Raw genomic sequence first — 115,343 nt, 5'->3', positions numbered from 1 at the left:
ATAATTGGCGTGTGGTGATCCCCAAAAAACGCTTATTACCTGATGACCCACGTTTATTAACTCTCACGGATAACGCTATGACACTAAAACCACTGGGAGAAAAATAACATGTCCCAGCCTTCGTTATATGAAATGTTGACGGGGTATTTTGCTGGAGGATTAAATATTGATGATATTCCAGAACATGACCAAGTGATAGTTTCCGTCATGGACAATATTCGCCGTATTCTCAGCGCCAGAGCGGGGAGCATCGAACATATTCCGGATTATGGGCTTCCCGATATGAGTAAAATGATCCAAGGTCTCCCCGGCACTGCTCACAATATGATGACCATTTTATCGGCAACATTGCTCAAGTATGAGCCCCGCATCAAATCCCTCTCTTTAGTGTTATTACCGCAAAATAGCTTTGGGACACTCCATTATGCCCTTGAGGTTGAATTACACGAACAAGGTTTGATCCGCTATGGCACTGAATTTATGCCTGATGGTCGCATTTTATTGCATCATCTAAAAAAACAATTCGATACGATTTAAACCGACAATTGCTTGAGACAATTATGAACCCAGATTTAAATACATTACGCCTTGGCGGCGACCCTCGCACACTGGCTGATTTTGCAGCCCTTAAAGACGAATTAAACAAACGCTTCCACCCTGCACGCCCTGATGTTGACTGGGCTCGAGCCCATGGCTTATGTTTATCCTTATTTAATCAAAATGGTGCAGACCTACAAACTTGTGCATGGTTTACCCTGATCCGCCAGCATCAAAATGGCATAGCGGGATTAAATGAAGGGTTATCGTTGCTCCAGCATTTACTCAGTCACCACTGGCAAGGGCTTTGGCCCCAACAGACCCATGCTCGCGTCGAAATTATCGCCACATTAAGCCAACAATTGGTGACAGGATTACGTGCACATGCTCCCATTTATGCCGATCTTCCTGCCCTTTACCAAACTGAAACCAAGCTTAGTCAAATTGCACAACAATTACAAACATTAGAGCTCAAACACCTGACTCAGCTAGAGCGCTTACAAAATTTACTTGCATCTCAGGCAAGGCAATTAGAGAGTACAGATGCTCCAGATAGCGGTTTTATTCCGCCTACACCACCGCAACTTCCGAAAACTTCGCCATCGACATTTCAAGCTCGTATTGCAGTCCCCCCAATTTCCATCAAAGCCAATGCCACCATCAGCACTCCAGCACCTACTCAACCTTCTTACCGCAAAGGCATTTGTGTCGGTCTAGCTTTAGGTATTGTACTCACAGGAGCGATATGTGCAGGAACCTTGTATGCATTACACCCACAAATCAATAATCGTGCTTTAGCACAGGTACTCCCACAATTACCTGAATTTACACCAAATATTGCAGCAATAATTGAGCAGCAATTACAACCGAACCCAACTCAATCTAGCCGTATTTCTGCTGAAAAACTCAATGTGATTGATAACTACCTTGTGGAATTAGAGTCTATATCCCCTATTTGGGCTCAGCAATATGGGATTAGTATGGCGAATTACCTCACCAAACATTATGGGGAACGACAAGAAATAACAGCGTTTAACGATAAATGGCAGCAAAATATGCAAATTAATGCGTCATCTAACGATAAACTACAACAATGGTCTGAAGGTATGACGTTATTAAATAACCTAAGTACGCGCTTAGATAGCCTTGATGGGAAACCCCGCAGCTATATAACAGGCTCTGAGCTAAAAACGATTATTTTTAATGCACGTCAACATTTTAATCAAGGTATGCCACTTGAGGAAGAACTACGCCAACTAGAGCAATTACAGGCGCAAGGCACCGTACCTGAATCAGAATATCAACGTATCGATACCCACTTTAAGCAACTACTGAATCGATATGCATTGATTCAACAAAATAAATAACACCACCAGCCCCGAAATTCTCGCTCTTAGTTAAAGAAAAAAGAAAGGGATTACATTGACTTTTTGAAAGTAAGTGGCATGGTTTGAGCTTTAAATAAGGGATGGATAAAGAAAGACATGTTTTAAAATATGTTTCAGTTTGGTTAATTGCGCCCGCTTTCTCTGCTTTTCTGGCTTCACTTGGATTAATACCATTGGCAACCTGTTTTCGTGCCTCATCTCTTTTCGCTCTTGCTTCATTGAGAGTGACAACAGGATAGATACCTAACGATATCATTTTGGTTTTGCCAGCGAATTGATACCGATAACGCCAGCCTTTGGAACCGTTAGTTTCAACTAACAAAGATAGCCCGTTACCGTCCGCCAGCGTGTATGATTTTTCTTTTGGCTTGGCACGCTTGATTGCCATGTCTGTTAGCTTTATAAATCACCAATATTGTATAGGAAAATTGTAGAGGGAATTTCTATACAAAAACTAGGCAACAAATTGTAAGGATTTAGAAAGATGATAGTAGGCTTCGATAGAGTGAGATTTCGCTGGAATGCTTGGTTTAACTGAGGTTAGGAGACGTTAGTAGACTTGATTAGAAATGAAGATGGCGGAGGAGGAGAGATTCGAACTCTCGGATGGTTGCCCATCGGCGGTTTTCAAGACCGCTGCCTTCAGCCGCTCGGCCACCCCTCCGCAATGACGAGCACTATAAACATCCTCTGATTGGATGTAAACCCCTAATTTAATCATTCGCTTTAAAAATATACGCATTTCATACTGTTGGGCGAAAATATCAACATTCTAACGACTTTACTTGGGTTATTTCTCTATTTTTGTTAAATTCATACTCTAATTTTATTTGGATTAAAAATGAGTATGTTGGTTTTTAACAATCAAGAAATTAAAACAGACCCGCAGGGCTACCTGCTTGATAGCCAACAATGGAGTGAAGACCTCATCCCTCTACTTGCGCAGCAGGAAGGCATTGAACTCACCAATGAGCATTTAGAAATTATCCGTTTTGTGAGAAATTTCTACTTGGAATTCAATACCTCACCGGCCATTCGTATGTTGGTGAAAGCGGTTTCTCAGCAATTTGGCAAAGAAAAAGGCAATAGCCGCTATTTATATCGGTTATTTCCTAAAGGGCCCGCAAAGCAAGCGACAAAACTCGCAGGCCTACCAAAGCCAGTAAAGTGCATTTAATTTCTTCCTAATAGCGGACGGAAAAGTCCGCTATTGGCTCAGTTTGCCAACTTTCAGTGAAGAAATGGTCGATATTAGCCCCCGGAGGCCCACCTGCTTTAAGCCATTCATCTACAAATTCAATATCTTGCTCTGAACCATAAATGGCCAGCCTAACACTGCCGTCATCTCGATTACACACAAAACCTTTTATGCCATTTTGGTTAGCCCAATGATAGGTTTGATAACGAAACCCAACGCCTTGAACACGCCCATAAATGTAAAAATTGCGACCTGATGCAGTCATATAAGCCTCCATTGTCAGAGCATAATATATAGATACCTTTTTTTAGCAGTTGTTTTTTATTCATTGAACAGATAATCTGCTAAATGAGGCACTGCTTTTCATAGTTGCGTATAAAGACAGTGTATTGCGTTATTGATAATTGTCCATACTTCGCTTGAAAACGCACAACACTGCCCATATATAAATTGAAGTACAAGCAAGGCTTTTAGGAGGTCGCTATGATGATCACCAGTAAATATGGAATCGGGCAACAAGTCAGGCACAAGCTTCTCGGCTACCTAGGTGTCGTTGTTGATGTAGATGCTGAATATTCGCTCGAACAACCACATGATGATGATATTGCCGCAAACAGCACACTACGCGATCTGCCTTGGTATCATGTTGTAATGGAAGATGACAACGGGGATGCTGTTCATACCTATTTGGCTGAAGCTCAAATCACTTACGAGACTGCTGATGACCACCCAGAACAACCTTCTATGGATGAACTGGCAGAATCAATAAGGTCTCAGTTATTAGCGCCACGTCTGCGTAACTAACGGCTTTATCATTAATGAACGCTCCGTAAAGCAGCTCACATGCTGCTTTACTTTTATCATCAATGAAAGGCTACTTTTCAAGCCCTAAAGCGGGTATTTCCTGTTTTGGGCATTTATCCATAACAAATTGTAACCCTGCCTGTAACGCAATACTTTTAGCTTCTTCGCTAATAACCCCTTGTTGCAACCATAATACTTTCGCTTTAACTTGCACTGCTTCTTTAGCGACACCAACAGCGGCTTCTGCATTGCGGAACACATCAACCATATCAATGGGTTGAGGTATATCACTAAGTTTTTCATACACTAACTGACCTAATAACTGTTGGCCAGCCAATTTAGGGCTAACAGGAATAACGGTATAACCTTGATGTAAGAGATATTCCATGACTTCATAACTTGGCCTATTAACTTTATCACTAGCCCCAACTAAAGCGATGGTATTGACACTCTTTAAAATTTCAGCAATTTCTTGATCTCTCATCAAAATATCTCCTAAAATCAGTAAACTATTCATTAGCATTATGGTATATGTTGTACTTCTTTGCTCACACAGTTTTAAAGATGCCTATCTCACATCTTATTTAAGGGAACCTCATGGAATCAACAACCCGTAAAATTGCTGCATCAAAAAATATCGCCTTGGTTGCCCATGACCACTGCAAACCCTCGTTATTATCTTGGACAAAAAAGAATAATGAGCGACTTAAAGCGCATAAATTATATGCCACAGGGACTACTGGTTCATTAATTAGCCAACATACAGGGTTACCCGTCACCAGTATGATGAGTGGCCCAATGGGCGGAGACCAACAAATTGGCGCGATGATTGCGGAAAAAAAAATCGACCTATTGATTTTTTTCTGGGACCCACTTAATGCTGTACCGCATGATCCTGATGTTAAAGCATTATTACGTTTAGCTACCGTATGGAATATTCCCGTAGCCACCAACCCAGCAACCGCTGATTTTTTAATCACATCACCTTATTTTGATGACAATATAGAAATCGTGATCCCTGACTACCAAAACTACCTAACAAAACGCACTAACTAGTTTAATGGGCATGTTCGCATGCCCATCCCCCTAAGGCTTTTTCTGTTTTGGGACACCTAATTGTTTAAGTTCTTCAACAAATTCTGATGGTAATTCGGGGTTATATAATAACCAAACTTGCTGTTTAGCCCTTGTTAAGGCCACATACAGTAACCGCCTTTCTTCTGCATGCTCAAAATCTTCAGGTTGTGGCAACAGTGCTTGCTCAATAATTGACTCCCTTGCCGGCGCAGGGAAACCATCCTTACCACTGTTTAAGCCACAAATAATCACATAATCTGCTTGCTGCCCTTTTGATGCATGTACCGTCATAAATTCAATCGTCAATTTTGGCCAACGGGTATGCGCTTTATTCAAAATTTCAGGTTTTAAATAATGATAACGTGCCAGTACTAATATCCTTTCATCATCAAGTACATAGCCGCTCATTTTATCCAATAACCGTTCCAATGCTTGTTCATATAGAAGAACAACTGATTTTTTACTACCTTTAGTTAAGCTATTTAATGGCTTATGAAGCTGAATTGGATTTTGTAAAATAAACCGATTCGCAATATCGCCAATACGTTCATTGAAGCGATAGGTTGTATCCAAAGCACAAAGCTCCCCTTCCCCAAAATTATTTTCAAATGAGGTGGTCAGGTCTAATTCAGCGCCACTAAAACGGTAAATAGCTTGCCAATCATCGCCCACTGCAAACAACGTTGTTTGCTTATTTTGTTGACGTAACGCTTGAAGCAATTTGGCTCTAAGAGGTGAAATATCTTGGAATTCATCAACTAAAATATGTTTCCATGGGCTAATAAAGCGCCCTTTTTCTAAAATATTCACCGCCTGATGAATTAACCCAGAAAAATCAACCGCACCTTCCTCTTTTAGCGCACTTTTCCATGCTTTTAATAATGGTGCCATCAAACGAATGCGTTTTTGGAAAAGATCTTTAATTTCATCATTGACCTTATCTACCATATCCTTTTGGCTACCACCATGCATACGCATTAAGCTTAACCAACGTTCTAAACGCGCAGCAACTTTATGGCTTATTTTGTCATCATTCCAAAACTCACCATCGGGAATTTCCCATTGGAGCTCTTCAGCCAGCCACTCTCGCCAACCTTTCGCTTGAGCCTTTTTCGTTGAACATTGCTCTCGCCATTCTGTTAATAACAATGTTTGACGTTTTTGACTGTTGGTTTCGAGTTCACTGATAACCGGTGATTTTTTACTACCTTCCCGAATAATATGCAGAGCAAGCGCATGAAATGTTTTCGCTTCGATATCCTGCTGTAAACGTAGCTGAATGCGCTGATTCATTTCATCAGCAGCTTTGCGACCAAATGCCAGCAATAAAATTTGCTTTGGTTCTGCCAGCCCTCTTAGTATTAGCCAGCCTGCTCTGGCGACTAAAACCGACGTTTTCCCACTACCAGCACCTGCCAGCACTAACACATTATCTTCGCCGTTAACGACAGATAGTGATTGTGAGTAATTTAATGGTGAAGATTCAACTTGTTGGAAAAAATCGTGATAACGCACCAAAACAGACTCGCACCACTTTTCATTAATTTGCTTGCGACATTTTTCACTGTCATTCAACCACTTAAGGCAAAATTGATACTGAGATGCACAATTTTCAAACGATGGAATACGTACTAACGGTAAAGGAAGTGATGAAAAGTTCTGAGTAATTTTGTCTTTGATACTGCTAACTTGACGTAAACCAAGCCAATGATCTTGTTTTATCAGTTGTTCAATGGTTTTCACCAATTCAGTCAATACTTGCGCACTGACTTGGCTCATTTCGGCACTCCATTGTTGCCATTTTTCATACAAATAATGGTAAAAACGTTGAGTTTGTTTCCACTCTGTACCGTGTAAACGCACAACTTGTTCGTTCACAATTTCAAATTCTAATTCCCCCCAAACAATGCCCCTCTTACAACGAAGGTCAATAAGTTCATTGAATGGGATAAGATATTGGTGGTTTTCACCACTGACTTCGATACCTGCGTTGAGTAAGCGAACCCGATTGTAGGGATGCTGAGCCAGACGCTGTCCAATCTGTGTTGATTTCAGTTCCATACGTCCTGCACCTGAAAAAAATCAATGACAAAATACGGTTGGCTTGATTCCAAACGGTTTTTTATTCCCTGCAAACACGCTATCCTATATAAACTAGAGCTTGTCTTACCTCTGAGGTACTTTGTGTTAACACTGCTTACCAGTTATCGCCGCGTGCTATATAACAGCCATATTTTATATTATATCCGAATCTTTATAGCCCTGACAGGCGCAACATTAGTGCCGTGGCTTTTAGGGCAAGACCCTAAAGTGACTATCCCACTGACATTAGGCGTGGTTGCCGCAGCCTTGACTGACTTAGATGATAGGCTAACTGGCAGAATAAAAAATTTAATTATTACCCTTTTTTGTTTTTTTGTTGCCTCAGTTTCAATTGAGTTACTCTTCCCATACCCACTATTTTTCTTTTTTGGCCTCGCTTTTTCGACTTGTGGGTTCATCTTACTTGGTGCTTTAGGGCAACGTTATGCCACCATTGCATTTGGCGCCTTACTGATAGCCATTTATACCATGCTAGGTGTACCCATTTTTGATACTTGGTATCAACAACCTGTGTTATTACTTACAGGGGCCATTTGGTATAATATTCTAACATTAATTGGCCATATTTTGTTTCCCGTCAGGCCATTACAAGATGCCATCACTCAATGCTACCAGCAACTTTCCGCCTACCTAGACGCAAAAGCTAACTTATTTGACCCTGATCTTGAAGATGATTATCAACAATCAGTTTATGATTTAGCTTTAGTAAACAGTAATTTAGTCAACACAATGAACCAAGCGAAAATTGCTTTATTGAGCCGACTTAAAGGTGATAGAGGCCAAAAAGGGACTCGTAATACGCTGCATTACTATTTTGTTGCACAAGATATCCATGAACGTGCTAGCTCGTCTCACATTCAGTATCAACAACTTAGTCGCACCTTACGCCATTATGATATCTTATTTCGTTTTCAACGCTTACTAACCATGCAAGCAAGAGCCTGCCAGCAAGTTGCTCAATCCGTATTGCTACGTAAACAATATCAACATAATCCACGCTTTGAACGAACTTTCAGCTACCTTGAAAACTCACTATTATTACTTAAGCAGCAATCCCCTGAATTACATGCAATAAAAGCACTGCATAATTTACTCAAAAATTTAAAGGGAATTGATGTTCAACTTAAAGGGCTAAGCCTTGAGCAAAGCTCATGGCAACAAAATAATAAACAAGTAGAACAATTGTCTGACGAATCATTATCAGGCTTTAATGATATTATTACACGGGTTAAGCATCATTTAACCCCAAAATCATCGTTGTTTCGCCATGCAGTTAGGATGTCAATACTTCTTTGTACTGGTTACGCGATTATCCAACTATTTGATATGGAAAGAGGGTATTGGATATTACTCACTAGTTTATTTGTCTGCCAACCTAACTACAGTGCCACTAAACGCCGTTTAGCACTGCGTATCATCGGGACTATCGTTGGTATCCTAATCGGGTTACCATTACTTAATTTAATCCCATCAATTGAAGGCCAGCTTACCCTTATTGTGATCTCTGGCTTACTGTTCTTTATGTTCCGTAGTAGCCAATATGCACAAGCTACCCTTTTTATCACTTTGTTAGTGCTTTTTTGCTTTAACTTATTAGGAGAAGGGTTTGATGTCGCATTACCTCGGATTATTGACACCCTTATCGGCTGTTTTATCGCACTACTTGCTGTAAGTTTTATTTGGCCTGATTGGAAATTTCGCCAACTTCCTCAGGTCATTCAAAAAACAATGGACAGTAATTGTAGGTACCTTGATGCCATTTTACTGCAGTACTACCAAGGTAAAGATAATAGCCTTGAATACCGTGTTGCACGCCGTGATGCACATAATAATGATGCAGAATTTGCTTCTATTGTCTCCAATATGGCATCAGACCCCAAATCTTACCGGATCACCCAAGAACAAGCTTTCAGACTTTTATGTTTAAACCATACACTACTTAGCTATATTTCCGCGTTAGGTGCGCACCGTGAAAAAATCCATAATGAGGATAACTTGGCACTGTTAAATGATGCAATTTGCTATGTTGAATCTGCCTTGCAAACCAACATACTAGACTCTCAAATTATCGATGAAAAATCTGATAGGCTGCGCCAAAACTTATTACAGCGAATCGATAACATTGCAAAAAGTGACGATGAAAAAACATTACTTATTATGGAACAAACTAAGCTTTTACTTGAACTTGTACCTGAAATAAAGCAAATGATCCGAAAAATCAGTGCATAATAAACATACCGATGAGCGGGTATTAAAATATATAAATATCCTTTCTACCCGCTTATTCTTCTCATATTAGTATTGTCTGGTTTTGAGGTAGCCTGCTATAAGTTTCCTTTGATTTATATTAGGCAATCACCTCGATGCGAGTTCAAAACTGTTATACCAAGTAATCAATTCTTGCTTAGTATTCTTTGGCAATACAGCACTATGACAGCCTTCTATTGCCGCTGCTAGGCCAATTAATAATTTAATACTCGGGTCATGCCGCCCATGTTGCTTAAGTTTGATAAAACACGCTTTTGCGCCCATCGTACGTAAATCATCTACATGAGAAATTCCAATTTTCCCCAATGCCCTCTCAACTGACATATTCATATTTGGCAAATCTTTGATACGCATTGTGATGGACTGTTTTTGTTTTAATTCTTCAATTGCAGAACGATAAGCGAGTTCAATATATTGGAGACACAAGACTTCATCGCCCCAAATTTGTTCAGGAAGTTGGTAATATCGCATTTCCAAAGGTATGCCTTTCTTACTATAAACAAGCCGATTAAGCCCTGAAGCCTCAAAATGGCTTCTAGCTACTAGACACCCTCGTAAATAATATTTCCCATCCAGCACTAACCCTACAATGGCATTATCAACTAATAGGCAAAAACCGCCGAAGTGATTTTTACGCTTTAACTCTCCGAATTGACCTAACAAACGAGATAAATTAAAAAATTTTTCTTCTTCTAATAACATATACCTTAACTCCTTTTTGGGTATGTTTCATTTTTATCCTTGAGAGAATCAATTTTATAATTTCTTGCTTTACAAACAATTACACCTAGCTAATTTTGAGAGTTTCAATAAAAAATGCCAAGAAGAATGCAGCGGAAAACAACAAAGTTGCGAAGCGCTTTGAAAAAATAGGCTTGATATTGGATAAATATACAGTTACTGTATGTTCATACAGCATTGTAACGAGGTTAATAATTATGAGCATCTATTCTTGGAACAACACAACAGAACATTCTCTTAATAATTACGCACAGTCCATCCCATCCATTGAGCTTGCGAGTAACTCTACACAACAAGGTATGGTGAGCGAACTCGTTTACGATGAAAAACATCCAATCATGGACTATATTTTGCTTCCAATGCTCCGCCAGTTTGGGGCTCAATCACGTTGGTTGCTCTGGCTAAGCCCAAATAAAAAACTGAGTAAACACTGGTTAGAACAAGCAGGCATCCCTACGAATAAGGTTATGCAACTAAGTCACATGGAAACCATAACAACCATAGATGCAATGGAAAAAGCCTTAAAAAGTGGTAACTATAGTGTCGTTTTAGGCTGGTTGCCTGAACTGAACGAACAAGATTTTGTTCGTTTACAATATGCGGCTCAAGAAGGTCATTCTATTGGCTTTATTATGCGCCCACAAAAAACATATAATATGGTAAGTATGCAATCAGGACAGTCAAACCACCTAAAAATTCACTCAAATCATTATCACTAGCCAAGATTAAGAATTTTCTTACTAAATTTAACCTTTAGAAATATTTATCTCTAAAGTGAAATGAAAAGTATTGCAGATCAATTAGATAGACAAAAAACAATCATAATACAAAATATACATATCTCCCTGATTTATACACTAAAAAAATACTTTTTTTAACGTTTATTGCTCACTCTACTTGTATCTTTTTAAGTTCGTTGTAGACTTTAGCTTGTTAAGCTTATGGCATTATTTTTTACTTTTATTATTTTTTTGTAGATAATGTCAGCGAAACCTAGCAAGTAAATTGAACCAATGGCACATAATAAGGCTCAGCGAAGCCAAGCCAATATTGGATGATAACGAGGCGTAAAATGAAAAAAACAGCTATCGCAGTAGCAGTGGCAGTAGCAGCTTTTGCAACCGTTGCACAAGCAGCTCCAAAAGATAACACTTGGTATACCGGTGCTAAATTAGGTTGGTCTCACTATGAAGACACTAAATTCACTTCACCAGAGACTGATTTACACGTAGGTAAAACTACCGATCGTGATACTATTGGTGCAGGTGCATATGCTGGTTACCAATACAACCAATATATGGGTTTTGAACTGGGTTATGACTGGTTCGGTAAAATGAAATACAAAGGCGCTGGTAACAGCGGTGACCTGAAATCTATGGGTGTTTCATTAACTACCAAATTAAGCTATCCAATCATGGATGACTTAGACGTTTACACTCGCTTAGGTGGTATGGTTTACCGTACTGAAGCTAAAGCAAACCAAACTCAAGGTCACTTCAAAGAAACTGATACTGGTGTTGCACCTGTATACGCATTGGGTCTTGAGTATGCAATCACTCCAGAGTGGGCAACTCGTTTAGACTACCAATGGGTTAGCAACTTAGGTGATAAAGACAATATCGGTACTCGTCCAGACAACGGCATGCTGAGCGTTGGTGTTGCATACCGCTTTGGTCAAGAAGATACTCCAGTTGTTGCTCCAGCTCCAGTTGTTGAGCCAGCTCCAGTTGTTGAAAACAAACGTTTCACACTACGTTCAGACGTTCTGTTTAACTTCAACAAAGCTAGCCTGAAACCAGAAGGTCAGCAAGCTCTGAACGAACTGTATAACGAACTGAGCAGCATCGATCCAACTCAAGGTCGCGTACTGGTAGTTGGTTTCACTGACCGTATCGGTTCACAAAACTACAACCTGCCACTGTCACAAAAACGTGCTCAGTCTGTAGTTGACTACTTAGTATCTAAAGGCGTTCCAGCAAGCGCAATCGCTGCTGAAGGTCGTGGTAAAGAAGATCCAGTAACTGGTAACAAATGTGACGCAGTTAAAGGCCGTGCAGCTCTGATCGAGTGCTTAGCGCCAGACCGTCGCGTTGAAATCGAAATTCAAGGTACAACTGAAGTTGTAACTCAACCAGGCGCTTAATTCTTAGCCCTAGTTTGAATTTTGAACTGAACAAAAAACCCCAATCATTATTGGGGTTTTTTTTATTCTTATAAAAACTAATATAACGAATATAGACCGTTTGTTATTTAGTGTTTAATCTACTTTTCGCTTCCCATTACACTTAATAGCAAGAACAACAACCATAAAGATCTTTTCAGATAGCCTAGCTGCCATCTCCTTTCGACGCCCCTAAAATCGCTTGTAGATCCTGCTTCAATGAGCTCATTTGGCTCTCGTATTTATCTTTATGCTCAGCATCTTCGATCAACTGGATAATCGTTTCAGAAAGTGTTTTATTACGTTTTACTGCTAAATTAGACAGACGCTGCCAAACCGAAAAGGTTAGATCTATCGATTTTTTGCGAGTATGTGGGTGCTCAGCATTGAAATGACGTTTACGCCTTGCACGAATGCTTTGTTTCATTCGGTTATCAAGCTCAGGATTCATATGTAATGAAATCCACTTGAGCACATCAATCGGTCTATTTTCCATTTTTAACAGCAAATCTATCGCTTCTTTTTCTGCGCTTCGTTCTATATAGCGGGTAATCGCTTCGCCACCTCGTGCTTTATTGACGAGGTACTCCCATTTCCAGCCACATTCAAGATTTTCAAGCTGCTGATATTTCATAATTTTTCCTGAAGAAAACCGAACCTATCTTTATATTAGCAATATTATAAACAAAATGCTCAAGCAGACGTTCGATTTAGTGAAATATTCGTTTCTGCAATAAAGAAAGTAACCTGTCTTTGTAAAAATAGTGTACAATCCGCCCCCATCTGTTAACAAATTAATAAAACTGCATGTCCACTTTTGAAAATATACTCGTCATCTATGGGATTGTCGGTGTATGCGCTATGCTATTCACCCTACTCGTCACAAAAGACCCTAATTGTTTTATGCGCTTACTTAGCGCCATATTAATTGGTTTCACTTGGCCAATGACATTACCTATTGTGTTTATGTTTTCGTTATTCTAGTCAATAATTCAACAATTCTTGCTGCAAGATTGCCTATCAAAGGCTAATATAGCAGGCTTGCCCACTGGGTAATTAACAGGCCTGAAAATTGTTTATAAAACAAACGATGTTATTTGGCAAATTATTAAATAAACCAAATTCAGGCACATGCGCCCAGCTCATTGGCAGGCATTTTATTTATAACCCTATTAATAGCAGATAATTATAGTGATCAGTCAAGAACTAACATGGCAAGGCCTCATTCCTAACTTATCGTCATTCCAGACGAAACTTGTATCCTCAGAAACGTTGTCCCCAACAACACTGTCAGACATTCAGCCTAGATTGTCCGATGGAATACAACATTTTGTCGATGAATTTGCCCAAACACGCTTTATGTTTATCAAGTCTGATGAAAGTGAGGAATACCTTAGCACTTACGCTAATGCAATTGGCCCATTGCTTGTAGATATCAACACTATTGATGGCGACTACCAATTATCTGAAGATAAACATTCCTTTCAATGGAAACATGGCATTAAAAGCCGCTTTTCATCTCGCACAGCGATTGCATACCGTAATTGGATAGAACCAGAGCAACTATTTGGTCATGTAACCCCATCTTTGACCCTTGTCCCTGGCCTATTACATCAGCTTAATGGGGGCATATTAGTGATTGCAGCTAATGCACTCATTAGCCAACCTTTAATGTGGAATCGCTTAAAAGATATGGTTATTCGTCGGCAATTAGAATGGTTATCCTATTCTGATAGTCAACCTTTACCTATAGAAATCGAGCCACAACCTCTTGAACTTAAAGTTATTATTGTTGGTGATAGGCTTGCTTTAGAAGAGTTTGAATATACTTCACCAGAAATATTTGAAAGTGCAATTTATGGTGAATATGAGCCAGTCATGTTCTTTGAGGATGAACAACAATTAACATTATGGATGCGTTATATTAAATCCATCATTGATTCCAATAAATTACCAAATATCTCAGTTGATGGTTGGTTACCTTTGGTTCATCAAGCAACCCGCTATTGTGAAGATAAATTTACTCTTCCCCTTGATATTCCATGGCTTACAAGGCGCTTAATGGACGCGGTTCATTACCAAGAAAATAACTTATTAACTCAAAATTCATTTAATCAAGCGGTCGAAAACCGCCTATGGCGCCACAACTTCCTCATGGAAAGAACGCAAGATGATATTTTGCAAGAGCAAATCTTCGTTAAAACTGAAGGGGAAGTCATTGGGCAAGTGAATGGGTTATCCGTTTTACAATACCCTGGTCACCCTGAAGCGATTGGAGAACCCTCACGTATCACTTGTGTGGCTCATCTAGGTGATGGGGAATTTACCGACGTAGAACGTAAAGCTGAATTAGGTGGCAATATTCATGCAAAAGGTATGATGATTATGCAAGCCTATTTAAACTATGAGCTTAAATTAGAGCAACCACAGCCCTTCTCAGCCTCAATTGTCTTTGAGCAATCCTACGGTGAGGTTGATGGTGATAGCGCCTCACTGGCTGAGCTATGTGCGTTAATTAGTGCTTTATCATTACAACCAATTGATCAACAAATTGCTATTACAGGTGCAGTTGACCAATTTGGCTACGTCCAGCCGATTGGTGGCGTCAATGAAAAAATTGAAGGCTTCTTTGATATTTGTGCCAAACGGGGCTTAACCGGTGAGCAAGGTGTTATTATTCCAATGGCGAATATCCGTCATTTATGCACTAAAGCTGAAGTCGTTAGCGCGGTACAAGAAGGGCAATTCCACATTTGGCCTGTTGAACATGTCGCTCAAGCTATTACATTATTGACCAAGCAACCTTACTTTGAGCAGCAAGCTGAAGAAGAAAACGTACACCTGTTAGCTTTAATTCAAGAGCGTATTAACCAAGCAAACGCACCGGATAAAGCAAGGCTTCCTTGGTTCTTAAAATGGATGAGTTAAGTAAAGATTGCGTAAAAAATAGCAGATCGGAGTTGTTCAGCGTACAAGTGTAAGCTATCCTGTGCCCCTACATTTAATAAAGGCTATCTGAAGAACATGGTTGAGAAACGCGGATCCTACACAAAAGATGATTTAATTGCTTCTGGAAAAGGCGAGTTATTTGGGGAAAATGGTCCTCCACTCCCATCAGGAAACATGTTGATGATGGATCGTATCGTCAGCATGACTGAAGACGGTGGTACATATAATAAAGGCTATGTTGAAGCTGAGCTGGATATCAATCCAGACCTTTGGTTCTTTGATTGCCACTTTGTCAATGATCCTGTCATGCCAGGCTGCTTAGGGCTTGATGCAATGTGGCAATTAGTTGGTTTCTATCTGGGCTGGCTTGGCGGTGAAGGTAGAGGCCGTGCATTAGGTGTTGGCGAAGTAAAATTTACTGGCCAAGTCCTACCTACTGCAAAAAAAGTCACTTACCGTATTAGCTTTAAACGTGTAATTAACCGTAAGCTGATCATGGGGCTAGCAGATGGTGAAGTTTTAGTTGATGGTAAATCAATTTATACCGCAACGGATTTAAAAGTTGGCTTATTCAAAGATACAAGCGCATTCTAATTTTTAGAAGCCTAAGCTATGAGCTAATTAATGCAAACCTCCGCAATGGCGGAGGTTCTTAAATTGATTAGTATCTTTAAGTTAAAAACCCTAAATATAAAAAAGTGACAGGTTATTTAACCTTAAAAATGAGATAAATTCTGGATTACACAACCGCTACGGTTCGATCCTCCATCGCCTTTCGCCAACCACCTAGCCAATGCGAACGAGCATCTACTGCTTGATATGGGCAGAGCTCTTTAGAACGCCCTGCTAAACCTGCTTGATAACCTCTTGATAAAGCTCTTTCTAAACGATCTCGCTTCTGTCTTTTCATGCCTTACTTCCCTCATCATTAAAAATGGAAAAGAAAACAGCACCTACTATTTATTAATAGGTACCTTATAGAAATAACGCCCACAGATAAGAAAATCAAGTAAAGATTTTCATATATTTGTCATAAATAGCATAAATGTGACTTAGATATGGCAATTAATATAATCATTTGATTTTACTATGAAATATTTTACTTTATTTATCATGACATTAGAGCATATAAAGTGACTATTATTAACTACATATAAGTTTATTAAATATATTTACTTATTGAAGATAAAAAAAATACACCTCAGAAATTTATATTTACCATATATATCTGAGGTGTATTTAATTAGTTAACTAGGTAATAACTAATACTTTGCAATTTCTTTAGCAATATTATCAGCAACTTGTTGCCAGCCTAGTGACAATGTACGAACCAAGTCCGGATACCCATCTTGTTGTTGGTCTAACTGCACATCAAAATTACGACGAATGACTTTATCACCATGGGAAAGCGTCCAAAAACCTTGAATAAGCACTTTTCCATCGTATCGACCATTAAATGCCGTCAAAGTGATATCCAGTGTATCTGGAGAATTCTGTAATGGCTGTAAAGACACTAGCTTATCCGGTAATGCGGCGGATAATTCACTCACCATTGATTGCCCGAGCTGTTGTTCCAATGGGCTAGCCCAAAGATGTGTGCTCGCATTTGTATAACTCACATCGGTTGTTTGGTAAGTAATACCGTTGGAAGTTAATACATCAGACAACATAATACGCTGCAGCCAAACTTGGCCTTTATCCATCACTGCCGCTGATTGTTCCTGAGGAGTTTTTATTGGCAATTGATAATACTTTTTCTCTGGCGTACTACTACACGCTGCCAACAATAAAACAAATACTGATAATAAATATCGCATTATTTTTTCACTCCTTTCGGCTCTACATCCTTAGTCGGCTCCGCTTCAAACACTAATGCATTACTCTTGTTGTTTAATGTACGTAAAAGCGGCTGAACTTCTCTCAATACTTGGTCTAAACGCTGCATGTTATCCACCATTTTATTATAAGCAGGTGAACCCGGTTGGAAACCTTGCATTGCACGGTTCATTTCTTGCAGTGTTTTTTGTAAGTCATGAGGCAAGTTTTGGAACTCTTTACTTCCCATGACTTTGTTTAATTCCACCAACATGGCATTGGCTTCTTTAACCACTTTTTGCCCTTCGGCTAATGTTTGTGTCGTTTGATTAAGCATTGGCTCAATTGGCATGTTATTGATCTTATCCAACACCGCGATAACTTTTTGTTGGATTTGCGCTAAGCCACCACTGGTCGTTGGGATAATTTTATATCCAGCCACTACCGTAGGCCCTTTATAAGGCTCAGCATTAGGGTCAAAATCTAAATCAACAAACAGGGCACCTGTTAAAAAGTTACCCGATTTTAACGATGCTCTTAATCCGTCTTTCATAGCCAATTTTAATTCATTTTTTAAATTAAAATTCGCACCAACATCTTTTGAAAAACGCTCTGGCTCGATATGAATTAGAACAGGAATTCTAAAGTCATTATCCAAAGATTGGTCAAGCCCCTCGGTATAGAAAGGCACTTGTGCCACTGTGCCTAAACGAATACCACGGAATTCCACTGGTGCCCCAGGCTGTAACCCACGAATAGAATCAGAGAAGAACAAGACAAAATCTTGGTATTCTGTATACAGTGAATTTTGAATACTGTTTTGGTTATCAAAGAGTCGGAACTCTGTATTTTCCTTAACACTCGTACCTGGAACCCACCCCGTAGGCACATCAAAACTCACACCACCTGTCAGTAATGTCGCAATAGACCCCATTTCAACATGAACACCTTGGGATGACATGTCGAATGCAATTCCACTGTCTTTCCAGAAACGCACATTGGAGCTGATCAGCTTATCATAAGGAGCATTGATAAATAATTGGTAGCGCATATCACGCTTGTCCATATCAAAATTGCTAGTTTCAACTGACCCAACACGATAACCACGGAATAATACTGGGTCACCAGGGTTTAATTGCCCTGCTTTATCGCTGACTAATGCTACTCGTATCCCTTTTGCATCCGGTGATGCAAGAGGAGGTGTGTCCAATAAAGTAAATTCAAAGTTTTCTTTGGCCTCTACCCCAGGCTGAAGTTCAATATAAGCCCCTGAAAGTAAAGTACCTAACCCTGTCACACCATCACGCCCGATTGTAGGCTTAACAATCCAGAATGATGAATCAGCACGTAGTAAATCCTTCATGTCATTATTTAAGCGCGCTTTTATTAACACCCGACTAAAATTATCATCAAGAGTGACGCTTTCAACGACGCCAATATCGACGCTACGACTTTTAATTTTCGTTTTACCTGCTTCTATTCCCTCAGCATTGTAAGTGATTAGCGTCACTTCCGGGCCTTGGTTGCTAAAATGGTAAAATAATACCCAAGCACCAATTAAGACAGTTACTATTGGGATCACCCAAACTGGTGACCAACTTTTTAACTTACTAACTTTGGCATTGGCCTGTGATGTTTCTTGTGAGGTCACCCGACGACTCCTTCTTGTTCAACAGCATTCGTGTTTACTGCGTTTTTCCTTTCACAACGATCCCAAGTTAACCTTGGGTCAAACGTCATCGCTGCAAACATTGTGAGAATAACAACAACACCAAAGAAAATAATCCCCATTGCTGGCACGATACTCATCAACTGGCCCATTTGAACCAAAGAGGCTAAAATCGTGATCACAAATACATCAATCATTGACCAACGCCCCACATATTCCACTAGCTCATAAATAAAATGCATCCGATGAGGGTCTCGATTGCCATATCCTTGTGAATCAAGGCAAAGCCATGCAATACCAATCATTTTTAACGTAGGTACCATGATACTGGCAATAAAAATGACCATAGCAACAGGATAAGAACCATCCTCCCACAATAGAATAACCCCATCAATAATGGTTGAATTTAATGCGCTGCCCAGTGTATATGTCGTCATCATGGGTAACACATTAGCGGGAATATACAGCATGATTGAAGTAACGAGCAGTGCTAATGTCCACTGCAAACTTTGGTGTTTACGTACACTTCCACGGGAAAAACACCGTGGGCACTGTGATTGTTCCGCTGGTAAAATAGCCGTGCAAACAAGGCATAAACGTACGTTTTGCTTAATACCTGTTTGACCTACTTTTAATGGTAGCTCTAGTTTTGGCGGTGCTTCAATACGGTTCCAAAGCCAATGGCGGTCTAAACATTGAAATGCCCTTACCTGCAACATGCAAAACAAACAGTAAGGTAAAAAACTTAAGCCTATTCCGATATCACCATAAGCAATCAGTTTCACAAAGCTAACTAAAACCCCAGCTAAAAATATTTCCGCCATGCACCAAGCTTTCATTTGGAATAAAATGCGAGTGCTCACGACCTTTAATCCCTTAGGAATATGAACTTGCAACCCTAAGAGAATAATTGTGATCATGCAAAATGCTGGGATAATCAAAGAAAAAAACAGAAAAAATAACGCCAACCCACTATAGCGGGTAGCCGATATAATTTCGATTATCTGAAATAACGATATTTCATTTTCAATTCCTGCCGCCCCCATTTTCACAAAAGGGAACAAGCAAGCAACAAACAGCATAATTAATGCACTAAATGCATATGCTGCTGGTTGCTTATATGGATACCGCCACTTTGAGACTAATGTAGTCTCGCAGCGCGGACATGTTGCTTTGCTCCCTTGTTCCAACTCAGGGACTGCAACCAACATGTCACACTGAGGGCAAAGAACATGTTCATGAGACTCATGGGTACACAAAGTGTATTTGCTCCTCTAATTAAAGCTAACTTAGCCGTTTTTAAGTAATTCAAGCTCTTGCCAACGGTCAAAGGCCTGTTCTAATTCAGACTCTTTAGCCGCTAAATTAGTCAACGCTTTTTCAGTGACTTCATGAGGCTGATTAAAGAAATCAGCATCACCAATCGTAGCTTGTAAAGCCTCAATTTCAGCTTCAAGTTGCTCAAGTTTCGCAGGTAACTGTTCCAGCTCACGCAATAAATTATAGCTTAATTTATTTGCACGCTTTACAGCTTCTTTTGGTTTAGCCACCTTATCTTGGGCAGCTACTTTACTCGTTTGTTCAACTTTTAAACTCACGGTTTGTGCTCTTTGTTTCTGAGCATCAAAATACCCACCCACATACCGGTTGATGACACCGTTACCTTCAAAAATCCAGCACTCAGTTACACTGTTATCAACGAACTCTCGGTCATGGCTGACGAGCAAGACTGTACCTTGATAGCCATCAACAAGTTCTTCAAGTAACTCAAGCGTTTCTACATCCAAGTCATTTGTTGGTTCATCGAGAATTAATAAATTACTTGGTTTTAAGAATAAGCGAGCTAATAACAAGCGGTTACGTTCCCCACCTGAAAGAGCTCTAACCGGTGTCATTGCACGTTTAGGAGGGAACATAAAGTCCTGTAAATACCCTAATACGTGGCGTGGCTTACCGTTAACCATCACTTCTTGCTTGCCTTCTGCCAAGTTATCCATGACCGTTTTATCAGGGTCTAATGCAGCACGGTGCTGGTCAAAATACGCCACTTCCAATTTGGTTCCACAGTGCACACGCCCACTATTTGCCTGTAAATCGCCAAGCATTAAGCGCAATAACGTGGTTTTACCACAACCATTTGGCCCTACTAATGCGATTTTATCACCACGCATAACTTGAGCAGAAAAGTCTTTGACCAGGACTTTATTGTCAACTTGATAGTTAACATTTTCCATTTCAAAAACAATTTTCCCAGAGCGAGAAGCTTCACCGACTTGCATTTTCGCCGTGCCCATAACCTCACGGCGCTGTGAGCGTTCAACACGTAACGCTTTCAAGGCACGAACCCGCCCTTCGTTACGCGTACGTCTTGCTTTGATCCCTTGGCGGATCCACGTCTCTTCTTGCGCTAATTTGCGGTCAAACTCTGCATTTTGCATCTCTTCAACACGCAAAGCTTCTTCTTTACTGACCAAGTAATCATCATAATTGCCCGGCCAAGACGCTAATTGTCCACGATCTAAATCGATAATACGGGTTGCCATATTGCGGATAAAAGAACGGTCGTGCGAAATGAAAACAATACTACCTTGGAAATCCTTTAAGAAAGTTTCCAACCAGAGGATCGTTTCAATATCTAAATGGTTAGTCGGCTCATCTAAAAACAAGACCCGCGGGTTGCTAACTAAAGCACGACCTAAAGCCGCTTTACGTAGCCAACCACCCGATAATGAGGATAGTTCTGCATCCGCAGGTAAACCGAGTTTTTTCAGCACATCACTGATACGAGAGTCTAATAACCATAAATTACGGTTATCTAACACTTCTTGTAATTCAGATAATTTATTTAAATTTTTCTCACTAGGGTCATGTTCAACCAATTTAGCGACATGATGATAATCTTTCAGGTATTGAGCTTGTTCAGCAACGCCTTCAGCAACAAAATCAAAAATAGTCCCTTCGATATTACGTGGTGGGTCTTGTTGTAAACGAGCAACAATTAAGTCCTGCTCATAAATAAGTTGCCCATCATCCAGTGGCTGTTCTTTGGTTAACACTCGCATAAGTGTTGATTTACCCGCGCCATTGCGCCCAACCAGACAAACGCGTTCGTTATCTTCAATGTGAATTTCAGTATTATCAAGTAACGGAGCATCACTAAAAGCAAGGTATGCACCCGATAAATTAATTAAAGCCATTGATTCTATCCTTTACTCTGCGTGGCGAATTAACCAGCAGTTATGTATTTGACGGTTACGAGCAAAATCTTCTGAAAGTGTTTTAGCAGTAATTTCCTGCGCTTGTAACCCTAATTCTTGCATCGCTTCAATATCCATTTTGAAACCGCGTTTGTTATTAGAGAACATCACAGTTCCACCACGACGCAGTAACCGTTTTAAATGTGTAATTAATTGCACATGGTCGCGTTGTACATCAAATGTACCATCCATACGTTTTGAATTTGAAAATGTAGGGGGATCGATAAAGATCAGATCAAATTGCTCAGTACTATTGGCTAACCAACTCAAACAATCAGCTTGGATTAAGCGATGTTGGCGACCCGTTAACCCGTTTGCTTGCAGGTTTTTCTCTGCCCACTCAAGGTAAGTCCTCGACATATCAACGGAAGTCGTACTTTTTGCCCCACCTAAACCTGCGTGTACAGTTGCAGAACCGGTGTAACAGAATAAGTTTAGGAAATCCGCGTCTTTACTCATTTGCCCTAACATTTTACGGGCAATACGATGGTCAAGGAATAACCCAGTATCAAGATAATCAGTTAAGTTAACCAACAGTTTTGCGTTGTATTCTTGCACTAAAAAGAAATCATCTTTTTGGGCTAATTTTTCATATTGCTGCTTGCCTTTTTGGCGTTGACGCGTTTTCAATACTAACTGATTAGAGGTAAGCTCAAGCACATTCATTGTCGCCGTGATCACGTCAAATAACCGCTGGCGAGCCTTACGTTCATCCACGGTTTTTGGTGGTGCGTATTCTTGAATCACCACTTTGCTACCATAAATATCAACCGCCACGTTGTACTCAGGTAAATCCGCATCATAAATACGGTAACTATCAATACCTTGCTGTTTTGCCCACTTACTTAACTTTTTCAAATTTTTACGTAAGCGGTTAGCGAAATCAGGTGAAATTTCAGCCACGGTTTCTGATGGCGTAGCAGCTAATTGATAGTTCTTTTGCACACAGTCTAAAGGGCCATTTTTGGCTTTAAATTCACGTTCTGAACGCAATTGCAAGCAGCTAAGTAACTCAGGAGAAGCACTAAAAATCGATAAACGCCAACCTGGGAAACGGGCCTTCACAATACGCCCTAACTGGCTATGCAGTGCAATTAAGGCAGGCTCACTTTCTAAACGCTCACCATAAGGCGGGTTACTGATAATTGCCCCTACCGTATCAGTGTTAACTGGGTTTTCCAATGCAGCGGCATCACCTTGTTTAAAGGTGATTAAGTCTTGTAGCCCTGCACGGCGCGCGTTGGCACGCGCCATTTCTAGTACACGCTTATCGATATCAAAACCATAAAAACGTGATGTCGTTTCTTTCAAGCCTTGACGAAAACGCACTTGTGCTTCCGTCGTTAACTCGCGCCATAATTCAGCGTTAAATTTCGACCATGCATAAAAACCCCAATGGGTACGGTGTAAACCCGGAGCTTTGTCTGTTGCCATCATTGCGGCTTCAATTAACAAGGTTCCTGAACCGCACATTGGGTCAACTAATGGAGTCCCTTGCTGCCACCCTGAGCGATTAATAATAGCTGCTGCAAGGGTCTCTTTCAGCGGTGCTTGCCCAGCAAGGTCACGATAACCACGGATATGCAAAGAATCGCCGCTTAAATCAAGTGCAACACTGGCTCTTTCTTTATTCAAATAAACATTAATACGAATATCTGCTTGCTGGCGAGCAACATCCGGCCGTTGGTCTAATTTGCGCACGAAGCTATCAACAATTGCATCTTTCACCTTTAATGCACCATATTGGCTATTGCGGATCTCTTCGTTGGTGCCTGTAAAATGCACGACAAAAGTGTCATTAACTGAAAAAATCTCAGTCCAATCGATAGCTTGCACACCGAGGTATAAGTCTAAGTCACTGTAGACATCAAAATCATTCAGTGGCAATAAAATACGCGATGCCAAACGACTCCACAGCAGGCTTTGGTACATGCCTCGTTCATCGACCTGAAAGTAGACACCCCCTTGCGCAATTTTGCACTGGCTAGCGCCAAGCGCTTCCAATTCCGTTTTCAGTAGTTCTTCTAGGCCACGAGCTGTGCTGGCAAACAGAGAATTCATAGTATTTATTACCGATTTTGATGAAAAATTGTTGCGCATTATAGCTAATCTTATGCAGTTGTCATAAAGTTGCTGCGCAACAATTATAAGGATTAAAAAATGATTACGCTTTCGCGCCTTTATACACACCCAGTTAAATCTATGCGAGGGGTACGTTTATCACATGCCTTCGCAGATACTAGCGGTTTGACTTTTGATCGTAATTTTATGGTAACCACGCTGGAAGGTAAATTTATTACGGCAAGAAAATACCCGCAAATGTTACTGTTTACACCCGTTATGCTTAACAATGGGTTACACCTACAAGCACCTAATGGCGAAAGTGCAACGGTATTGTATCAGGACTTTGATGATAAACAGAGCCCTACTGAGGTTTGGGGAAATCATTTTCATGCACTGATTGCTCCCCAGCAGGTAAATAGCTGGTTAAGTACCTTTTTTGATGAGCCAGTACAACTACGTTGGCTCAGCACTCAATTGTCTAGAAGAGTGAAAAATCATCAAGATGTTCCCGTATCTTTTGCTGATGGTTACCCTTTTCTACTCATTAATGAAGCATCCGTTCAAGAACTCCAAGGCCGTTGCCCTGCCAGTATTAAGCTAGAACAATTTCGTGGCAACCTAATTATTACTGGCGCTAAACCTTTTGAAGAAGATACTTGGAAAACCATTCAAATCGGTGATGTTATCTTTACTCTAGATAAACCATGCAGTCGTTGTATTTTAACCACTGTCAGCCCCGAGAAAGGGATAAAACACCCTAATAGTGAACCATTGGCCACGTTGCAAACCTTCCGTACTGATGAAAATGGTGACGTGGATTTTGGTCAAAATGTTATGGCTAAAAATACGGGGATTATTCGTGTTGGTGATACGCTAACAGTATTAGAAACCAAACCAGCTAAACAATATATAACGCAAAAAAGAGAAGCTGAAAGCCCAAGCCCAAGCTTAAATTCTACAGTCGACAATGTCAGTTTAATTTTTGAAGAAACAGAATATCAAGGTGATAACCAAAATGTGGTCCTCGAGCAACTGGAATCTCACGGTTTATCCATTCCCTATTCCTGCCGAGCGGGTATTTGTGGGCGCTGTAAAATTAAGCTTATTTCTGGTGAGGTCACACCGCTAAAACAAAGTGCAATTAAAGAAAACGGCTATATATTGTCCTGTAGCTGTATTCCAAAAACTTCGCTCAAATTAGCACTTAACTAAACGTTTATTATGGCTCATTAACACCATCAGCAATTTTATATTATGATGGTGTTAGAATACCTATAACTACATTAGTTATCTAAGTCGGACATTTAGTTTTTATTCATTTTCTTTTTATTTGATCACTGACGATCAACTAAATAACGTTGCCATATAACTGCCGCTTCGTCTTTGATGAATACTCAAGCATACGATCGTTCATGATCTTAATTGGATCACAAAACCTTAAAGTACGATCGGGTAATTCTAAAACTGGTTCAGCTAATAAACACAAGCTTGCTGAAGGGCCCGCTTCTGCAATAATAAATGAAAAATAACGACTGGTATTTTCTAAACACACCTGAATTATTTGCCCCTGTTTAGGCGCATTAATATAATGAAAAGAAGAAAAATACCAACTTTTCGGCATCTGTGGTTTTAGAAAACGAAAAGCAACCAAGCTATTTAAGACTAATTCCGCTCTTTCTTCTTGCGTAATATTTAGTCTCTTTGCTTGCTCATCAAATAAATAATATTCCCCTGCATCTTCAATGCTAAATGGCATTTCACTACGAGCAAATGCAGTTAACATTTTAGCGGGAAAACATGAACGAAATATCATGCCGTTGGCGAGATCTAACATCACCCTGTCATGGTCATGATCAAAATACCAACGCCAATGATCATCAGGTTTAATATTCATAAACGATCCTTCAGCGATTTATCGGTAAATATATAATAGGAACGATCATCATAATGATCTTCCCTAAATTTACTCTGCGGCAATTTTTATAGATTAAATTCTCACAAATTAAGCTTTCATAGATTAAGTCATGTCGTTTAATTGTAACTGGATATTACATTGTCTAAACAACAAATTTACTGAAAATTGATATCAATTTGATATAAAAATAGCCACTATTAGCAATATAGTTTAAAAGGGGGAATAAAGAAACCCCCTTGTTAAGTAAATTTACAATTTATTAGATATGATTGACAATATCTTTAATTAATTTTGGTCCATGGTAAATAAAACCAGAATAAATTTGAATTAATGAAGCGCCTGCTTCCATTTTTTCACGCGCCGCTGTAAGCGAATCAATTCCACCCACACCAATTATTGGTAACTTACCATTTAATTCACGTGAAATAAGTTTAATAACTTGCGTACTTTTTAATTGTACAGGCCGCCCACTCAACCCACCCGTTTCATTGCAATGGTTTAACCCCTGAACGAGGGAGCGATCTAGCGTTGTATTTGTAGCAATCACCCCATCTATATTATGCCTCACTAAGCTATCTGTAACTTGAATAATTTCTTCTTCAGATAAATCAGGCGCTACTTTCACCGCAACTGGCACATATTTTTGATGTAATGATTGCAACTCAAGTTGCTTCGCTTTTATACCACTCAATAAATCATCGAGAGCCTCACCGTATTGTAATGTACGTAAGCCCGGTGTATTTGGTGAGGAAATATTAATCGCAATATAGCCTGCATGGGCATATACCTTATCCATGCAAATTAAATAATCATCTTTACCTTGTTCTACCGGTGTATCTTTATTCTTACCAATATTGATACCAATAATTCCACCGTAATTAGCCTTTTTGACATTCTCTACGAGGTTATCAACACCTTTATTATTAAAGCCCATTCGGTTGATTAAACCCTCAGCTTCAACGAGTCGGAATAACCTTGGCTTATCATTACCAGATTGAGGACGGGGAGTCACAGTCCCTATTTCAATAAACCCAAACCCCATTGCGCCAAACGCATCGATACATTCACCATCTTTATCGAGACCAGCAGCGAGGCCAAGGGGGTTTTTAAAAGAAAGCCCCATGCATTGAACTGGTTTGGTAGCAACAGATTGACGAATAAGGCATTGAAAAGGGGAATGGTTCAAACGTTGAAGCTGGCGAAAAGTCAATTCATGTGCTTTTTCGGGGTCGAACTGGAATAGTGCCTTTCGGGCAAGATGATATAGCATATCCAATAACCTATTTTCTGCTAGTGCGTTTCAATAAAATAGACATCATACCGCGCATGCTAAAACCCCCACCAAAGGGTTCTTGTTGAGTTTTAACTGTGCGAACTATTTTTCGTCGGATAAAACGCGCAATAGACTACCCTATTTAGGGGCAACTTTACTATGAAAAGATCAATATATTCTGTTTTGTGCCTCTAATAACAACAAATAATAAAGGGCTCTTTAATTCACTCAAACTCTGGGGAAACAACCACTCCCATCAAAAATACTTGTATCGTATTGATTTATAATTAAATTATTCATCTAACTATTTGTTGGATGGAAAGCTTATAGTAACACACCAGCAGGGGGAAGAAACTATGTCATCACGACTGAAAATTATGAGTTACCACTCAACGTCTACCGAGCCCCTTATGACTAAAATAAGGGAAAACGCCCATCTAAGTTAAAAGCTTGCCGAGCTAAAAACCATATCATCGCTTAGTTTTTACAGTTCACATTATTAAACTGATAAACCATAGCAAAATCAAAAATTAAAAAGGGGAAGACGGTTAATCTTCCCCTTTAGTTCTAAACCAAAAGCCTATTTTTACTTTCTTATCGCCTCTGAGTAGCGCTCATTAGCCCATCATATAAAAATAGTGTAATGGTGTAATAATTAGCTTTCTAATGCTTTGGTGATTTTCTCAAATAAATCACCAGAAAGGTTATCTAGGGCTTTCAATTGTTCAAGCACTTTACGCATTTGAGCCTGACGCTTTTCGTCATAACGTTTTAAACGGATCAATGGTTCGATCAACCTTGATGCAACTTGCGGATTACGCGTGTTCAGATCAACCAAGATCTCATATAGGAACTGATAACCGCTGCTATCTTCCGCATGGAAATTAACTGGGTTCCCCGCGGCAAATGCCCCTACTAGCGACCTTACTCGATTTGGGTTACTCATGCTAAATGAACGGTGATTTAACAGCTCACGCACATGCGATAGCACCTCTTTCGATGGGTTTGCCCCTTGTAATGTAAACCACTTATCCATCACCAAGCCATCATGATGCCAGCGTTCATCAAAATCAGCCATTAGCTGTGCTTTGCACGGTAACTGAGATTCATTCGCTGCCGTTAATGCAGCAAGAGAATCGGTCATATTATCCGCAGATTGGTATTGTTCTTGCACTAACTTATTCGCTAGTTCAATGTCATCACCCGCAGCCAAATATTGGAGGCAAATATTACGTAATGCACGTTTGGCAATGTCCTGATGATCAACGCGATAACCCGTGATATTGACCGAATGGTAAACAGCCAATAACTCATCCTGCATGTCTACCGCAAGTTTATGGTGGATAAAGTTCAGCACCTCGTGAATGGCGACAGGGTCAATAATGGCAAACAGTTCAGCAAGTTCGCTTTCTGATGGTAATGTCAAGATCAACGCTGCTAACGCAGGGTCAATTGATTCACTCAATAACACCGCTCTAAATGCATCAACGACAGATTCAGGTAAAACTAACTCTTCCCCTTTCTGATAGTTAGCGACATTAATTTTTACGTAGTTATTAATCAGTTGCTGAGCAGCATCCCAACGGGAAAACTCGTTATTGGCATATTGCATCAAGAATGCAAGTTGCTCATCGGTATAGTTATAATCCAGTTTTACTGGAGCAGAAAACTCCCGTAATAATGAAGGAACCGGACGGCTTGCCACTTCATCAAATACAAATGTTTGTGACTCTTGAGTAATATTTAAAACAGAGTTAACAGCACTACCATCACGTTTTAACGCAATCACGCTACCATCTTCAGCATATAGCTCAATATCTAAAGGGATATGTAATGGCAATTTTTCAGTTTGGTCAGCCGTTGGCGGCGTCATTTGCTTCACATGCAGGGTATACTGTTGTTTTTCTGCTGAATATTCATCTCGTACCGTAAGTATTGGTGTACCTGATTGGCTGTACCAACGGCGAAATAGTGATAAATCGACATTTGAAGCATCTTCCATTGCTTGTACAAAATCATCACAAGTTGCTGCACTACCATCATGGCGATGAATATAAAGTTGCATACCGGCTTGGAACATTTCTTCGCCCAACAGGGTATGGATCATACGGATCACTTCGGAGCCCTTTTCGTACACAGTCAACGTATAGAAATTATTCATTTCGATCACTTTGTCTGGGCGAATTGGGTGCGCCATTGGGCTTGAATCTTCAGCGAATTGGGCTGATCGCATCACTTTTACATTGTTAATGCGGTTAACAGAGCGGGAACCTAAGTCAGAACTAAATTCTTGGTCACGGAAAACCGTTAACCCTTCTTTTAAGCTTAACTGGAACCAATCACGACAAGTGATTCGGTTACCTGTCCAATTATGGAAATATTCATGCCCAATGACTGACTCGATATTGAGATAATCTTTATCTGTTGCTGTCTCGCTTTTAGCTAAGACATATTTAGAATTAAAAACGTTAAGACCTTTATTTTCCATTGCACCCATATTGAAGAAATCAACAGCAACAATCATATAGATATCAAGGTCATACTCTAAGCCAAAACGCTCTTCATCCCACTTCATTGCATTTTTCAGAGACTGCATTGCCCAAGGTGCGCGGTCTAAATTGCCTTTATCAACAAACAGTTCTAACGCCACTTCGCGGCCACTGCGCGTAACAAACACATCTTTTAAAACATCAAAATCACCGGCAACGACGGCAAATAAATAACTTGGTTTTGGGAAGGGATCTTCCCATTTAACCCAATGACGCCCGCCTTCTAATTCACCTTCTGCAATACGGTTACCATTTGAAAGTAAATAAGGGTAGCGAGACTTATCCGCGGTAATTGTTGTGGTATAGCGCGCTAAAACATCTGGCCGGTCTTGGTAATACGTAATATGGCGGAAACCTTCTGCTTCGCATTGGGTACATAAAGCATCACCAGAAACATACAAACCTTCTAATGCAGTATTTTTTTCAGGGCTAATTTCATTCACAATACGCAAGGTAAAAGATTCTGGTAGTGCTTCAATCACTAACTTACCATCAACTTCGTGATAGTTTTCCCATGCTTTACCCTCTATTTCGAGACTAATTAACGATAAGTTTTCACCATTGAGCTCAAGCGTTGATGACTGCGCATTAAGGCGTTTTACCTGACTAGTTGCTGTCACAACCGTCTTTACAGGGTCAAGATTAAAATCGAGGTCAATCGCTGTAATGGTATAATCGGGGGATTGATAATCTTGACGGTATTTCGCTTGTCTTAACTGGGTCATATGTAACCTTTCTAATTTGTTATATCCGATATCGTACTGCTTCGTTACTTCATACAATACTATAAGACACAATAATGTGAATGGATTTGAGAAACATTTTCATCATAATGTGTTATCCATTTTAATATTGATGTTACCTTTCTATTTCTCACCCTAGCTAATTTTGTTACACAATCGTTTGTTTGTTGGTGCTATAGCACTATCAAATATTTTATAGCATGTTAGTATCTTTTCGTGATTAATGCTTTTGTATGTAATGACGAGATACGGTATGACTGAAATGTATTTACCTGATTTAACTACTTTACATAAAAGCGAATGCGTGAATTGAGCTTGCGAATGCCCTCTTAAAACAGACAGGTAGAATAACGCTTCTATCTTTTGGTAAAGTGGGTATACTTTTGCAACTTTAACGATTTAGCTAATTGCTACGTGCTGTTTTATTTTGTTTTTTTAATGGGGTGAATTTCAAGTTTAAACTCTGTGAGTTATCCCTATAAAAACAAACAGCCTTAGTCATAAAGATAAGCTCCGCGAGGATGTCTGCGTGCCATGAACTTAGACGCTACACCAATTATTACATCACTGCTTGATACCGACGCTTATAAGCTTCATATGCAGCAGGCCGTTTTCCACCGTTATCATCAGGTACCGGTTGTCGCTGAGTTTCGCTGCCGTAGTAGCGATATATTAGGTAGCTACGCTACTGAAATCAGGCAACAAATCCAGCAGATGGCAAAACTATCACTGACTGATGATGAATTAAATTTTCTCCGCCGCTTACCTTTTTTCCATGAAGACTATCTTACATGGCTAAAATCATTTCGTTTTAACCCACAACAAGTGGTTGTTAGTGTGACTGACGAAGGGCAACTGGCAATACGCATTAGTGGCCCTTGGCGCGAAGTGATTATGTGGGAAGTTCCTCTTCTTGCCCTAGTAAGTGAAATCGTGCAACGAGATAGGCACCCAAACATCACAACTGATGATGCGGTCCAACAACTGAAAAAACTGTTAGATGTTTTTTACCAACAAGCTGACGAGCACCAACTTGACCTATCCGGCTTTAAGCTGATGGACTTTGGGACGCGGCGCCGCTTCTCATACGGTGTCCAATCAGCCATTGTGGCTATCTTGAAACAGGAATTCCCTTACCTTGTTGGCACCAGTAATTACAAGCTCGCGCATGAGCTAGATCTTGCGCCAGTAGGAACCCAAGCCCACGAATGGTTCCAAGCGCACCAGCAAATCAGCCCTGAATTAGCAAATAGCCAGCGTGAGGCTTTGCAAATTTGGTTAGATGAATACCCTAATCACCTCGGTGTTGCCTTAACGGACTGCATCACGATGGATGCTTTCCTACGTGATTTTGATGCTAATTTCGCCAAACGCTATCAAGGGTTACGCCATGATTCAGGGGACCCTATCGAATGGGGCGAAAAAGCAATCGCTCATTATGAGAAGTTAGGTATTGACCCAATGAGTAAAACTTTGGTGTTTTCAGACAGCCTAGATCTACAAAAAGCACTGGAGTTATACCGCTATTTCCACAAGCGGGTTAATCTTGTATTTGGTATTGGTACGCGCCTAACCTGTAATATTCCCCATGTTACGCCACTGAATATCGTGATTAAATTAGTGGAATGTAACGGTAAACCGGTTGCTAAGTTATCTGATAGCCCAGGTAAAACGATTTGCGAAGATGATGAGTTCGTTAACCAACTGAGAAAAGCGTTTGACCTCCCTAAAGCCTGCTAATCACGTAACAACCTTAAAGCTCTGAATAAGAATTGACATTTTTCTTATCGGGGCTTTAAAACCCCTTTTTCTTTTATTCACTTACTATTACTATAGCTTTTAAGCTCGATAAATCCTCATCACTTAAACAGAAATATTTTATCGTGATTTTTTACTTGTTTCCTAATAAATGGCAAGTAACATAGAGCTTTGGCCCCTGAAACATGGGATTTCGTAAGTATACCCCTACTTTACTGTTTTATTTATCATACACTGGTTGTTTTGCGCTTTAACTAACAACACCGCAATGCAATTAAAAAATGAATTTAATACAGCTTGAATGGCATCCTAAATAATTCGAGTTGTAGAAAGACGGCAAACAAATTGGGCCCTAAGAGGATACATAAGTATGTGACTAGGGTCAGTTTGTGAAGCCAACGCATCTACAGCTCGAAGTATGACGGATTGAGATAGTAAAGTAGATATTGTTAATATGAAGAGAGTGAATTATATGATAGTAGCGCCTGTAGTCGACGTACTGCAAGGCCGAGTGGCGGTAGGCACAGAAGTCACCGTTCAAGGCTGGGTACGTACAAGAAGAGATTCAAAAGCGGGTTTTTCTTTCCTCGCCGTTTATGACGGTTCTTGCTTTAATCCGTTACAGGCTATCATCAATAATAACTTACCTAATTATAATGATGAAGTCCTGCACCTAACTACGGGTTGTTCTGTTCAGGTTACGGGCGTTATAAAAGAGTCTCAAGGCCAAGGGCAGTCCTTTGAACTTGATGCAACCGCAGTCAAGGTGGTTGGTTGGGTTGAAGACCCTGAAACTTACCCTATGGCAGCGAAACGCCATAGCGTTGAATTCTTACGAGAAGCCGCACACCTACGCCCTCGAACCAATTTAATCGGTGCGGTTGCACGCGTGCGCCATACCTTAGCACAAGCGATACATCGTTTCTTTGATGAGCAAGGTTACTTCTGGGTTTCAACCCCTATCATTACTGCCTCTGATACCGAAGGCGCAGGTGAAATGTTCCGTGTCTCCACACTGGATTACAATAACTTGCCGCGTAATGACAAGGGCGAAGTCGATTTCAGTGAAGACTTCTTTGGCCGTGAAGCATTCTTAACGGTTTCAGGCCAGTTAAATGGTGAAGCCTATGCAACTGCACTGAGCAAAGTGTACACTTTTGGCCCAACCTTCCGTGCTGAAAACTCCAATACCAGCCGCCACTTAGCTGAGTTCTGGATGGTTGAACCTGAAGTTGCTTTCGCTAACTTAGATGATGTTGCAGGCCTAGCAGAAAAAATGCTGAAATTCGCCTTTAAAGCCGCGCTTGAAGAACGCCGTGACGACTTAGAGTTTTTTGCTCAACGTGTCGATAAAGACGTTATCACTCGCTTAGAAAGCTTTGTTAACTCTGATTTTGCCCAAGTTGATTACACCGACGCGATCAAAATCCTTGAAACCTGTGGTCAGAAATTCGAAAACCCAGTTTACTGGGGTGTCGATATGTCATCTGAACATGAGCGCTACTTAGCTGAACAGCACTTTAAAGCGCCTGTGGTAGTAAAAAACTATCCGAAAGACATCAAAGCTTTCTATATGCGCTTAAATGAAGACGGTAAAACTGTTGCTGCAATGGACGTTCTCGCACCGGGTATTGGTGAAATCATCGGTGGTTCACAACGTGAAGAACGCCTTGATATGCTTGATGCACGCCTTGAAGAAATGGGCATGAATAAAGAAGATTACTGGTGGTATCGTGATCTGCGCCGTTATGGCACTGTGCCTCACTCTGGTTTCGGCCTTGGCTTTGAGCGTTTAGTGGCTTATGTCACTGGTGTTGGTAACGTGCGTGAGGTGATCCCATTCCCTCGTACGCCTAGAAACGCTGCATTCTAATTGCGTTTTTTTGGTGCAATAGTGATGTAAAAAGCGGACTAAACATATTTTGGTCCGCTTTTTTGTTCAATAATGCTTTCATTGGCTAATCATTCCAATGCGTTACATTAAATTACAGTAAAATATTAAGTAGATCACAACTTTTCCCTTAATACCTTATAATTATCCGTAAAGTAACGCACTGCCTGCTACCGCTAAGAATAATCTGCTTTTTTATTATATTTTTGCTTTTTGCTAATCATAAATCTTCAACTTAACTGGCCTAAGTTGCTCAAAAAAAGCTCAAATTATCTTTTGAAAAAGTTCCCTCTTTTTTGTAATATTTTTTAAACTGGTACGATGAGTGGTTGTTTTTTACTCTATTTTTTACATTTTGAAACACCTTGTTACCATTTGTTTCAGAAACTTTGATTTTGTAGCACTTTGAGGGTGGATAAATTTATTTAGCAATGGAACACTGGTCGCCGACATAGACGACACTAATCTCTCATAAATAGTTCCAATTATTTTTTGAGAATTATTTTTGGCAGTGGCAGGTGTCCGAATAACACCAATGAGGGTAATAATAATGATGAAACGCAATATTCTTGCAATGGTTATCCCAGCTCTGTTAGCTGCTGGTGCAGCAAACGCAGCTGAAGTATACAACAAAGACGGCAACAAATTAGACGTTTACGGTAAAGTTGACGTTCGTCACTACTTTGCAGATGGTAAAGGCAGCAATGGAACTAAGAGCGAAGATGGTGATGATTCACGTGTTCGTTTAGGTCTGAAAGGTGATACTCAAATCACTGATCAACTGACAGGTTTTGGTCGTTTCGAGTGGGAAACTAAAACCAACAAAACTGAAAACAACAATGACAACAAAAACCGTTTAGCATACGCAGGTCTGAAATTTGCTGACTTCGGTTCAATCGATTACGGCCGTAACTACGGTGTTGTATATGATACAGCTGCATGGACCGACGTTCTGCCATTATGGGGCGGCGACTCTATGGCTCAGACTGATACTTACATGACTGGTCGTAACCGTAACCTATTAACTTACCGTAACAACAACGCGTTCGGTTATGTTGATGGTCTGAGCTTCGCTCTGCAATATCAAGGTAAAAATACCGAAACTAACAAATCTGGCGTTTCTGATGTTTACAAAAACAACGGTGATGGCTACGGTTTCTCAACAGCTTATGACTTAGGCTGGGGTGTAACACTGGGTGGTGGTTACTCTAACTCTGCTCGTACTGAAAACCAGAAAAAATCAGAAGCTACTGGTGACCGTGCTCAAGCATGGAACGTTGGTGCGAAATTTGACGCTAACAACCTTTATTTAGCAGCGATGTATGGTCAAACTCTGAACATGACTCACTACGGTAAAGATGATTTAGTTGCTAACAAAACTGAAAACATTGAATTAGTAGGTCAATACCTGTTTGATTTCGGTTTAAAACCATCTGTTGCTTATGTACAGTCTAAAGGTAAGAGCCTGAACAACCGTGCTGGTGTTAGCTATGGTAACGAAGACATCCTAAAATATATTTCTGTTGGTTCTTACTACTACTTCAACAAAAACATGTCTGCAGTTGTTGATTATAAAATCAACCTGTTAGATGACAACAGCTTCACTAAAGCTGCTGGTATCAACACTGATAACGTTGTTGGTTTAGGTTTAGTTTACCAATTCTAATTATCAGTTAACTGATAAGTTAGAAAACGGTAACATGTTTTTGCAAGCAGCGCTCCGGCGCTGCTTTTTTTGCCTTTAAACGCTGACTAAATTTTTATACATCAAACCACTATATCGACAAGACAGACTGATTCACCAACTTTATAGATATTTATGGTTAGATTACATGCAATTCCTACCTAGCTCACAAGATCTCGCCAATTTATCGCAAAACGGTTGGCAAAACGCCTTTCTCACGTTACCCTGATAACTCGACTCGTTCGACTAAACCCGTTTTCAGCTATACCCTTTATTTCAAGCAGTATGGGCTTTTTACAAGCAAGGATAGCCAAAAGCATTCTCACTTAATGCCTTCATACGCTATGAACTGTATTGGGTAACCACAACAGAGCTTTGGAATCGACAACATGTTTGAAAAAATTACTTCTGCCCCCGCTGACCCAATTTTAGGTCTTGCTGATAGTTTCCGTGCTGATCCCCGTGACAATAAAATCAACTTAGGTATTGGCGTCTATAAAGACGAATCAGGGAAAACCCCTGTGCTTGATACCGTAAAAAAAGCAGAAAAATTCCTGCTAGACAACGAAAACACCAAAAACTATCTTGCGATTAGCGGAATGCCAGAATTCGGCCGTGTAACACAAGAACTGTTATTCGGTGTACAACATGAAATTGTCACCTCAAAACGTGCCCGTACTGCACAAGCCCCTGGGGGCACTGGTGCCCTGCGTATTGCAGCTGACTTTATTGCTAAACAAACCAATGCAAAACGTGTTTGGATCAGCAACCCAACATGGCCTAACCATAAAAATATTTTTGAAGCCGCTGGCTTAGAAGTATTAACTTACAACTATTATGATGCAGCAAAACATGGCATGGATTTCGACGGCATGCTAAGTAGCTTATCCACTGCGGTTGCAGGGGATGTTATTGTCCTACATGGTTGCTGCCATAACCCAACAGGGATTGACCCAACTGCTGAGCAATGGTCGAAGCTGGCTAACTTGTGTGCAGAAAAAGGCTTATTACCTGTTTTCGACTTCGCCTATCAAGGTTTTGCTAAAGGGTTAGATGAAGACGCTGAAGGCTTGCGCATTTTCACCCAAAATAACCCAGAAATGATTGTCGCCAGCTCATACTCTAAAAACTTCGGTTTATATAATGAGCGTGTCGGTGCTTGCACCATTATCGCTAAAGACAGCGACAACGCAGAGCGCGCATTTAGCCAAGCAAAAGCGGTTATTCGTGCAAACTACTCTAACCCACCCGCTCACGGTGCAGCAGTGGTTACCACTATCCTTTCTGACGATACCTTAAAAGCAGAATGGGTCCAAGAACTAACAGCAATGCGTGAACGTATTAAACGTATGCGTCAGTTACTGGTTAAAACATTGGAAGAGAAAGGCGCTAAACAAGACTTTAGCTTCATTATCAACCAAAACGGTATGTTCTCCTTCAGTGGTCTCACAAAAGAGCAAGTAGAGCGTCTACGCAGTGAATTTGGCATCTACGCCGTAAGTTCTGGCCGTATTAATGTTGCAGGCTTAACACTGGAAAACATGGTTCCACTGTGTGAAGCCATCGTAAAAGTACTGTAAAACTCATAAAGTACACCCCAAGTTAGCCCCATATTTTATTGGGTTCTAATTTTGGGGTGTTTTTTTAGGAGTATAGTTCACTTTGAAGAGGAATCGCTCATATTAAAGCTTATTCCTCTAATCATTTGAAAGCTAATTAGCGGCTGATACGCTCGTCCCCTCTAATAAACGGTTCATAAACGGTAGAGGGTCCCAACGGTTGCGTAGGTGGGCTGACATATTCGTTGCCTCAAAAGTACTTTCGTATTCAAAACGTGACTCAGCATAAAGCTGAATAAGCTTATCTACCGTTTTCTCAGCTTGCCCATTCCATTCGTCCCCATCACACTTACGGAACTTTATATCTGTTACATCTGTCATCGACATTAAATGGTTACTATGATAAATCTCCACTTTTCGACCAGTATATGATTCATAGACACTGAGTGTTTTTGATGAATCTATTTGCTGTACCATCACTGGGGTCACATAAAAATTAACCAAAACAACCTGATTACGACCAGCCAAATCCTCAATCTTCACTGTTGTATTGCTTTCATAACCATTAACAAGATAAGTATCATTACCTAACCCACCAGACAAGGTGTCGTTACCCGCAACGGAGATCAATAAATCTTTATCAACTCCCCCGGCGAGAATATCATTACCTTGACCACCAAAGAGCACGTTATTGCCCCCTAAAGTCACTATCCTATTATCTCCTTTACCCCCTGAATTATCCGACCATGCCCAGTATGGTCCAAAACAACTAAGTTTCCTTCCTTAGTCTTAATTAACCAATGAGTTCGAGCATAATTTGGGTTTAAAATAGTTGGGCCATTAGTAGGTACATGTAATGACTCTAATAAAGCATCTGGCGTTCCATTTAGTAAATGAGTTAATGTATCAGCTAGTTTCCAATGACCTTTTTGCCCTGTTTTTTCAGCGATGGAATAACTATCTGCAAAGTATTTAGCTAAAGGCTCCATCCCATCTTTTGTTAATTCCTGCAACTTATGCGGCAATTTAGGGTGCATGTAGACCTGACATACAGCGTCTTTATTTTCTTGTAGAGATGGCTGTTTTATTTTAATAATTTTGCCTGATTTTGATATATAAATGCGATAAAGAGCACCATTATCCACACCTTCAGTAATGTTTTCACAGTCAAAATACAGTAAATGAATATTATTTTTCCCTTCAAGATCCTCGATATAAACAACCCCTCTATATCGACAATCAATTAAATAGTTATCATCGCCCTCCTTACCCATTAAAGTGTCGTAACCAAAATCAGAGAATAATAAATCGTCCCCATCTCCGCCCGAGAGAAAATTCATTCCTGAGCCAGCATACAGCACATTATTACCTGAAACGGCTGTTATCGTATCATCACCGTCCCCACCGATCAGCACACGGCTAAACCCACTATGGTCAAGAATAATATCATTTCCTGCTTGCCCGTTTATCAGTAATTTTTTACCAAGGTACCCCATTGGAATATTAATGGTATCATCGCCATCGGTGCTGTTTGCAATGGGATTTGAAGGGGCAATGACACTATTTTCACTCTTCAGGTCGATACAAAACATATTACTGTACTTATCTTGAATAAGTACCGCATTATTCATACCCCCATCGAAATTCTGAAAACGAAAGCTCAGTGTTGTCTTTTCGAACCTATCTTTGAGCAAAAGCTTTTGCCCATTCATTTGTAGTTGGTAGCCATTTACCGTAGGTAATAAAATAATAACCTTATCTTGATCTGTAAAATGGTCTTTGACATTAGCAAAATCAAATACAATATCTTCATTGTTATCGTCAAGTTTATTTATTTGATAACTATCTTGGCCCAATGTGACTTTTATATGGCTCCCCGATGCTATATGGGAGAGGATATTGTTTTTTTCACTTCCAGTATAAGTTAAATTCTTAGCTTTACCTATTGATACTAACCTTCCCCATTTAGGTGAGTGATATACTCGTGTTTTATTAACTTCAATCTCATCTTTACTTTCATCAATATAAACACTTTTTTCACCTGAATATAGCGTTTTATCATTATTTTGAACATATAACACATTGAATAGTTTTCCACGTATAGTATGTTCAGGATTATTTTCTTTTGGGAGGTCAACTAATTGACTAATTAAGGCAAAACCATCGTTAGTATTTAAGTTATAACTATGATTGCGTTTACGAACCCCATCTATATCACGATATACATTATTTAATTTTATGGTGACTTCACTCTTAACCTTATCAAATACATATTTATCTGTCTTATAATCATCAACCTGTATTTTAAGGTAAAGGTCGTTACCATTGATATACATATCCTTAATTTCACTTAATGAGTATTCAAGATCAACCCAACTCACTGACTCGCTATTCTCTTCAATAATAACATTAGCTTGAAATCCTTTATTTCCCCCCTGATAAATAGGGTTGATATAATGTTCTTTTTCAACTCGGAATGCTTTTTTATTATATGACATTTTTGTTTTATAAAGATCATCTACATGAGAAGCCCATTCGAACCGTTTAATAAAGTAACTATCAATCCCACTGCCACCAATGGCTTTCCCTTTTGTTAGCGCTAATCGGTCATCTCCACCATATCCATATAGCGTATCTTCCCCTAACCCGCCATTGATATTATTATTTTCATCATCGCCATGGATAATATCATTAGTATTATCAATAAGAGTAATATTTTCAATATTTTTAGCATCAACAACATCAATAAATTGATGTTGATATTTAAATTTAGATTTAGACTCCTCGCTGCAGAAATACGCAACCTTATTTATCCTTAAATCGATATAAACATGATAGCCATTAGGCAAATTATCAATAAATAAAGTGTCGCTTCCTGATTGGCCATCTAGAAACTTCGTTACTTTGCCATCATTTGACTCCAATGATGTTAAACTATTATCCCTTAAGTAAAAATAATCTGACTTTGATCCTGTAGCAAAATACTTTTCACCCGATAACACCTGAAGAGCATACATTCTGTCGTCTTTTCCAATAAGATAATCAACACCATTTGCGAGATTAATACTACTCCCCTTAGTCTCATCAATATCTATAATATTCGCAATTATACCAGGTTTATTCTCAATATATTCATTGGTGTTGTCTGCATATTTACGGATAGTGAAATTTTTTTGCGCAGCAACCTCGGTTTGTTTAGAATAAAAACTTAATTGTTCATAATCCGAAGCTGTAAGCTGCTTTTCTATACTCTGTGTTAAATTACTTTTTTGAATTCCATGTTTTTCTAAAAACTTATCAAATAATGGGTTTTTATAGTTTGTGTTAAAACAATAGCCCTCATTAGACGCTACTGTCCCAGTACGGACAACATCAGTAACCTCCTTGAGAACTGTCTTAAATACAACTCGATCTTCTTGCCCAGTAACTCTTTTCACCCTCCCATCGGCTTGCAAAGAATAATTTTTAATTAAAAAATCAGCTTCACTGGAAGTAAATGAAGGGGCTCCACGTTTGGTATAACGATAAACATAATCCGAAAAACTTAAACGTACCCCCCACCACATACCACCAAAATAATTATTATTAGTATCTACAAGATAATAACGTTCTTCTGATTTATTAGTCGGCTTTTCAATTATACTCAAGTGATGATCAAAACCTGCTGGGACAAACCTTTTTTCAAACAGGTCTATATCCATCTCTACATCTAATTTTTTAAATGCTTTTATGTAATGCACAATCGCCATTTCTTGCTGGCTACGCAGGGTAGGTTCAAAACCAAATGCACCACGAAGCCCTTCTTCCAGTTCCCTATCCCAGCTAATATCAATTACCTCTTTGATATTTTCAACTGCGCGGGCACCTTGATATACCAAACCAGAAACCAGTAAAACGCCCCCAACAACAAGGCCCACTACGGGAATAGTAGAAGAGCCAATTATGACACCAATAACGGTGATGCCATTTAACACACAACTGGCAATAGAAAAAGTCGCATTAACAATCAAATCTTGCCGCTGTTTTGGATCTGAAACACTATCAAGTTTAGATAAACTGTCATACGCTTGGTAAGCGTCAAACCCCATTCCGACTAAATTAAATATAATCACTGTTCCCGCTGCAATTCTGCCACGGATTAACGATGTTGCCCCCCCTTTACTAGCTATATTTAATAAAATAGGTTGTACAATCATGTCTCCATAATTAGCAATTGCTGAACCACAAATAAGGTAAAATTGTTTTTCTAACTCAGCACATTCCTCATCCGTTAAATCAGGGTTATCTAATTTTTTCAAGATTAAATGTATACTAATTAATGTTTGTACTGCACCAACTCCACCCATTACTTGGCCAAACCGATTACCTATTTGTTGAAAACGCGGTAACTTAGTTCCTAACGCTCTTAAGTTCTCAATCATCTCCGGTGTCAATTTAGACACATTAGGGTCGATGTTTCTTGCAATATACTTCAACTGCTTTTTCAATACCGCGCTGTCTTGAAAACCAGTGTTATTATCTGTGATAGGAATATGATCTACGTCGCCTAATTGCTGATGAAGAATCCTGAGCAAAACAAGGTCCGATTCATTTCCATCAACTAATGTTAATTCAGCCGCAAGCTTTTCGGGATGAAATCGCACTTTTTTCTGCCAACCATTTTTTTTTGTATGATCTGCAGTAATAAGTTGACCATTAATAGTCACCCCTAAGTTTTGTAACCTTGCCAAGGCAATTTTTTCACCATTAAAATTCACCCAACTGTTTTTATCAGCAACAGTGACAGAATTAATAAGTGCAGTTACGTTCTTTCTATACTGCTCATAATCATGAGGTATACGCTTGATACTGTTATCATCAAGTGCAATAAATTGCATATCTGCCGAATAAAACTTACCATTATTATGACTTCCCTCTCCAAAGCCTGCCTGTTGGCCCCGAGTTATAGTCTCTCCATTAAGTAAACTTACATTTTCGTTAAAATAACTATTGACTTGCTTCGCAAATAATTTTGATGCTAAAGAACGTTGTTCATTACGAATACAGAGTTGTAAACCATTAGGATCAAGTAAGCGGTATTCATGAATGTTACCTCGGGTCGTATATTGAATAGTATATGTTGTGTTCTTACCTTGAAGGAATAAAAGTGAATGACCCTGGGAATGGTAAAATTTATTATTGGCTGATATAACATATTCAATAGATTGCCTCGCTTGTTTCTCTCCCTTATTATCAAACCCATCTACAATATTATTTGAATAGCGCTTTATTTCATTAAGTAACTCGGTTTCTCCCTCGGTTAGGGGCCCATTATAGCGTTTCTGTTCTAGCTTAATTTGCCACTCAATAAGATTTCTCGCCGAGTTTTCATCTCCTAACTGAGACTCAACGGTATAAATTAACCCCATCTTTCGGTCAAAACCTGCTGCATCTCCTTTACGTCTTAACCTATCATAGTTAATCATATTCACTTGGCTATCAGCAGACCACTTACGCATCTGATTACACAGTTCATTATATTGCTGTAACCGCTGATGACGCTCAACTTGATGTTTATGTAATGCCCCTGCAAATGAGAGCCCTTTTAATGGTGCATTTTCCCCATCAAAATTGTCCTTGTTAAGCCTTAAAAATGAATTAAGGTCCTCGGACATTAATGAAAATGCATTTACATCTTTAGCTAACGCAGTGACTTTGCCACGATCAAAATCATTAATGGCAGGAAATATCGCTTTCAATTGTAAACATGATTTTTCGCTTAAATGATGTAATACAGATGGGTCATCCTGTATCGCATGCAAAATAGTAAGTGTATCTTTAGCTTGCTGTTGTAAATCCGTAGACAGACGAGCCTCAAATAAATTGTCCCAGTGAGCTTTATTTTCAGTTGTATCATTGCTCAGGTAATGGTTAACTTTTGGGGCTATTAATGGATCATATAGTGCTATTTTCAGCTTATCTGCACTAAATTGGCCGTACGCATCGTCAAAGTAACTCACTAAATAAGGGTGCTCTGCCAAACGAACATGCTCCAAACTGATATCTTTTGACGCTATTTTCTCTATTAAAGATTGAACTTGTTGATGATGTTTTGTATCTAAATAGTTTTTTACCGTTGGTGTCTCTTGGTGCATTACCCCCACTAGTTGCTCGGCAGCACTCCCCTTTCGCTGATCAAGCTCTATAAATAAGCTACTCGTAATTTTTATTTTTTGTTTATTTATAGCGTGGAGCGACATACTCTCCTCTGCTGTAAATGGATATTTTTCCTTTACCTCCGTAAGAACCGAGAACAAGCCATCGATTGGTTTATTCTTTACCCCATCATTAGCGATAATAACCCACTTTACTGCTTTACCGCTTTCTAGTAGTGAAGGAATATTATTTTCCCCGTATTCTACCGCCCAGATTTTATTATCTGTGTCCGCTTGCAAAATTAGTGTGTTTTCTGGGTTTTTACCTGCTAACCGCTCTGCTTGCACCTTCCCCTTTAGGTCCTCAGTAGCGCGCACAATAATAGAAAATGTTGAGGTGTCCTTCTGCAAATGAGATTGTAAATGTGCTTGATGCGCTATACTATCTTGATTAACCGTAGGCCATATAGGTGTTGATTTAATCCCTAAGTCATTTAATTTTTTAGTGAAGTGTGAATGAAAATCGCTAGGTAACTCCTGATTATGCTGTTTTAATTCATCAACAAAAAATTGATAAGCTTGAGGGTTATAGATTATTTTTTTTATTAGAGAAAAATCTAAATCTTTGAATGATGAAAGCCTAAATATTTTCATTGGGTCTGGTTCAACATAGTTATTTAATTGCGATAGTTTTAATTCTCCTCGACGTAGCTCATTAATAAAATATAATGTACTAGATTTTCCATTTATTTTTACTTGCCCTGTATTAAGATCATATTGATATATAAATTTATAACCCTTAGTACTATTTCTAATGGAATTACGTTCCCCCTCCACAACCATTTTATGCCCATAATTATAATTGGTTATACTTCGATTATATGCAACTATTGGCATATTCATCTTATTATTAGCAAATAGATTTGTAGCCTTTAATGCAAAGTTTTCATATATTCCTCCCCTACCTAAATTGCACCCCATTAGTACTAGTTTATCGGGGACCGTATTTTTCAATACTTTCTTTTTCAAATAGACCATCGCATCTGTATATTTCTTTGCACTCCTTTCTGCATATAAGGTAGGTTCTCCATCATCAAAATAAGAACCATGCCCAATGGTTATCCAGCGTACTTTCCCTGTAGTTATTTTTTTTAGAGAGCCATATAATACCTTATGTTTTCGACTACCTAAATCGTATTGAATCACTGTACTATTGTCGGGGTGTTTTGAGAGAGCTTTAGCTACCACATCCGCTGAAACTTTATCCCCTTGTAATTGAATAATAACGTTATGGTCATATGCTGTAGGGTTCGCCTGTTTATTATCCCTAGATTCAATGTTAATTGCCGTTAATTTATGATACACTTTAATAGGGTCACACCAGGTATTAATTGAGTGCGCCTTTGAAGCCAAGTCACCAGCTAGAGACGCATGATGGCTACCATTAAAATTATTTTCATGTATATCAGAAAAGTCATTATCTAATCCAACAACCGCTTTTCCGAATACGCCTTCCATATACCTACGCCTATTAACAATTAGCGCCTTATCTACTTTGTTATCCGTTGAGCCTTGCTCATGATTATCTGAACTCGGTATTATTCTATCTGAGGTTTGTTCACTGTTATCTAAATTCTGATCTATCTTATCATTAAATATTGAGATGCTTTTTTTTCTTTTAATCTCACCATGGTTTACAATATACCCTTCCGATTTTTTTCTTTTAGGTTCAAATAACCTACCGTTCTCACCTTCGCTCCATTTTCTATTTAATGGTGCTCGATAGCCTTGATTAATTAACAACTGCTGAAAATTAGACAACTGTTCGACATCATTAATAATGATGGCACCATGAGGGTTCATCTCAAAATAAGTATCAATAGGTTGAGTTGTTCCCGACAACTTATTTTTCCCTTTTAAACTCTCAGGTAAAAAGAAGGTAATAGGGAAGTTATCCTTCATCACACTCACGGGGTTTGCATCATCAGAACCATGATGAACTAATTCAAAGCCCTCAGTTCTCCCTAGCTCTCTATTAAGCTGCCTATTAACCTCTTTTATTCTATTATTGATAATGCCATTTTCTTTCCCTTCTTTCTTATTATATTCTGCCTCATTATTATACAGTCTCTTTTGAGCTGGCGTTAACTCCTCATAATTTACACTCGCTTTCCATTCTTGCCAATCAGGCATTTCCGTAACTTTAACATAATGCTCTAACTCTGAAATTGGGAAGATAATGCTAAAAATATCATAATCAGCCGTCATTGCCTTACCCGTTTTAGGATCACCTATCACAAGAAAAGGTTTAATTTCATTATTTTCTTGATAAGAAACCTGCCAAATATTACCTTTTCCTGAAGGGCTTTTTTTTAATAAAAAGGTATGTTCTTCCCCATCAATAGTTGAGCTAGTTTTCTTGTAATCCCCATCATCTGTATCAATTAGTGGCGTGATGGTTTTATAGTTAATTAATTCATTAATCCGTTCCGAACTAATTTCAAGGGGAACCGCTATTGCATGCTTTTTATCAATAGACTGTTGCACATAGTCATTATATTTGCTTTGCTCATCTCGACCCGATTTCTTAGAGAACTGCTGCAAAACTGGAATAAAACCACTGTGTGGGCCCCAGTCAGAACTTTTACCTTTAATTGTTAATCCCTTACTACTGTATATGCCTAATTCGATTAAACTAGCCGATTTATAGTCAACAGGCCGAATACCAATGGTAATATTATATTTATCCGCAACTTTATTAATCGCTTTTTGGTGGTTTTCTGGGACCCCCGTAGCTATGGTTGGTTGGTCACCCATACGTGGAACAAGGTGCAAATTGACACTTTTATAATCTCTATCACCCTCTTGTTGAGGTGGTGAAAAAGCATTTATATCAAATTGTTTACTTACTAAGTAAACTTGATAATCATCTTGGCTAATAAATTTATCACTATTAATTTTTGATAATGCATTTACATTATCCTCAATTATTTTAGTAAGCTCACCGCTATTTAAAATATCAGTATAAATGAATGATGTCTTTCCGTTCAGTGTAACCTTTAGTTTAGCTATTTGATTTTTTTGATTAAATTCCACATAGGTTAATTTACATTTTTGATCACTACTAATGTATGCCAATTTTCTTTTTACTAATAGCGTATTTTCCGTAATTAGTTTATCTCGATTATTTAATTCCTTCAGTTGAAATGGCCTTCCGATACTGTCACTAGGGTTAAATGAAAATGTTCTAATTTTATAATCATTATTCTTAACCTTACTAAACCTATATTTATCTGCATTAATTTTTACAAATGTATCGATATAAGAAATAAAACTGTCTTTTTTGTTAAATGTCATGACTCCAGTATCAGGATCAAAGAACTTATATGTCCACACCTTTGTTTTTTGATCATAAATTATGGATATCGCCATTGCATGGCTAGCTGAACAAAACTTAATTAACAGTGGTTGATTGCTTGTATTTATATGTGAGTAGATTTTTTCTTTAAAGCGACTCAATGTGGTTTCATTAGCTAAGTGTGTCGTAAAGTTCTTACTATCAACTACCTGAACACCTTTACCATTCCTATTGTCTTCTAACTCTAAATAATTATCTCTTTGAATAACCTCTGATATTGTATTAATGAATATTTTGGCATCATCAGTAGTAAAACTCGATGCTAGATTTCCCCCCCCAATGCTAAGTTTATCTTTTAGCTTTATAAAAAGCTCATCTGATGCGATATCTTTCCCTGCCTTTGTTTTGAAAAAATCACTATCAGCATCAGCCAAAAGCGCATCTGTATAAATTTTAATTTTTAATTTTTGTAACTCTGCCAAATAATTATAATAATTAGCCTCTCTACCATACATACTTTTGCTAACAGCATAATTTGTATTGACAATATCATTAATATATTTAACAAAACTACGTCCATTAATCTCTTCATATTTAAAGTTATAAATATAATTATAATGACGTACTGATTTTATATATGAAAGCTGTTTTTTAATTACATCTGATACATGCTCATTAAATAATGATTTAGCATGTAACTTCAAGGCATCATTTCTAGCTTTATCTAACGGGGTTAAATTATCATCATTTGAATTTATAATAGAATAAAGTTCATTTAATTGCTCGATATATTTACCCCCTTGATTATTCATGCTGTAAACTAAAAACTCATCCGTTAGCCCATAGCAATACCCTGAGAAACTAGAATGAGATATACCATTATTATTTATTAACTTAATAAACAAATCATGATTTTCAGTATCATTAACATAGTCATATAATACATATTGATTAAAATTCACATCTGTATTTTCTACTTTCATAATAATTCCCTTTAATTAATAATTAATGTATGTTATTGAAATTAATATTTAAAGTAACAAAGTAATTTATTAATAACCATATCAATATGAAACATTCGGATAAAATGTTTCGGATAGTAAAAATTAACATAGGGTAATTATCAATGATAATTAACTATAAAAAACATACCCAATTCTTAGGGTATGTTTTTAAATTAGGAAGGAATGACTATTTTTGTTAATTACCAAACAGGTAATTCATCTTGTAAGAAAGGGTTGGTTTTGCGTTCAAAACCTAAATTAGACATTGGCCCATGCCCCGGTATAAACTGGTAATCGTCACCTAAAGGCAGTACTTTAGTTTTAATTGATGAGATTAAATCTTGGTGATTACCACGAGGGAAGTCACTGCGACCTACCCCACCCTTAAATAACACATCACCCATTGAAATTAGCTTATCATTGTGATTCACAAAAATAATATGACCGGGTGTATGCCCTGGGCAATGCAACACATCAAATGAAATGCCACCACAAGTGACTGTATCCCCTTCTTCTAGCCAATAGTCAGGCGTAAAATCAGGACATTCCCCTATATAAAACATGGCATTTTGCTCAGCAAGATTTTCAATCCAAAACGCGTCTTCTTTTTGTGGCCCATAAATAGGCACAGAGAAATGTTTGGAAAGTATAGCTGAAGCACCGATATGGTCAGAATGACCGTGGGTAAGCAGAATTTTAGTTAACTTTAGCCCTCGACTTTCAATGGCAGAAATAATTTTTTCTGCCTCACCGCCGGGGTCAACCACAACCGCTTCTAACGTATTTTCATCCCAAATAACCTGACAGTTTTGCATAAATGGTGTTACTGGGATAATAGTATATTTCATCGGGCAATTACTCCGTAATCTGTGTCACCTATGCACAGATTACCACGTTCTTGCTGGCCCTGTATCAATATGTATAAAATTGCTTCTAGGATAATAGCCAACACCACCCGCTTTCATTTTCAGCGCGGCTTTACGAATGTTACTTAACTGTAAACCTTCGATATGGAAATCCATCGCTTGCCCGCGAGTATGGTAACTTTTCTTCGCGACTCCCGAACTTTTACTACGCAATTTATTATTCGTTTCTAAAGAGCGATAACCCGAAATAAGTTGAACTGGTTTGTTAGTTCCCATCATCATTTGTAATAAATAAATTTGGTCAAATAATTTAGGATCAATGGTTTTGACTTTATCGCAGCGGTAATCACGGAAAAAATGATTTAAACGTGCAAGTTCAGATTTGTTATAACGTTGACCGTCAAAAAATTCTGTTTTTAAAGACTCCCCCGTATTAATATTTTGAAAGCGTAAAATACGTGGGCGTGGGGTGGTCATTGCAGCAAATACATGGCTTGGTAATAAACTAAGGCCGACTGTAGCAGCCCCAATTCCCAGCCATTTTCTGCGGGATTGGTCAATAATATCCATAGGTGATAGCTCAGACTCTAATAATTTCAGTAATAATCGATAAAATTTTGACAACCTATTGAGTCTAGCAAAACATTCTTAATTTTAATGTATATTTATGTAAAGATATGCATACTTTAAGGGAATTTGGTTGCTATATTCGTCAAAAATAGCGCTTTGTCACTAAATTCACATGTAATAAGCGAATTACTACGCTTACTTTGCTGCCTTGGCTGATATGAATCGCGATCAGCTCTCTATTATTTACTGCATGATAATAATTAAATGCCTAAAAGCAACGGACCTAATAAGAAATTATGGGAGTTAAACAGAAATACTCGCAAAAAAGGGGGAAATCCCCCTTTCATATTTAAGCTAACATGATGATTAATGCAAAATCTTTTTCAACATTGGCAAATAGTTATCTGCATTATTAATGCTGTTATCATATTGATATATATCCGCTCGATATTGTGGTTGCTGGTCTTTATCAACCCAAGCGGTTTGATAATAAAGAAATACTGGGATCCTATCCGGTATATTCACATAACGGGTCGAACCTTCCTTAAGTGCACCATCAATGCGCTTCCTTTCCCAGCCCGCATCACCTAATAAAATACTTGCAAGCTCACTAGCTTTATTAACTCGTACACACCCAGAACTTATTGCACGTGCGTTGCGATTAAATAGACTATGATTCGGTGTATCATGCAAATAAATTGCATCAGAACTTGGCATGTTAAATTTATAGCGCCCTAATGAATTAGTAGGGCCAGGAGCTTGACGAATTCGATAAGGGAAATTGGCAGGCGTAATACTTTCCCAATCAATGGCATACGGGTCGATTTCATAGGAATCTGCGCCCCACCCCGAATAAACAGTATACCCTTTACGGCTAAAATAACTTGGATCTTGCTTTCCTCTCGGGGCAATATCTTTACGTGCCATGCTAGTCGGCACACTCCAAGGAGGGTTAATCACCACATTATTCAGTGCACTGCTCATGATCGGTGTTTTTCGATCAGCACGTCCAACAATCACTTTTGAGTCTAAAATAACCTCATCATTCAAATAAAAATCTAAGGAATAGCCTGGTATATTGACTAAAATCCCAGTTCCTTGACTTGCTGGAATAATACGCAACCGCTGAATATTTAATGCCATTAATCCTGCTTTTTGTTTTGGCTTCATATTCAGCCAAACACGCGTACCTTTACCGACAACACCATCCGCTTCTAAGCCATACTGTAATTGGAATTTTTTTACCGCATCAACAAGGTCTTGGCTATACACTTTTGATGCCTTACTTATTGGTGTCTCAGCTGTTTTTGCTGGTTCACTGGTTTGTTCAACCGCTTGCTCAGCAACTTGCGCCATCGTTTCAGGGGCTTCAACTTCGCTGCTCTCCATTACTGTTTCACCTTCCAGTAACCCTTCACGTTGCAGAATTTGGCGCAAAATAACCACGTCATCATTTGATTGACCTGGTTTTAATGTTTTAGTCCCCACGATTTCCAAGTCATCTTCAGGCATCGCCAATAACTTCAGCATTTCTTTGCGCATTGGCAAATACATTGGATGGTTAGGGGCTTGCGATTTCACCCAATCACTTAAGCGATTACCTGAAACTGCATCTAACCATGGTTTCATTTGTGCAGAAGTCGGGGCAATAATTTTATAGGGGCGGCTACTATATAACCAATATTGCCCACTGGCTTCAACCGAAGATAAATAGTGTAAATATCCCAACATTGCATCGGACAAAATAACGTCACGACCAAGTTCATTTAATTGGTTATTTTCCAGTATCGCGAGCCACTCGGCAAATTGAGGTTGTACCCCCGCGAGTGCTAATTCGGCCAACTGTTGTTGGAATTGACTAATTGCTGTTTCATCTTGCCACAATAGCTGCATTTGCCGCTCAGCATATAATTTAGATAATTGTGAAGCAAAAACAGGTTTCACCCCCGAAGGAAGCGAGACTGTTATTTTAGCCAAACTTTCTGCTGGTGTAACTGCCGCGGTAGCTTGTACTTCCTCGACACTTTGCTGCATATTTTCTTCATTTGAAAACGCAGGTATGTGTAATGCCATTAACCCACATATTACTGAGACTTGCAGAGCTTTCACACTTCTCTTTGCCATACATCCACCTTAAGTTACAACATGGATAACAATAGTTTTTATTATTAACGATTTTATTATAGTAAATTCTGGATACTCAAAGTATTCACACATTATACATGGTTAACAGTGCAGCATATCAACTTAAGCATCATTAAGTCAGTATGAACAATATAGGCAGGAATGTTATAGGAAAAAACTAATTCTGTGTTTATTTCTTCTGATTATCAATAAACGTAAGGTAACGATATAAACGGCTAAAACAAATAAAAACCAAGTGTGTTACCGCTTTTTATGCCCCATATGAGTATTTATTCAATTAAAGAATAAAAGGCAAAAAACATAACATATGCTTTTTTGCCTTAAGTTAGATTAAAAGTGTAACCATGAGGGGGTTAACTAATGATTCCTGTTACCATTCAAAGTTAACAGCGGCATTATAAGTCACGCCTTTAAAGTCATCAGTATTTGTTGCTACACCCGCTTTTACTGCCACACTTTCATCAATACGATAACCTGAACCTAGTGCAAGAGCTGTATTAGATTCATAACCACCTAACGCCATAGATAGGTTAAAGTGCCCAACATTATAAGGTTGGAATAACCCTGATAAAGCAGCTTGCGAAGCCAACCCACGCTTTAATTCGTTATCTAATGAATCAACACGCTTATCTAACGATGTGACTCTGCTATCTAGCTGATTTAATCTATTATCAACATTTTTATTGATCTGAGATTGGCGGTTATTAACAGCTATTTGGCTATTGTTGAAAGCCATTTGGTTTTTATTAAAAACAGTTTGTTTATTATTGGTTAATTTTTGGTCACTATTAACTTTAGCTTGGTTTTGGTTAATAACATCTTGCTTATCATTAACGACTTTTTGATTTTCATTTACTAATTTTTGGTCGCTATTAACTTTAGCTTGATTTTGGTTAATAACGTCTTGTTTATCATTAACGACTTTTTGGTTTTCATTTACTACTTTTTGTTCTTTATTAATATTAGCTTGCTCAACGTTAGTTATTGCTTGCTTAGAATTAATATCTGCTTGGATTTGATTTAAAACCCCCTGATTTTGGTTGATCAGGGTTTGGTTTTCATTAATCTCTTTCTGATGCTTATTATATCCATCTTGCTTAGCATTATATGCATCTTGTTTAGCTTTATGATCCTGCAAATCTGCATTAACGTTATTTACATTGTTAGCAAGAATATTTTGATTTTCTGATGTTAGTGCTGTACTTGCATGTCCATTATCGCTGCCAATATTGTTATTCCAACCGGCCCAGCTAACATCCGCAACAGATACGTTACTCATCATGGTTGCAGAAACCATAACGGCTAATAAGGTTAATTTATTCATTTTTTGTATTCCAAATTTATTGATTAGTGTTAATTGGCCATCAGAATACAAGCTAACTCCATTACAGAGTATTTCATTTTACATCATTTTTTATATCTAATTAATATGCGCAATAAGGTACACCCTTAATTATCTCTTTCCCATCCAACTTTCTTTTATACAAAATTATTAATAATTAATGCGCTAAAGAATAAAAATACAATGAACTGACTAACCTTAGCACTCAGGTTACATTTTTATGTTGTTTAACATTAAGAAAAACCAAAACAAACAAATAAATCAACCAATTAAAACACCAATTTAGAGTTTTTGTGAGACTCCATCAGCATAAATAAGAAATAAACAGATAAAAAAAATTCCAATCCGTTGTAAAACTGCCAAATACCCCTATATAGAAACAGTTAATTATCCTTATCCATAATTAGTTATTATATCGATATAACTATAAGTATTTTTCATGCAAAGTTTTACCTAAATTAAATTCATTACGAGAGTTAGTTATACTTCATTAATTTTTGTTACATTCTATATGCGTTAATCGTAAAAATATACTTTCCCTAAGCAGTTTCTCTCGCTATCACTATTAAGCTACCCATTAAAATACTGTGCTTTTATGTTTAAAACACAGATATCCCTTCAGTTAGAAGAAGGGATATCAAATACAAAAAAGCCGATACTTATTACTAAGTATCGGCTTTAAATGCATTTAAGTTATCTATTACTACAAGGCCGGTTCTTGAACACTAGCACTGTCTTGGCCAAAACCTTTTAAGCCAACCACATGCACATGCTCATGGTTGCCTATCACCTTACGAACTAGCTTATAAGTTGTCCCTTTCTCAGGGCTTATATTCTCTGGTGCCGCAATTATTAACTGCATTTCTAACCTATCACACAATTCGAATAAGGTTGCTATCGATTTAGCATCTAATCGAGCGGCTTCATCTAAGAATAATAGACGACAAGGAATAATATCTTTTGCACGTAAACGACGGGATTCTTCTTCCCAGCTTTGTACCACCATCACCAGAATTGACATCCCTGTACCAATAGCTTCACCCGTTGATAGCGCACCACTCTCTGCTTTCAGCCAGCCATCTGAGCCACGGTTAACCTCGACATCTAGCTCTAAATAATTACGATAATCGAGTAATTCCTCACCAATGGTTTGCGGTAAACGCTGGCCAACATCCACTTGAGGGTTAAGGCGTTGATACAGTTTTGCCATCGCTTCAGAGAATGTCAGGCGCTGGCTAGTAAATAAGTCTTGATGCATTTCACTTTCTTCAGACAGGACACTGAGTAACAACGCATGGCTCTCACGAATATTTACATTAAGACGAACGCCTTTCACTTGGCCAAACGCAACAGCTTGTAACCCTTGGTTTAACATGCGGATACGATTTTGTTCACGTTGGATTGTTTTGCGAATAATATTCGCCACACTTTTCGAGCTAATCGCTAATTTTTGCTCACGAGCGGTTAATTCTTCCGTTAAACGACCCAACTCAATTTCCATTTGCTCAATCGCATCAATCGGGTCATCCGTACGAATAATATCTTGGCGAATTCGTTCGCGTAAGTGTTGATACACTGCAATAAAGAACTTAATTTTGCGTTCTGGGTATTTTGGATCTTCAGATAAACGTAGCACATCACGTAAATGTTCGTTATCTGCCACCGCAAGACGTAGCGCCCCTAATGCTTTATCCGACATAGAGCGTAAACTGTCACCATCAGTATAAGCAAGTTCACGGCGGTGCAAACGGCGCTCAACACCATTGTCTTTCACCAAACGCATTACAGCACACCAACCTGCTTTCGCAGAAACCACTTGTTCACGTAATAGATAATAATCTTTTTCTAACTTACGTAGGCGTTTTTGTAAGTTATCCATTTCAGCTTCACATAAGGTTAGCTGTTTTTCTAACTGATTAATACGGCTACGGTTCTCCATCACTCGTTGGTGTAATTCATCACGACGAATGCGTGCACGCTCTTGTGCTTCAGGGTCAGCTTTTACACCAATCTCCTGCATTTCGGCTTCTAGCTCTTTCAGCATTTCTTGCTTAGTTTCAAAAGAGCTACGTAACGAAGCCAATACTTGATGGTATTGCGCACTCTGCAATTGCTGCTGACGTAGTTGCTCACGGGCTCGAGCTCGCTCGGTTTCTGCCTGTTCCAAACGCTGACGCAATTTTTCATTCAAATCACTATTTTCACTAACCATCCCCGTAGAGTCACTGTAACTAAAGTGAGCCCGACGTTGAACCACTTCAACCAATGCAAAAGCCTGCTGTTTTGCATTCTGTTGAGTGTGCTTCGCGAGTTCGTAATCTTTGCGTAGCTGGTCATGTTGCTCAGGGTCACTGAGTAATACCGTTACAATCGGCTCTAATTTTTCTAATGTACTTCCATGTTTATTGAGGAAATGCGCCGCTTCTTCAGCTTCTGATAGTTCCTCATTGATTTCTTCAACCCTATCCACCAGCGTTTCATCAAGTAACAAGCCCATCTGCGGTAACAAACGGTTAAGTACCGTTAAACTTTCTTTTCCTTGAGCAAATTGTTGGCGCTGTTGTTGGGTTTGTTCTTCAAATTGCGCTAAAGCTCTTTCTAGTTCTGTTCGTTTTTGATTAAGTGTACGGATTTCAGCTTCTGGGTCTGCTTCGAAAGCGACAGAAATGTGCTGACCGATAAAACGACTGAATGCTTGATGTGAACGTTGAATTTTTTGTACATCAAATGACAATGTCGCATAGCGTTCGGCGAGCTCATCACGCTCAGCTGATAATGACTCTAAATGGCTTTCACGCGCTGCTCGCCCAAATAAAGGAAGCTCAGGATAACGCGAATAACGCCACTGCCGCTCAGAAGAGCGAACTAATACGGCTTGTTCAAATTCTTGGGCATCAAAAACGCTATCATCAAAGGAAGAAGGGTCCCCTTCGATAAAATACACATCATCAGGGCAGTCTTGTAAAGTTTCTAACTGGCTACGAACAGCTGATAAATCCTGTACGACAATACCATGACGAGCAGGACCATATAATGCTGAGAAATAAGCCGCATCTTCAATAGTAATGTCATCATAAATTTCAGACAGTAATACCCCGTTGAAACGTTCCGCCAATGCAAGCATCCGGCTATCTTCTGCACCACTTGGCTGACTTAAACGCTCTATTTGCTTCTCAAGGTCGCGCCGCTGCGCTGCAATCTCATCGCGCTCAACCGTGATTTCCCTTTCTTGTTCAAGCAACTGCTGCATAAATTCAGTTACAGCAGTACTCGATGCAAAAACTTCACCTGATTGTTCATTCAATTGAGTTAATGCTTCTTGAGCAATGATCCATGCAGGTGCTTTAGAAGATAACTGTTGGATACGCTGGCGAATTTGTTCCAATTCTTGGCGCATTTGCATGCGCCTTTCGCCACTTTCGTTTACACCAACACTTAATTCTTCTTGTTGCGCTTCTAACTCAGCCATTAACGCATCAAGTTCATCAGGCTCATAGCTTTGACCGTGGCGTTTACAAAACTCTGCCAACATACGCTCTGCATTCTGCTGGCTATTTAGGCGTTGTTGTAATTCAGAGAGTTGCATGCGTAACGGTTGTACACGTTCAGCTAAATGCTGTTGTGATGACCAATCCCGTAATAGAGCACGTGCTTGTTGGTATGCATCACTGCGACTTACCTCACCTACCATATTTTTAACTAATTGATAGGCTTGCTCAAATTGGCTATGTGCTGCATCAGCAACACTCATTTTTTGTTCAAGGGCCAATAACGACTCTGTCGCTTGCTGTTCCCGAGCCTCAAATGTATCTAACCATTCATCTGCATTATCAATTGATAATTCAGGAAGCTGACACAAATCACGAGCTCGAGTTAATGCATGTAACGCTTGTTGGTATTGGATAGCACGAGTTTGCTGTACATCTAATGCTTGTTGGTAGTCCGCTAATTGGTTTTTTAGCTCATCAACCTCTATCTCAGCGGCTTGGGCACGAGCTTCATATTCGTCTTGCGTTTCTGTTGCTTCTGCAACAACTTCGCTTTGCTCTTCAAGGCGATAAGTCAGCTCTTCAATATCAGCTTGATAACGGTCTATTTTTTCTTGCTGACGTAGCGCTGCTTGCACTAAATTCAAATGGTCATTGGCCGCTTGGTAATCAGCTTCCAATTCTGTTGAAGCGCTATTTTGCTCATTTAGTTCGCGTGCCATTTCTACACTACGAACTTGCTCTATGCGCAGTTGTTTACGACTAGCGAATAACTCATTACGTGCAGCTAAAGCGGCATCTAAATGGATACGCCTTTCATTGGAATGACGCATATAATCCGCTGATACATAATCCGTTGCTTGGCTAATTAAATGTTTAAACAAGTCGCGGTCAGATTGTGTAACGCGAATGGCTTCCAACGTTAAGCGGTTTTCACGCAATGCAGCTTCCATATCTTGGAAGGCTTTACGAACGCCACCATTTTCAGGCAATAAGTAATCACGTAATGAACGCGTAATCGCGCTGGAAATCCCACCGTATAATGACGCTTCAATAAGCCGATAATATTTGCTTCGATCACTCGCTGAGCGTAAACGTTTTGGCAAGACACCTAATTCAAATAGAACCGAATGGTAATCTGTAATTGAGTTAAATTGCTTGAACAAAATCCCTTCTTGCTCTTCAAGGCGTTCTTTTAACTCATTCAGTGGGATCACTTTGGCTTGGCGACCATCAATCACTTCTGTCAATATTTCAGTCGGAACCGTTGCCAATGGAATGCCTTGCACCATGAAAGGCTTAATATCAACTTTTTTATCACGCCCAGCAACTTGCTGTAAGCGCACACCCACCATGACGCGCTGATGTTTAGAGTTTAAAACATCTAAAATGGCATAGCAGACTCCAGGACGTAATTTCCCATGTAACCCTTTGTCCCGTGACCCTGAGGTAGCACCGGCTTCAGTTGTATTACGGAAGTGGAGTAAGGTTAAATCTGGGATCATGGCAGTAATAAAAGCAGCCATCGTTGTCGATTTACCCGCACCATTACCACCAGATAAAGTGGTGACTAACTCGTCAAGGTCAAAAGTACGAGCAAAAAAACCGTTCCAATTCACCAGCGTCAGTGAGCGAAATTTTCCGCGTTCAATCATTATTCTTCATCCTCATCACTTTCTGCCGGTTCTTGACTATCTTCGACATTCTCTTCTTCACTGTCTTTTAGTGAGAGTTCACCTTCCAGAGAGATAGCTTCGCCATCACGGATCATACGTAACTGAGCGTCTTGCGGGTTATCACCACTGCGTACATCTGCACCAAAACGGAACACAGATTCACTAATAATAAATTTACTCGGGTCATTTTGCAGAAAATGCACCATCCCTAAACGACGTAGACGGTTTAATGATGTTCTTAATTTTTCCTGCAATTTTTGTTTATCAAGGTCAGAACCCGTAGAACGCTGATTAACAAATTTAAGCAGTTTATTTTCATCCGCTAAAGAGAGTAATTCTTCAAAAAGCTCTTGAGAGGTAAAGATACCTTGATTACTTAAACGCTCAGGGCTGAGGTAGAGATAACACAGAATTTTGCCAACCATCATATCCAATTCAGATAGGACTGAGCGTGGGATCAACGTGGTCGAACGCGGGCGTAAATAGAAAAACCCTTCAGGTGCACGAATTAGCTCAACATTATACCGTGAGTAAAATTGCTCCAATGCTTCCTGAAAATCCATCAAAAATGCATGGTTATCAAGGTCATCAATACTAATATGCCGACCTGAACGCAATTGGCTGTCTAGCTCTGGGAAAATAGGGTTAGCTAATGCTTGAGCCAGTTTTACTGGCATAAATTGTTCAATATTTGTCGATGACATGTGCCTGTACCTTGGCTCCGTAATCATTAATAGCTTGCCATTCTGCCGGTAACCCCGCCAAATCAGCCTCTGCAATGCCTAGTCTTACCGCCTGATCAATAATAATTCGAGCGACATCAAAATGACGTTTTTGTGGATATTGCTGCAAGTACCCCTGCAATACACGACCAACGTCTAATGGACGCTGTTCTGTTTTATAGATGGCAAGTTCCACTTCCATTAACTCGGCTAGTTTATCATTGAGCTCACTAAACTCTTCAAATTCAAGCTCTGGAGGCAATTCACCCGTTACCTCTTCATCATGTAATGTGAGCTCTTCATCTCGCATATCGAATAACCGGTCTGCGTTGGTATAAGTAAGAGCCCAAGGGCTATCGAGATAATGTTGAACGGACTGACGTAACCGTTGTGAAAAGATCCTGTTTTTATCCATATCTATCGCTGTACGGATAAATTTATGGACGTGACGGTCATAGCCTATCCATAAATCGATAGATTGCTGCCCCCAACTGACGATACGGTCTAATTTATTTTGTAAGTCAAAAACCAGTCTATCCACCATTTCAGAAAAAGCAGGTGCATTCATATTCGCTTCTTGAATACGCAATAAATTGGCTTGTAGTTTATCCCCTGCGGCTTCTAACGTGTCTTGCAGCTCACGCAAAGTACCGGATGTTTCTGATAATAATTGCTCACAGTTTGCGATGGCCGCCTGCCAATCTTGGTTTAACAAGGCAGCAATATCTTCTTTAACGGTATTTTGCTGCTCATCCATGATACGTTGGGATAAATCGATGCTATCAAAAATTTCAGCGACTGAATATTTTAATGGAGCAAAAACATAACGATGCCAATAAAATTCATCACCGCCTTCTTCTGCTGCTTCAGCCGCTCTTTGCAGCTCACTGGCAACTATCGAAAGCTGCATGGAAAGTCTTAATGTGGAAAATTCTCGCTGGCGTATATAATAATCGCTGATGCCAATCCCCAATGGGGTCAGACGATAAATGGCATTGCCTTCAACAATATCACTGGCGAAACGGTTAAATATCTTTTGGCGCACCATATCATTGATGGCATTATTTGCCCTCACCGCCAAAGATTCCGTTGTCTGTTCAAAACCTTTGCAAACTTCACGAAAGGCGTCAACCAGTTCCCCTTCACTCATTTCGCCATTCACTCTTTCACTGTTTAATACTGCCACCGCCAGCAAAAATGCCAAACGCTCAGCAGGGAGTGAAATCGCAAAATCATTTTTTCGTGCCCAAGACACAAGTTCAGGGACGGTCTGGGAAAAATCACTCATAAATCGTCCTTTTGTATTTGTTTGCGTGCCATGACATGAATATAACGCCCCATACTAAGATAGGGTTCTTCACGACAATATTGTTGCTCTAACGCTAACAATGCAGGAAAATCTTTTTGCTGTAATTGCCTACTTTGCAGATAGTCATGGAAAACTCTGACGCCACTTTTAGCTAAGATGCCCATACCACACCCCCTTAACCACTCATCAACTTGCTGAGGAAATAAAGGTTTCTGTGGCGATAACGAGCGTTTACGACGCCGCTGAATATGCGGGGTTGCCAAATGAAAGTTCCCCAAAATCGCATTACGCATGACTAAGCCATTTGCATTATAGAACATGACAGAAAATACGCCTTCTGGTCTGATTATATCTGCCAGTTGTTCAATTGCATATTTTTGATCGCTAATCCATTCAAGAACAGCATGGAATAAAACAAGGTCAACGGGCTCATTAATATGTTGGGAAATATCTTGCACCGCGCAGTGAACAAAGCGAATGTTATCGCTAATCCCTTGTTCTTTTGCAAGCTCACTGGCTCGTTCCAACATTTCTTCGGATAAATCGCAAAGTATAACTTGATGGCCCATAGCAGCAAGTTTACGTGAAAAATGCCCTTCACCTCCACCTGCATCAAGTATTTTTAAGGTTTTCCCCTTAAATTGGCTATCTAATATATGCGTTAAATCTTGCCAAACCACCGCTTCACGTATTTTTCCTTTTGTCGTGCCGTAGATATTTTTTGCAAATTTATCGACAATATCATCAAAGTTGCGGTCTGCCATGTGCTATCCGGTTGCCTATCATTGTTCATTAACTAAGTTTTATGGGCCAATTAGTCGCAAAAACCGCCAATGTAGTCTATTTTCATCTTGAACTTAATGAAATTAAGCTAAATTGAGAATACTATCACTGAGTATTGTGCTTATCACACCAGATGTGGGCGACAATTGAAACATGAATTATAACAGATAATAGCGATATTTTTGCATTGTACTTTATTTTGCTCAGTGAATTTCATTTTGACATCATTGAAGGCGATTTTCGCTATTTTTATGTTGAAAAAGTGGTTATATGACGCTTTTTCAAGGGTAGTTCCACAACCAAAATTGATTGATAACCCTTAAGAATAGGCTTAGTTATGTTATTTTTTTTAAAAAAATATATTGGTTCCCTTTTGATGCCACTGCCATTATTGCTCATCATTGGGTTTATCGGGTTAATTTTACTCTGGTTCACTCGCTGGCAACGGTGCGGAAAAACATTTACTAGCCTGAGCTTAATACTCCTAGCAGTACTCGGATTACAGCCTGTTTCAGATAGCTTGCTCGCGCCTGTAGAAGGCCAATATAATAAGCGATATGAATTGATCACTGAAACACCACCGCAAAATATACAGTATATCGTGGTATTAGGAGGTGGGTTTACTTACAACCCAGATTGGAGCCCAAGCTCTAACTTATTGAATAACAGCCTACCAAGAGTAACTGAAGGCGTCCGATTATATTTAAAACACCCAGGCAGTAAGCTTATCTTTACTGGAGGGAAAGCGAGCAGCACCATAAGCAGTGCAGAAGTTGCGGCACAAGTAGCTCAGTCTTTAGGTGTACCCGCACAAGATACAATCCCTCTTACAGAGCCTAAAGATACCCAAGAAGAAGCCTTTGAGGTTGAGAAAATTATTGGGAAATCGCCTTTCTTATTAGTCACTTCAGCCAACCATTTGCCTCGGGCGATAACCATGTTTACAGACAGAGGCATGCAACCATTCCCTGCTCCCGCAAATCAACTTGTTATTACTAGCGGCATTAACCCATGGGAGAAATACATCCCTTCAGCATATTACTTCGGTCACAGTGAACGAGCGTGGTATGAATTTCTTGGGACGATTTGGTGGCACCTAAAGCCTGATAATACACAATCAATAGACTCCTCGTTGCCAACTCCAGAAGCAACCGTCGCCGAATGAAAACAAAAAGGTGTAACCTATACAGATTACACCTTTTGTTGAATACCAAGAGAACAAACAAGATGCTACCTCTTGGGCTTACTGAATAATATTTTAATTACAATAGAAATTGCTTTCTGACAGCATCAAGATCTGCTTGGGTATCAACACCCGCCCCTGGTGTTGTTTTAGCTACATCCACATGAATTTTCTCACCATACCAAAGCACCCGAAGCTGCTCAAGCATCTCGATTTTTTCTAATGGACTAGCTTCCCAACTAACATAACGGCGGATAAACCCAGCGCGATAGGCGTAAATACCAATATGACGTAAAAACGTGTCACCAATGACATCATGACTTTTAGCAAAACCGTCTCTGTCCCAAGGAATAGTTGCACGAGAAAAGTACAACGCATAGCCACCTTGATCAGTAACCACTTTCACTGCATTGGGGTTAAACGCCTCATGAGCATCACGAATAGGCACGGCCAGCGTACCCATTCCAGCTTGACTTCCCTTAAGATTATTTGCTACTTGGCTAATAATTTCAGGTGGAATTAAAGGCTCATCCCCTTGCACATTCACAATGATTTCATCATCAGAAAAGCCGTAAGTATCGATAACTTCTGCTAACCGCTCAGTGCCAGACTGGTGTTCGGGGTTGGTCATACAAGCCTCACCCCCAGCTTCAATCACGGCTTTAGCCACATCAGGATGATCTGTCGCCACAATGACTCGACTAGCCCCTGATTTAATCGCTTGTTCCATCACCCTAACGACCATTGGCTTGCCATGAATATCAGCTAAAGGTTTACCCGGCAAACGGGTCGATGCATAACGAGCAGGAATAATAACCGTAAACATGGCGATTATTTTCCTTCATCTAATGAGACTTGGCGTGCTTCATTTTCGAGTAATACAGGGATGCCATCACGAATTGGATAGGCTAAGTGATCAAACTTGCAGATAAGCTCGAGGTTTTCTTTGTTATAGCTTAATTTGCCATGACATATAGGGCAGGCAATGATTTCAAGTAAACGGTGATCCATGTTTTCTCCCGAATGGATTTTAACTCACTTGGAGTCAGGATATCACATGCAGATATCACCGTTAACTTTAATCTTTCTGAATAAGATCTCCTGCGTGAGATGAGAGGATAAAAGCAGGAGAATTTGTTCTGTTAATTGTTTAGTAGTTACTTCTAGTAAGCAATAACGTCTGCTGCCGTTATGCCATCCGAATTACGAGTAACAGAGAACTCAACGTTTTGACCTTCAAATAATGATTTGATTTTTTTATTAGCGATTGATTTTGTTGTCACAAATACATCATCTCCACCATTGAATGGTGAAATAAAACCGTAACCTTCTTTTGCGTCAAACCATTTAACTCGACCCATATGTAATTGAAAATTCATATTAAAACTCCTTTTGTTCTGAGAACAATATTTTTTTTATCTTTGTATCATTACTCTTTCTTGCGTCCCATTTATAAATTGCCGATCTATTAATACATCAAAGAGTAAATACACTTTTACCAATTTATGCACATAAATAATTGTGCATTTACTATAACGCCCGTAAATATAGATTTCAGATATCACTCATCCACTGTGAAGTTAACAGCCTAATTTGACATTATGATGACAAAACTTAGAAGTAACGACCCAATAATGTAGATTGTGCGAGGATATGAAGACTAACTAAAGAACGCGGCGTGAAATTCAAGCTAGTATAAAATCCAATTATTAATGTATTGCATCTAGATACATAATAAGTAGATCTATATCACATTGGCGATATTATTATCATAGTGAAACGTTAGTGGCAAGTTTTTTTGTTATTTGTGATAAGTTTTTTTATTTCGCTTAAAATTTTATCTGCACCACGATGTTGGAGCTGAGCTTGAACAGGAAGGAACCACCAGTTAGGTTGAGCAAATTCGCGGCATTTTACTGCATCTTTCTCCGTCATTAATAAAGACTGATGGGGTTTAACTAAAGACATTAACTGTTGTTGTTCATACGATTGGTGATCGGCAAAAGCTTGGCTTCCCTCTAATACAACCCCTTTACCCTGTAAAGAATTAAAAAAACGTGTGGGGTGACCAATTCCTGCCATTGCCACTACCGACTCTAGCTCCGTAACGGGTTGTTTTTTTAAGCTCACAAGGTTAATTGCGCTATCCCCCTCTAGGGTCATTAGCACTTCATTTCCTTGGGGATTACCACCATTAACTATAGATGCATTAACAGTTTTTAAACGCCCAATTCTTTCACGCATAGGCCCAGCAGGAAGCCACCAGCCATTACCAAAACGACGTTGCCCATCAATAACGACTATCTCATAGTCACGTTGCAGTGCGTAGTGTTGTAGCCCGTCATCGGTGATGATGACATCTAATTCGTATGCCTGAAGCAGGGCTTTAACTGCATCGCTACGCTTAGGGGCTACAGCAACAGGCGCCTTTGTGCGATGAAATATCAATACAGGTTCATCCCCTGCAACTTGTGTGGTAGTCGCCTCATTAAGTACTAATGGGTAATTCTCTGACTTACCGCCATAGCCCCTAGAAACGACCCCCACCCGATAACCTGCATTAGTTAATGATTCAACTAACCAAATGACTACGGGCGTTTTACCATTTCCACCCGCAGTTAGGTTCCCAACTACGACCACCGGAACCGGTGCTTTCCATGAACGAAATAGCCCAACTTTATATGCCATATGCCGAATTACTGTTATCAGCCCATAAAGGAAAGATAACGGCAATAACAAAATATATAGCCAAGATTTGCCAGACCAAATACGCTCTATCATTGTTTAAATTGGATTCTATGTAATTGAGAATACGCGCCATCTTGCGCTAATAAAGATGCATGATTACCACGCTCAATAATCTTGCCATCTTGTACCACTAAGATTTCATCGGCGTTCTCTATCGTTGATAACCTATGAGCAATCACTAAAGATGTCCTATTCTTTTGTAGTTCATCAAGTGCAGCTTGAATTGCACGTTCAGACTCAGTATCTAAAGCAGAGGTTGCTTCATCAAGAATAAGGATTGGGGCATCACGTAACAATGCGCGAGCTATCGCTATCCGCTGGCGCTGACCACCTGAAAGCATGACCCCATTTTCACCGATAACCGTATCTAAGCCTTTATCAAGCTTGGCAATAAAGTCCATTGCGTAAGCCATCTCTGCTGCTTTTTCAATTTGCTCACGGCTGTAGTTGCCATCTGTTGCATAGGCAATATTATTGGCTATCGTATCGTTAAATAAGTAAACATGCTGTGAAACTAAAGCAACTTGGTTCCGTAACGAAGCTAAAGTGTATTCGCGAATGTCATGACCATCTATCTGAATCGTTCCTTCATCAATGTCATAAAAACGCGTAATTAAATTAGCAATTGTAGACTTACCTGAACCTGAACGCCCGACCAGAGCAACTGATTTCCCCGCAGGTAACGTAAATGAAATATCGTCTAACGCAGGATGCTCTTTGGTTTCATAGGTAAAAGTAACATGTTCAAATTTGATGTCACCTTTTACCTCTTTTAATACTTTCGTCCCATTATCTTTTTCTTGTTCAGTATCTAAGATAGCAAACAAGGTTTGGCAAGCAGCCATACCGCGCTGAAATTGAGAGTTAACATTAGTGAGGGATTTTAAAGGCCGCATTAATGCAAACATAGATGAAAATACAACGGCAATGGTACCTGATGTTAATTCATCGCGAATTTCGGGAAAGCTCGCAGCGTACAATACAAATGCCAATGCGAATGAAGCAATAAGTTGAACAATCGGGTCTGAAATTGCTGATGCGGTTACCATTTTCATATTTTGGCGACGCATGTTATTGCTTACCTTGTTAAAACGCTCAGTTTCAACTTTCTGCCCACCAAAAATTAAAACTTCTTTATGCCCTTTTAACATTTGCTCTGCGCTAGCAGTAACATGTCCCATCCCCGTTTGCATATTTTTACTGATTTTACGAAAACGTTTAGAGACAATGCGAATAGTCACAGAAACAACTGGGGCAATAACAATTAATATCAGAGATAGTTGCCAGCTGTAATAAAACATCATGGCAAACAACCCGATAATATAGGCGCTTTCACGTATAATAGTAATTAATGCACCTGAGGAAGAGGAAGCAACCTGCTCTGAGTCATAAGTAATTCTCGATAATAATGTCCCTGTTGACTGCTGGTCAAAAAAGCTAACAGGCATTCCCATCATATGACCAAACAATTTACGGCGCATATTCATAACGACTTTGCCCGCGACCCATGAAACACAATAGGTTGAAACAAAGCTAGAACTACCACGAACGACCATAAGACCTAACACCGCAAGCGGAAGCCATTTTAAAACATCGTTGTCGGCTTTATCGAAGCCTTCATCTAACAAGGGTTTTAACAAAGAAATCATAAACGCATCACCTGCGGCGTTAATGATAAGTGCTATTGCTGCTACAATTAAACCCGCTTTAAAAGGCGCAATAATTGGCCACAAGCGGCGAAAAGTTTGTTTTGTCGAAAGGTCTTTATCATTCATACTTTTAATTACCAGACTTAATGTAAGCGCACTATTCTACTCGGGAAATAGCGGCAAGCCAAACCACAGATGATACCAACGGGGTTGAATTTCATAGCGATAACGTAAAATTTTAATATTTTCTTTTTTAAACCATAAAGTTATCTGACCATTCTCTGCTGTGTTTAACCATTTAACGCCACTACTTTTATACCTAGAATAGACTTTTTGTGATGGAATTTTCCACGCACTGTACCTTGCAGAAGAAACTAATGCCAATGATGGTTTAACATTCCTTAACAATAAGGCGGTTGAGGATGTGCTACTTCCATGGTGAGGCGCAAATAAAATGTTAGAATGAAGTCTTGATTTATACATTTCAACAATTGATCTTTCACCTTGTTTTTCTAAATCTCCCGTCAATAAGATTTTATGGTACCCATCAGTTAATTGAATAACACAAGAATCATTGTTATGCGATATTTTTGATGATTTTTCAGGCCACAACACTTCAAATGTTAAAATCCCCCATTGCCACTTTTGCCCTTTGAAGCAAGGAAGATGCTGAATACGCTGTCTTTTCTTTAACTTATTATATTCATTAGAGTAATTACCAAAATTACTACGTATGCTTATCCACGGGTATTGCTGACTTAAATCTTTAACGCCCCCAGTATGATCCAGATGATTATGACTGAGAATAACAGTTAACGGTGTAATATTATGATGTTTAAGAAAGGGGATAACCTGCTTTTTTGCACTGCTGCTCCCTTTCCATATATTTCCTGTATCATATAAGAATGCTAGATTATTTTGTTCTATAACGACTGCTAAACCGTGGCCAATATCGAGTACAGTTAAGCTCCAATCCTTTTTTGGTGATTTACTATTCCCTCTTTCAGTTAGTATTAATATGAGGACACAGCCGCATAGCCCTAAGTAATTTTTGTACCACCGGTAAAGGATCACTAAAACAATAAGCCAACAGCTTACCAAAGCATAATAAGGCACATGACGTAATTCAAACCAAAAGCGGCTGAAGAATGGAATTGGCTTCAACCCCCATTCAATTACCTGATCAATAGCAAGTAAAATAACATTTTGTATCTCAGGAATTGGTAGTAAAAATAAGACAAATATAGCAGGAACTACTAACCAAGAAATAATAGGGACAAACCAAAGATTTGCAAAAAAACTCATTAGATTAATGCCATTAAACATTATAAGTTGCATGGGAATAAGTAGAATAAGTAAACCTATCTGTAAATGAGTTAATATAATAATTTTCCCTATTACTTTTTGTTGCGCAAGATGAGGAGATAAAGGTAAAACACTGGACCAATAGAGTATGGCTAAAACCGCAAAGCTCGATAGCCAAAAACTATCTGATAAAATTGATAACGGGTCTAATACTAAGATACCTGCAATGCTCCATAACGCCCATTGCCAAGAAAAATAATGAGATGTTTTTTTTCGAATATAAACCCATAACAATAAAGCAAAAAATGCCCGAGTTGCAGGGATTGCAAAATCAGAAACCCAAGCATAAAGAACAGCCAAACATACCCCTGACAATATTGGGATACTTTCATTTAAAAATGATATAGGTAATAAATATTGAATCCCCCTTACAATCAAATAACCAAATAAATAGGCTAAACCTATATGTAAACCAGATATCGCAATTAAATGAGTTAACCCTGTATTCTGTAATAGTAGAGAATGCTGTGGGGTCAATAGCCCCCTTTCACCAAACATAAGCGCATAAATAACACCTGCATTATTTAATGGTGATATTTGCTGTGAATAATAGTTAATAAGCTTTTGTCTAATAGAACATTGAGAGTCTAATATTTTTTGTTGCTGACTCTTCAGTAAACCAATTTGCCTTTTTGCTAATAGATAACGCTGTTGATTAAAACCCCCTTCATTTAAAGAACTATGTAAAGGATTAAGCTTTCCTACAATTTGCCATGACTGCCCCGCGCATAATGGCGCCTTAGTCTTCCATAAAGCATATAATGGAGGAAAAATAATTTTAGAGTTTATTCTATCAATACGTACCTTATGCTTATATTCCTTTTCTGCTAACGGAATACTTATAACGGTAAGGTCAATTTTGTGGTTTTTCTCAGATAGAAAATACATTTTGTTTTTAATATCAATACAATGCCAGTTTCCCCAAATAAACGATATGATAACCAATGAGATAAACTTCCCCACCTTATTAGTCATATAAAAGATTAAAAATAAAGTAATGATAAAAATACAAGTAATTGTAACGTTTAAACTTATAAGTTCAGGAATAAATAATAAAGGTAATACCCCAGTAATTACCGCTAATGCTGCCAATGATAATGATAGTGATTTTTTATATTTACCTAGCCAATAATGAATAGTGTGATTAATAGCCCAGTTCTTCCCCCCTCCCTGTCCTTTCATATTTGGCTCCTTTTACCCATAATCTAGAGCCCAATCTAAAACTTAACTATTTATTCAATAAGTAGTTAAGATAGGTTTTGAGTCGCGCTTCGTAATAAGTTATTCAGGAAAAATACAGTATTCATTAAAGTGGGAAGCGCCTCGCAATTTATTTCAATACTTATCAATACCTGTCGTGTTTAAGCCTACATCTACATTTATAATCCCATCTAGAGCGATTGATTTCTTTTTCCATTTTTCAATGAGCGAAAGCTATGAGGTCAAGTATTTGATTCCCAGTGTTAGGTGTTAGGTGTTGGGTGTTGGGTGTTGGGTGTTGGGTGTTGGGTGTTGGGTGTTGGGTGTTGGGTGTTGGGTGTTGGGTGTTGGGTGTTGGGTGTTGGGTGTTGGGTGTTGGCCAGATTATAAAAAAACAGCGCTATACAATAATATGCAAGCGCTGTTTTGATGTAATAATTAAGATTTATAGCCCTTTATTGGCCATAAATATTTACACGATCACGTAATTCTTTACCTGGTTTAAAATGAGGAACATATTTACCTTCTAGCTCCACTTTATCACCAGTTTTTGGGTTACGGCCAACGCGTGGTGCACGGTAGTGAAGAGAAAAACTGCCGAAACCACGAACCTCAATACGCTCACCACCGGCTAACGTATCAGCCATATGCTCAAGAATTTCCTTTACAGCTTCCTCAACGGTTTTTGCTGAAAGATGAGACTGCTGGCTAGCCAGTCTTTCAATTAATTCAGACTTGGTCATAGTACCTCCCTAAACTACCGTTACAAAGGGGCAATTCTATTACTGCCCCACTTAATTATTCGCCTTTAGCTGCTTTGAAAGCTTCAGCCATTGCATTGTTGCCGAATGCAGTATCTTCTTGTTTGTTCACAGCTGCGACAGCGTCTTTCTCATCCGCTTCATCTTTAGCACGAACAGACAGGTTGATTACACGGTTTTTACGATCAACACCAGTGTATTTAGCTTCAACATCATCACCAACGTTCAGAACCAGAGTTGCATCTTCAACACGGTCACGTGAAGCTTCTGAAGCACGCAGGTAACCTTCAACGCCCAGAGTCAGCTCAACAGTTGCACCTTTAGCGTCAACTGCGATTACTTTACCAGTAACGATAGCGCCTTTCTTAGTAGCTGCTAAGTAGTTATTGAATGGATCTTCAGCTAACTGTTTAACACCTAAAGAGATACGCTCACGCTCTGCGTCAACTTGCAGAACAACAGCTGCGATTTCATCGCCTTTTTTGTATTCACGAACTGCTTCTTCGCCTGCAACGTTCCAGGAGATGTCAGATAAGTGAACCAGGCCATCGATGCCGCCGTCCAGACCGATGAAGATACCGAAGTCAGTGATAGACTTGATTTTACCTTCAACGCGGTCGCCTTTGTTGTGAGTTTCTGCAAATTGCTGCCATGGGTTAGATTTGCATTGTTTTAGGCCTAAAGAGATACGACGACGTTCTTCATCGATATCCAGAACCATAACTTCAACAACATCACCAACGTTAACAACTTTAGATGGGTGGATGTTTTTGTTAGTCCAATCCATTTCTGAAACGTGAACCAGACCTTCAACGCCTTCTTCGATTTCTACGAAGCAACCATAGTCAGTCAGGTTAGTAACGCGACCAGTCAGCTTAGTGCCTTCTGGGTAACGTTTAGCGATTGCGACCCAAGGATCTTCGCCCAGTTGTTTCAGACCCAGAGAAACACGAGTGCGCTCACGGTCGAATTTCAGAACTTTAACATTGATTTCATCACCAACGTTGACGATTTCGCTTGGGTGTTTAACACGTTTCCAAGCCATGTCAGTGATGTGCAGCAAGCCGTCAACACCGCCAAGATCAACGAATGCACCGTAGTCAGTAAGGTTCTTAACGATACCTTTAACTTCCATGCCTTCCTGCAGGTTTTCCAGCAGTTGATCGCGCTCAGCGCTGCTTTCAGATTCAATTACAGCACGACGAGAAACAACAACGTTGTTGCGTTTCTGATCCAGCTTGATTACTTTGAACTCAAGCTCTTTGCCTTCCAAGTGAGTAGTATCACGAACTGGGCGTACATCTACCAGTGAACCTGGTAAGAACGCACGGATGCCGTTAAGTTCAACAGTGAAACCGCCTTTAACTTTACCGTTGATAACACCAGTTACAGTTTCAGCTTCTTCGTAAGCTTTTTCCAGCATCAGCCATGCTTCATGACGTTTAGCTTTCTCACGAGACAGGATAGTTTCACCGAAACCATCTTCTACTGCATCCAGAGCTACATCGATTTCGTCGCCAACTTGGATTTCTAGCTCACCCTGAGCATTTTTGAACTGTTCTACTGGGATAGCAGATTCTGATTTAAGACCTGCGTCTACCAGTACTACGTCTTTATCGATGGCAACGACAGTACCACGAACGATAGAACCAGGACGAGTTTCAATATTCTGCAGGGATTCTTCAAAGAGTTGAGCAAAAGATTCAGTCATATTAATGATCTTCAAGAGTTTTTAATTAACGTCCACTTAGCTTCCCGCCAAATGGGGTTGTTTCACATACCCCACAACATTCCATGTCGCAAGGTTGATGCTATGCTAATAAAATAATCAACATAGCGGTAAGTGCGTATATTATCTAATTATAAGCTAAAATAAAGCCTATTATCACGATAATTGTAGAATTTTTTTTGCATAGGTGCGTGCTTTTTCAATAACTTCCTCAATTGACATACTTGTGGAATCCAGCACTAATGCATCTTTCGCAGCAATAAGGGGCGCAACTGAGCGATTGCGATCACGGTAATCGCGCTCTTCAATTTCGCTTAAAAGACGTTCAAAATTAACATCAAAGCCTTTCTCTTGCAACTGCTTCATGCGACGATGCGCTCTTTCTTGCGCAGAAGCATCAAGGAAAATTTTCACTGGGGCATCAGGGAATACAACAGTTCCCATATCTCGACCATCGGCAATTAACCCAGGGAATGTTCTAAATGCACGCTGGCGTCGTAATAGAGCTTCACGAACACGGGGAAAAGTTGCTGTTTGCGAAGCCGTATTTCCAACGGTTTCTGTTCTAATCTGATTTGAGACATCCTCACCTTCAAGGATCACTTTTAAGATATTCCCTTCAGGAACAAAGCGTACATCTAAATTAGCCGCTAAAGGAACTAGCCCATCCTCAGATTGAATATCAACATGATGATGTAATGCAGCTAACGCGAGTACACGATAAATTGCACCGGAGTCTAGAAGTTGCCATCCAAATTCATTTGCTAATGCTTGGCAAAGTGTACCTTTGCCTGCTCCGCTAGGTCCATCAACGGTGATTACAGGGGCTATCGCCACCATAAAAAGTCTCCTTTTCTGCACATAGCATCCGCTACCTGCAATTAAAATCAGTAGAGGTATTATACCAATTCATCAACTTTGTGAAATAAGCAGGTTCTGATGATTGTCAGAAAATAAGAGAATATTGATTAAATTAAGTTATTGTTGGACTGGTACTGAACAAACATATCAGCCCAACAAAAGTATTAACTTAGGCGAGCAAGCTGCTCGAAATAATCTGGAAACGTTTTGGCAGTGCAGCCTGGGTCTAAAATAGTGACAGGAGTATCTGATAACGCCACTAATGAAAAACACATAGCAATACGATGGTCATTGTAAGTTTCAATTTCTGCGTGTTGTAGTTTTTTGGGTGGAACAACACGGATATAATCATGCCCCTCTTCCACTTCAGCGCCAACTTTTCGTAGCTCAGTGGCCATCGCGTATAACCTGTCAGTTTCTTTTACACGCCAGTTATAAATATTACGAATAACTGTTTCGCCTTCAGCGAATAACGCGACAGTCCCTATTGTCATTGCTGCATCAGGGATTTCATTCATATCCATGTCAATACCGCTCAAAGTACCACGTTGGCACTCAACGTAGTCATCACCCCAGCGAATCGTCGCGCCCATTTTCTCCAACACGTTGGCAAACTTAGTATCACCTTGCAAACTATTACGGCCAATACCAGTGACACGTACAATACCACCTTTAATAGCAGCAGCGGCTAAAAAGTAAGAAGCCGAAGAAGCGTCACCTTCCACTAAATATTCACCAGGTGATTGATATTGTTGCTGGCCTTTAATTACAAATTGTTGATATTGATGATTTTCAACAATAACACCAAAAGTTTTCATTAATGCTAGCGTTATATCAATATAAGGTTTAGAGACTAACTCACCAATAATGGTAATAGTCGTATCTTGCTCTGCACGAGGAGCCGCCATTAATAATGCCGTTAAAAATTGGCTAGAAACCGAACCATCGACTGAAATTTTGCCACCGACAAAACCGCCTTTTAAACGAATCGGCGGATAATTTTCTTGTTCTAAATAATCAATAACTGCCCCGCCTTCCCTCAAAGCATCCACTAAGTGCCCAATGGGACGCTCTTTCATACGGGGTTCTCCGGTCAGAATAATATTATTGTGGCTCAATGATAATGCCGCTGCCAGCGGGCGCATTGCTGTCCCTGCATTACCTAAAAATATTTCTAGTTCATCCGAATGGGATAAGTTACCGCCTAGACCTTCCACGCAACACCGTGTTTTATCATCCGATAATTGGTAACTAACCCCTAATTGGCTTAATGCATTCAGCATATGGCGAATATCATCACTGTCTAATAAATTAGTCAGTACGGTCGTCCCTTTAGCCATCGCAGCAAGTAACAGTGCACGGTTTGAGACACTTTTAGACCCTGGCAAATTAATTGTGCCATTAATTGAAGAAATTGGTTGTAATGTCAGGGATTGCATAAAAGGTGTTTTCTCCAGTGAAATTGCAAGTAAAATCAACCGAGCCCTATTTTCTTTTTAGTTAGCTACAAGAGGGCTCGATTATTAGCTGAACATCCTATCAGCCAGTTTATACTCATCATTTTTCAGGTTGCATGCGTGTTGGCCATTTTCAACGAACCGAGCTACATCGTGTACCAATGCCCCTCATCTATTTTCGTTTATCACCGACATGCAACCCAAATTATGTAGAGCTTAATAAAGAGTGTTATGCGTTATGGCGTTCAAAATCTGCCATAAAATCAACCAAAGCCTGTACACCAGCTAATGGCATAGCATTATAAATGGAGGCTCGCATTCCGCCTGCCACTTTATGACCTTTCAGTGAAAGCAGGCCTTGTTCTTTCGCTTCTTCGATAAATTTGGCATCCAATGCAGGGTTTTGCATTTGGAATGGCACATTCATCCAAGAGCGGTTTTCTACTGCCACACGGTTTATATAAAACTGGCTATCATCAATAGCATTGTAGAGTAATTGTGATTTTTCATAATTACGCTTCGCCATTTCTTGTAAGCCACCTTGTTCTTTCAACCACTTAAAGACCATACCTGATAGGTACCATGCAAATGTTGGCGGTGTGTTGAACATGGAATCATGTTTTGCTAGTAATGTATAATCAAACACTGATGGCGTCTGTGGAGAGGCTTTGCCCAGTAGGTCTTCACGAATAATGACAATTGTTAACCCAGCAGGCCCGATATTTTTTTGTGCACCCGCATAGATTATGCCAAAACGGCTGACATCAATCGGTTTTGATAAAATAGAAGATGAGTAATCAGCAACAATAATTTTGTCTTTCGGGAAATCAGGTTCTTCGTGGAGGGCTAAACCGCCAATCGTTTCATTAGGGCAATAATGGACATAAGCAGCATCGTCACTTAAAGGCCATTCACTCATTGGTTTTAGGCTCACAACGCCATCTTTTTCTTCAGCAATCTGAATGACGTTAGGTTTGCAGTATTTCGCTGCTTCTTTCGCAGCAGATTCTGACCAATAACCACTGACAATGTAATCAGCCGTCGTTTTGCCACCTAATAAGTTCATCGGGATAGTAGCAAAGTGGGCACGGGCACCGCCATGACAAAATAGAATTTTATAATTACTTGGCACATTTAATAAATCACGTAAATTTTGCTCAGCTTCTTTTGCAACTTCAACAAATTCTTTTCCGCGATGACTCACTTCCATCACTGAAACACCTAGACCTTGCCAATTACAAAATTCTTGTTCAGCACGACGCATGACTTCGACAGGCAGCATCGCTGGACCTGCACTGAAATTATAAACCTGACTCATTGACCTCACCCTATCTTCAATAATTATGATTAATAAAACTCACTCAGATGCTTCAAGTTGTACCACTCCACGCCTTTAGCTGCAACGCTTATTGTGAATTGATAGTAAAAAGTAATAGGGGAATTTTGGGTAAAATAAACAAAAGAATTTTGTTAATCTCGTCACATTATCGACAACCATAATTTTATGAAGAGATTAACAATAAATAAGGAATAATATCCCGAATCATCTTGTCGATTTTGTCTTCGGGATATTTATTGAAATGAATTTTTTATTTATAAAAAGCGGAATTAACTAATTACTTTACTAACGATCTCGATAGCTTCTTTTTCAATAAGGCGTAGATGTTCTTCGCCACGGAAACTTTCACAATAAATTTTGTATGCTTCTTCTGTCCCTGATGGCCTTGCTGCAAACCAACCGTAATCGGTCATAATTTTTAAGCCACCTATCGAGGCGCCATTACCAGGTGCTGCGGTTAAGCGCTGTGTAATTTTATCACCCGCTAGCGTATCTGCGGCTACCATTTCTGGAGATAATTTACTTAACTTAGCTTTTTCTTCGTGAGTCGCTTTCGCTTGGATACGGTTGTAAATCGGTGCACCAAATTTTTTCGCGAGGTTATTATAGCGTTGCTGAGGGTTTTCACCGGTAACTGCTGTAATTTCTGCGGCTAATAAACAAAGAATGATACCATCTTTATCCGTTGACCAAGGTGTACCATCAAATTTCAGGAACGATGCCCCAGCACTTTCTTCCCCACCAAAACCGAGTTGACCACTAAATAAACCATCAACAAACCATTTAAAACCAACCGGTACTTCTACCAATTCACGACCAATATCACTGACAACTCGGTCAATCATCGCACTAGAAACCAGCGTTTTACCGACAGCAACATCTTTCCCCCACAGAGGCCGATGCTGGAATAAATAGTCAATCGCAACAGCAAGGTAGTGATTTGGGTTCATTAACCCATCAGGGGTGACAATACCATGGCGGTCGTAATCAGGATCATTTGCAAACGCCAAATCAAACCGTTTTTTCATCCCTAATAACCCTGCCATAGCCCAACTTGATGAGCAATCCATACGGATAACACCATCATGGTCAAGTGGCATAAAACGGAAAGTTTGGTCTAGTTGATCATTTACGATTTCAATATTTAATTGATAATGCTCAGCAATTTTTTTCCAATATTCGATACCTGAGCCACCTAGTGGGTCAACACCGATTTTTAGCCCTGATTTGGCGATAGCCTCCATATCAACAACTTCGCCCAGTGCTAATACGTATGGCATAATTAAATCTTGCTGAATAACATATTCACTTGCGATCGCAGCATCAAAACTTAGGCGCTTAACCCCCTCGAGGTTATTTACCAGTATTTGATTAGCATTTTTCTCAATAACCGAAGTTAAATCTGTATCCGCAGGCCCGCCATTTGCTGGATTATATTTAATACCACCATCTTCAGGTGGATTATGGGAAGGCGTGATCACAATGCCATCAGCAATATTTTGGTGTGACTGGTTGTAACTTAAGATTGCATGGGAGATGGCTGGAGTTGGTGTGAAACCATTGTTCTCCTGAACAATTACATGAACTTGATTGGCTGCTAGCACCTCAACCACAGTAATAAATGCCGCTTCAGATAAAGCATGTGTATCTTTACCCACAAAGCAAGGGCCTGTTACCCCTTGTGTTTTGCGCAAATCAGCAATAGCTTGTGCAATTGCCAATATGTGATTTTCATTAAAATTTTTACGTAATGAGCTACCACGATGCCCAGACGTACCAAATTTAACCGCCTGAGAAGCGTCCCCTGCTTGCGGCTGCTGAGTATAATATTGAGCGGTTAATTGAGCGACATTGATCAAGTCACTTTGAAACGGAAGCTGCCCTGCACGTTCATGTATTGTCACTGGTTTTCTCCCAAAGCACTGATGCTTTGTTTTTCACATCAGTGATATTTCAGTTTTAAATGGTATTACTCACTTTTTCAATCACATTCGCAGGGAACTGCATTTCCTGCATGATGGCATCAACCATACTACGTTTGCGATTAGTATTTGTGTTCGTGATCACCCAATAAGGGGTCCCCGGAATATGACGAGGCTTAGACTGTTTACCCGCAGCAAGCAACGTTTGCTCATCGCCGGCAAAATAAATACGAGTTCGACCATGCATTAATTCTGTAGCGCTCGCAAAGCGCTTAGCATCTAAACTGTATAATGTGGACAGAATTAACATAAACCGGTCAATTGCTTTGCTTTTTTCTGCATAAGCATCGGATAACAATAATTCCCTAACAACCCTAACTGGGTTTTGTGCAACAGCAGGTGTACTTATCGCCAGTTCAGTTTTAGTTACTGGTTGTGCCTGACCGACTTCTTTTACTTGTACTGGCTGCCCGGACTTGAAATTTAACATACGGCGCAAGATATCCGATGCACTTTCACCGATATGCTGTGTATGGCTCGCAATATAGCGGTAAAGCTCTTCATCAACTTCTATCGTTTTCATTTTTTCCCAGTACTTTATTTTAACTAAAATTTGCGGTGTGATTATAAGACAGATTTAAAAAAAACAAAACAATTAAAATTTCAATAACTTAAAGTAAACACTCCTCTAAGTTTAAAGATAATTCAGTATGTTATCATACCATTACTTTACTCATTTCATCACAGTGACCAAGTTCAATTTTCTTAAATTCTTTGCATAAAAACATTCTATTAACCCAATTATTGAATTGTTCACCCACCGAAGAAGATTATTTGACTATTTGGATTTTATCCCTAGCCATGCCATGATAAAGCTACTTGTATCACTGATAAATTGATAAAACAAATATGACTGTGTTACTCAACCATACTATTCATAAACCTGAAAATCCAATCTCTAATAACCCTGTTGTATTAATTCATGGGCTATTCGGTGACCTGCATAACTTAGGCGTGTTAGGCCGTGATTTACAACAATATTTTGATACTATTCAAATTGATGTTCGCAATCATGGTGATTCATTTCGTGACGACCAGATGAGTTATCAACAAATGGCGCAAGATGTGATTAACCTTATAAAGTCATTAGGTTATAAAAATGCCATTTTAATTGGTCACTCCATGGGGGGGAAAATAGCAATGGCAGCAACGGCTTTAGCCCCTGATTTTATCACTCAGGTAGTTGCTATTGATATCGCCCCTGTCGCTTATCAAGTTCGCCGCCATGATAAAATCTTTGCAGCTCTGGATGCAGTTACTGCGGAGCAAGCTAAAACTCGTCAAGAAGCGACAACCATTATGCGTCACCATATCAATGAAGATGGCGTTATCCAATTTCTCCTAAAATCTTTTAAGCAAGGTGAATGGAAGTTCAATTTGCCCGCACTAAAAACGAATTATGAGAAAATTATTGGTTGGGAAACCGTCCCTGCATGGAATAAACCTGTATTATTAATTCCTGGAGGAAATTCACCTTATGTACAAGCCGAATATTCCGATGAAATCGCTCAACAATTTCCTAAGGCCAAAGCTTGGGTTGTTGCGGATACTGGTCATTGGGTACATGCCGAAAAACCGGATCATGTGTTAAGAGCAATCCACCGTTTTTTGGCTATTCCAAAATAATAAATCATCATGAACGAGATATTGAAGATGAACTTTCATTCTCAATATCTCTAATAAGATTTATTTTTTAATTATTTTTTTTCAAACTAAACAATAAGACTAACTTCAATACACAGATAATTGTAATCACTGTATTATCCAAATTTAAAAGCCCCTTCTTCATCGCCAATGTTAAATTGATTTTTTCAATATACATTTATGTTTATGCATGTAATAAAACCAAGGGAATGATTAATACAGAAAATGGAAACCGCCAAATCACAATCAACATTATATTTTATTAGTGTTATCGCCAAGTTGTCAGGGCAAATAAACCCTAAAGAACTTGAGGAAACGCTAAAGCAGTCTATTAATTATAATGAAAAACTCAAAATCATTAAAAAAAAGTATCATATTAACTGCAAGAATAAGCATCAAAAAAATAAAGATATCGCCAAAATAGTCTGTCCGGCTATTTTATATAACACCCAGGGTGAAGCCTTCTTGTTAGCTAATCGCAATCAAGAACAAGTCTTAGTACAGCAAATGGGTAACCTCCCCCCTGAGATTTGGAGCATTGAAGAGCTACAACAACGATGGAGTGGTGATTGGTTGCATGTAAACCTGAAGCAAGGGCAATTTGATATATCTTGGTTTCAAGCAGAGTTTATGAAATATAAATCTATTATTTTATGGGTTTTGTTTTTTTCATTTATCTTACAAATATTAGCTTTGGTTTCTCCTATTGTTATGCAAGTTATTATGGATAAAGTATTAATTCATAATAGTTTAGTGACATTAGATGTGCTAATTTTCGGTTTAATTGTTGCTGCATTTATTGAAGTTATACTAAAAGGGTTACGTGAATACGTTTATCATCATACGGTTAATCGAATAGACATGACATTGGGTTTAAAATTAGTTAATCATTTACTACGGTTACCTATTCCCTTTTTCAAAAACCGTCAAATAGGTGCAATTGTTACCCGTGTAAAAGAATTAGAAACTATTCGCGAATTTTTAACGAGCAGCTTCTTTACATTATGTGTTGATGTATTATTTTTATTTGTATTTATTTTCGTGATGAATTTAATATCAACCACTCTAACATTAATCTTTCTATGCTCTATTCCTTTTTACCTTTTATTAGCTTGGTGGTTAACACCTAAAATTGAAGCCGCCGCTCAACAGCAATTTACTAACATCGCAATTAATACCTCTTTTCTTACCGAAAGCATCAATGGTATTGAAACAGCCAAAAGCTTATCGGTAGAACCTAATTTTACTCGCCGATGGGATGGTCAAACATCCGATATGAGCCATACTAATTTTGTATCAGGGCAAATAAGCTCACGCTCTGAACACTTAGTCATGGCTATTGAAAAAATCACCAGTGCTATCGTTTTATGGGTTGGGGCATCTGAGGTATTAGCTTTACAAATGACTATTGGCCAATTTATCGCGTTTCATATGATGGTCAGTCATGCCAATCAACCTTTAGTCAAACTCGTAAAATTATGGGGGGACTATATTCGTACAGGTGTTGCTATTGAAAAGCTATCGCAAATTATTAATCTCCCCGTTGAACAATCCAGGCAAGAAAACAAGCAGTCAATTCAAGGGAATCTATTTATAAAAGATGTCTCATTCCGCTATCAACCCAATATGCCTTATATCCTTAAAAACTTTAACTTAAATATTAAAGCAGGGGAAACCATTGGCGTTGTCGGTACTTCAGGCTCAGGGAAAAGTACTCTAGCTCGGTTACTGTTACGGCTTTATACCCCTGAAAGCGGCGCCATTTATGTTGATAACATGCCTTTGTCGGCAATTAATCTACATTCACTAAGGCAACAAATAGGTATTGTATTACAAGAAAACTTTTTATTTAGCCAATCTGTTTTTCACAATATTGCCCAAACGGCCCCCAATGCTTCGATGGATGACGTCGTTCATGCAGCGAAGATGGCCGGTGCTCATGACTTTATTTTAAAATTACCTATGGGATATGACACCGTACTGGCTGAAGGGGGGACGTCTCTTTCCGGCGGTCAACGACAGCGTATTGCCATTGCACGTACCTTACTTGCTAACCCTAAAGTCATTATTTTTGATGAAGCCACCAGCGCTTTAGATGATGAATCCCAAGCTGTTATTCAAGAGAACATGCATGTTATTGCAAAAGGAAGGACAGTTATTACCATCGCCCATCGCTTATCAACCATTCGCCACCATCAGCGAATTATTGTCATGCAACGTGGAGAAATTATAGAACAAGGCAGCCACCAGCAGCTTATTGAACAAGGTAATTTCTATAAACATTTATGGACCCTGCAACAATCCTTAAAACCGGACATGGACGTAAAATGAAACATCGATTAAAACAAAACCGCTATAACAGTTTTTTGCCTTCCCATTTGGCAATTTTAAAAACCCCCCCTTCCTATTTGGCCTTGTGGGTGGCAATATCAATTAGTTTTGGTATTTTCATTGCCGTTGCTTGGTCATTTTTTGGTAAACTAGATATTCAGGCAACTACCCAAGGTAAATTGATTGTTTCTGGGCGTACACAATTAATTCAAGCGTTTGAATTAAGTCGCTTAGAACACATTCATGTTGCAGATGGGCAAACCGTCAAACAAGGTGATCCATTACTTACGGTTAATGTGCTAGGCGTCGACCAAGATATTCTTAGCTTAAATTATCAACATAATTTCCAAATTGCCGAAACTCTCATTCATCAAGCCCTGTTATTGCAACAACCGATTGATCAATTACCTCAATTTCATCAATTAACTGAAGCTGAGCAAAAAAGTGCCCTCTCTAGTTACCAAACTCAACAAATAGAGTTTGCCTCTCTCATTAATGAAATTAGTAATGAAATTCAATTAAATATTGTCAATCAGCAAGCTAGGAAAAATGAGTTAAACACGATTAACGCGCTAATCAATAATATAAAGCAACGACTTGATGCTCATCATTCATTAACGCAGAAACAGTTAATCAGCCAGAAAGAATTTTTAGAACAAGAACGAGAGCTACTTATCGCTAAAAAAGAGAAAGTTACCAAGCTCTCTGAATTATCCATTCTTGTCAGTCAGCACCATGCCTTAACTGAAAAACAAAGTAGGATAAAGGCACAGAAAAACCAAGAATGGGATGAAAAATATAAGCAAGCGGCTTTTAAACAAGCCTCCTTAGAACAAGAACTATTAAAAAATCATGAAAGAAATCAATTAGAAATCATCCGAGCTCCTGTTGATGGCACTGTTCAACAATTAGCCACTCATACTTTAGGGGGAGTACTACAACCCGCTCAGCAATTAATGGTTATAGTGCCTAATAACCATGTTCAATTAGCTGAAATTAAAATTTTAAATAAAGATATTGGCTTCATTCATGAAGGTTTAAAAGCCGAAGTCAAAGTCGATGCCTTTCCTTACACCCGTTATGGCACCATTGACGGTGAGGTTCTCTCTATTTCACGGGATAGCACGCAAGATGAAAACCTTGGCTTAGTGTTCTTAGGTCAAATAGGCCTTAATAAAAAACAACTGTTAGTTGATGGTGAACAGATTGAGCTCACTCCTGGGTTATCTATCGTGGCCGAAATAAAAACCGATAAGCGCCGAATTATTGATTACCTACTTAGCCCTATCAATGAATATACCTCGAATGCAATGAGAGAAAAATAATCGATGGAACAGATAAACAACCATGGCTTGGATGCCTTAGTTTGGGTGGCTAATTATTACCAAAAGAATGTTTCGACAGACCAACTCAGGCATTCAATTGGTATGCAAACTCTTTCGCCTACAGAGTGGGAGATCAGAGAATGTGCCAATACACTAGGCTACGAAACAGAACTCATTGCTATACCATATACACAGTTAGCAACCATCCCCCTTCCCGCGTTAATCTATACGCAAGGGTCATGGCAAATCTTGCAACAAGAAAAAGACCTCGTACTCATCAACCCTGTAAACAACGAAATCAAGTTAATTCAGGCTGATGATTTTAATAATGAAGCTGAAATCGATATTTTATTGCTTAAAGAGCAACAAGAGCCAGAGCAAAAAAGAGCTTTTGGGTTTAGCTGGTTTGTTCCTTCTATTTTGCGTCAACATGTTAAATTACGAAATATCTTTATTCTATCAGCCATTATTCAGCTTTTCGCCTTAGTTAGCCCTCTACTATTTCAAAACCTTGTAGACAAAGTTTTAGTGGGGCGAAGTTTATCCAACTTACATGTTATTGCATTGGCAATCTTCGCTATTGCCGTTGCTGAGCCAATATACGGTTTTATTCGCAATAAAATTTTTAGTCATACCAGTAGCCAAATCAGCGCCGAATTATCAGGGAAAATCTATCGGCATTTAATGGCGCTCCCCTTAAATTATTTCAAATTAAGGCCAACAGGGAAAATCATCGCAAGGATACGTGAGCTAGCGCATATACGGCAATTTCTGACTGGCTCAACTTTGATGCTATTTATTGACTTCATTTTTGTGATCCTCTTTATTGCGGTTCTATTTTCCTATAGCAGCCTAATGTCATGGATTTTACTCGGTTCGATGGGGGTTTTCTTCATTTTATGGATGATACTTGGGCCAATTATTCGTCAGCAAACTGAAAAGTCTTATCAAGCAGATGAAAATGGGCTCACGTTTCTTACCGAAACCATTACAGGAATTGAAACGGTAAAAACTACAGCAACTGAAAAATATTTTAATCAACGATGGAAAAAAATATTCAGTAAACAACTAAGACAAAGCTTTAAAGTCTCAATGCGCAGTGAAGTAGCCTCTCAGTTAATGACATTAGTGAGTAAAATTACAACTGCAATTATCTTGTGGGTTGGGGTCAAAGAAGTTTTAAACGGTGGAATATCGCCTGGGGAACTCGTCGCCTTTAATATGCTAAGTGCCCATGTTACTCAGCCCGTGCTAAGGTTTGCGCAAGTTTGGCAAGATTTTCAACACACTATAATTTCACTTCGCCGTGTTGGGGATATACTCGATAAACCAGTTGAAAATGAACGTAAAGGCATTGCGAGCACTGCCAGCATTCAAGGGAAAATTGAGTTTCAAAATATTCGTTTTCGTTATCAACCTGATATGCCAGAGGTTCTCAATAACCTGTCGCTATCCGTTAAAGCAGGGGAATTTATTGGGATAACAGGCCCTTCCGGGTCAGGGAAAAGTACTCTGACAAAATTATTGCAGCGTCTTTATGTACCACAACATGGTCAAGTTATTGTCGATGGCATGGATTTAGCTGTAGCAGATACGGTTTCATTACGCCGCCGTATGAGTGTTGTTCTGCAAGAAAGTATGCTATTCGTCGGCTCTATTGCAGATAATATTCGCTTAAGTGCCCCGCAAGCTTCGGATGAAAAAGTTATTCATGCTGCAAAATTAGCAGGCGCTTATGATTTCATAATGGAGCTGCCTGACACGTTTAATTCCCCCTTATCAGAAAAAGGCCTTAACCTATCAGGTGGGCAACGTCAAAGAATAGCTCTGGCACGTGCTTTACTAACAGAACCAGATATTTTGATATTAGATGAAGCAACTTCGGCATTGGATTACGAGTCAGAAGCGGCAATTATGGCAAATATGCCGCTAATCACCCAAGGCAGAACCGTTATTAGTATTGCTCATCGACTTAACACTATTATGCATGCTGATAAAATTTGTGTTATTTGCCATGGGGAAGTGACAGAAATGGATACTCATGAGAATTTACTCAAATTAAAAGGCCTGTATGCCAACTTATGGCAGCAACAGACACAATGATTATGTCTAAAAAAGCACCCCCCATACTGTAAGTGGTGCTTTTTTGTTAAATGTGTGTTTTTTTTAACCTATTGAATACACTAGCCTAGTATGCAGCTATAGCACTAGGGGATTAGCTAGGGTATCATTGCGCGCTGAATTACTGGCACACCCCTTTAGCAGTTATAGACATGGCAAAAGAACAAACTGATCGTACTACTCTGGATTTGTTCGCTGAGGAACGAAGGCCTGGGCGACCTAAGACAAGCCCGCTATCACGGGATGAACAATTAAGGATCAACAAACGTAACCAGCTAAAACGCGATAAAGTCAAAGGATTGCGTAGAGTTGAGTTAAAACTGAATGAAGAAGCTGTCGCTGTATTGAACCAATTAGCTGAAGATAAAAATATAAGCCGTAGTGAATTGATCGAAGAAATTTTGATGTCACAACTTGAACAGGTTAATGAAGCGATACGCAAATAGTGTCATCTTGATAAATCACACAAATTTGACAGACTTAGACGCATTTTTTCGCCAGAATAAGGCGTAATATTATATTTATTTTCGTTCTAAAAGAGCTATAGAAGATCAGCACTAACTTCTATCTCCCTTAGAAAAACAAGAGGTTAATCACTTTATGGCAGTCATAGGCATTTTCTTCGGAAGTGACACAGGTAACACAGAAAATATTGCCAAAATGATCCAAGAAAGACTAGGCAAAGATGTAGCAGAAGTTCATGATATTGCTAAATGTAGCAAAGAAGATATCGAAGCTTTTGACATTCTACTTCTGGGTATTCCTACTTGGTATTATGGTGAAGCTCAATGTGATTGGGATGATTTTTTCCCAACTCTCGAAGAAATTGATTTTGAAGGTAAACTTGTCGCCTTATTTGGTTGTGGAGACCAAGAAGACTACGCAGAATATTTCTGTGATGCGATGGGAACCATTCGCGATATCATCGAACCTCGTGGTGCTGTTATTGTGGGTCATTGGCCAACTGAAGGTTACCACTTTGAAGTATCCAAAGGTATGGCAGATGACAATCACTTTATTGGTTTAGCCATTGATGAAGATCGTCAGCCTGAACTAACTGATGAACGTGTCGATGCATGGGTAAAACAAATCTCTGAAGAAATGTCCTTAGCAGAAATTATCGGCTAAGGCATATGAAATAGAGCCTAACCCATAGATCAGCTCACTTGTCGCTCTAAACGCATCATTCAAACAAGTGATCTAGTCTAAAATAGCCGATAAAGCATCCTAATAGGATAGGCTCTCAAGAGATTATCAAAATAATGAGACAAAGCATGGTTTCTATTTTTATTTTCCATGCCTATAATTGTAAAACAGTTTAGAAGACAACTGAATTTATGTTAAAAACGTCTCATTATTGTTAAATTTATGATTTAAGATACAGGACAAACCCGCATGACAGACAACAATAAAGCATTGAAAAATGCTGGACTCAAAGTCACTCTTCCAAGACTTAAGATTTTGGAAGTACTTCAAGAGCCTGAGTGCCACCACGTCAGTGCGGAAGATCTCTATAAAAAGCTGATCGACATGGGCGAAGAGATCGGGCTAGCTACCGTATACCGTGTATTAAACCAGTTTGATGATGCAGGTATCGTAACCCGCCATAACTTTGAGGGTGGAAAATCTGTATTCGAATTAACTCAGCAGCATCACCATGACCACTTAATCTGTTTAGATTGTGGCAAAGTGATTGAGTTTACTGACGAATCTATTGAAACTCGCCAGAAAAATATCGCCGCTCGCCATGGTATTAAATTATCTAACCATAGTTTATATCTATATGGCCATTGCGCAGATGGTGATTGCCGTGAAAATGCTGACGCACACGAAGCAAAAGAGTAAAAGAATCACAAGGTATTGCTACCCTATGAATAAATCATAGTAGCGACAAACGAAAAACCCCTGATAACCATGCTATTGCTAAATGTTATCAGGGGTTTTTATTTCCATAAATTATATTGTTATTCACACTATATTGGTGATTAAGCTCACTAATCTTCTGACAACTTTCACTTAAATCGCCAAATATCAGCACAGAGCTTGCATATTTAGCGCTCGATAATAAGTTGCAATTCAACCCAAATCCTTTATATTATTTTACATATGAATTTTCTTATATTAGAAATTATGCTGCCTTTATTAGTATAGGTACATAAATATCATCATAGATGATTTCCAATATATCAATAATATAAAATTTATATGTATTTAGCTTATTAACTCATTATAATTGTATTATCTTAAATTACAGTTATTCTTTAGTCTGTAACGAAGACGTTATATTACATTTTTTTTGTGTAGTCATTTTTTTTGACTAAACTCATTTATGTAGCTTTAGTCATTTTGTAAGAGATTAACTGATGAAAAAAACCTACCTTTTTCTTAATACTAGTTTTTTCTTCTGGTTTCTTACTTTGATAGGATGGTTTTTTAGTTACTCTGCCATCACCTTATTTTCATTTGTATTATCAATTTTGTTCTTGATCTTACACTTCAATCAAAAAAAGGTAAGTAAAATGTTCACCAAAAGACAAAACAAACCAACCCCTGAAGTAACCCCAACACCAACCGCTAGCACGCCCGAAGCACCCGCTAAGCTAGAAGAACAGATTACAATAGCAACCCCGACTATAAGTGAAGAGAAATCCAATACCATCATCTCAAGGGATGTCATTTTTGAAGGTAATATTACCTCTAATGAACAAGTACATATTTATGGCAAAGTGATTGGTAACATTATAGGGAAAAATAATACAGTGAAGGTCATGTTAAATGGCCAAGTTACTGGGAACATTACCAGTAAAGAGTTGATTGTTAACGGGCGAGTTGAAGGGGAATGTTTATCTGATTCGATAAGCATCGAAAATAATGGTGAAATTCATGGAACCATTCAATATAGTAATTTATCTATTAAGAAAGGTGGTATTTTATCAGGGCAAGCAAAAGTAAAAGAGGCTACTTTACATAATGAAAAAGTAACCCAATTAAAAGATAGGGTAAAACACGATCTTCACACCCCTACCGATAACATCGATAAAGACATCGCTTCTATATAATTATTAATAAATCTAAGTATTGTTTTAACCATTCAAAAAAGGTGAAATATATTCACCTTTTTTATTCAATCACCATTCCCTTAATATACGTATAATTAACTATTTCATTACATCATTTAATATTTAGTCTGTATGTTATTTCTATTTTTAGTAGATCACTGCCAAAATAATTAATTTAAAGCAGCAATCTACTCTCAAAAAAATTGATATTAAAATACAGTAAATGGCATCATCACCATAAATTTAATATCTTTTTCATCTTGGAAGATATTGCCATAACCACCGCCATAGCTAGGAATATCTGTATGGTTATCATATTTAGTAAAGTGCAACTTAAATAGTGTGTCTTTTGCACGGCCTGATTGTACTGTATATAAAATATCAAAGTTCCAAGCGCTTTCTCTTAAACGCACATCCTGAGCGTATTGTGAGTTAGTGCTCGGTTTTGCATCCCAACCATAAATATAGGATGTCCCAACTTTCCACCCTGCTAAATCCCAATTTTTTAAATCATACATTACACCTGCATACACCGCTTTTTCATTGTTCGCATTCCAATCAGAGCGGCCATCCCACCATATATCCATACGGCCGTTTGACGTCGCCCAACCCGGTGTCATACGTTGTAAAAAATAACCTTGGTTTCCTTCAGCTTTAACATATGTCCCTTCAACCTTAAAATCGAATTCGTCATAGGTATAACCTAATGTCATCGCTTGTAACCATGCTAAACCATCGTATACGTCATTAACGCCACCGTCTGAAACTTTATCTTTCGAGCCATAAAATTGATAAGAAAGACGTAAATCGCGGTCAACTACAGGTACTGCATATGATACCTTCGCAAAATACTGGTCCATATAATCCTTTGCTTGACCGTATGAACCTTCTAACACTAATGAATTTTTAAAATCATATTTAAAACCAATAGCATGTAAATAACTGATCCCTGTTTTACCATCCGCTTCTCGGAAATTGTACATATCACGATACCAAGGGGCTTTATAGCGGTCAGCCCATATGTACGACATGCTAAGTTCACCACTTTGCTCAAAATCAAATACCCCACCAACCTCTACCCCTCGGTAAGTTCCTGGCATATAGCTCCAATGAGAAGCAAGCAGTGTTTGCCCTGTTGGTTGAATATAGCCCCCTCTTCCCCAAAAAGGCCCATACTTCATTTTTGCCGCGGCTTTATAAATACTCACACCACTGCGGTCGCCTTTATATTTTTCATCCCAGCGTGTCTTTGCATCACTGAAACCAATTTCATTGGGAGCCGCAGGCCCACTATTGGATAATTCGATTGCGGTAAAACCAGCCAAATCTAAGCCAATAAAGTCCTGAAAATAACCTGAGGAAAAATCAAGGCTAGCGTTGAAAGTCGAGTGCTTAAGGTTATCTGCATATTTTTTATATTTGTCGCTATTTGGGTCTAAATCTTTACGTGAACGATCCCTTTGCCAATAGTAGAGTCCACCTTTTAGTGTCGAATCTTCCAAAAATTGCTCTGCTTGCATGATAGGATGATAACCAATTGGCAGCATAGCGATGGCTATTTTTAAGACGAGCAGTTTCCTGCCAGTATTGACATGTTTATTAACCATTCTTGTATTCCTCTAATAATTTTTAGTTTTAATTTTTCGGCCGAAATACGATTTAACTTTCCTTTTAAATCTAATAATTCACAATAACTTAAGCTATTTGTGATGTATTTAGCCTATTTTTTGCGACGCGAATTATCAACACAGATACTGGCTTTGTTGCCAAAATATGATCAGCGACACATTAATTTTTTTTAGTGATGGTTATCAATATTGATTACTCAATAAAAAATAAAATGTAACTATTTGATAAATAATTAAAATTAAACATGTACTAATAACAGCCTGGGTTAAAAAACAATTCAATAAATAGCTATCTAATGATTTATTTATCTTAATTTTATAGTAATTGCTTAAGTTATATCACCACATTGACCTAATTGAATAAAAATGTATAACTGGTATAAGCATATTTAGTTGGGTTTTCTTAATTTATTTCACATATTAGAGAAAATGGATGACTCAGAATAACGAACAAGGCTGGAGCGTACTCCTTACGGGTAAAAACCTTTGGCTAACTCTAGCGTTAGCAGGGGGCATTTGCCTACATGCGATTAATGTTTATATCACTATCACAACGCTCCCTTCTGTCGTTAGGGATATTGGTGGTATCCGATTCTATGCATGGAATACAACTTTATTTATCCTTTCATCCATTATTCTTTCTGCACTAACCTCTCGGATTTTAAACCATCTCGGTCCTAAACGGAGTTATTTACTCGCTACTGCTATCTTCCTAATTGGCTCTGTTATTTGTGCCATCACGCCTTCTATGTTTATCATGTTGCTTGGCCGGATTATTCAAGGAGCAGGCGGGGGAATATTACTGACACTTTCCTACTCAATGGTGCATATTGTTTTCCCTCAGCACCTATGGTCAAAAGTATTAGCCATGATGTCGAGTATGTGGGGGATGGCAACATTACTGGGCCCCGCATTAGGTGGTTTTTTTGCTGAATATAATATCTGGCGCGGTGCATTTTGGTGCTTAGTATTTGTTGGGATACCTTATTTATGGCTAACGTGGTTGATTTTACCAAGTCATAATTTAACTGAAAAATGCCCTCAAGACCCAATCCCACTGCAAGCTTTGTTGCTACTTTCTGCCGCAGTATTGGCTATTTCACTTGGAAGTCTAAGTAAAGCAAGTCTAATCCCTATTCTTGGGATGTTAATTGCCATTTTATTATGTATACGATTAGTTAAACTTGAACGGACAGCCGAAAATACACTATTTCCCCAAGGTACATTCCATTACAAAGCACAACTTGCTCCTATTTACCTTACGATGGCGCTATTAGGGCTAAGTGTGCAAACAGAAGTTTTTGTCCCTTATTTTTTACAAACCCTTCATGGTGTTGCTCCATTAATGTCAGGCTACTTGGCCGCCTTAGTTGGAGCAGGATGGTCATGTTCAGCCATTATCTCGTCTTCATGCAAACCCGAACATGCGATAAAAACTATACGAATAGGCCCTTTTATTACCTTTAGTGCATTAGCTATTTTAGCGCTTTTCATAACAAACATTTGGCAGATTGAAACGCTGCAAATCTGGATAATCTGCTTAGCATTATTCACAACAGGAGCTAGTATCGGCGCAGCTTGGCCACATTTGCTAACCCGTGTCCTGCAAGTTTCTATCGGCCCTGAATCACAAAAAGCCTCTTCAGCGATTACCACATTGCAGCTATTCTCCACTGCGTTTGGCGCATCTTTAGCTGGGTTAATCGCCAACCTTGCAGGGTTATCAGTACCAGGGGGAGTTGAAGGGGCGCAATCCTCAGCGAGTTGGCTATTTGCTGTGTTTTCACTGATCCCGTTACTTGCCTTAATGACGGCAAATATCGTTGCTAACAGAATGAAAGGTCAGTAACTAGAAGGCGGTAAACTCACCGCCTTCTATGCATGGTTAATATTGTTCAAATAGTTCTTGAATTTGTTTTGCATCCTTCGTTTGCGTCAAAGCTAATTGCAGTAAAACCCGTGCTTTTTGTGGGTTTAACCGTTCTGATGCTACAAAGCCATATAAGTTATCATCAACTTCCGCATTACGTGTGGTATAGCCTGTTGGTACACGGCTTGAACGCACGACCACAACATCTTCTTTTGCTGCGTTTGCTAAGGCATCAAATACCGTTTTATACATATTACCATTACCGACTCCCGCACTTACTATCCCCTCAACCCCTTCTTCTCTAAGTGCTTTAACTGGTGCTGCGGAGGCATTAGCATAATTATAAACAATACCCACCATCGGTAGTTTTTCGAGTTTACTCACATCAAATACCGCCTTATCACTACGGGGCTGGGCAGCTTGGAAGTACGTCACTTTACCATCATGAATAAACCCTTCGGCCCCCGCGTTCACTGCATCAAACGCTTGTACTTCTGTAGTACTCATTTTCATCACATTGCGGCCTTGAACAACTTTATCATTCATAGCCATTAAAACCCCACGCTGCCCTGCTGATTTGTCTGTCGCTAAAACGACGGCGTTATACAAATTAAGCGGGCCGTCGGCACCTAACGCCGTTGAGGGGCGCATTGCCCCCACTAATACAATAGGTTTTTTACAACTCGTGGTTAAATCGAGAAAAAAAGCGGTTTCTTCTAATGTATCAGTCCCATGAGTGATCACAAAACCATCAGTTTTATCACAATCTTGATTAATCTTTTTAGCCAGTGTTAGCCAAACTTGGTCATTCATATCTTGGGAACCGATATTCACCAACTGCTCACCACTTAAATTAGCAATTTTTTTAGTTTCTGGAACAGCATTAATTAATGCGTCAATCCCGACTTTACCTGCTTGGTAGTTTGAAGAGGTTGCTGAATCTCCGCCTCCAGCAATAGTCCCTCCCGTCGCTAATACCGTAATATTGGGTTGGGCAATTGCTGATACGGCAAACAATGAAACCAGTGTCGCGAGCAGCGCTTTATTTCTGTTTTTCATCTTAATTTCCTTTCATTAATAAACTTCAGTTATTATGTGTATTTGTGCTGGGTTTTATGTGATCTATATAATTATTTTACGATAAATAATGAATTTTAAGATGATTTCTCTATGAACGAATAAAAAGCGTGAGGCTGACGACAAAAATCCGTATCATAGCCCGTTTGAAACACCCTACTCACAAGTGACTGACAATGAGCCAAACTTTTATACCCGGCAAAGATGCCGCTCTTGAAGATTCCATCGATGCATTTCAAACCAAATTAAAAAAATTGGGGTTTGATATTGAAGAAGCATCTTGGTTAAACCCTGTACCAAACGTTTGGTCAGTACATATTCGCGATAAAGAATGCCCTCTTTGCTTTACTAATGGCAAAGGTGCGAGCAAAAAAGCGGCATTAGCCTCTGCACTTGGCGAGTATTTTGAACGTTTATCAACTAACTATTTCTTTGCTGACTTTTACTTAGGTAAAGCGATTTCTGAAGGGGACTTTGTTCATTATCCCAATGAAAAATGGTTCCCACTGACAGAAGATGACAGCTTGCCTGAAGGCTTATTAGATAGCCGTCTGCTCAAATTCTATGACCCAGATAACGCATTAGCAGCAAGCCAATTAATTGATTTGCAATCAGGTAATGAAGAACGGGGTATTTGCGCCCTACCATTTACCCGCCAATCAGACGATAAAACGGTTTATATTCCAATGAATATCGTTGGCAATTTATACGTTTCTAACGGTATGTCTGCGGGAAATACAGCGAATGAAGCCCGAGTACAAGGCCTTTCTGAAGTCTTTGAACGTTTTGTAAAAAACAAAATTATCGCAGAAAGTATCAGCTTACCAACGATCCCAGCAGACGTGATGGCACGTTACCCTAGCGTAGTTGAAGCTATTGATACCCTTGAAAAAGAAGGCTTCCCAATTTTCTGCTACGACGCTTCATTAGGTGGGAAATACCCTGTCATTTGTGTCGTGTTATTTAACCCACAAAATGGCACTTGTTTTGCCTCATTTGGAGCTCACCCTGACTTTGGTGTTGCCCTTGAACGTACCGTCACTGAATTACTGCAAGGTCGTGGCTTAAAAGACCTCGATGTATTCAATGCCCCAACGTTTGATGACGAAGAAGTGGCTGAACACACCAATCTTGAAACTCACTTTATTGATTCAAGTGGTTTAATTAGCTGGGATCTATTCAAAGATGATGCGGATTATGCATTTGCAGATTGGAGTTTCAAAGGGACAACCCAAGAAGAATTTGCAACCCTTATCAGTATCTTCAATACCTTAGATGCAGAAGTGTATATTGCGGACTATAACCATTTAGGCGTATACGCATGCCGTATCTTAGTACCGGGTATGTCTGATATTTACCCGGTTGAAGACCTACATATCGCCAATAATGCGATGGGGGCTTATTTACGCGATACTATTATTAATTTGCCGGATAGCCAATGGGAAAAGCAAGACTACCTTGCCCTTATTGAGCAATTAGATGATGACGGTCTAGACGACTTCACCCGTGTCCGTGAGCTACTTGGTTTAGCTGTGGGTAAAGATAACGGCTGGAGCAACCTGCGTATTGGTGAGCTAAAATCCATGCTAGCACTGGCTGGTGGTGACCTTGAGCAAGCATTAGCTTGGGTTGAGTGGACGCAAGATTTCAACAGTTCAGTATTTACTGCAGAGCGTGCAAATTATTATCGTTGTTTGCAAACCCTGCTGTTGCTTTCTCAAGAAGAACAGCGTGAGCCTACTCAATACTACAACGCATTTGTTCGTATGTATGGGAAAGAAGCGGTAGATGCAGCATCTGCGGCTCTTGCGGGTGAATCATGTTTCTATGGTTTGTGGTCCATTGACGATGAACTAAAAGCGTTACCTGCACATCAAGCCTTGCTTGCCGCTTATGAAAAACTACAAAAAGCGAAAAGAGACAACGCATAATAGGTATTAGTTTATTGACGGGGTATCATTACCCCGTCAATATTTAGTTTTATTCTAAATAACTTATAAATCGAGTGAACGTTTCCACAGTAAAAAATCATACTGCTCTAAACGGTCTGCTTTGACTTTATAGTCCCCACTCGCCGTTTCAATAACACGCTCAAACAACCCTTCGCTAATCGTCGGTAATGGGACACCCTCTATAATTGGCCCGCAATCATAATCAATCATATCCGATAAACGCTCTGCTATTGCGCTATTTGTGGATATTTTCAACACCGGAACAATTGGGTTCCCTGTCGGCGTACCAAGACCCGTCGAGAAGATAACCACATTACATCCCGCAGCCACTAACCCCGTAACCGCATCCACATCGTTACCGGGCGTACAAACTAACGATAACCCACTATTTGGCATTGGCTCTGCATAATCACACACCGCACTAATTGGCGATGTTCCACCCTTTTTAGCCGCTCCCGTTGATTTAATTGCATCTGTTATCAACCCATCTGCAATATTGCCCGGACTTGGGTTATCTGCAATGGTCGTACTAAAGAAATTTGCCGTTTTTTCATAGCGTTCCATTAGTTCAAGGAATTTCTTTTTATCATCAAAAGCGATACAGCGTTTCACCATATCCCCTTCAGCACCACAGAGTTCGGGGAATTCCGCTAAACCAGATGCACCGCCAAGAGTCACTAACCAATCAGAAACTAACCCCATTGCAGGGTTACCAGAAATACCTGAAAAACCATCAGATGCCCCGCATTTAACACCTAGTTTTAAATATGATAGAGGGACATCAACCCGAGACTGAGGCTTAACTGCTTTCATGCTCTCATACGTTTGCTTTAATGCCGTTTGCATCATTTGTTCCTCGCTGTTCCATTCTTGTTGACGGAAATACAGCGTCGGTTTATCAAAGTTAGGATTACGGGCAAAAAGTGATTCTTTGAACATGTCCCGCTGTGCTTTTTCACAACCTAAACTAAATACAGTGATCCCAATGACATTAGGATGGTCTGCATAAGCCGCAAGCACATCACACATCGTTTTGCTGTCTGACGTTGCCCCACCGCACCCGCTGGTTACAGTAATACAGCGAACACCTTCTATATGTGGAAATAGTTTTGGCTTAGTGATTGCCTCTTGTGCGCCTGCCGTTAAATCAAGTGCGAAACTTTTTAAGCTATTATTGCTGTAACCCAATGCGTCATTAAGAGCATCAGTCAACTTAGTCACATTGCGGTTTTCACAAAACACTAATGGAAAAATTAACCAGTAATTAGCTGTACCAACGCGGCCATCATCCCGTAAATACCCTTTAAATGTACGCCCCTTATATTGTGAAACATCTGGGGCCAGCCATTCATAAGGCTCTTGTTCTAACGAAACAGGTGCAGCATAGTGGCGGATATTATCAACCGTAATCGCCTCACCTTTTGCGATAGCTTTTGTGGCTTTCCCTACTGCCGTACCATACATAGACACAATGCCATCAACAGGGATAGCTTCAAGGGCAAATTTGTGCTTGGCTTTGACCTCTGTCACTAACGTAACGCTTTCATTTCCCCATTGATAAGTCTCACCTGCATGTAAGTCTTTCAGCGCTACAATCAGATTATCACTTTCATCTATTCTTAATATTTTTTGCATGTTTCACCTTCCAGAAATCAAGCTATTAATTTGACGGTAACGCCTTAATATTTTTTTTATGTGTATTCTTTTTTAGTAACCCAATAAGCAATGCGCACCCCACAGTGATCACCGCTAAAGTGACAATACCCGCGGTAGTACTATTCATCATTTTATCGACCTCAACGCGAATGATTGGCGCAAGGAATGAGCAAAATGCCCCCATCGTAGTACAAAAGCCGATCCCTGCAGCAAGTGCTGGGCCGCTCAATAGCTGTGGAGGAAATGTCCAAAAAATCGGTTGCACTGATAAAAAACCTACCGCACTTAAACAGAGAGCTGCAATAGCGAATACCGGACTCGCAAATGCAGATAATGCAAGACCTAAAGCGGCTGCTAGCATACACACAACAGAGATTTCGATGCGACGATTTGGGTACCTGTCAGCAATACGAGGAATAAAATACACCCCGAATGCAGAACAAGCCCAAGGGATTGCAGCCACCAGTGATTGTTTAAAACCTAGGCTTTCCCCCATGAGGGATGCAACTTGAGAAGGTAAAAAGAACATCAAACCATACACTGAAATTTGGATCGTGCCGTAAATCAATGCCAAGTGCCATACTTTGGCATTTTTCAGTGCAGATAATACCGATGTTGTTTCTGTTTTTTCATTTTCTTTTGCTAACTGCTCTGTCAGTGCTTTTTTCTCTTCATCAGTAAGAAAACGTGCTTTTTCGGGGCTATCATCCAGATAAAAGAATGCAAAGATACCAATAACAATCGCGGGTAAGCCTTCAATAACAAACATCCAGAACCATCCCGGACGACCTAACCAACCATGTAATTCAAGCAAAGCTCCTGATAACGGTGAACCTAAAGTTAACGCAAGTGGCACACCAAGAACAAAAATACCAATCACTGAGCCACGAACATTATTTGGAAAATAAATAGAAGCTAGTAATAAGATCCCTGGATAAAACCCAGCTTCACCCAGCCCAAGTAAAAAACGCAAAATAATAAATTGCGTTTCATTGGTAACAAACCCTGTCATTGCAGAAAGAACCCCCCAAATGACCGTCGTAATACTGAGCCATTTTTGGGCGCCTATTTTATTTAAAATCAAGTTTGCGGGAATACCAAATAATGCATACGCGGCAAAGAAAATCCCTGCACCAAATGCAAAGGCAGAATCTGATAAGCCAATATCCACTTGCATGGCATCTTTGGCAAAACCAACATTCACTCGGTCAATGAATGCAACAAAATACAAAATAAACATCAGGGGGACTAAACGCTTCCACGATTTGGCTATCGCAGAATTTAAAACGGGATTGTTATAAGCTTTTATCGTTGCCATGATATTTTTTCCCTGTCAGTAAGATGTTCTATGTTTTGGATTCAGGAAAGATTAGAGCGGTGCGTCAGCAAGTGCCAATAGCTGCTGAAGCTGCTCTATCTGTGTACTATTCAATCCAATAAATGGTGATGTGCAATGATCAGAATTAATCACCCCTTTGAGTTGTAACGCTTTTTTAAATGTTGGAATAAATGGCGTATTCACCCCATAAATCGCCATTAATTGGTCGACGCGTTGCTGATATTTTGCGACTAATGCTAAATCACCTTGAGCAAAAGCCTGCATCCATGATGCAAAAAATTGAGGGAAAATATTCGATAAACCGCCGATACAGCCACTTCCGCCAGACAACACGACATGAGCAAAGTTATTGTCATAGCCTGCATAAACTTCAAAATGTGGGAGCCGTGATTTTACTGTTTCAATCACTTGAGCTGTATGAGAAGTGTCAGGAATGGTATCTTTTAGCCCAACAATATTAGTGTATTTATCCGCTAAGCGAAGACAAACCTCAGGAGAAACAGAGTAGCCAGTGCGCTCAGGGAAGTTATAAATAAAAATTTTAGCGGGTGTTTTTTCCGCAATCGTACTGTAAAAACGGTAAACCCCTTCATCGTCTAGTGGGAAATAATACGGGCTAATGATCATCACACCGTCAATTTCCTGCTCATAGGCAAAATTAGCCAATTCAATGGATTCATTCACGTCTAGACGGCTTGCCCCTGCATAAACATGCATTCCTTCTTTTTGATAACCGCCACAAAGTTCTATTAATGCTTTTGAATTCTGCATATTTAATGCAAAAAACTCCCCAGTACTCCCCATCGTCACAAAACCTGACACCTTTCCTTTCAAAGAGTCATAAACGTGTAAGTTCTGTTCAAGATCTACTCGCCCCTTGTCATCAAAAACGGTCACTACGGGGGTAATATAACGACTTTCCATACTTTTTTTCTCCATTATTCTTTTTCTTCATCAATCATTGTTCATATATACAAACTGCATTCATAAATAAAAACACAATCAAATAAACACGAATTCTAGATGGAGTCAAATTTATCCATTAACTTTAACTATTCACTTAATGAATTGATTAATTGAGATTTAATTGATGAAAGGGATAATAACGGTAGATTAAATCTATTTTTTTTATTAAAAAATTTTGAGCAGTATCACGGCTTTTTATTGCTCATATCAGGTTTATTCATGATGGAAATGAGATAAATCGTTTTTCTACGGCGATTTACATCGTGTTATTTTAAACCTAGAATAGCGGCAAAATTAATCAGGGAGATAGTTCAATGTCTACGGGGCACATGCCGACAATTCGAGTATTAGAGATACTTCAAGTTTTAGCGGCTGAAAATACTGGGCTTTCTTTGACACAACTTTCTGATAAAACTAATATTTTAAAGGGGACAATTTACCCTATTTTAAAAACATTGGCTGAGTTTCGGTATATCAATTACGATGATAAGAGCCAGCTTTACTATTTAGGCATTGCGTGCTCAATTCTTTCCCGCTCATTTTTCGAAAAATCATATTGGTTGAAAATGATACATCGAGAGATGACGCAAATTGTTGAAGAGTGTAATGAAGTTTGCCAAATGGGCATCTTAGATGGCGCTGATGTACTATACATAGACAAAGTGCAATCTGCACAAAAAGTCCAACTAATTTCTAACATTGGAACCCGCTTACCCGCCATTTATTCAGCATTGGGTAAAGCGATGATTTTTAACTATACTGACCAACAAATTGCTCAGCTATACCCTTCTGGCTTTACGCCACTCACTCAATATAGTGTGCAAACTCTACCTGAATTGCGCCAGCAACTTAATATTGTTAGCCAAAATGGCTATGCTGTAGACAATAAAGAAATCAACGAAGAAACAACTTGCTATGCTGTGGCATTGCGCCAACGTAATAAAATCATTGCAGCAATTAGTGTATCTATTCCGACCTTCCGCAGTGATAAACAAAAAGTTGATCAAGTCATCAAAACATTGCTCAACAGCCGTGAACGCATCGAACAAGAGCTAAATACATTAGAAGATATTGAATTTTATACTGAAAACTAATTTAGCGTCTTCATAAAAATTTAAAGCATTGGTTGCTTCCATCAAAGATTATTTTCTTATAATTGGCATAATTGTTAGATAAATATTGCTCGTTAATATAACTAACTAAAAAGTGGTATATCAGATTAAAGTTATACAAGTTAGGGGGATATATACACATAAGTTAAATTAAATATTAAACGGATCATATTCATCTTAAATAATTAACATTTGCACGTATTTTTTTACTTAATCATGGCCTTAAGATAGCCTTTATAAAAATATTTTATAAATTTTAAAAAATATTTTTATGTTATTTTTCATTTAGTTACAGTTAATTTTAACATTTAATTAACCATTTTGACCGCTTTCTCTAGAGACTTCATGATCCACATCAAATTTCTCATTTATCCCCTTTGTTACTATTATTGCGTGCTATAATTAATCAACTTTGTAAGAGAGTGTTGGTATGAAAGCTGACAACCCTTTTAATTTACTGCCACCAGCTGTAATGGCGCAAGTCGCAGATGATGCGGCCTTTTATAAGGCGAATAAGCATCCTGCAATTACTTACTTGTCAGCATTCACTGCCGGTATTTTTATCTCTATCGCATTTGTATTTTACATCACTGCAACTACAGGGGCGGCTGAAGCGCCTTATGGTTTTACTAAGCTCATTGGTGGGATTTGTTTCTCCTTGGGTCTGATGCTAGTCGTTGTATGCGGTGCCGACCTTTTCACTTCTACCGTACTCACTATTGTTTCGAAAGCCACAGGCAGGATCACTTGGGGACAAATGTTCCGTAATTGGTTTCATGTCTACATTGGTAACTTAATTGGTGCATTGTTCTTTGTCGCAATTATCTGGTTCGCAGGGCAATATACTGCAGCAAATGGGCTATGGGGTCTTAACGTTTTACAAACCACCAGCCATAAATTACACCATACTTTTGTTGAAGCTGTTGCATTAGGAATTTTAGCAAACTTAATGGTCTGCCTTGCGGTTTGGATGAGTTATTCAGGTCGTAGCTTAACTGATAAACTGGTTGTTCTTGTTCTGCCTGTTGCTATGTTTGTAGCAAGCGGTTTTGAACATAGCATTGCAAATATGTTTATGATCCCATTAGGGATTATGATTAAAGAATTTGCTCCTGCTGAGTATTGGGCTCAAATCAATATGTCACCAGAGCAGTTTTCGCACCTAACAGTCGGAAACTTTATTACAGATAACTTAATTCCAGTCACTATTGGAAATATTATTGGCGGCGCGATTTTAGTCGGCCTCATTTATTGGTTCATGCATTTACGTGGTGGCCAAAAACATTAATAGCCACTGACACACACAAAAAGATTTATTAAGATCCTTAAAAGATCCATTGTTAAAAGGTAAAAGTATCATGTCCGAGTTAAATGAAAAATTCGCTTTAGCATGGCAAGGTTTTAACCAAGGTAACTGGCAGGATAACGTCGATGTACGTGATTTTATCCAGAAAAACTACACTCCATATGAAGGTGATGAATCTTTCTTAGCAGGCTCTACCCCAGCGACTGACGCACTGTGGGATAAAGTCATGGAAGGGATCAAAATCGAAAACCGCACTCACGCGCCAGTTGATTTTGACACAGATGTTGCGTCAACTATCACTTCCCATGATGCTGGTTACATTACTAAAGAATTAGAAAAAATCGTTGGTTTACAAACTGACGCCCCTCTGAAACGTGGTCTTATCCCGTTCGGTGGTATCAAAATGGTTGAAGGCTCATGTAAAGCTTATGACCGCACTTTAGACCCAGAAATCAAAAAAATCTTCACTGAATATCGTAAGACTCACAACCAAGGTGTTTTCGACGTTTACACACCAGACATCTTAAAATGCCGTAAATCAGGTATCTTAACAGGTCTACCGGATGCATATGGTCGTGGTCGTATCATCGGTGACTACCGTCGCGTTGCACTGTACGGTATTGATTTCCTGATGAAAGACAAATTTAACCAATTCACCTCTTTGCAAGAAAGATTAGAAAAAGGTGAAGACCTGCAAATGACTATCCAACTGCGCGAAGAAATTGCTGAACAGCACCGCGCATTGGGTCAAATGAAAGAAATGGCTGCAAAATACGGTTACGATATTTCTGCACCAGCAACAAATGCACAAGAAGCTGTACAGTGGACTTACTTCGGTTACTTAGCCGCAGTGAAATCACAAAATGGTGCAGCAATGTCATTTGGTCGTGTTTCAACGTTCTTAGACGTTTATATCCAACGTGATATCGAAGCAGGTAAACTGACTGAACAACAAGCGCAAGAACTGATTGACCACTTAGTCATGAAACTGCGTATGGTACGTTTCTTACGTACACCTGAATACGATGAGCTATTCTCTGGTGACCCAATTTGGGCAACAGAATCATTAGCGGGTATGGGTCTTGATGGCCGTACTTTAGTCACCAAAAATACGTTCCGCTTCCTGAACACACTGTATACCATGGGCCCATCTCCAGAGCCTAACATGACTATTTTGTGGTCAGAAAAACTGCCATTGAATTTCAAAAAATATGCGGCAAAAGTCTCTATCGATACTTCATCAGTTCAATATGAAAACGACGACCTGATGCGTCCAGATTTCAACAACGATGACTACGCTATTGCATGCTGTGTTAGCCCAATGATTGTTGGTAAACAAATGCAGTTCTTCGGTGCTCGTGCTAACTTAGCGAAAACCATGCTGTATACCATCAATGGTGGTATCGATGAAAAACTGAAAATGCAAGTTGGTCCTAAACATGCGCCAATCATGGACGAAGTCCTTGACTTCGATACTGTGATGAATCAAATGGATGGCTTCATGGACTGGTTAGCAACTCAGTACGTCACTGCACTGAACTGCATCCACTTCATGCACGACAAATACAGCTATGAAGCTTCTCTAATGGCGCTGCATGACCGTGATGTCTATCGTACAATGGCATGTGGTATTGCGGGTCTGTCTGTTGCAGCTGACTCACTGTCTGCGATTAAGTATGCCAAAGTTAAACCAATTCGTGATGAAGACGGTATTGCAATCGACTTTGAAATCGAAGGCGAGTATCCACAATTCGGTAATAACGATTCTCGTGTAGATGATATCGCGTGTGACTTAGTTGAACGTTTCATGAAGAAAATTCAGAAACTACCTACTTATCGTAACGCAGTACCAACTCAGTCAATCTTAACTATCACATCTAACGTTGTGTATGGTAAGAAAACAGGTAATACCCCTGATGGTCGTCGAGCAGGTGCTCCGTTTGGCCCAGGTGCAAACCCTATGCACGGCCGTGACCAAAAAGGTGCGGTTGCATCGTTAACTTCTGTTGCTAAACTGCCATTTGCTTACGCGAAAGACGGTATTTCTTATACTTTCTCTATCGTACCAAATGCATTAGGTAAAGATGACGATGTTCGTAAAACTAACTTAGCAGGTCTGATGGATGGTTACTTCCACCATGAAGCGTCTATCGAAGGCGGTCAGCACCTGAACGTTAACGTTATGAACCGTGAAATGCTGTTAGATGCAATGGAAAACCCAGAAAAATACCCACAACTGACTATCCGTGTATCTGGTTACGCAGTGCGTTTCAACTCACTGACTAAAGAACAACAGCAAGACGTTATTACTCGTACTTTCACCAGTACAATGTAATAATTAGCTTATTAAAATAAAGTAAATTAAAGGCCCCGTTTTATGGGGTCTTTTTATCTATACCAGCAACGATATTTTTCTCTCTAAAGTTTGCGGTATGACGGATATTTTGGAGTGCCTGCTATGTCTATCGATGATACTAAAACTAAAACAATAGCGACAACTAATGTGACAGAAACCCCTGCCGTACTTGGCCGTATTCACTCTTTTGAATCATGCGGTACCGTCGATGGTCCGGGGATCCGCTTTATTGTCTTTTTCCAAGGCTGCCTAATGCGCTGTCTGTATTGTCATAACCGCGATACATGGGATACCCACGGTGGTCAAATTGTGACTGTCGATGAACTAATGAAAGAAGCAGTTACCTATCGCCATTTTATGAATGCAACCGGTGGTGGTGTTACCGCATCCGGTGGCGAGGCAATTTTGCAGGCAGAATTTGTCCGCGATTGGTTCCGCGCCTGTAAAAAAGAAAATATCCATACTTGCTTAGATACGAATGGCTTTGTGCGCCGCTATGACCCTGTTATTGATGAACTAATGGATGTTACTGATTTAGTCATGCTCGATTTAAAACAAATCAATGATGATATCCACCAAAAATTAGTGGGTGTATCCAACCAGCGTACACTTGAATTCGCTCGCTATCTGGCTAAACGTAATCAAAAAACATGGGTTCGCTATGTCGTTGTGCCAGGTTGGAGTGATGATGACCACTCAGTGCATCTGCTAGGTGAGTTTACTAAAGATATGAGTAATATCGAAAAAATCGAGTTATTACCTTACCATGAGCTGGGTAAACACAAGTGGGAAACTATGGGTGAAGAATATAAACTCGATGGGGTGAGACCACCATCAAAAGAAGTCATGGAGCGTGTTAAAAGCATTCTCGAAAGCTATGGCCATAAAGTGATGTATTAATACTCGTTGGGGCTTGAAATAAAGCCCCCCTTACCTTAGCGCATTGCAACTGGCTCTGTTAGTTGGGGTTAGTTTTATCAAGCAATACGCAGGTATAAAACAATTTATCCGATGCAAGTTTCCATTTCCGTATATTGTTTTTGAATTAATAACGAATATTTGGAATTGGTAATCAAACATAGAAAATGCTGTTTTACGTACCGTTCAAATACTGCAAAAACAGACCAGCCGAGAATAAATCTGCGACTATGTGTTGATGCGACGTAGCCAGCCTCCCTTAAATCTACAAATAGCATAATTCAATGATAGAGCGGCCTTTGAATTTAATTTCTTTATTAACAGTTAGTAAAGAAGCTTTATTAATAAAAGCTTGAACTTTTATTGTGCCTTTTATATTAGAAAAAAGAGCAGGTTGCAAACTCCCTAATTTTGCCCAAGATATGATTTTATTTGAGGAATCATTAGGTAATAAATCACCATTCGCATGTTGCCAAATGATATTTTGGTCTCCACAAGATGCATTACCTGATATTGGCTGCACTCTCTCTGCCTTATTATCTACATATAAAGAACCTAAATCTAACGCTATCGCATATCCACCAATAGGAACACCTTCCTGAGTATTACCTAATCCCCCTGCCATCATATTGTTATTTAATAACTGAACAGGAGGAACTCCATAACCGCTAACACCTTCTTGTTTATTTGGCGCAAGTGAACGTTCAATTTGATTAAAAGTTTGGAGTGCTATAGCAGTTTTCCCCGAATCACATTGTACAGTGAAGTTAATATTTTTTTCGGGTAATATTGTATAAGAATAATTACTTAACTCATTTCTATTTATAGCACCATAGTCAATTGAGGTAGAATCAACAATAAGATTACATGCTGTTGTCATTTCTGAATAGCTAATACTTAAACTTGTACTTCCACCCAACGTTTTTAACGGTATTTTGTTCCTAACAACAACACCTTTTTTACTCAATGAATTAATTTTTAAATCAACAAGTAAATTGAAGGAAAATACTTTTCCTTTTTCACCCTGTGCGGGTTGAATACGTAGATTGGGATGAATTTTAACATCTTTTTGTGATGAGTTGATTCTATTTGAGCTATTTAATTCAATAGCATCGATTAAAATAGGTTTCCCATCAAGCATCGGATTATTTACATTTAAAATAGCTTCAGATGTATTATTTGAAAAGGTATTGCTAATCGTAGAAAAATCAATATATGGGGTAGTTTCTTCACTGCACTCTACTACTACAGGAACAATCCGATTCCCCGCATATACCACACCATTTTGTTTTTTTGTATTAAAATCAGCTAAGGTATCATAGTTAACCTCATCTGTTCCCAAGTTGATGTTACATGTCCCATGACCATCTGATGCAAATGCACTAAAAGATAGGCAAGTTAGTAGCCCTGCAATTAATTTTATCATTCTAAAGCCTTTAGTTAGCCATAAAGCAAATAGGGTTTATTATTGTAAACAATTCAGTTTTCGAAATACCAACATCACTAGTGAGATTAATAGTGCATTTTTTATTATTGCCTACGTCAACAAAATAACTTGTCGGCAAGGATAGATTATCGATAATAATTCGCCCAGCATTGTCAGTTATGGTTAATAAATCACCGTTTTTATCATATACTTTTAAATTTTTAGAAAGTTTCTTCCCATTAAATGATGGAGTTAAAATAGCACGGTTAACTTGATTAATGTAGAAATTAACCAAGGGAACACTTCCATTAGCAGGTTGAAATTCTATAATCCCATAGGGAGCATTCATATTTTTAGGTAATTTTCGGTAGTCTATCTTAGCATAATTAGTTCTATAACTATCTATACTTGGTATTACCGCGTAACCTTTACTATTAGTCATCACTGTTCCTGATGAAGATTGTATTGGAATATTTTCTTGGTTTTCTGTTTTTGCTATAGCAAATGTATTCGCTATTCTTTTCGATGAAAAAATGAGTTCATTATCAAAATAAACCATGCCGCCGGATAACGACCCATAGTAACTACTGGTATTATTACCTTTACTAATATTACCCGAAAGTAAAGTGACCGGTGTAGTATAATTCATATTCAATGAGACATTTTGATTACTTGGTTCTGTATTTTTATTCGCACTAATCGAATAACTTAAGTTATCATAATTATGGTTGCTATATCGCGTTCCGTAACTTTTGTTATTGTCATACTGATTCATCCAACTCGATAAATTTTGCCTATCCCCTAACGAAATATCGACATTTAAATAAATAGTGTTATCATTTGTGTGGTTATATAACCTTCTCTCATATCCTAAATAAACATTATATTTATTTGCATATAAGTTGTTCCAATTAGCATTATAATAATTAATCGTTCTGTCACCAAGAGAACGGTTCCAACTTAATGAAAATGACCCTAAGCTATTGAAATGTGTATTTACACCAATACCATATTGAGTTTCACTGCTGTTTACATGATTTGAATACATTATTGTATCGTAATCATTCAATGTTTCGTTAAAGTCTTTGTATTCTTTACTTCTATATAAAGAGTTCGCCGCTAAATTAGTATTCGCGATAACTGGATAATTATAACTTAATGTATAATACTCACCGTATTTGTTGTCCATATCTTTAGATATATTAGTTGTTATAGTTGCTAGTGATAAATTCGGAAATTCATAAGTATTACTGAGCCCCACACCTTGGTAATCTTTTGATGCAAGCCCCCCGACAACAACCAACATATCTGGACGTAGATTAAACCCTTTACTGACATTCATAACATAAGGCTTTTTATCTGCTTTATTTTGGTTAACTTTACCTAAGCCAAATGTTATATCTTTATTGATACTATTTGAGGCTAATATAAATGAACTAGCAGGAACGATAAATGTACTTTCTTTATTACTTTGGTTTATAACCGTTACTGATAAATCCAACCGATTATTTAATAGCGGGAGGTTTTCTAATGTATAAGGGCCTTCTGGGACAGTTGTTGTATAAATTAAAATTCCCGCTTGCCTTACTTCAATCACAGAACGTTCAAATGCGATACCATTGACGATACCACCGCCTTGAGATGAGCTATCTAATGCTAATTCCGGAACTAACTGAAAGCCAATAACTTGCCCAGAGCTAAAAAACGAATTCGATAAATTAATCTGGCCAACCTGCAAGTTTTTTTTAAGAGGTTCTAATGTTTTCTCTGCATATAAGGTTTGATGATCAAAACTCGTTTCGCCATTAAAATACGTATATGTTTGGTCGCTTCTCACAATCCAATTGTATACATTGAATCCTAATGTAAGATTTGAATTAAAAAATGACTGAGAAGCAAAATCACTTTTAGTAGAAAAATATTTTATATCATAATTGAAAACGCCTGATTTCCCTGTGTGAAGCCAATCATTTGTTGATTTATTTTTTAACAGTGATGGCGATGCGTAGATATTGACGCGTAAATCACCAGGTATCAGTTCTACCTCTAAATTATCGTAGTCCTTTATTGTTGGACACGTTGAATTAATTTTGGATAGTTCGATATTTGTAGTATTAATAAACTTAGTATCAAGACAAAGCTCTCCTTGAGAGTTAAATAAAAAAGAACTCTGACCAATATATTTATCATTTAAAAACACACTAACGATATTTTCGCCTTGAGGAAAATGAGCCTTTTCACTATATAACTTTGCAATATCACTAGGTATTCCTTTGTGTTTTAGTGCATCTTGGTCGAAGACTACTTCTTTCGCATAGGAAGAAGTAGCCACAAATAGCAAAATTGCAACAATTTTATTCTTTTTTTTTCTAGTCATTTTTACTAGTTATTTAACTTGATAGAATATTTTTGCGTGGTTGAATACCCCCATTGAGTAAATGGTTGTATAGTAACCCCATCAATCAGTGTCGGCGAACGTTGAGATGTAGTTAACTCTATAGATTGATTAGGTAAAATATAATTAGATGGTAACACCCACTCAATATTCCCAGGCTTACTCAATACACTATTGCTTAATCTTACGATATAAGGGCTAGGGTTAGTTACGATTAACGTATTTTTTTCATACTTCCATTTTAACAATTCCCAAGGAGTATCATTTTCAGGCAAGTTTTTGGGTTTTATAATAAGAGGAAGATTTTGTCGAATAGTAAATTTGATCTGTTCAGCATCAGGATCTGCTTGTGGCGGGATGCCTTCAAAAATAACTCTCATTAATACTTCATGCTTTAAATCAGAATTACTTGTGAGCATAAAGCGTATTAATTGCTTAGCTTTAGGCTCAACTCGAATAAGTTGAGGAGTAGCAATAACCAGATCTTGGTATTCAGGATCGACATTTACTAATTCTGTTGTTAATAGAACAGGATAGTTGTCTGTATTAGTCACAACAATCTCACCATCTTGACTTTTTTCATTAACAACAACGACTGACGTAGCAGGTAATATACCTGCTGCAATTGATAGCTGTGGGATTAGTAATACAATTATAAGTAATAAATATGTTTTTATTTTCATTTTAGTTGCGTCATTTTATTATAAGGTAACTAAATTAATTTAGTTACCTACAAATTTTAGATATAATTTAATTCAATTGTTGATAAACCATCGAGTAAAACAGGTTTTGATTTACCGACTGTAGCTGCCTCTTCACTTACATAAGCTTGAACCTGTAAAACTCCATCATAAATACTCGCTTCAATAGGCGTTGTTTCATTTGCTTTCGCAAAAGAAGTTTGTAAATCCATATTATTTGAGAATAGGTTTCCGCCCGAAACTTTCCAAGCTTTGCTTTGAGTATTATAGTAAATATTCTGAACTTCACTACCTGAAATAGTTGTTAGCTGATTATTGCTATCCAATGTACTCACATTCAAGCTATTCGCTTTGTAACGAACAATATACCCGCCAATATTTATACCTGTAGAGGTTTTACCTAATCCAGCTACACCATTTGAGCTATTTCCCGCACCAATATCTAATAATTTAATAGGAAGTGCAGCAAATCCTCGAGAATTCTCAGTTGCGCCAGCAACTGTACCAACTCGTTTACTAGATGCAGATAATTTAACAGGAGCATTAGCTGAACAACGAATTGTAAAACTGGTTTCCTGTATTGGTAAGGCGGCAAATTTGCCACCAAAGGCACCATCTACAAATGTTAATGTATCAAGATCAATCAAACCATAATCAATATTACCACCACCAGCAATATCTAATTCACAAGCTGCAGGGTCAATTCGACCTGTAACGCTAATATCTATAGAACCAACGCTAGCCGCTGAGGCTGTAAATGAGCATATCATTGCTGACGAAATGAGGATTGGTAATAGCTTTTTCATACTTGTTTTCCATATAATTTATTAGTTTGGCTTATATCTTATGTTTTATCCCAAAAAAGAGTAGAGAAATAATGTTCTATTTTGTAAAATTTAACTACATATTAATAATATTATAGACCTTGCTATGCGCAGAATAAAACACCAACAATTCCAGATTAAATACGATAACTTATTACTTTGGCATTCTCAATATGACACACTCTATGATTTAAATTAACATCATTAACAAAATAGCATCATTTTATGACTAAGTTTTTAATGATGTTAATAATGATGTTAGTAACATTTTGTTTCATTCAATACCCCAACTGCTAACTAATAGTTAAAAATAATAACTAATTTATCGTGCTAATATTTTAATATGGGAGAGTTCATAATTTAATTTACTACTCATAATACAATAATATAATTTTACGCTTGGGTTTTGCATAATGTTAACAATCTTATATTTAAGCAAATCAAGGTATTGAATACTCACCCTCTATTTCTTAGATTAGTGTTTTATTGGTACTGAAAAGCGCTATCTCAACTATAGCAATCGCTGGTTTAAAGGTCGTGCTCTAGTCTAGAGCAGCTCTAATTTATGTTGATGATGCGACAAGTTCACTGATATAACTGAGATTTGTTAAATATGGAGCCACTTTTAGTTATTTTGAAGCAACTACAGTGATATAGAAAAGCATGACAACCTCCTTTCGTGATACAGAAACAAAGCAAGCATTTTTCAGATCAATAATAAAAATATAACTAAAGGCGATGAGCACACTGAATTTGGAAGAACGATGCGCGACTTAATATCCAAACCATTTGTATTCAGACTAGCTCAGATAAAGATCGTGTCGAAGTGCTCATTTAACCCTTCACGACTGGCTAGTCAAAGAGTTCAGGCATAAAGGTATCAGTTGTATGGGAGAATTGATATTTTCCCAATAGAACAACCTCCACAGCTGTACCATAAAAAACATACCCAATATGCTAGGTACTGGCTTTATACCTATACTCCCACTTCACCACACAGGTACATATCTTGACTTAGTTTTCCTACTAATTTTGATTAGTACAAACCCTACGTTCAACAATATAGTGCGATTAACCCGAAAAAATTAATATAAATACCTTATTTCAATATACCGATTACGTTCCTTTTAAATAAAGGAATTACAACGTATGTTTCTACTGAAAGAAATTAAACCATCAGATATCTGCCCAATATCGAGTATTAGTTTATAAAAATTACCAATATTAACCATGTTGTTTTCATGGGTAATGTATTTCAATTAAGAATGATTTAATGCTCTATTAATGTGTTATAAAAACAAAAAACAGTATTTTATACCAACTTAAAAAGCCAATTGTTTGTTGTCATTGATAAAATATTGTCTATTTGGATTTTTTAACAAAATACTTTTTATTGAAAAAATAATTAAACATAAATACCTTACCAGAATTGTCTGCTTTATAATGTACTCACTTATCTGCATACTACTGCCAATAAGTAACAAGAGTGACATAAACTCAAAACACTTATCTATAATAATATATTGCTAACTCACTACGAAAAATAGGTTCCTTTTTTATCATGAATAATGAAAACTTTAGTGCAGATAACAACCCTGCACCTACAATTGACCCACAAAATCAAACTGATACTTTTGTTTTCCATGCTGAGCCTCGCGCGGTAGATGCTGGTGAAGGGGTTAACTGGATCAGCCAATCATGGTCTCTCGTTAAAGAGAAACTGGGTATGTGGATCTTGATTAACATCGTACTATTTGCATTAATCTTTATCATTTCGATGATCCCTTTCCTTAATTTACTGATTACCTTTATTACTCCTATTTTTATTGGCGGTATTATTGCAATCTGTGAAAACCAGCGTAAAACAGGTCAAGCTGAAATTGGCTTACTATTCGCCGGTTTCCAAAATAAATTCGGTACCCTATTTGCCGTTGGTGCAATCAACTTTGCCGCTAACTTAGTGGGTATGATCATCGCCTTTATTATTGGTGGTTCCGCTATGTTTGGTTTATTGATGGAAAGCAACCAATATGGCTCACCATCTGATGCTGCAATCCTTGCGTCTTCAGGTACATTCTTCTTTGCAATCATTATTATGGCTGTTGCTGCATTAGTCGGTACCGCATTAACTTGGTTTGCACCTGCACTGGTAATGAACCATAACTTTACTGTTGGCGCTGCAATTTCTGCCAGCTTACAAGCTGTTAAGAAAAACATCCTGCCAGGTATTCTGTTCTTTATCGTTATTTCAATCCTAATGATAATTTCAGTTATTCCTTTAGGTTTAGGTCTGTTAGTTTCTATGCCAATTATGTATGCTTGTTATTACAGCAGCTACCGTAGCCTGTTTTTCTCCCAAGTAAAATAAGCCAAGGTATGATGATTTAGCGATTTTGCTAAATCATTAAATCTAAAAAAGGAAAGCATATGCTTTCCTTTTTACTATCCCCTACAAATCCACATATATTCCTTTAAATAATAATTTTCTTCCTCCTTTAATAAATTCGAGTTGTTTTCCATGTATTTCGATATCACTGATTTGCAACTGTGTTAATGTCGCTAATGCAGGAAGCATCAGCCATGGAGAGGAACTAACTTATCTTACATTGCAATCTGTAGGTGAATGAATGGGTGGGTTAGAAAATGAATTAAATATTGGCATATTTAGTCATTCAGTGAAAGGGGGCTCAGGTTTAACCTGAAGATACTTATTCAGAACACGTTAAATTTGCAAAAAAAACGCGACCACTATGAGCCGCGTTTAACTTTTGAAAGAATAACGGAAATTAACCGATATATTCTAGGCCTTTCATATATGGGCGTAATACTTCTGGAACTTCAATACGGCCATCTGCTAATTGGTAGTTTTCTAAAATCGCCACCAATGTACGACCAACGGCTAAACCAGAACCATTTAGCGTATGAACTAGTTGAGTTTTCTTATCACTCTTACCACGGAAACGCGCTTGCATACGACGTGCTTGGAAATCCCACATGTTTGAACAAGAAGAAATCTCACGGTATGTATTTTGAGCTGGTAACCATACTTCTAAGTCGTAAGTTTTGCGTGAACCGAAACCAATATCACCAGTACATAAAATCACTTTACGGTAAGGTAAGTTCAATAATTGCAGAACCTTCTCAGCGTGACCTGTTAGCTCTTCCAGTGCATCCATCGATTTTTCAGGGTGAACTATTTGTACAAGCTCAACTTTGTCGAACTGGTGCATACGGATAAGACCACGAGTATCCCGACCATATGAACCCGCTTCAGAACGGAAACAAGGTGTATGTGCAGTCATTTTTAGCGGAAGATCATTTTCATCTAAAATTTCATCCCGTACTAAGTTAGTAACAGGGACTTCTGCTGTTGGGATCAACGCATAAGTGCTGCTGTCTGCTTCTTCTTCCAACGGTTTGGTATGGAATAAATCTTCACCAAACTTTGGTAATTGGCCGGTACCGTACAGCGTATCATGATTGACCAAATACGGAACATATAGCTCTTGATAACCGTGCTGCTCTGTATGTAAATCCAACATAAATTGGGCTAACGCACGGTGCATACGGGCTATTTGCCCTTTCATCACCACGAAGCGTGCACCGGTCAGTTTTACCGCAGCAGGGAAGTCTAGGCCCCCTGTTAATTCGCCTAGGCTAACGTGATCTTTAACTTCAAAATCATATTCACGAGGTTTACCCCAACGCGCAACCTCAACATTGTCGGAATCATCTTTGCCATCAGGAACTTGGTCATCAGGAATATTCGGGATACTCAATGCAATATCACGGATTTCTTGTTGCAGCTTGTCTAATTCTGCCTTAGCAGAATCCAATTTTTCGCCTAATAAGTTAACTTCTTGACGTAATGGCTCAATATCTTCACCACGTGCCTTAGCCGCACCGATAGTTTTCGATCGCGAGTTACGGTCTGCTTGCAGGGTTTCAGTTTCAACTTGTAAAACTTTGCGGCGTTCTTCTAATTCACGCAGCTTTTCCACATCAAGGGTAAAACCCCTGCGAGCCAGTTTTTCAGCAACCGCGTCTAGCTCCGTACGCAGTAAATTTGGATCGAGCATGCTTATCCTGTGATAATTGTTAGTTATTGATGGTACTTAATATAACGCATTCCAGCGTTATAAATAAAAGTATAGTAATTGGCTATATAACCTTACCGCATTGCCCAGTTTAGCGATAGCGTTTTATGGCACTATTTTGATCCTGTTGGGCTAACCAGTCTAATTTTTCAGCAAACTTGCTCTCTTGCCCTCGTTTTTCAGGGTAATAATAACGCGTTGCCTGCATTGGCTCAGGAAAGTAGTTTTCCCCAGCAGCGTAAGCATTAGGCTCATCATGAGCATAACGATACCCTTTCCCTGCCCCCATTTCTTTTAACAACTTAGTTGGGGCGTTGCGTAAATGCTCAGGGACGTCGTAGTCGGGCTGCATTTGAGCATCTTTAATAGCTGCTTTATATGCGGTGTAGACAGCATTACTTTTTGGAGCACAGGCAAGGTAAATAATCGCTTGGGCAATTGCACGCTCACCTTCTGCGGGCCCCACTCGGGTAAAACAATCCCATGCAGAAATGGCCACTTGCATAGCCCGAGGGTCGGCATTCCCGACATCTTCAGAAGCTATTGCTAACAAGCGGCGTGCGACATAAAGTGGATCTCCCCCCGCCGTAATGATCCTTGCATACCAATAGAGCGCGGCGTCAGGGGCCGAGCCTCTTACTGACTTATGCAATGCAGAAATTAAATCGTAATAACGGTCACCTTTATTATCGAAGCGTGCAGTACGTTCACCACTGACTTCTTTCAGTAAGTCAGCGGTCAAAATACGTTGGCCTTGGCTATCGGCTTCAGCCATATCGGCCATCATTTCCAATAAATTCAATGAGCGCCGAGCATCGCCATTAACTAACTGTGCAATAATTTTACGTGTACTGTCAGGTAGAAGAATATTTTGCCCACCTAGCCCTCTTTCTGTATCAGCTAAGGCTTGTAACAATACTAGCTCAATATCCGCTTCTTCTAGTGACTTAAGTAAATAAACCCTTGCGCGCGAAAGTAGTGCAGAATTCAACTCAAATGAAGGGTTCTCTGTTGTCGCCCCAATGAATGTGATCGTGCCATCTTCGATATGAGGTAAAAAAGCATCTTGCTGGCTTTTATTAAAACGATGAACTTCATCCACAAATAAAATTGTTCTGCGGCCTGCGCTACGGTTTTGGCGTGCTTTTTCTATTGACTCACGGATTTCTTTAACACCTGAGGTAACAGCAGAAATACGCTCTATGTCAGCCTGAGCATAATGGCCAATCACTTCAGCAAGAGTCGTTTTACCTGTCCCCGGTGGCCCCCATAAAATCATGGAGTGCAAATGCCCTGCTTTAATAGCGCGTGGTAATGGTTTCCCCTCCGCTAGCAAATGCTTTTGGCCAATGTATTGCTCAAGGGTTTCAGGCCGCATTCTTGCTGCTAAAGGTTGGAATTCATTCTGCGAAAAATCGAGAGACAGGTTACCCACGAGATCCTCTTTTTTACGTCTTAAAAATAAAGAAGTGCAAATCACCAGGCCATTAAAACCTGATGATTATTGTCGTTACTATTGGTTATTTTGCATTCGGTCGCTGGTCATCTAAGGTCACCCCTTTAGGCATCGTAAATTTGAATTTACTTGCATCAACAGGACCATTTTTTTGTTCTTTTAACTGATAAGCACTGACTTGCCCATCCTGTTCCACTGCCGAAAATTTTTCAATTGTCCCTTCTGGTGAGACTGTGATTGAAAAGCGTTTCAAGGTGCCATTAGTTTGCTTTGGTTTTAAATCAAACGTGTTACCTTGCTGAATAATTGAATACTGCTTCCAATCTTTAGGATCATTACGAGTGATTAATAAAAATGGCGTGTCTTGTGTGGCATCGGCCAAATTAGTTACCGTAACTTGTTCAACAAAAGGGTTATAAAACCACAAGTTTTTGCCGTCCGAGACTAATACACTTTCATCAGGTGATGTCATATTCCAATTGAATAAATTCGGGCGTTCAAGCCACAAATCCCCAACACCTTCTTGAACAAGATCCCCTTCAGGGCTGGTCACCTTCTGTGAAAAACTGGCTTGGAAGCTATTGACCTTGTTCAGACGAGCTTGTAGGTCTTGGCTGGCGTCGGCCAGTACTTGGCCGATATGTAAACTGAAGGCGAGTACGCCTAATAACATCATTTTTTTCATCGAACAATGACCTTAAGTTATGACC

Annotated in this window: 82 protein-coding genes, 1 tRNA gene and 2 pseudogenes (1 of these 85 running past the window's edge); 34 read left to right on the top strand and 51 right to left on the bottom strand. The window is 39.0% G+C overall.

Going from position 1 to position 115,343, the window contains the following annotated elements; all coding sequences use genetic code 11:
- The 3 genes in view from tssJ to RB151_RS06850 are tightly spaced (at most 23 nt apart) and all read left to right on the top strand, a layout consistent with a single transcriptional unit that may run on beyond the window.
- Nucleotides 1-107, top strand: the end of a protein-coding gene (gene tssJ / locus RB151_RS06860) for a type VI secretion system lipoprotein TssJ (protein WP_042846428.1). The gene continues 433 nt to the left of window position 1, outside the view; 107 of the gene's 540 nt are visible here — the last part of the coding sequence; the start codon falls outside the window, past its left edge; the stop codon is at nucleotides 105-107.
- A 1-nt stretch (nucleotide 108) separates the two neighbouring features.
- A complete protein-coding gene (tssE, locus tag RB151_RS06855) occupies nucleotides 109-537 on the top strand; it encodes a type VI secretion system baseplate subunit TssE (protein ID WP_042846429.1) in 429 nt (142 codons plus the stop codon).
- 23 nt (nucleotides 538-560) lie between these two features.
- A complete protein-coding gene (locus tag RB151_RS06850; protein ID WP_071547907.1) occupies nucleotides 561-1,904 on the top strand; it encodes a VasL domain-containing protein in 1,344 nt (447 codons plus the stop codon).
- A gap of 121 nt (nucleotides 1,905-2,025) precedes the next feature.
- Here the strand turns inward: RB151_RS06850 and RB151_RS06845 are convergent.
- Both RB151_RS06845 and RB151_RS06840 read right to left on the bottom strand, forming a co-directional pair.
- A pseudogene (locus tag RB151_RS06845) lies at nucleotides 2,026-2,328 on the bottom strand (Arm DNA-binding domain-containing protein); the annotation flags it as partial.
- A gap of 173 nt (nucleotides 2,329-2,501) precedes the next feature.
- Nucleotides 2,502-2,589, bottom strand: a tRNA-Ser gene (locus RB151_RS06840).
- A 183-nt stretch (nucleotides 2,590-2,772) separates the two neighbouring features.
- Here RB151_RS06840 and RB151_RS06835 point away from each other — a divergent pair.
- The gene (locus RB151_RS06835; RefSeq protein ID WP_071548831.1) at nucleotides 2,773-3,102 is read left to right on the top strand and encodes a TusE/DsrC/DsvC family sulfur relay protein; all 330 of its coding nucleotides are present in this window, start codon (nucleotides 2,773-2,775) and stop codon (nucleotides 3,100-3,102) included.
- A gap of 7 nt (nucleotides 3,103-3,109) precedes the next feature.
- On the opposite strand, the gene RB151_RS06830 is transcribed toward RB151_RS06835, so the two are convergent.
- Nucleotides 3,110-3,388: an acylphosphatase gene (locus RB151_RS06830; RefSeq protein ID WP_173424816.1), complete on the bottom strand. Its 279-nt coding sequence runs from the start codon at nucleotides 3,386-3,388 to the stop codon at nucleotides 3,110-3,112.
- A gap of 218 nt (nucleotides 3,389-3,606) precedes the next feature.
- Here RB151_RS06830 and hspQ point away from each other — a divergent pair, with 218 nt between their 5' ends.
- On the top strand, nucleotides 3,607-3,927 hold the full coding sequence (gene hspQ, locus RB151_RS06825; protein WP_173424817.1) for a heat shock protein HspQ: 321 nt from the start codon (nucleotides 3,607-3,609) through the stop codon (nucleotides 3,925-3,927).
- Nucleotides 3,928-3,997: 70 nt separating this feature from the next.
- Here hspQ and RB151_RS06820 read toward each other — a convergent pair whose 3' ends face one another.
- On the bottom strand, nucleotides 3,998-4,411 hold the full coding sequence (locus RB151_RS06820) for a CoA-binding protein (RefSeq protein ID WP_042846433.1): 414 nt from the start codon (nucleotides 4,409-4,411) through the stop codon (nucleotides 3,998-4,000).
- Between the two features lie 113 nt (nucleotides 4,412-4,524).
- Between RB151_RS06820 and RB151_RS06815 the strand changes: the two genes are divergently transcribed.
- Nucleotides 4,525-4,983: a methylglyoxal synthase gene (locus RB151_RS06815; protein WP_042846434.1), complete on the top strand. Its 459-nt coding sequence runs from the start codon at nucleotides 4,525-4,527 to the stop codon at nucleotides 4,981-4,983.
- A gap of 30 nt (nucleotides 4,984-5,013) precedes the next feature.
- On the opposite strand, the gene helD is transcribed toward RB151_RS06815, so the two are convergent.
- Nucleotides 5,014-7,065 (bottom strand): DNA helicase IV, encoded by a 2,052-nt coding sequence (helD, locus tag RB151_RS06810; protein ID WP_071547906.1) that lies wholly within the window; start codon nucleotides 7,063-7,065, stop codon nucleotides 5,014-5,016.
- 123 nt (nucleotides 7,066-7,188) lie between these two features.
- Here helD and yccS point away from each other — a divergent pair, with 123 nt between their 5' ends.
- Nucleotides 7,189-9,336: a YccS family putative transporter gene (gene yccS, locus RB151_RS06805; protein ID WP_187265068.1), complete on the top strand. Its 2,148-nt coding sequence runs from the start codon at nucleotides 7,189-7,191 to the stop codon at nucleotides 9,334-9,336.
- A 126-nt stretch (nucleotides 9,337-9,462) separates the two neighbouring features.
- Here yccS and RB151_RS06800 read toward each other — a convergent pair whose 3' ends face one another.
- Complete coding sequence (locus tag RB151_RS06800; RefSeq protein WP_071547905.1) at nucleotides 9,463-10,077, bottom strand: TfoX/Sxy family DNA transformation protein; 615 nt, start codon at nucleotides 10,075-10,077, stop codon at nucleotides 9,463-9,465.
- Between the two features lie 236 nt (nucleotides 10,078-10,313).
- Here RB151_RS06800 and sulA point away from each other — a divergent pair, with 236 nt between their 5' ends.
- A complete protein-coding gene (gene sulA / locus RB151_RS06795; RefSeq protein WP_042846437.1) occupies nucleotides 10,314-10,835 on the top strand; it encodes an SOS-induced cell division inhibitor SulA in 522 nt (173 codons plus the stop codon).
- 353 nt (nucleotides 10,836-11,188) lie between these two features.
- Nucleotides 11,189-12,259: a porin OmpA gene (ompA, locus tag RB151_RS06790; protein ID WP_071547904.1), complete on the top strand. Its 1,071-nt coding sequence runs from the start codon at nucleotides 11,189-11,191 to the stop codon at nucleotides 12,257-12,259.
- Between the two features lie 184 nt (nucleotides 12,260-12,443).
- Here the strand turns inward: ompA and matP are convergent, their stop codons facing one another.
- On the bottom strand, nucleotides 12,444-12,911 hold the full coding sequence (gene matP / locus RB151_RS06785; protein ID WP_042846439.1) for a macrodomain Ter protein MatP: 468 nt from the start codon (nucleotides 12,909-12,911) through the stop codon (nucleotides 12,444-12,446).
- Between the two features lie 173 nt (nucleotides 12,912-13,084).
- Here matP and RB151_RS06780 point away from each other — a divergent pair, with 173 nt between their 5' ends.
- The 3 genes from RB151_RS06780 (at nucleotide 13,085) to fabA (ending at nucleotide 15,820) form a co-directional block, all read left to right on the top strand.
- The gene (locus RB151_RS06780; RefSeq protein WP_071547903.1) at nucleotides 13,085-13,261 is read left to right on the top strand and encodes a GhoT/OrtT family toxin; all 177 of its coding nucleotides are present in this window, start codon (nucleotides 13,085-13,087) and stop codon (nucleotides 13,259-13,261) included.
- Nucleotides 13,262-13,468: 207 nt separating this feature from the next.
- A complete protein-coding gene (locus RB151_RS06775; RefSeq protein WP_071547902.1) occupies nucleotides 13,469-15,205 on the top strand; it encodes an AAA family ATPase in 1,737 nt (578 codons plus the stop codon).
- A 96-nt stretch (nucleotides 15,206-15,301) separates the two neighbouring features.
- Nucleotides 15,302-15,820 carry a bifunctional 3-hydroxydecanoyl-ACP dehydratase/trans-2-decenoyl-ACP isomerase gene (gene fabA, locus RB151_RS06770; protein ID WP_042846441.1) on the top strand — a complete coding sequence of 173 codons (519 nt, stop codon included), beginning with the start codon at nucleotides 15,302-15,304 and terminating at the stop codon, nucleotides 15,818-15,820.
- A 145-nt stretch (nucleotides 15,821-15,965) separates the two neighbouring features.
- Here the strand turns inward: fabA and rmf are convergent, their stop codons facing one another.
- The 6 genes from rmf to rlmKL form a co-directional block, all read right to left on the bottom strand.
- Nucleotides 15,966-16,136 (bottom strand): ribosome modulation factor, encoded by a 171-nt coding sequence (rmf, locus tag RB151_RS06765; protein ID WP_004909639.1) that lies wholly within the window; start codon nucleotides 16,134-16,136, stop codon nucleotides 15,966-15,968.
- 352 nt (nucleotides 16,137-16,488) lie between these two features.
- Nucleotides 16,489-17,043, bottom strand: coding sequence for a membrane integrity-associated transporter subunit PqiC (pqiC, locus tag RB151_RS06760; protein WP_042846443.1), 555 nt, complete (start codon nucleotides 17,041-17,043; stop codon nucleotides 16,489-16,491).
- Nucleotides 17,043-18,692 carry an intermembrane transport protein PqiB gene (gene pqiB / locus RB151_RS06755; protein WP_042846445.1) on the bottom strand — a complete coding sequence of 550 codons (1,650 nt, stop codon included), beginning with the start codon at nucleotides 18,690-18,692 and terminating at the stop codon, nucleotides 17,043-17,045. The genes pqiC and pqiB overlap by 1 nt, the downstream gene beginning before the upstream one ends.
- Nucleotides 18,689-19,969, bottom strand: a complete 1,281-nt coding sequence (pqiA, locus tag RB151_RS06750; protein WP_071547901.1) for a membrane integrity-associated transporter subunit PqiA — start codon at nucleotides 19,967-19,969, stop codon at nucleotides 18,689-18,691. The genes pqiB and pqiA overlap by 4 nt, the downstream gene beginning before the upstream one ends.
- Nucleotides 19,970-19,999: 30 nt before the next feature.
- On the bottom strand, nucleotides 20,000-21,907 hold the full coding sequence (locus tag RB151_RS06745) for an ABC transporter ATP-binding protein (RefSeq protein WP_042846447.1): 1,908 nt from the start codon (nucleotides 21,905-21,907) through the stop codon (nucleotides 20,000-20,002).
- Between the two features lie 12 nt (nucleotides 21,908-21,919).
- Nucleotides 21,920-24,028: a bifunctional 23S rRNA (guanine(2069)-N(7))-methyltransferase RlmK/23S rRNA (guanine(2445)-N(2))-methyltransferase RlmL gene (rlmKL, locus tag RB151_RS06740; protein WP_071547900.1), complete on the bottom strand. Its 2,109-nt coding sequence runs from the start codon at nucleotides 24,026-24,028 to the stop codon at nucleotides 21,920-21,922.
- A 99-nt stretch (nucleotides 24,029-24,127) separates the two neighbouring features.
- On the opposite strand from rlmKL, the gene RB151_RS06735 reads away from it, so the two are divergent.
- Nucleotides 24,128-25,243: a YcbX family protein gene (locus RB151_RS06735; RefSeq protein ID WP_071547899.1), complete on the top strand. Its 1,116-nt coding sequence runs from the start codon at nucleotides 24,128-24,130 to the stop codon at nucleotides 25,241-25,243.
- 136 nt (nucleotides 25,244-25,379) lie between these two features.
- On the opposite strand, the gene RB151_RS06730 is transcribed toward RB151_RS06735, so the two are convergent.
- From RB151_RS06730 to pepN, 3 genes are all read right to left on the bottom strand, one after another.
- Nucleotides 25,380-25,925 carry a cell division protein ZapC gene (locus RB151_RS06730; RefSeq protein WP_042846450.1) on the bottom strand — a complete coding sequence of 182 codons (546 nt, stop codon included), beginning with the start codon at nucleotides 25,923-25,925 and terminating at the stop codon, nucleotides 25,380-25,382.
- A gap of 280 nt (nucleotides 25,926-26,205) precedes the next feature.
- Entirely contained in the window at nucleotides 26,206-27,216 is a 1,011-nt protein-coding gene (gene pyrD / locus RB151_RS06725; protein WP_042846451.1) for a quinone-dependent dihydroorotate dehydrogenase, read from the bottom strand.
- A 658-nt stretch (nucleotides 27,217-27,874) separates the two neighbouring features.
- Complete coding sequence (gene pepN / locus RB151_RS06720) at nucleotides 27,875-30,493, bottom strand: aminopeptidase N (RefSeq protein WP_048606602.1); 2,619 nt, start codon at nucleotides 30,491-30,493, stop codon at nucleotides 27,875-27,877.
- A gap of 552 nt (nucleotides 30,494-31,045) precedes the next feature.
- On the opposite strand from pepN, the gene pncB reads away from it, so the two are divergent.
- The 4 genes from pncB to RB151_RS06700 all read left to right on the top strand — a co-directional run bounded on the left by pncB (nucleotide 31,046) and on the right by RB151_RS06700 (nucleotide 37,424).
- Nucleotides 31,046-32,251 (top strand): nicotinate phosphoribosyltransferase, encoded by a 1,206-nt coding sequence (gene pncB / locus RB151_RS06715; RefSeq protein ID WP_071547898.1) that lies wholly within the window; start codon nucleotides 31,046-31,048, stop codon nucleotides 32,249-32,251.
- A 490-nt stretch (nucleotides 32,252-32,741) separates the two neighbouring features.
- Nucleotides 32,742-34,142, top strand: a complete 1,401-nt coding sequence (asnS, locus tag RB151_RS06710) for an asparagine--tRNA ligase (protein ID WP_071547897.1) — start codon at nucleotides 32,742-32,744, stop codon at nucleotides 34,140-34,142.
- A 568-nt stretch (nucleotides 34,143-34,710) separates the two neighbouring features.
- The gene (gene ompC / locus RB151_RS06705) at nucleotides 34,711-35,826 is read left to right on the top strand and encodes a porin OmpC (protein ID WP_269466238.1); all 1,116 of its coding nucleotides are present in this window, start codon (nucleotides 34,711-34,713) and stop codon (nucleotides 35,824-35,826) included.
- A 407-nt stretch (nucleotides 35,827-36,233) separates the two neighbouring features.
- The gene (locus tag RB151_RS06700; RefSeq protein ID WP_071547895.1) at nucleotides 36,234-37,424 is read left to right on the top strand and encodes an amino acid aminotransferase; all 1,191 of its coding nucleotides are present in this window, start codon (nucleotides 36,234-36,236) and stop codon (nucleotides 37,422-37,424) included.
- Between the two features lie 132 nt (nucleotides 37,425-37,556).
- On the opposite strand, the gene RB151_RS06695 is transcribed toward RB151_RS06700, so the two are convergent.
- From RB151_RS06695 to cmoM, 10 genes are all read right to left on the bottom strand, one after another.
- Entirely contained in the window at nucleotides 37,557-38,111 is a 555-nt protein-coding gene (locus RB151_RS06695) for a hypothetical protein (RefSeq protein WP_071547894.1), read from the bottom strand.
- Nucleotides 38,111-47,878, bottom strand: a complete 9,768-nt coding sequence (locus tag RB151_RS06690; protein ID WP_071547893.1) for an anthrax toxin-like adenylyl cyclase domain-containing protein — start codon at nucleotides 47,876-47,878, stop codon at nucleotides 38,111-38,113. Before RB151_RS06690 ends, RB151_RS06695 begins: the two co-directional genes overlap by 1 nt.
- 221 nt (nucleotides 47,879-48,099) lie before the next feature.
- Nucleotides 48,100-48,747: an MBL fold metallo-hydrolase gene (locus RB151_RS06685; RefSeq protein ID WP_071547892.1), complete on the bottom strand. Its 648-nt coding sequence runs from the start codon at nucleotides 48,745-48,747 to the stop codon at nucleotides 48,100-48,102.
- 39 nt (nucleotides 48,748-48,786) lie between these two features.
- Nucleotides 48,787-49,335: a YcbK family protein gene (locus tag RB151_RS06680; RefSeq protein WP_042846461.1), complete on the bottom strand. Its 549-nt coding sequence runs from the start codon at nucleotides 49,333-49,335 to the stop codon at nucleotides 48,787-48,789.
- 366 nt (nucleotides 49,336-49,701) lie between these two features.
- Nucleotides 49,702-51,459, bottom strand: a complete 1,758-nt coding sequence (ldtD, locus tag RB151_RS06675) for a L,D-transpeptidase (RefSeq protein WP_071547891.1) — start codon at nucleotides 51,457-51,459, stop codon at nucleotides 49,702-49,704.
- Between the two features lie 391 nt (nucleotides 51,460-51,850).
- Nucleotides 51,851-52,804, bottom strand: a complete 954-nt coding sequence (locus tag RB151_RS06670; protein ID WP_145927298.1) for a YadA C-terminal domain-containing protein — start codon at nucleotides 52,802-52,804, stop codon at nucleotides 51,851-51,853.
- 721 nt (nucleotides 52,805-53,525) lie between these two features.
- Nucleotides 53,526-57,965 carry a chromosome partition protein MukB gene (gene mukB / locus RB151_RS06665; protein ID WP_071547890.1) on the bottom strand — a complete coding sequence of 1,480 codons (4,440 nt, stop codon included), beginning with the start codon at nucleotides 57,963-57,965 and terminating at the stop codon, nucleotides 53,526-53,528.
- On the bottom strand, nucleotides 57,965-58,690 hold the full coding sequence (gene mukE / locus RB151_RS06660; protein ID WP_042846466.1) for a chromosome partition protein MukE: 726 nt from the start codon (nucleotides 58,688-58,690) through the stop codon (nucleotides 57,965-57,967). Before mukE ends, mukB begins: the two co-directional genes overlap by 1 nt.
- Nucleotides 58,671-59,996 carry a chromosome partition protein MukF gene (mukF, locus tag RB151_RS06655; RefSeq protein WP_042846467.1) on the bottom strand — a complete coding sequence of 442 codons (1,326 nt, stop codon included), beginning with the start codon at nucleotides 59,994-59,996 and terminating at the stop codon, nucleotides 58,671-58,673. The genes mukE and mukF overlap by 20 nt, the downstream gene beginning before the upstream one ends.
- The gene (gene cmoM / locus RB151_RS06650; RefSeq protein WP_048606597.1) at nucleotides 59,993-60,781 is read right to left on the bottom strand and encodes a tRNA uridine 5-oxyacetic acid(34) methyltransferase CmoM; all 789 of its coding nucleotides are present in this window, start codon (nucleotides 60,779-60,781) and stop codon (nucleotides 59,993-59,995) included. Before cmoM ends, mukF begins: the two co-directional genes overlap by 4 nt.
- Before the next feature lie 356 nt (nucleotides 60,782-61,137).
- Between cmoM and elyC the strand changes: the two genes are divergently transcribed.
- The gene (gene elyC / locus RB151_RS06645; RefSeq protein WP_042846469.1) at nucleotides 61,138-61,965 is read left to right on the top strand and encodes an envelope biogenesis factor ElyC; all 828 of its coding nucleotides are present in this window, start codon (nucleotides 61,138-61,140) and stop codon (nucleotides 61,963-61,965) included.
- 97 nt (nucleotides 61,966-62,062) lie between these two features.
- Here elyC and kdsB read toward each other — a convergent pair whose 3' ends face one another.
- From kdsB to seqA, 13 genes are all read right to left on the bottom strand, one after another.
- Nucleotides 62,063-62,809 carry a 3-deoxy-manno-octulosonate cytidylyltransferase gene (kdsB, locus tag RB151_RS06640; RefSeq protein WP_042846470.1) on the bottom strand — a complete coding sequence of 249 codons (747 nt, stop codon included), beginning with the start codon at nucleotides 62,807-62,809 and terminating at the stop codon, nucleotides 62,063-62,065.
- Nucleotides 62,810-62,814: 5 nt separating this feature from the next.
- Nucleotides 62,815-62,994, bottom strand: a complete 180-nt coding sequence (locus RB151_RS06635) for a Trm112 family protein (protein WP_042846471.1) — start codon at nucleotides 62,992-62,994, stop codon at nucleotides 62,815-62,817.
- Between the two features lie 152 nt (nucleotides 62,995-63,146).
- Nucleotides 63,147-63,362: a cold-shock protein gene (locus RB151_RS06630; RefSeq protein WP_004256206.1), complete on the bottom strand. Its 216-nt coding sequence runs from the start codon at nucleotides 63,360-63,362 to the stop codon at nucleotides 63,147-63,149.
- A 403-nt stretch (nucleotides 63,363-63,765) separates the two neighbouring features.
- Nucleotides 63,766-64,764: a tetraacyldisaccharide 4'-kinase gene (lpxK, locus tag RB151_RS06625; protein WP_042846472.1), complete on the bottom strand. Its 999-nt coding sequence runs from the start codon at nucleotides 64,762-64,764 to the stop codon at nucleotides 63,766-63,768.
- Nucleotides 64,761-66,506: a lipid A ABC transporter ATP-binding protein/permease MsbA gene (msbA, locus tag RB151_RS06620; RefSeq protein ID WP_042846473.1), complete on the bottom strand. Its 1,746-nt coding sequence runs from the start codon at nucleotides 66,504-66,506 to the stop codon at nucleotides 64,761-64,763. The genes lpxK and msbA overlap by 4 nt, the downstream gene beginning before the upstream one ends.
- A gap of 36 nt (nucleotides 66,507-66,542) precedes the next feature.
- Nucleotides 66,543-68,837, bottom strand: coding sequence for a DNA internalization-related competence protein ComEC/Rec2 (locus RB151_RS06615; RefSeq protein ID WP_237071517.1), 2,295 nt, complete (start codon nucleotides 68,835-68,837; stop codon nucleotides 66,543-66,545).
- Between the two features lie 563 nt (nucleotides 68,838-69,400).
- Nucleotides 69,401-69,688 carry an integration host factor subunit beta gene (gene ihfB / locus RB151_RS06605; protein ID WP_042846474.1) on the bottom strand — a complete coding sequence of 96 codons (288 nt, stop codon included), beginning with the start codon at nucleotides 69,686-69,688 and terminating at the stop codon, nucleotides 69,401-69,403.
- Nucleotides 69,689-69,743: 55 nt separating this feature from the next.
- The gene (gene rpsA, locus RB151_RS06600; RefSeq protein WP_004909559.1) at nucleotides 69,744-71,417 is read right to left on the bottom strand and encodes a 30S ribosomal protein S1; all 1,674 of its coding nucleotides are present in this window, start codon (nucleotides 71,415-71,417) and stop codon (nucleotides 69,744-69,746) included.
- 174 nt (nucleotides 71,418-71,591) lie between these two features.
- Nucleotides 71,592-72,275 (bottom strand): (d)CMP kinase, encoded by a 684-nt coding sequence (cmk, locus tag RB151_RS06595; RefSeq protein ID WP_042846475.1) that lies wholly within the window; start codon nucleotides 72,273-72,275, stop codon nucleotides 71,592-71,594.
- A 185-nt stretch (nucleotides 72,276-72,460) separates the two neighbouring features.
- Nucleotides 72,461-73,735: a 3-phosphoshikimate 1-carboxyvinyltransferase gene (gene aroA / locus RB151_RS06590; RefSeq protein ID WP_042846477.1), complete on the bottom strand. Its 1,275-nt coding sequence runs from the start codon at nucleotides 73,733-73,735 to the stop codon at nucleotides 72,461-72,463.
- Nucleotides 73,736-73,982: 247 nt separating this feature from the next.
- Nucleotides 73,983-75,071: a 3-phosphoserine/phosphohydroxythreonine transaminase gene (gene serC / locus RB151_RS06585; RefSeq protein ID WP_042846478.1), complete on the bottom strand. Its 1,089-nt coding sequence runs from the start codon at nucleotides 75,069-75,071 to the stop codon at nucleotides 73,983-73,985.
- Between the two features lie 290 nt (nucleotides 75,072-75,361).
- On the bottom strand, nucleotides 75,362-76,996 hold the full coding sequence (gene pgm / locus RB151_RS06580; RefSeq protein WP_042846479.1) for a phosphoglucomutase (alpha-D-glucose-1,6-bisphosphate-dependent): 1,635 nt from the start codon (nucleotides 76,994-76,996) through the stop codon (nucleotides 75,362-75,364).
- Between the two features lie 55 nt (nucleotides 76,997-77,051).
- Nucleotides 77,052-77,597, bottom strand: coding sequence for a replication initiation negative regulator SeqA (gene seqA, locus RB151_RS06575; protein ID WP_071547888.1), 546 nt, complete (start codon nucleotides 77,595-77,597; stop codon nucleotides 77,052-77,054).
- Nucleotides 77,598-77,923: 326 nt separating this feature from the next.
- On the opposite strand from seqA, the gene ybfF reads away from it, so the two are divergent.
- The 8 genes from ybfF (at nucleotide 77,924) to RB151_RS06535 (ending at nucleotide 87,554) form a co-directional block, all read left to right on the top strand.
- On the top strand, nucleotides 77,924-78,700 hold the full coding sequence (gene ybfF / locus RB151_RS06570) for an esterase (RefSeq protein ID WP_042846481.1): 777 nt from the start codon (nucleotides 77,924-77,926) through the stop codon (nucleotides 78,698-78,700).
- 243 nt (nucleotides 78,701-78,943) lie between these two features.
- Nucleotides 78,944-81,049: a peptidase domain-containing ABC transporter gene (locus tag RB151_RS06565; protein ID WP_071547887.1), complete on the top strand. Its 2,106-nt coding sequence runs from the start codon at nucleotides 78,944-78,946 to the stop codon at nucleotides 81,047-81,049.
- A complete protein-coding gene (locus RB151_RS23460) occupies nucleotides 81,046-82,374 on the top strand; it encodes an HlyD family type I secretion periplasmic adaptor subunit (RefSeq protein ID WP_147681654.1) in 1,329 nt (442 codons plus the stop codon). The genes RB151_RS06565 and RB151_RS23460 overlap by 4 nt, the downstream gene beginning before the upstream one ends.
- Nucleotides 82,375-82,377: 3 nt before the next feature.
- Nucleotides 82,378-84,477, top strand: a complete 2,100-nt coding sequence (locus tag RB151_RS23455; protein ID WP_048606590.1) for a type I secretion system permease/ATPase — start codon at nucleotides 82,378-82,380, stop codon at nucleotides 84,475-84,477.
- A 170-nt stretch (nucleotides 84,478-84,647) separates the two neighbouring features.
- Complete coding sequence (ybfE, locus tag RB151_RS06550) at nucleotides 84,648-84,941, top strand: LexA regulated protein (RefSeq protein WP_042846485.1); 294 nt, start codon at nucleotides 84,648-84,650, stop codon at nucleotides 84,939-84,941.
- A 154-nt stretch (nucleotides 84,942-85,095) separates the two neighbouring features.
- Complete coding sequence (gene fldA, locus RB151_RS06545; protein ID WP_042846486.1) at nucleotides 85,096-85,623, top strand: flavodoxin FldA; 528 nt, start codon at nucleotides 85,096-85,098, stop codon at nucleotides 85,621-85,623.
- Between the two features lie 267 nt (nucleotides 85,624-85,890).
- The gene (fur, locus tag RB151_RS06540) at nucleotides 85,891-86,340 is read left to right on the top strand and encodes a ferric iron uptake transcriptional regulator (protein ID WP_042846487.1); all 450 of its coding nucleotides are present in this window, start codon (nucleotides 85,891-85,893) and stop codon (nucleotides 86,338-86,340) included.
- A gap of 674 nt (nucleotides 86,341-87,014) precedes the next feature.
- Nucleotides 87,015-87,554, top strand: coding sequence for a bactofilin family protein (locus RB151_RS06535; protein ID WP_225832874.1), 540 nt, complete (start codon nucleotides 87,015-87,017; stop codon nucleotides 87,552-87,554).
- A 209-nt stretch (nucleotides 87,555-87,763) separates the two neighbouring features.
- Here the strand turns inward: RB151_RS06535 and chiP are convergent, their stop codons facing one another.
- Nucleotides 87,764-89,161, bottom strand: coding sequence for a chitoporin ChiP (gene chiP / locus RB151_RS06530; RefSeq protein ID WP_042846489.1), 1,398 nt, complete (start codon nucleotides 89,159-89,161; stop codon nucleotides 87,764-87,766).
- Between the two features lie 454 nt (nucleotides 89,162-89,615).
- On the opposite strand from chiP, the gene RB151_RS06525 reads away from it, so the two are divergent.
- The gene (locus RB151_RS06525) at nucleotides 89,616-91,031 is read left to right on the top strand and encodes an MFS transporter (RefSeq protein WP_071547885.1); all 1,416 of its coding nucleotides are present in this window, start codon (nucleotides 89,616-89,618) and stop codon (nucleotides 91,029-91,031) included.
- 36 nt (nucleotides 91,032-91,067) lie between these two features.
- Here RB151_RS06525 and ansB read toward each other — a convergent pair whose 3' ends face one another.
- A complete protein-coding gene (gene ansB / locus RB151_RS06520) occupies nucleotides 91,068-92,111 on the bottom strand; it encodes an L-asparaginase 2 (RefSeq protein ID WP_048606585.1) in 1,044 nt (347 codons plus the stop codon).
- A 194-nt stretch (nucleotides 92,112-92,305) separates the two neighbouring features.
- Between ansB and ycaO the strand changes: the two genes are divergently transcribed.
- Entirely contained in the window at nucleotides 92,306-94,060 is a 1,755-nt protein-coding gene (gene ycaO, locus RB151_RS06515) for a 30S ribosomal protein S12 methylthiotransferase accessory factor YcaO (RefSeq protein ID WP_071547884.1), read from the top strand.
- Between the two features lie 63 nt (nucleotides 94,061-94,123).
- Here the strand turns inward: ycaO and RB151_RS06510 are convergent, their stop codons facing one another.
- Genes RB151_RS06510 through RB151_RS06500 form a run of 3 tightly spaced genes read right to left on the bottom strand, consistent with a single transcriptional unit; the run spans nucleotide 94,124 to nucleotide 98,000 of the window.
- A complete protein-coding gene (locus tag RB151_RS06510) occupies nucleotides 94,124-95,716 on the bottom strand; it encodes a UxaA family hydrolase (protein ID WP_042846492.1) in 1,593 nt (530 codons plus the stop codon).
- Between the two features lie 25 nt (nucleotides 95,717-95,741).
- Entirely contained in the window at nucleotides 95,742-97,055 is a 1,314-nt protein-coding gene (locus RB151_RS06505; protein WP_042846493.1) for an MFS transporter, read from the bottom strand.
- A 51-nt stretch (nucleotides 97,056-97,106) separates the two neighbouring features.
- Nucleotides 97,107-98,000 (bottom strand): dihydrodipicolinate synthase family protein, encoded by an 894-nt coding sequence (locus RB151_RS06500; RefSeq protein ID WP_094301200.1) that lies wholly within the window; start codon nucleotides 97,998-98,000, stop codon nucleotides 97,107-97,109.
- Nucleotides 98,001-98,356: 356 nt separating this feature from the next.
- Here RB151_RS06500 and RB151_RS06495 point away from each other — a divergent pair, with 356 nt between their 5' ends.
- The 4 genes from RB151_RS06495 to pflA all read left to right on the top strand — a co-directional run bounded on the left by RB151_RS06495 (nucleotide 98,357) and on the right by pflA (nucleotide 103,716).
- On the top strand, nucleotides 98,357-99,136 hold the full coding sequence (locus RB151_RS06495) for an IclR family transcriptional regulator (protein ID WP_048606579.1): 780 nt from the start codon (nucleotides 98,357-98,359) through the stop codon (nucleotides 99,134-99,136).
- A gap of 448 nt (nucleotides 99,137-99,584) precedes the next feature.
- A complete protein-coding gene (gene focA / locus RB151_RS06490) occupies nucleotides 99,585-100,442 on the top strand; it encodes a formate transporter FocA (RefSeq protein ID WP_048606577.1) in 858 nt (285 codons plus the stop codon).
- Between the two features lie 70 nt (nucleotides 100,443-100,512).
- On the top strand, nucleotides 100,513-102,795 hold the full coding sequence (pflB, locus tag RB151_RS06485) for a formate C-acetyltransferase (protein ID WP_042846497.1): 2,283 nt from the start codon (nucleotides 100,513-100,515) through the stop codon (nucleotides 102,793-102,795).
- A gap of 123 nt (nucleotides 102,796-102,918) precedes the next feature.
- Nucleotides 102,919-103,716 (top strand): pyruvate formate lyase 1-activating protein, encoded by a 798-nt coding sequence (gene pflA / locus RB151_RS06480; RefSeq protein WP_048606575.1) that lies wholly within the window; start codon nucleotides 102,919-102,921, stop codon nucleotides 103,714-103,716.
- A 283-nt stretch (nucleotides 103,717-103,999) separates the two neighbouring features.
- Here pflA and RB151_RS06475 read toward each other — a convergent pair whose 3' ends face one another.
- Genes RB151_RS06475 through RB151_RS06460 form a run of 4 tightly spaced genes read right to left on the bottom strand, consistent with a single transcriptional unit; the run spans nucleotide 104,000 to nucleotide 109,062 of the window.
- A complete protein-coding gene (locus RB151_RS06475; protein WP_048606574.1) occupies nucleotides 104,000-105,160 on the bottom strand; it encodes a DUF1120 domain-containing protein in 1,161 nt (386 codons plus the stop codon).
- Between the two features lie 10 nt (nucleotides 105,161-105,170).
- Nucleotides 105,171-107,537 carry a fimbria/pilus outer membrane usher protein gene (locus tag RB151_RS06470; protein ID WP_071547883.1) on the bottom strand — a complete coding sequence of 789 codons (2,367 nt, stop codon included), beginning with the start codon at nucleotides 107,535-107,537 and terminating at the stop codon, nucleotides 105,171-105,173.
- Between the two features lie 5 nt (nucleotides 107,538-107,542).
- The gene (locus RB151_RS06465) at nucleotides 107,543-108,238 is read right to left on the bottom strand and encodes a fimbria/pilus chaperone family protein (protein ID WP_042846500.1); all 696 of its coding nucleotides are present in this window, start codon (nucleotides 108,236-108,238) and stop codon (nucleotides 107,543-107,545) included.
- Nucleotides 108,239-108,294: 56 nt separating this feature from the next.
- Entirely contained in the window at nucleotides 108,295-109,062 is a 768-nt protein-coding gene (locus RB151_RS06460) for a DUF1120 domain-containing protein (RefSeq protein ID WP_042846501.1), read from the bottom strand.
- Nucleotides 109,063-109,635: 573 nt separating this feature from the next.
- On the opposite strand from RB151_RS06460, the pseudogene RB151_RS24145 reads away from it, so the two are divergent.
- Nucleotides 109,636-109,971, top strand: a pseudogene (locus RB151_RS24145) (ISNCY family transposase); the annotation flags it as partial.
- A 670-nt stretch (nucleotides 109,972-110,641) separates the two neighbouring features.
- Nucleotides 110,642-111,448 carry a BPSS1780 family membrane protein gene (locus RB151_RS06455; protein ID WP_042846502.1) on the top strand — a complete coding sequence of 269 codons (807 nt, stop codon included), beginning with the start codon at nucleotides 110,642-110,644 and terminating at the stop codon, nucleotides 111,446-111,448.
- A gap of 418 nt (nucleotides 111,449-111,866) precedes the next feature.
- On the opposite strand, the gene serS is transcribed toward RB151_RS06455, so the two are convergent.
- From serS to lolA, 3 genes are all read right to left on the bottom strand, one after another.
- Nucleotides 111,867-113,159 (bottom strand): serine--tRNA ligase, encoded by a 1,293-nt coding sequence (serS, locus tag RB151_RS06450; RefSeq protein WP_042846503.1) that lies wholly within the window; start codon nucleotides 113,157-113,159, stop codon nucleotides 111,867-111,869.
- 109 nt (nucleotides 113,160-113,268) lie between these two features.
- Nucleotides 113,269-114,612, bottom strand: a complete 1,344-nt coding sequence (locus RB151_RS06445; protein WP_042846504.1) for a replication-associated recombination protein A — start codon at nucleotides 114,610-114,612, stop codon at nucleotides 113,269-113,271.
- An 85-nt stretch (nucleotides 114,613-114,697) separates the two neighbouring features.
- Nucleotides 114,698-115,318 (bottom strand): outer membrane lipoprotein chaperone LolA, encoded by a 621-nt coding sequence (gene lolA, locus RB151_RS06440; RefSeq protein WP_042846505.1) that lies wholly within the window; start codon nucleotides 115,316-115,318, stop codon nucleotides 114,698-114,700.
- Nucleotides 115,319-115,343 lie beyond the last annotated feature (25 nt).

Origin of the sequence: Providencia rettgeri (assembly GCF_001874625.1) — a bacterium.
Taxonomy (GTDB): domain Bacteria; phylum Pseudomonadota; class Gammaproteobacteria; order Enterobacterales; family Enterobacteriaceae; genus Providencia; species Providencia huashanensis.
Note: the sequence above shows the minus strand (reverse complement) of the source record. Positions and strands in the feature narration are given on the sequence as shown.

Coding starts and splice junctions, on each gene's coding strand:
- kdsB (WP_042846470.1), bottom strand. CDS start 62,809: ATGTTTACGGTTATTATTCCTGCTCGTTATGCATCGACCCGTTTGCCG.
- ompC (WP_269466238.1), top strand. CDS start 34,711: ATGATGAAACGCAATATTCTTGCAATGGTTATCCCAGCTCTGTTAGCT.
- serC (WP_042846478.1), bottom strand. CDS start 75,071: ATGAGTCAGGTTTATAATTTCAGTGCAGGTCCAGCGATGCTGCCTGTC.
- RB151_RS06800 (WP_071547905.1), bottom strand. CDS start 10,077: ATGTTATTAGAAGAAGAAAAATTTTTTAATTTATCTCGTTTGTTAGGT.
- RB151_RS06495 (WP_048606579.1), top strand. CDS start 98,357: ATGTCTACGGGGCACATGCCGACAATTCGAGTATTAGAGATACTTCAA.
- RB151_RS06745 (WP_042846447.1), bottom strand. CDS start 21,907: ATGGCTTTAATTAATTTATCGGGTGCATACCTTGCTTTTAGTGATGCT.
- focA (WP_048606577.1), top strand. CDS start 99,585: ATGAAAGCTGACAACCCTTTTAATTTACTGCCACCAGCTGTAATGGCG.
- aroA (WP_042846477.1), bottom strand. CDS start 73,735: ATGCAATCCCTGACATTACAACCAATTTCTTCAATTAATGGCACAATT.
- rmf (WP_004909639.1), bottom strand. CDS start 16,136: ATGAAAAGACAGAAGCGAGATCGTTTAGAAAGAGCTTTATCAAGAGGT.
- RB151_RS06510 (WP_042846492.1), bottom strand. CDS start 95,716: ATGCAAAAAATATTAAGAATAGATGAAAGTGATAATCTGATTGTAGCG.
- serS (WP_042846503.1), bottom strand. CDS start 113,159: ATGCTCGATCCAAATTTACTGCGTACGGAGCTAGACGCGGTTGCTGAA.
- RB151_RS06500 (WP_094301200.1), bottom strand. CDS start 98,000: ATGGAAAGTCGTTATATTACCCCCGTAGTGACCGTTTTTGATGACAAG.
- pepN (WP_048606602.1), bottom strand. CDS start 30,493: ATGACCCAGTTAAGACAAGCGAAATACCGTCAAGATTATCAATCCCCC.
- helD (WP_071547906.1), bottom strand. CDS start 7,065: ATGGAACTGAAATCAACACAGATTGGACAGCGTCTGGCTCAGCATCCC.
- RB151_RS06565 (WP_071547887.1), top strand. CDS start 78,944: ATGGAAACCGCCAAATCACAATCAACATTATATTTTATTAGTGTTATC.
- mukE (WP_042846466.1), bottom strand. CDS start 58,690: ATGTCATCGACAAATATTGAACAATTTATGCCAGTAAAACTGGCTCAA.
- RB151_RS06680 (WP_042846461.1), bottom strand. CDS start 49,335: ATGGATATTATTGACCAATCCCGCAGAAAATGGCTGGGAATTGGGGCT.
- fabA (WP_042846441.1), top strand. CDS start 15,302: ATGGTTGAGAAACGCGGATCCTACACAAAAGATGATTTAATTGCTTCT.
- ihfB (WP_042846474.1), bottom strand. CDS start 69,688: ATGACCAAGTCTGAATTAATTGAAAGACTGGCTAGCCAGCAGTCTCAT.
- elyC (WP_042846469.1), top strand. CDS start 61,138: ATGTTATTTTTTTTAAAAAAATATATTGGTTCCCTTTTGATGCCACTG.
- ansB (WP_048606585.1), bottom strand. CDS start 92,111: ATGAAAAACAGAAATAAAGCGCTGCTCGCGACACTGGTTTCATTGTTT.
- cmoM (WP_048606597.1), bottom strand. CDS start 60,781: ATGGCAGACCGCAACTTTGATGATATTGTCGATAAATTTGCAAAAAAT.
- RB151_RS06460 (WP_042846501.1), bottom strand. CDS start 109,062: ATGAAAAAGCTATTACCAATCCTCATTTCGTCAGCAATGATATGCTCA.
- hspQ (WP_173424817.1), top strand. CDS start 3,607: ATGATGATCACCAGTAAATATGGAATCGGGCAACAAGTCAGGCACAAG.
- RB151_RS06635 (WP_042846471.1), bottom strand. CDS start 62,994: ATGGATCACCGTTTACTTGAAATCATTGCCTGCCCTATATGTCATGGC.
- asnS (WP_071547897.1), top strand. CDS start 32,742: ATGATAGTAGCGCCTGTAGTCGACGTACTGCAAGGCCGAGTGGCGGTA.
- mukF (WP_042846467.1), bottom strand. CDS start 59,996: ATGAGTGATTTTTCCCAGACCGTCCCTGAACTTGTGTCTTGGGCACGA.
- rlmKL (WP_071547900.1), bottom strand. CDS start 24,028: ATGAATTCTCTGTTTGCCAGCACAGCTCGTGGCCTAGAAGAACTACTG.
- RB151_RS06700 (WP_071547895.1), top strand. CDS start 36,234: ATGTTTGAAAAAATTACTTCTGCCCCCGCTGACCCAATTTTAGGTCTT.
- ompA (WP_071547904.1), top strand. CDS start 11,189: ATGAAAAAAACAGCTATCGCAGTAGCAGTGGCAGTAGCAGCTTTTGCA.
- fldA (WP_042846486.1), top strand. CDS start 85,096: ATGGCAGTCATAGGCATTTTCTTCGGAAGTGACACAGGTAACACAGAA.
- RB151_RS06470 (WP_071547883.1), bottom strand. CDS start 107,537: ATGACTAGAAAAAAAAAGAATAAAATTGTTGCAATTTTGCTATTTGTG.
- tssE (WP_042846429.1), top strand. CDS start 109: ATGTCCCAGCCTTCGTTATATGAAATGTTGACGGGGTATTTTGCTGGA.
- RB151_RS06505 (WP_042846493.1), bottom strand. CDS start 97,055: ATGGCAACGATAAAAGCTTATAACAATCCCGTTTTAAATTCTGCGATA.
- pncB (WP_071547898.1), top strand. CDS start 31,046: ATGAACTTAGACGCTACACCAATTATTACATCACTGCTTGATACCGAC.
- RB151_RS23460 (WP_147681654.1), top strand. CDS start 81,046: ATGAAACATCGATTAAAACAAAACCGCTATAACAGTTTTTTGCCTTCC.
- lpxK (WP_042846472.1), bottom strand. CDS start 64,764: ATGATAGAGCGTATTTGGTCTGGCAAATCTTGGCTATATATTTTGTTA.
- RB151_RS06475 (WP_048606574.1), bottom strand. CDS start 105,160: ATGATAAAATTAATTGCAGGGCTACTAACTTGCCTATCTTTTAGTGCA.
- RB151_RS06830 (WP_173424816.1), bottom strand. CDS start 3,388: ATGACTGCATCAGGTCGCAATTTTTACATTTATGGGCGTGTTCAAGGC.
- cmk (WP_042846475.1), bottom strand. CDS start 72,275: ATGGTGGCGATAGCCCCTGTAATCACCGTTGATGGACCTAGCGGAGCA.
- RB151_RS06820 (WP_042846433.1), bottom strand. CDS start 4,411: ATGAGAGATCAAGAAATTGCTGAAATTTTAAAGAGTGTCAATACCATC.
- seqA (WP_071547888.1), bottom strand. CDS start 77,597: ATGAAAACGATAGAAGTTGATGAAGAGCTTTACCGCTATATTGCGAGC.
- sulA (WP_042846437.1), top strand. CDS start 10,314: ATGAGCATCTATTCTTGGAACAACACAACAGAACATTCTCTTAATAAT.
- ycaO (WP_071547884.1), top strand. CDS start 92,306: ATGAGCCAAACTTTTATACCCGGCAAAGATGCCGCTCTTGAAGATTCC.
- pflB (WP_042846497.1), top strand. CDS start 100,513: ATGTCCGAGTTAAATGAAAAATTCGCTTTAGCATGGCAAGGTTTTAAC.
- RB151_RS06690 (WP_071547893.1), bottom strand. CDS start 47,878: ATGAAAGTAGAAAATACAGATGTGAATTTTAATCAATATGTATTATAT.
- RB151_RS23455 (WP_048606590.1), top strand. CDS start 82,378: ATGGAACAGATAAACAACCATGGCTTGGATGCCTTAGTTTGGGTGGCT.
- ybfE (WP_042846485.1), top strand. CDS start 84,648: ATGGCAAAAGAACAAACTGATCGTACTACTCTGGATTTGTTCGCTGAG.
- RB151_RS06465 (WP_042846500.1), bottom strand. CDS start 108,238: ATGAAAATAAAAACATATTTATTACTTATAATTGTATTACTAATCCCA.
- RB151_RS06670 (WP_145927298.1), bottom strand. CDS start 52,804: ATGAATAAATTAACCTTATTAGCCGTTATGGTTTCTGCAACCATGATG.
- pqiC (WP_042846443.1), bottom strand. CDS start 17,043: ATGCGATATTTATTATCAGTATTTGTTTTATTGTTGGCAGCGTGTAGT.
- RB151_RS06850 (WP_071547907.1), top strand. CDS start 561: ATGAACCCAGATTTAAATACATTACGCCTTGGCGGCGACCCTCGCACA.
- rpsA (WP_004909559.1), bottom strand. CDS start 71,417: ATGACTGAATCTTTTGCTCAACTCTTTGAAGAATCCCTGCAGAATATT.
- RB151_RS06455 (WP_042846502.1), top strand. CDS start 110,642: ATGAATAATGAAAACTTTAGTGCAGATAACAACCCTGCACCTACAATT.
- RB151_RS06815 (WP_042846434.1), top strand. CDS start 4,525: ATGGAATCAACAACCCGTAAAATTGCTGCATCAAAAAATATCGCCTTG.
- RB151_RS06835 (WP_071548831.1), top strand. CDS start 2,773: ATGTTGGTTTTTAACAATCAAGAAATTAAAACAGACCCGCAGGGCTAC.
- chiP (WP_042846489.1), bottom strand. CDS start 89,161: ATGGTTAATAAACATGTCAATACTGGCAGGAAACTGCTCGTCTTAAAA.
- RB151_RS06730 (WP_042846450.1), bottom strand. CDS start 25,925: ATGAATATTAAACCTGATGATCATTGGCGTTGGTATTTTGATCATGAC.
- lolA (WP_042846505.1), bottom strand. CDS start 115,318: ATGAAAAAAATGATGTTATTAGGCGTACTCGCCTTCAGTTTACATATC.
- RB151_RS06535 (WP_225832874.1), top strand. CDS start 87,015: ATGTTCACCAAAAGACAAAACAAACCAACCCCTGAAGTAACCCCAACA.
- ldtD (WP_071547891.1), bottom strand. CDS start 51,459: ATGGCAAAGAGAAGTGTGAAAGCTCTGCAAGTCTCAGTAATATGTGGG.
- pyrD (WP_042846451.1), bottom strand. CDS start 27,216: ATGCTATATCATCTTGCCCGAAAGGCACTATTCCAGTTCGACCCCGAA.
- mukB (WP_071547890.1), bottom strand. CDS start 57,965: ATGATTGAACGCGGAAAATTTCGCTCACTGACGCTGGTGAATTGGAAC.
- RB151_RS06685 (WP_071547892.1), bottom strand. CDS start 48,747: ATGAAATATACTATTATCCCAGTAACACCATTTATGCAAAACTGTCAG.
- RB151_RS06525 (WP_071547885.1), top strand. CDS start 89,616: ATGACTCAGAATAACGAACAAGGCTGGAGCGTACTCCTTACGGGTAAA.
- RB151_RS06735 (WP_071547899.1), top strand. CDS start 24,128: ATGATTACGCTTTCGCGCCTTTATACACACCCAGTTAAATCTATGCGA.
- RB151_RS06630 (WP_004256206.1), bottom strand. CDS start 63,362: ATGAATTTTCAATTACATATGGGTCGAGTTAAATGGTTTGACGCAAAA.
- matP (WP_042846439.1), bottom strand. CDS start 12,911: ATGAAATATCAGCAGCTTGAAAATCTTGAATGTGGCTGGAAATGGGAG.
- ybfF (WP_042846481.1), top strand. CDS start 77,924: ATGACTGTGTTACTCAACCATACTATTCATAAACCTGAAAATCCAATC.
- pflA (WP_048606575.1), top strand. CDS start 102,919: ATGTCTATCGATGATACTAAAACTAAAACAATAGCGACAACTAATGTG.
- RB151_RS06780 (WP_071547903.1), top strand. CDS start 13,085: ATGTCCACTTTTGAAAATATACTCGTCATCTATGGGATTGTCGGTGTA.
- fur (WP_042846487.1), top strand. CDS start 85,891: ATGACAGACAACAATAAAGCATTGAAAAATGCTGGACTCAAAGTCACT.
- msbA (WP_042846473.1), bottom strand. CDS start 66,506: ATGAATGATAAAGACCTTTCGACAAAACAAACTTTTCGCCGCTTGTGG.